At 60.1% G+C, this 115,343-nt stretch carries 73 protein-coding genes and 4 pseudogenes (2 of these 77 cut by a window edge); 22 read left to right on the top strand and 55 right to left on the bottom strand.

Annotation, left to right across the window (positions count from 1 at the left end; translation table 11 throughout):
• Positions 1–274, bottom strand: a pseudogene (locus GE543_RS27695) (MCP four helix bundle domain-containing protein) (its annotated part extends 491 nt beyond the left edge of the window); the annotation flags it as partial.
• 483 nt (positions 275–757) lie between these two features.
• Entirely contained in the window at positions 758–3,658 is a 2,901-nt protein-coding gene (locus tag GE543_RS01125) for an efflux RND transporter permease subunit (RefSeq protein ID WP_256664639.1), read from the bottom strand.
• On the opposite strand from GE543_RS01125, the pseudogene GE543_RS01120 reads away from it, so the two are divergent.
• The 4 genes and pseudogenes from GE543_RS01120 to GE543_RS01105 form a co-directional block, all read left to right on the top strand.
• A pseudogene (locus GE543_RS01120) lies at positions 3,555–3,821 on the top strand (aldehyde dehydrogenase family protein); the annotation flags it as partial. The gene GE543_RS01125 and the pseudogene GE543_RS01120 overlap by 104 nt on opposite strands.
• A gap of 77 nt (positions 3,822–3,898) precedes the next feature.
• On the top strand, positions 3,899–4,897 hold the full coding sequence (locus tag GE543_RS01115; RefSeq protein WP_153220261.1) for a helix-turn-helix domain-containing protein: 999 nt from the start codon (positions 3,899–3,901) through the stop codon (positions 4,895–4,897).
• Between the two features lie 45 nt (positions 4,898–4,942).
• Entirely contained in the window at positions 4,943–5,167 is a 225-nt protein-coding gene (locus GE543_RS01110) for a hypothetical protein (RefSeq protein ID WP_046270179.1), read from the top strand.
• The gene (locus tag GE543_RS01105) at positions 5,167–6,285 is read left to right on the top strand and encodes a metallophosphoesterase (protein WP_153220257.1); all 1,119 of its coding nucleotides are present in this window, start codon (positions 5,167–5,169) and stop codon (positions 6,283–6,285) included. The genes GE543_RS01110 and GE543_RS01105 overlap by 1 nt, the downstream gene beginning before the upstream one ends.
• Positions 6,286–6,292: 7 nt before the next feature.
• Here the strand turns inward: GE543_RS01105 and GE543_RS01100 are convergent, their stop codons facing one another.
• The 20 genes and pseudogenes from GE543_RS01100 to GE543_RS01010 all read right to left on the bottom strand — a co-directional run bounded on the left by GE543_RS01100 (position 6,293) and on the right by GE543_RS01010 (position 35,121).
• Complete coding sequence (locus GE543_RS01100) at positions 6,293–11,494, bottom strand: DUF4011 domain-containing protein (RefSeq protein WP_153220255.1); 5,202 nt, start codon at positions 11,492–11,494, stop codon at positions 6,293–6,295.
• 306 nt (positions 11,495–11,800) lie between these two features.
• Entirely contained in the window at positions 11,801–13,285 is a 1,485-nt protein-coding gene (locus tag GE543_RS01095) for a bifunctional diguanylate cyclase/phosphodiesterase (RefSeq protein ID WP_178118534.1), read from the bottom strand.
• Between the two features lie 387 nt (positions 13,286–13,672).
• Positions 13,673–14,101, bottom strand: a pseudogene (locus GE543_RS27690) (methyl-accepting chemotaxis protein); the annotation flags it as partial.
• A gap of 111 nt (positions 14,102–14,212) precedes the next feature.
• Positions 14,213–14,935 (bottom strand): annotated as a pseudogene (locus GE543_RS27685) (PAS domain-containing protein); the annotation flags it as partial.
• A 255-nt stretch (positions 14,936–15,190) separates the two neighbouring features.
• Positions 15,191–15,841 carry an RraA family protein gene (locus GE543_RS01085; protein WP_178118523.1) on the bottom strand — a complete coding sequence of 217 codons (651 nt, stop codon included), beginning with the start codon at positions 15,839–15,841 and terminating at the stop codon, positions 15,191–15,193.
• Positions 15,832–16,611, bottom strand: coding sequence for an IucA/IucC family C-terminal-domain containing protein (locus GE543_RS01080; RefSeq protein ID WP_153220251.1), 780 nt, complete (start codon positions 16,609–16,611; stop codon positions 15,832–15,834). The genes GE543_RS01085 and GE543_RS01080 overlap by 10 nt, the downstream gene beginning before the upstream one ends.
• The gene (locus tag GE543_RS01075; RefSeq protein ID WP_003372869.1) at positions 16,608–17,399 is read right to left on the bottom strand and encodes an ABC transporter ATP-binding protein; all 792 of its coding nucleotides are present in this window, start codon (positions 17,397–17,399) and stop codon (positions 16,608–16,610) included. The genes GE543_RS01080 and GE543_RS01075 overlap by 4 nt, the downstream gene beginning before the upstream one ends.
• A gap of 10 nt (positions 17,400–17,409) precedes the next feature.
• Complete coding sequence (locus GE543_RS01070) at positions 17,410–18,441, bottom strand: iron chelate uptake ABC transporter family permease subunit (RefSeq protein ID WP_153220249.1); 1,032 nt, start codon at positions 18,439–18,441, stop codon at positions 17,410–17,412.
• Positions 18,434–19,423, bottom strand: coding sequence for an iron ABC transporter permease (locus tag GE543_RS01065; RefSeq protein ID WP_153220247.1), 990 nt, complete (start codon positions 19,421–19,423; stop codon positions 18,434–18,436). The genes GE543_RS01070 and GE543_RS01065 overlap by 8 nt, the downstream gene beginning before the upstream one ends.
• Positions 19,420–20,325: an ABC transporter substrate-binding protein gene (locus GE543_RS01060; RefSeq protein WP_371927063.1), complete on the bottom strand. Its 906-nt coding sequence runs from the start codon at positions 20,323–20,325 to the stop codon at positions 19,420–19,422. The genes GE543_RS01065 and GE543_RS01060 overlap by 4 nt, the downstream gene beginning before the upstream one ends.
• On the bottom strand, positions 20,315–22,198 hold the full coding sequence (locus tag GE543_RS01055; RefSeq protein ID WP_153220245.1) for an IucA/IucC family siderophore biosynthesis protein: 1,884 nt from the start codon (positions 22,196–22,198) through the stop codon (positions 20,315–20,317). The genes GE543_RS01060 and GE543_RS01055 overlap by 11 nt, the downstream gene beginning before the upstream one ends.
• Positions 22,199–22,201: 3 nt before the next feature.
• A complete protein-coding gene (locus tag GE543_RS01050; RefSeq protein ID WP_178118522.1) occupies positions 22,202–22,975 on the bottom strand; it encodes an HpcH/HpaI aldolase/citrate lyase family protein in 774 nt (257 codons plus the stop codon).
• On the bottom strand, positions 22,975–24,840 hold the full coding sequence (locus GE543_RS01045) for an IucA/IucC family siderophore biosynthesis protein (RefSeq protein WP_153220241.1): 1,866 nt from the start codon (positions 24,838–24,840) through the stop codon (positions 22,975–22,977). Before GE543_RS01045 ends, GE543_RS01050 begins: the two co-directional genes overlap by 1 nt.
• A 21-nt stretch (positions 24,841–24,861) precedes the next feature.
• Positions 24,862–26,268, bottom strand: coding sequence for a DHA2 family efflux MFS transporter permease subunit (locus GE543_RS01040; protein WP_046270168.1), 1,407 nt, complete (start codon positions 26,266–26,268; stop codon positions 24,862–24,864).
• Entirely contained in the window at positions 26,265–27,473 is a 1,209-nt protein-coding gene (locus tag GE543_RS01035) for a type III PLP-dependent enzyme (RefSeq protein WP_153220239.1), read from the bottom strand. The genes GE543_RS01040 and GE543_RS01035 overlap by 4 nt, the downstream gene beginning before the upstream one ends.
• Positions 27,466–29,250, bottom strand: a complete 1,785-nt coding sequence (locus GE543_RS01030) for an IucA/IucC family siderophore biosynthesis protein (protein WP_153220237.1) — start codon at positions 29,248–29,250, stop codon at positions 27,466–27,468. Before GE543_RS01030 ends, GE543_RS01035 begins: the two co-directional genes overlap by 8 nt.
• Before the next feature lie 195 nt (positions 29,251–29,445).
• The gene (locus GE543_RS01025; protein WP_153220235.1) at positions 29,446–30,822 is read right to left on the bottom strand and encodes a diaminobutyrate--2-oxoglutarate transaminase; all 1,377 of its coding nucleotides are present in this window, start codon (positions 30,820–30,822) and stop codon (positions 29,446–29,448) included.
• Positions 30,823–31,171: 349 nt separating this feature from the next.
• Positions 31,172–33,580 (bottom strand): TonB-dependent receptor, encoded by a 2,409-nt coding sequence (locus GE543_RS01020; RefSeq protein ID WP_046235574.1) that lies wholly within the window; start codon positions 33,578–33,580, stop codon positions 31,172–31,174.
• A gap of 69 nt (positions 33,581–33,649) precedes the next feature.
• Positions 33,650–34,615 carry a FecR domain-containing protein gene (locus GE543_RS01015; RefSeq protein WP_368988529.1) on the bottom strand — a complete coding sequence of 322 codons (966 nt, stop codon included), beginning with the start codon at positions 34,613–34,615 and terminating at the stop codon, positions 33,650–33,652.
• Positions 34,612–35,121, bottom strand: coding sequence for a sigma-70 family RNA polymerase sigma factor (locus tag GE543_RS01010; RefSeq protein WP_003318943.1), 510 nt, complete (start codon positions 35,119–35,121; stop codon positions 34,612–34,614). Before GE543_RS01010 ends, GE543_RS01015 begins: the two co-directional genes overlap by 4 nt.
• Positions 35,122–36,072: 951 nt before the next feature.
• Here GE543_RS01010 and GE543_RS01005 point away from each other — a divergent pair.
• From GE543_RS01005 to GE543_RS00995, 3 genes are read left to right on the top strand one after another with little or no spacing between them, the layout of a single operon-like run.
• The gene (locus GE543_RS01005; protein ID WP_153220233.1) at positions 36,073–37,293 is read left to right on the top strand and encodes a dTDP-4-dehydrorhamnose 3,5-epimerase family protein; all 1,221 of its coding nucleotides are present in this window, start codon (positions 36,073–36,075) and stop codon (positions 37,291–37,293) included.
• Between the two features lie 47 nt (positions 37,294–37,340).
• The gene (locus GE543_RS01000; RefSeq protein WP_010412379.1) at positions 37,341–37,616 is read left to right on the top strand and encodes a hypothetical protein; all 276 of its coding nucleotides are present in this window, start codon (positions 37,341–37,343) and stop codon (positions 37,614–37,616) included.
• 22 nt (positions 37,617–37,638) lie between these two features.
• Positions 37,639–38,892, top strand: coding sequence for an MFS transporter (locus GE543_RS00995; protein WP_024661777.1), 1,254 nt, complete (start codon positions 37,639–37,641; stop codon positions 38,890–38,892).
• A gap of 47 nt (positions 38,893–38,939) precedes the next feature.
• On the opposite strand, the gene GE543_RS00990 is transcribed toward GE543_RS00995, so the two are convergent.
• From GE543_RS00990 to GE543_RS00960, 7 genes are read right to left on the bottom strand one after another with little or no spacing between them, the layout of a single operon-like run.
• Positions 38,940–40,127, bottom strand: a complete 1,188-nt coding sequence (locus GE543_RS00990) for an MFS transporter (RefSeq protein WP_153220231.1) — start codon at positions 40,125–40,127, stop codon at positions 38,940–38,942.
• 22 nt (positions 40,128–40,149) lie between these two features.
• Positions 40,150–40,770: a hypothetical protein gene (locus tag GE543_RS00985; protein ID WP_153220229.1), complete on the bottom strand. Its 621-nt coding sequence runs from the start codon at positions 40,768–40,770 to the stop codon at positions 40,150–40,152.
• Positions 40,771–40,780: 10 nt separating this feature from the next.
• Positions 40,781–42,262 carry an aspartate aminotransferase family protein gene (locus tag GE543_RS00980; protein WP_153220227.1) on the bottom strand — a complete coding sequence of 494 codons (1,482 nt, stop codon included), beginning with the start codon at positions 42,260–42,262 and terminating at the stop codon, positions 40,781–40,783.
• On the bottom strand, positions 42,259–42,942 hold the full coding sequence (locus GE543_RS00975) for a class II aldolase/adducin family protein (RefSeq protein WP_003416683.1): 684 nt from the start codon (positions 42,940–42,942) through the stop codon (positions 42,259–42,261). The genes GE543_RS00980 and GE543_RS00975 overlap by 4 nt, the downstream gene beginning before the upstream one ends.
• Positions 42,939–44,567, bottom strand: a complete 1,629-nt coding sequence (locus GE543_RS00970; RefSeq protein ID WP_046235579.1) for an FGGY-family carbohydrate kinase — start codon at positions 44,565–44,567, stop codon at positions 42,939–42,941. Before GE543_RS00970 ends, GE543_RS00975 begins: the two co-directional genes overlap by 4 nt.
• Positions 44,568–44,577: 10 nt before the next feature.
• Positions 44,578–45,459 (bottom strand): TorF family putative porin, encoded by an 882-nt coding sequence (locus GE543_RS00965; RefSeq protein ID WP_024682888.1) that lies wholly within the window; start codon positions 45,457–45,459, stop codon positions 44,578–44,580.
• Between the two features lie 28 nt (positions 45,460–45,487).
• On the bottom strand, positions 45,488–45,913 hold the full coding sequence (locus GE543_RS00960) for a DUF2147 domain-containing protein (RefSeq protein ID WP_003416677.1): 426 nt from the start codon (positions 45,911–45,913) through the stop codon (positions 45,488–45,490).
• A 159-nt stretch (positions 45,914–46,072) separates the two neighbouring features.
• On the opposite strand from GE543_RS00960, the gene GE543_RS00955 reads away from it, so the two are divergent.
• The 3 genes from GE543_RS00955 (at position 46,073) to GE543_RS00945 (ending at position 49,407) form a co-directional block, all read left to right on the top strand.
• Positions 46,073–46,756 carry a TetR/AcrR family transcriptional regulator gene (locus tag GE543_RS00955; protein WP_003410462.1) on the top strand — a complete coding sequence of 228 codons (684 nt, stop codon included), beginning with the start codon at positions 46,073–46,075 and terminating at the stop codon, positions 46,754–46,756.
• Positions 46,757–46,944: 188 nt separating this feature from the next.
• On the top strand, positions 46,945–48,381 hold the full coding sequence (locus GE543_RS00950; protein ID WP_153220225.1) for a coniferyl aldehyde dehydrogenase: 1,437 nt from the start codon (positions 46,945–46,947) through the stop codon (positions 48,379–48,381).
• Between the two features lie 357 nt (positions 48,382–48,738).
• Positions 48,739–49,407, top strand: coding sequence for a LuxR C-terminal-related transcriptional regulator (locus tag GE543_RS00945; RefSeq protein WP_032698894.1), 669 nt, complete (start codon positions 48,739–48,741; stop codon positions 49,405–49,407).
• Positions 49,408–49,524: 117 nt separating this feature from the next.
• Here GE543_RS00945 and GE543_RS00940 read toward each other — a convergent pair whose 3' ends face one another.
• Positions 49,525–67,305, bottom strand: coding sequence for an amino acid adenylation domain-containing protein (locus GE543_RS00940; protein WP_371927062.1), 17,781 nt, complete (start codon positions 67,303–67,305; stop codon positions 49,525–49,527).
• The gene (locus tag GE543_RS00935) at positions 67,302–76,799 is read right to left on the bottom strand and encodes a non-ribosomal peptide synthetase (RefSeq protein ID WP_153220223.1); all 9,498 of its coding nucleotides are present in this window, start codon (positions 76,797–76,799) and stop codon (positions 67,302–67,304) included. Before GE543_RS00935 ends, GE543_RS00940 begins: the two co-directional genes overlap by 4 nt.
• A gap of 289 nt (positions 76,800–77,088) precedes the next feature.
• On the opposite strand from GE543_RS00935, the gene GE543_RS00930 reads away from it, so the two are divergent.
• The gene (locus GE543_RS00930; protein ID WP_153220221.1) at positions 77,089–77,862 is read left to right on the top strand and encodes a helix-turn-helix transcriptional regulator; all 774 of its coding nucleotides are present in this window, start codon (positions 77,089–77,091) and stop codon (positions 77,860–77,862) included.
• Between the two features lie 88 nt (positions 77,863–77,950).
• Here the strand turns inward: GE543_RS00930 and GE543_RS00925 are convergent, their stop codons facing one another.
• The 3 genes from GE543_RS00925 to rpiB form a co-directional block, all read right to left on the bottom strand.
• Entirely contained in the window at positions 77,951–80,326 is a 2,376-nt protein-coding gene (locus GE543_RS00925; protein WP_153220219.1) for a glucose/quinate/shikimate family membrane-bound PQQ-dependent dehydrogenase, read from the bottom strand.
• Between the two features lie 69 nt (positions 80,327–80,395).
• Positions 80,396–81,376, bottom strand: a complete 981-nt coding sequence (locus GE543_RS00920; RefSeq protein ID WP_153220217.1) for a sugar-binding transcriptional regulator — start codon at positions 81,374–81,376, stop codon at positions 80,396–80,398.
• 67 nt (positions 81,377–81,443) lie between these two features.
• Positions 81,444–81,905 (bottom strand): ribose 5-phosphate isomerase B, encoded by a 462-nt coding sequence (gene rpiB / locus GE543_RS00915; RefSeq protein WP_003395470.1) that lies wholly within the window; start codon positions 81,903–81,905, stop codon positions 81,444–81,446.
• A gap of 278 nt (positions 81,906–82,183) precedes the next feature.
• Between rpiB and GE543_RS00910 the strand changes: the two genes are divergently transcribed.
• The 7 genes from GE543_RS00910 (at position 82,184) to dhaL (ending at position 89,432) form a co-directional block, all read left to right on the top strand.
• Positions 82,184–83,671 carry a sugar ABC transporter ATP-binding protein gene (locus GE543_RS00910; RefSeq protein WP_153220215.1) on the top strand — a complete coding sequence of 496 codons (1,488 nt, stop codon included), beginning with the start codon at positions 82,184–82,186 and terminating at the stop codon, positions 83,669–83,671.
• On the top strand, positions 83,668–84,645 hold the full coding sequence (locus GE543_RS00905; protein ID WP_003410438.1) for an ABC transporter permease: 978 nt from the start codon (positions 83,668–83,670) through the stop codon (positions 84,643–84,645). Before GE543_RS00910 ends, GE543_RS00905 begins: the two co-directional genes overlap by 4 nt.
• 43 nt (positions 84,646–84,688) lie before the next feature.
• Positions 84,689–85,699, top strand: a complete 1,011-nt coding sequence (locus GE543_RS00900; protein ID WP_003395474.1) for a substrate-binding domain-containing protein — start codon at positions 84,689–84,691, stop codon at positions 85,697–85,699.
• A 136-nt stretch (positions 85,700–85,835) separates the two neighbouring features.
• Entirely contained in the window at positions 85,836–86,591 is a 756-nt protein-coding gene (locus tag GE543_RS00895; protein WP_044312811.1) for an SDR family oxidoreductase, read from the top strand.
• A gap of 29 nt (positions 86,592–86,620) precedes the next feature.
• Entirely contained in the window at positions 86,621–87,736 is a 1,116-nt protein-coding gene (locus GE543_RS00890) for an erythritol/L-threitol dehydrogenase (protein WP_003410434.1), read from the top strand.
• Positions 87,737–87,776: 40 nt separating this feature from the next.
• Positions 87,777–88,778: a dihydroxyacetone kinase subunit DhaK gene (locus GE543_RS00885; RefSeq protein WP_003402617.1), complete on the top strand. Its 1,002-nt coding sequence runs from the start codon at positions 87,777–87,779 to the stop codon at positions 88,776–88,778.
• A gap of 3 nt (positions 88,779–88,781) precedes the next feature.
• Positions 88,782–89,432: a dihydroxyacetone kinase subunit DhaL gene (gene dhaL / locus GE543_RS00880; protein ID WP_153220213.1), complete on the top strand. Its 651-nt coding sequence runs from the start codon at positions 88,782–88,784 to the stop codon at positions 89,430–89,432.
• Between the two features lie 12 nt (positions 89,433–89,444).
• Here the strand turns inward: dhaL and GE543_RS00875 are convergent, their stop codons facing one another.
• Genes GE543_RS00875 through GE543_RS00865 form a run of 3 tightly spaced genes read right to left on the bottom strand, consistent with a single transcriptional unit; the run spans position 89,445 to position 93,048 of the window.
• A complete protein-coding gene (locus GE543_RS00875) occupies positions 89,445–90,530 on the bottom strand; it encodes an aromatic ring-hydroxylating dioxygenase subunit alpha (protein WP_153220211.1) in 1,086 nt (361 codons plus the stop codon).
• Positions 90,515–92,131, bottom strand: a complete 1,617-nt coding sequence (locus GE543_RS00870; protein ID WP_178118521.1) for a GH3 auxin-responsive promoter family protein — start codon at positions 92,129–92,131, stop codon at positions 90,515–90,517. The genes GE543_RS00875 and GE543_RS00870 overlap by 16 nt, the downstream gene beginning before the upstream one ends.
• A complete protein-coding gene (locus GE543_RS00865; protein ID WP_003416644.1) occupies positions 92,131–93,048 on the bottom strand; it encodes a fatty acid desaturase in 918 nt (305 codons plus the stop codon). Before GE543_RS00865 ends, GE543_RS00870 begins: the two co-directional genes overlap by 1 nt.
• Before the next feature lie 137 nt (positions 93,049–93,185).
• On the opposite strand from GE543_RS00865, the gene GE543_RS00860 reads away from it, so the two are divergent.
• Entirely contained in the window at positions 93,186–94,052 is an 867-nt protein-coding gene (locus GE543_RS00860) for a metal-dependent hydrolase (RefSeq protein WP_178118520.1), read from the top strand.
• A 24-nt stretch (positions 94,053–94,076) separates the two neighbouring features.
• Entirely contained in the window at positions 94,077–95,024 is a 948-nt protein-coding gene (locus GE543_RS00855; protein ID WP_032702887.1) for a hypothetical protein, read from the top strand.
• Here GE543_RS00855 and GE543_RS00850 read toward each other — a convergent pair.
• Positions 94,972–96,087 carry a hypothetical protein gene (locus tag GE543_RS00850; RefSeq protein WP_032702886.1) on the bottom strand — a complete coding sequence of 372 codons (1,116 nt, stop codon included), beginning with the start codon at positions 96,085–96,087 and terminating at the stop codon, positions 94,972–94,974. The two genes, GE543_RS00855 and GE543_RS00850, sit on opposite strands and share 53 nt — an antisense overlap.
• On the bottom strand, positions 96,081–96,746 hold the full coding sequence (locus tag GE543_RS00845; protein ID WP_003416638.1) for a hypothetical protein: 666 nt from the start codon (positions 96,744–96,746) through the stop codon (positions 96,081–96,083). Before GE543_RS00845 ends, GE543_RS00850 begins: the two co-directional genes overlap by 7 nt.
• Positions 96,747–96,978: 232 nt before the next feature.
• Here GE543_RS00845 and GE543_RS00840 point away from each other — a divergent pair, with 232 nt between their 5' ends.
• Positions 96,979–98,427 (top strand): fatty acid desaturase, encoded by a 1,449-nt coding sequence (locus GE543_RS00840; RefSeq protein WP_153220209.1) that lies wholly within the window; start codon positions 96,979–96,981, stop codon positions 98,425–98,427.
• 139 nt (positions 98,428–98,566) lie between these two features.
• Here the strand turns inward: GE543_RS00840 and GE543_RS00835 are convergent, their stop codons facing one another.
• From GE543_RS00835 to GE543_RS00760, 16 genes are read right to left on the bottom strand one after another with little or no spacing between them, the layout of a single operon-like run.
• Positions 98,567–99,307, bottom strand: coding sequence for a GntR family transcriptional regulator (locus GE543_RS00835; RefSeq protein WP_153220207.1), 741 nt, complete (start codon positions 99,305–99,307; stop codon positions 98,567–98,569).
• A gap of 28 nt (positions 99,308–99,335) precedes the next feature.
• Positions 99,336–100,133, bottom strand: a complete 798-nt coding sequence (locus GE543_RS00830; protein ID WP_153220205.1) for a TIGR01458 family HAD-type hydrolase — start codon at positions 100,131–100,133, stop codon at positions 99,336–99,338.
• Between the two features lie 38 nt (positions 100,134–100,171).
• Positions 100,172–101,755, bottom strand: a complete 1,584-nt coding sequence (locus GE543_RS00825; RefSeq protein WP_153220203.1) for a hypothetical protein — start codon at positions 101,753–101,755, stop codon at positions 100,172–100,174.
• On the bottom strand, positions 101,752–102,339 hold the full coding sequence (locus GE543_RS00820; RefSeq protein WP_153220201.1) for a dephospho-CoA kinase: 588 nt from the start codon (positions 102,337–102,339) through the stop codon (positions 101,752–101,754). The genes GE543_RS00825 and GE543_RS00820 overlap by 4 nt, the downstream gene beginning before the upstream one ends.
• A 12-nt stretch (positions 102,340–102,351) precedes the next feature.
• A complete protein-coding gene (locus GE543_RS00815; protein WP_153220199.1) occupies positions 102,352–103,398 on the bottom strand; it encodes a hypothetical protein in 1,047 nt (348 codons plus the stop codon).
• A complete protein-coding gene (locus GE543_RS00810) occupies positions 103,395–104,531 on the bottom strand; it encodes a hypothetical protein (protein WP_153220197.1) in 1,137 nt (378 codons plus the stop codon). The genes GE543_RS00815 and GE543_RS00810 overlap by 4 nt, the downstream gene beginning before the upstream one ends.
• 24 nt (positions 104,532–104,555) lie before the next feature.
• Positions 104,556–105,734 carry a hypothetical protein gene (locus GE543_RS00805; protein ID WP_153220195.1) on the bottom strand — a complete coding sequence of 393 codons (1,179 nt, stop codon included), beginning with the start codon at positions 105,732–105,734 and terminating at the stop codon, positions 104,556–104,558.
• On the bottom strand, positions 105,731–107,626 hold the full coding sequence (locus GE543_RS00800) for a PEP/pyruvate-binding domain-containing protein (RefSeq protein ID WP_371927061.1): 1,896 nt from the start codon (positions 107,624–107,626) through the stop codon (positions 105,731–105,733). Before GE543_RS00800 ends, GE543_RS00805 begins: the two co-directional genes overlap by 4 nt.
• The gene (gene dcd / locus GE543_RS00795) at positions 107,616–108,290 is read right to left on the bottom strand and encodes a dCTP deaminase (protein ID WP_003410417.1); all 675 of its coding nucleotides are present in this window, start codon (positions 108,288–108,290) and stop codon (positions 107,616–107,618) included. Before dcd ends, GE543_RS00800 begins: the two co-directional genes overlap by 11 nt.
• A gap of 2 nt (positions 108,291–108,292) precedes the next feature.
• Positions 108,293–108,805, bottom strand: a complete 513-nt coding sequence (locus GE543_RS00790; protein ID WP_153220193.1) for a deoxycytidine triphosphate deaminase — start codon at positions 108,803–108,805, stop codon at positions 108,293–108,295.
• 4 nt (positions 108,806–108,809) lie between these two features.
• Positions 108,810–109,826, bottom strand: coding sequence for a fatty acid desaturase family protein (locus GE543_RS00785; RefSeq protein ID WP_153220191.1), 1,017 nt, complete (start codon positions 109,824–109,826; stop codon positions 108,810–108,812).
• A 34-nt stretch (positions 109,827–109,860) separates the two neighbouring features.
• Positions 109,861–110,970, bottom strand: coding sequence for an SDR family oxidoreductase (locus GE543_RS00780; RefSeq protein ID WP_153220189.1), 1,110 nt, complete (start codon positions 110,968–110,970; stop codon positions 109,861–109,863).
• A gap of 1 nt (position 110,971) precedes the next feature.
• On the bottom strand, positions 110,972–111,439 hold the full coding sequence (locus GE543_RS00775) for a type II toxin-antitoxin system RatA family toxin (RefSeq protein WP_153220187.1): 468 nt from the start codon (positions 111,437–111,439) through the stop codon (positions 110,972–110,974).
• A 12-nt stretch (positions 111,440–111,451) separates the two neighbouring features.
• A complete protein-coding gene (locus tag GE543_RS00770) occupies positions 111,452–112,708 on the bottom strand; it encodes an aspartate aminotransferase family protein (RefSeq protein ID WP_153220185.1) in 1,257 nt (418 codons plus the stop codon).
• Entirely contained in the window at positions 112,705–113,256 is a 552-nt protein-coding gene (locus GE543_RS00765; RefSeq protein WP_003416601.1) for a DUF6031 family protein, read from the bottom strand. Before GE543_RS00765 ends, GE543_RS00770 begins: the two co-directional genes overlap by 4 nt.
• A complete protein-coding gene (locus GE543_RS00760) occupies positions 113,253–114,323 on the bottom strand; it encodes a DUF6001 family protein (RefSeq protein WP_153220183.1) in 1,071 nt (356 codons plus the stop codon). The genes GE543_RS00765 and GE543_RS00760 overlap by 4 nt, the downstream gene beginning before the upstream one ends.
• A 551-nt stretch (positions 114,324–114,874) precedes the next feature.
• Between GE543_RS00760 and GE543_RS27600 the strand changes: the two genes are divergently transcribed.
• Positions 114,875–115,343 carry the 5' portion of a type III PLP-dependent enzyme gene (locus tag GE543_RS27600; protein WP_371927060.1) on the top strand. It continues 647 nt past the right edge of the window, so the window shows 469 of its 1,116 coding nt (coding positions 1–469); the start codon lies at positions 114,875–114,877; its stop codon lies beyond the right edge, outside the window.

Below are 115,343 nucleotides of genomic sequence, written 5' to 3'. Positions count from 1 at the left end.
CCAGCTCGGCATTGATACTTTGGCGCATTTTCTCCGCCGTGGCCGTGTCCTTGGCATCGAGCAAACGGTAAAGCCCGCGGTTATGCGTGGTCAGGGCGGTCATCGTCTCGTTGGTGTTGGCCACTGAAACCAGATTATTCGAGAACGTCAGCTCAAGGGCATCGGAAAGCCGGTTGATACCGAGCATCCCCAAACCACCCACAGCCAATGTGATCATGGCGCAAACGATGAACGCGGCCATGAGTTTTTTAGCGAAACTGGTGCGATTTATCATGTTCATTGATTATCCATCATCTTTAAGTAAGGGGGCACTTCTGTCCGAGAGCCCTACTGCACTAGAGGCAGGTGATTACACGTGGATTTTGCGCACTTTTGCTATAAGCGGTTCGTTGGGCTACAGAAATGGTCAGCCAATTTTCTGTGCCAGAGCGGAACCTGCCTACAACAACTAACGGTACCTCCGTGTAGTGGCTATCTGCCGCCAAATCGTGAGCTTTACAGGCCGCAAGGGGTGGAAAGTGCTGTTCATGGCACTTAACCTTTCGCGATCCCTGACTTTATCGGCACTGATTGGATTTTATGAACAGGCATAGGGTGGAACGGACTAAAAAAGTTTGTTGATTAGATGAGGACGGGCACTGATGTGCTGGGTGCGTTCAGTAGAGTCCAGAGAGGAAACATATCGAAATGCGAAGTATTCTCTCTGGTGCTTATCCCTGTCAGGGCGCCTGCCTCAATGGCGGATTACACTGTTTTATCAAGGCCTGCGGAACAAACTTTTAAGCCTCTCATGACCATCATCGACATAAGTAAAGATAACGGGCACTACCAACAGGCTCAGTACGGTCGAGGCCAATAGTCCGCCGATGACGACCACCGCCATCGGCTGGCGGAAGCCAGACTCGCCACCCCATCCCAGTGCGGTCGGCAACATGCCTGCCCCCATCGCAATGGTGGTCATCAGGATCGGTCGGGCGCGTTTGTGGCATGCGTCGATCAACGCTTCGTAGCGGCTTACGGTCGGCGCACGGCGAGCCATGATTGCGTACTCCACCAGCAGGATCGAGTTCTTGGTCACGATCCCCATCAGCATCAGCAAACCGATGACCGACGCCATGGAAAAGCTCATTCCGCCGATCAACAGTGCCAACAGTGCGCCGCCAAGCGATAGCGGGAGCGCCGAGAGGATGGTCAGCGGCTGCATGAAGTCATGGAACAGCAACACTAGCACCGCGTAGATGCAGAATACGCCAACGGCCATCGCCAGACTGAAGTTGCCAAACAACTCGCTCATCAACTGCAACTCGCCCTGCTCCACCAGTTTCACTTGCGCTGGCAGGTTCTGCATGACCGGCGTTTGCCTGGCCTGTTCCATCACTTCGCCCAGATTGCTGCCATTGAGTTCGATGGACAGGGTGATATTGCGCAAGCGATCGATACGATCAATCTGCGCGGGGCCGCTGCCCATGCTGAGTTCTCCCAGCGACGCCAGCGCGATCTGGCCATCACGCCCGGTGACCCGCAACTGAGCGAGGCTCTGCAGGTCGGTACGTACTTGCGGCTGCATGCGCACCCGCACATTGACCTGGCGCTGGGACAGATTGATCTTGCCCAGGGACGAGCTGTATTCGCCATAGGTGGCCATGCGCAGGGTGTCGGCGATGTCCTGGCTGCTGACACCCTGCTCTGCCGCGCGGACAACATCCGGGCGCATCTGGATTTCCGGTCGTTGCACCGCCGCACTTGAGGTGACGTTGCCGATGCCTTTTATCTGGCGCAACTGCGGTTCAAGCGCGGCGGCGGTACGCTCCAGTAAATCGCCATCATCGCTGGCAAGGACGATGTCCAGCCGTTCGCCGCTGGCGTCACCACCGACCGTCACCCGCACACCAGGCAAACTGCGCAGACTTTCACGCATGCTCGCTTCCACCTGGGATTGTTTCAGGGCGCGTTGGTCACGCGGCAGCAGATCGACGGTCAGTATCGCGTTGCGATTGCCTGCACTGCCGGCATCGCCGCTGCCCGCCGAAATGAACACGTGGGCCACTTCAGGGATCGCACGCAAACGCTTCTCAGCCTGCAAGGCAATCTCGCCGGTCTGCGCCAGACTGCTGCCAGGTGGCAATTCCAGGCTGACGGTGCTGCTGGCAATATCCTGGGCAGGCAGAAAGCTGGTCGGCAGCAAGGGTATAAGCGCCAGCGAGCCGATGAATAAAGCGCCCACAATGGCCATGGTGGTTTTGCGGTGGCTCAGGCTGGTATGAATCCAGCCCAGGTAACGCCTCATCAAACCGCCGTCGTGTTCGCCATGCGAGCGAGCCTTGAGAAAGTGCGCAGCCATCATCGGCGTCAGAAGACGGGCGACCAGTAACGAAAATATCAACGCAGCGCTGGCGGTCACACCGAACTGGCGAAACAGTTTGCCGGAAATCCCGCCCATGAAAGCGGTCGGCAGGAATACTGCGACCAGGGTCACGGTGGTTGCCAATACCGCAAGGCCGATCTCGTCGGACGCTTCGATTGCCGCCTGCCTCGGGGTTTTGCCCATGCGCAGGTGTCGCGCAATGTTTTCGACCTCAACAATGGCATCGTCGACCAGAATGCCGATTACCAGCGCCAGCGCCAGCAGCGAAACGGTATTGAGGCTAAAACCGGCAAAATACATCACGCCGAAGGTCGGGATGATCGACAAAGGCAGTGCCGTGGCCACGATCAAGGTCGCCCGCCAGTCACGCAGGAACCACCAGACCACCAGCACCGCCAGTAACATCCCTTCGTAGAGCAGCGCCATGGAGCCGCGATAGTTTTCCATCACCGGCTCGACGGCATTACTCGCCTCTTCAATACGCACATCAGGGTGCTGCCTGGCGAACTCACTGACTGCCTGGCGCAAATCCCTGGTCACGCCGACGTCGGAAAAGCCCAGGGAGCGGATGACCTGAAAGCCAATCACCGGTTTGCCATCGCGATACGCCAGGGTGGTGCGCTCGGCATGGGTGTCGCGCACGGTGGCCAACTGCTGCACAGCGAGCATCCGTCCATCGCTGACGGGAATGCGGATAGCGCCCAGCGCCGCGGGGTCGTCAATACCGCCGAGGACACGCAGCGCCTGTTGACCGCTGCCCAGATCGCCTTGGCCGCCGGAATTGTCTTTCTGCATCGCACGCAAACGATCTGCAATGTCCGTCACACTCAGACCCAGACCGGCCATCAGCGCCGGATCAAGGTCAACCTGGACTTCGCGGTCCACGCCGCCCACCCGGCTGATCTTTGCGACACCACGCACGGTCAGCAGTTGTTTACTCAGCTCGTTGTCGACAAACCATGACAGCGCTTCTTCGTCCATACGTGGCGCATCGACCACATAGGTCAGCAACGCCGTGGTATTGGTGGTCAGGCGGGTTACCGATGGCGTATCGAGGTTGGCTGGCAATTCAGCCGCAGCGCTGTCCACCGCATTGCGTACTTCGTTGAGGGCTTCGTTGCCATCCTTGTCGATGTCGAAGATCACATTGATGAGGACACTGCCTTCGGTAATTTGTGTGGTGACATGCTTGAGCAGGCGCAGCGAGGTCAGCTTGTCTTCGAGCTTGCGCGCGACTTCGGTTTCCAGTTGCTCGGGGGCGGCCCCTTCCAGCGACGCACTGATTGCTGGCATGACACATATCAACGACATCACGATCGATGACCAGCCCAATGCGCCCTTCGGAGGGGAAAAGAATTCCGGCCTCGGCAGATTCAATGGTCAATACGCAGTGGATGAGTTCACGCGGGCCCATTGGGTCACCTGGAAAGCAGGCAGCCATCACTATCCGTTCTGAACCGGGCCCATTGATGAGTGGGCGGGCAACGACCGTTGCTCGTTCAACTGAAACTACAACAAGAAGAGAGGCAGCCTATGAACAATCTGGCCTGTGCATCCACCGAACAGCTGGTGTGTTCCGAACGCCTGATGAAGTGGAAGGAGTTCATGAGTGAACACCTTGGGCGTACGCCGGATTATATAAGGCGCCTGGAGTCGACCTTCATCGAACCCCTCAACGACCGCGACTTTCAGGGACGACTGGAGTACGGCGACCTCGGGCCGCTGCGTTTCTGCCGGATGACTGCCAGCGCCCACCGCTATTCGCGTCACCTGAGCAACGCGGTCAACGCGCTCGACACTCCGCGGATGCTGATATTGCAGACTGCGGGCGTCAGCCATGTAGAGCAAGGTCTGCAGCACAGCGTGCTGGCGCCTGACGACATGCTCCTGGTCGATTGTGGCAAACCCTTCAGCGTCACCAGCATGCAAGGCTGCGAGCATTTCATTCTGCTGCTTGAGGGCACAGATGATCGGCTTGCGGACAACGTAGACGTGCACCTTAACGGACGCACTGGCCTGGGGAGAATCCTGAGCCACTTGATCAATGATGCGTATGGCCAGTATCCCTTGCTCAACAGCCATTCGGCACGCCTGATCGGCGATAGCATCGTCGGGGTACTGGATAATGCGTTTAAAAACAAAGACGAAGAAAAGCAACTCACCCATGACTTCCGTCTGTTCAAACAGAATCGCCTCAAAGCTTATATTGAACGTCACCTTGCCGACCGGGACCTGACTGTGGAGCGCATCGCCAGCGTCGAACAGTGTTCGGTGCGCAGCCTGCACAGGACATTCCAGGTGGAACAGGGTTGTACGGTCAGTGAATATATCTGGCAACGACGCCTGTCGCGTTGCGCCGAAGAACTGCGCAGCAATGAGCATGCCCATCGTTCACTGACCGATATCGCCTATGCCTGGGGCTATGGCAGCAGTTCGCATTTCAGCAGGCACTTCAAATCGACATTCGGTATGTCGCCTCGGCTGTTTCGAGAGATGGCGCGCGGCAGGGATAGGCCGTCGAGCGCCGCCTGACAGCTGCAATCAAGCGACGGTTTCAGACCGGTTTCGAGCCGTGCAGTGCCGGCAAAGGCACGCCAGCTCGACAATCGGCGCGCGTTGCAAGAAACTTGGCAGCAAGGTCTGCCCGTATCGGCATTCCGCCTCGGCACCATGACCTTCAGCATCCCTGCTCCACAATACCCTGCAACGGAAGTCGTTCAGCAGGGCCAGATCGACCTTATTACTGCCCGTGCCGTTGACGCAGTTATTCACTTCATCGATATCGCCAACGGAGCACGTTAATGTTTCATGTCATGTTCAGCCTGCCCTGCCTGTACGTCATCGCCCGATTCCTATGGCCGATGCCCTGGGCGTTATCGGCGAAAATCGCCGTTGCGGTGCTGCTTGTCCTTGCCTCGCAATACCACCTGTATTGCCGATTTTCCTCCGGCAGCGTGTTCTCGCCGGAATTTCCACGCTACATCGTGATGCTGTTCAACTGGGCGTTCGGCGCGATCCTGTTGCTTGCGGTGCTGCAAATCATCGTCGACATCGGCACATTGCTGACGATGCTGGTGCGCCGGCAGACGCTGAGCATTCCGGCCAATCTGCGTTACTTCATCGGTATGGCGGCCCTGGTGCTGGCGGCAATCGGCGTCCAGCAGGCCGTGCGCGTGCCGCCGGTGAAAGACATCCAGATCGCGATTAAAAACCTGCCTCCGCAATTCGAAGGCTACAAGGTATTGCAACTGACAGACATGCACATCAGCCGTCTGTTCGACGCGCCGTGGACACAGGCGGTGGTACAGCAGTCAAATGCGCTGGGGGTGAATCTGATCGTCATCACCGGCGATCTGATTGATGGATCGCTAAGCAACCGGAAACAGGATATCGAGGCCCTGCGCGATTTGCGCGCGCCGGATGGCGTGTACGTCATCCCCGGCAACCATGAGTACTTTTTCGATAACCAGGCGTGGATGCAGCACTTCGTCTCACTGGGCATGATCCCTCTGGCCAACAGCCACACGATGATCGAGCGCGACGGTGCACGCATCGCTCTGGCCGGCGTCACCGACGTCACGGCGCCGAAAACCGGTTTCCCTGCGCCAGATCTGCAGAAAGCCATAGCAGGCATCGCGAAAGACACACCGATCATCCTGCTCGACCATCAACCCAGAAACGCCGAGGAAACAGCGACCCACGGCATAGCGCTGCAACTCTCCGGACATACCCATGGCGGCATGATCTTTGGCCTTCACTGGCTGCTGGCCCTGGCCAACGGCGGATTCGTATCCGGGCTTTATGATGTGGGCGGAATGCAACTGTACGTCAACAACGGCACTGCACTCTGGCCGGGGTTTGCCATTCGTCTTGGCAAACCTTCGGAATTGACCCGGATCACGCTTCGGCGGGCGCTTTAGCGCCCCGTCAGCGGGGCGTTGGCTGTTCGTTTAGTGGGTCTGCTGTCTTCTCCCGGGACTGCGCCAAAAGATCATTCAACGCTGCGTTCAGCCTCTGCAATGCACCTTCCTTGTCTACCCACCATTCCGTGGACCATAGCCGCACCAGGTTCCAGCCGAGGCCACTGAGAATTGCGCCGCGGACCTTGTCCCGATCCCGGGCAGTGGCAGCGCTGTGATAGGTAGCGCCATCGCATTCGACACCCGCCAGATAGTCACCCGGGCGGTCAGGGTGAACGATTCCCAGGTCAATGCGGAAACGCGACACACCAATCTGCGGCACCACTTGCCAACCAAGGCGCCGTAGCCCTTGAGCGACTGCTTCCTCGAACGGCGAGTCATAACCACCGACCGAGCCCTGTACCGCCTCGGCCAGGGCTTTTGGTCCGCGCTGGGCGAATTCTATGAAATGCTTCAGATCCCGGACTGCACGGGCGTTGGTGCGGTTCAGGTCGATCATCGACGGATCAAAGGATGAGAACACCAGCATTTCCCGGCGAGACCGTGTGATCGCCACGTTAAGCCTGCGCCAGCCACCGTCCTTGTTGAGGGGGCCGAAGTTCATGGACATGACCTGCGCACCCGGCTCGGTCGGGCCATAGCCTATCCCGAGCATGATCAGATCGCGCTCATCACCCTGGACTGTTTCCAGATTCTTCACGACAACCGGCTCGGTCTGTGTGTCCTGGAAAAAAGGCTCGATCTGCGGGTACTGCTTGCGGGCGTTGTCCAGCAGATCATTGATCAGTTTTTGCTGATCAGAGTTGAGCGTGATAATACCGATCGAATGGCCAGCAGCCACGAACGCAGGATCGGTAAGGCGCTTGACTGTCTCGCTGACGATGGCTTCGGCTTCAGCCTGGTTGTAGCGCCCTTTGCCTTTTGCATAAACACCGTCAACACGGCGCCACTCCACAGCACTTGCACGGGTCTCTGCGGCCGGGAAGGTGATGAGATTGCTGTCGTAGTAACGATGATTGGAGAAGGCAATCAGGCTTTCGTGGCGACTCCGGTAGTGCCAGCTCAGACTGTGGCTTGGCACCCCTGCTCCCAGGCATTCGTCCAGAATGCTTTCCATGTCTTCCGCGGTATCGTCGTCGCTGGCATTCGGGCCACGGTTGAAGAAGTTCGTCGGCGGCATTTGACGCGGGTCGCCTGCGATAACGACTTGCCTGCCGCGAGCTATCGAACCGATTGCGTCCCATGGAGCAATCTGCGAAGCCTCGTCGAAAATGACCAGATCGAAGGGCGGTTGATCGGCGGGCAGGAATTGCGCAATCGACAGCGGGCTCATCAGCATGCAAGGGGCCAGGCGATTCAGCGCGTCGCCCATCTCGACAGCCAGTTGCCTGACAGGTTTGTGCCGGCGGGACTTCTGCAATTCATGTTTGAGAATGGCAAAGCCGCTGCTTTTGGGTATGTCATTTTTGGAGGGGATCAAACCACACAGTCTGGCCCGGATGTAACGCACCGTCAGTTTGGCCATTTCGTCGTCCAGACGAGCGAACGCCGCAATGTCGCTCATGTGCTCGGCAGCCACGAAATTCCGCAACAGAGGTTCGCCGTCTATACCCTGCGTAGCGAACCAATGAGCATAGGCCGTGACGAAGGTTTCTTCGCTTGCTGCAGGTGACAGACTCCCTGCCTCGAGCGCACGGGCCAGACTTGCCAAACCAGCCTCACCCGCCTGCTCGCGAACCCGGCACCAATCGCACCATGCCTTGAGTTGCTCCTCGTGTTGCTGGATCGAGAGTGAAGTAGCCCGCAACGCGCCAACGCCTGGTTGTGTGTCTGTACCGGCTGCAGATAATTCGGCAAACAGTCGAGCGGCGTCTTCATAGCGAGACAAAGCCTGTTGCAAAGCCGATAGCGCTACGCCGATTTGCCCGCCCGGCGCCAACATTTCATTTGCCTCAACGACCAGACGCGCGACGGCGCTGCGCAATGAAATGAGGTGGTCCGGTGATTGGGCCAGACCGCTCATCAGCCCGCGCAGGTTTTCAGCCATTGAGGCTGCACGAAATATCTGTGACACGTCACTGGTCAGGCCCTGCCAGCCCGGGATCGATTGCAGGCTGCCGGCCAATGTGTCCAGTTCGTTCAGTTGCGCGTACAGGCGCTCGAAAATTGCCAGGTCGCCAAGTGTGTCCGGCAGGCCTGCTGCGCCGCCTGAAGAGGCCAGTTTCTTCGCGACCTTTTTCTTGGCGATAGTCGCCAGGAACCAGAACTTTCCTTCGGCATCTCGCCATTCGCTGCGCATCGCCTCAACGGGAACGCGACGGCAGGCTTCGTCTGCATAATCCAGCGAAAGACCTTCTTCAAGCTCTCGATAGCTTTCGATTAACCGGCACGCGCGCCGGGCTGCTTCGATACGCGCTACAGCATCGGGTGCAAAAGCGAACGAGAGGTTCAGGCCATAGGACTCCACGACCAGAGTCGTCAGTTCGTCAAGGTGCTGAACCTGCGCCACTTCAGCTACAGGCAAGTCAAGGTGCGTAAGGCCAAGAAGACTTTCACTCGCGGCATTCAGCGCGTCAAGGGCCTGCGGCAACTCACGTGCGGCATTCGCAATGTGTGCCTGCCAGGCGTTCGACCACTGGGTCTGCGCCAGAGCGCCGAATTTGCCTGACAGATTACGTGCGGCATCACCGTTCAAGCCTAACCGACGCGAAAGGTCCAGCAACTGGCTGTACTGGGCTGCATCATGTTGCGTGTCTGATGGCCAGGTCAGCCTGGGTGTTTGAGGGCCATGATCACGAACCACACGACCAATCGCCTGATGCAGGGAGAGCCCGTTGCTCCAGCGTCGGTGCAGTACCTCGACCAGTTCGTTGAGTCGCGAGCGCAGCGTCTGCAAACGAGTGGCTTCACGTTCCCACTCCTCCGGGCTCAACGCATCGCTGACATCCCAGGCGCGGTCCAGTTGTTTGAGTACTTCAACTTTAGAGGCCTTGCTTGAATGCAGCTCCAGGCAAAACTCGCCCAGCCCCTGTTCTGCCAGGCGACGGTAAACCACGTCCAATGCCGCGCGCTTCTCTGCCACGAATAGTACGCGACGGCCCAAGGCCAGATTGTGGGCAATCATGTTGGCAATGGTTTGCGACTTACCGGTTCCCGGAGGCCCATCCATGACGAAGCTATGAGTACCGGCAGATGCCACCACGGCAGATAACTGTGAAGAGTCGGCCGGCAACGGAGCGAAAAGCATGGCGGGCGTTACTGACGAGTCCAGATGCTCTGGTCTGGGAAACTCGTCTGAACCGGAGAAGCCCTCATCTCCCTCAGAGGGGTCAAGCAAATGCTTGACCAAAGGGCTTTGCAGCAGCTGTGCTGCGTTGGCATTCAGGTCTTTCCACATCAGGTATTTGGCAAATGAGAAGGTGCCCAACACAAGTTCGGTACTCACCTCGAAACCTGGCACGTCACGCACTGCTCGCCGCACCAGGTTCCAGATACCCGTCACATCAATGCCACTTTCATCACTGGGTAGTTCGCCGTCCAGTCCAGGAATTACCAACTCGAAGTCATGGCGCAGCAATTCAAGCAGCGTCAGGTTGAAACGCGGTTCTTCATCAAGAAGACTGAGCGTCACCCCGGACAAGGCACTTTTGCGTTCAAGTTTTACTGGCAGCAAAATCAGGGGCGCGGAATAGGTTTTAGGGTCGTCTGCACTCTTCTTCCATTTGAGAAAGCCGATGGCCAGAAACAGTGTGTTTGCACCGCCCTCTTCCAGATCGCTACGCGCCTTGCGGAACAGATCAATCAGGGTTGCTTCAAGTTTTACCTTTTCCAGAGTGGCGAGCACTTCACCACGAGCAAGCGCCTGACGAGCAACTTCGTCGACCAGGTTCTCATTATTCTGCTGCTCGTACAGGGCCACATCCCGGCCACTGCTTTTCAGGTCAGGCACCGGCAACACGCGAATTCGCTGGCCACTGGAGAGAAGGTCTTCAAGCGCTGCCGGATCAGGGCACAACAGGCGTACGCCTTTTGCGCTGTCCGGGAGATGCAGGAGGCGGTTGCGGGTCGTCAGATCCAGCAGCTTGCGTTGCCACAGCGTCAGCTTGCCCGCTGGACCTTCACTATCCGTGTTAATTTCGACATCGAACCCCGGAAGTGCCGGAGCCTCCTCCAGCCCTTCAATAGTGGGTGGAGCATCGGCTGTCTCATCCGATCCCTCGGTTACTGAGACGAGCGCCATCGGACGAATCTTCTGCATCCGGGCACGGTGCAAATCGATGGCCATGATGAACTGCTCATCATCGAGTTGCCGCTCGGCGGCTGCAATGGCCTGGGAGAAGCCCGGCACAGGTGTCTGTGTAGAAAGGGTGGTTTCGAATACCACCATTTCCTTCAGATCCAGGCGTTTGCGTACTGCCGACGCCTCATCGGTCAACAATTGGGAAAACTCTTGAGGCTGCAACCAGACGCCTGCGAATGCGTGCCCCTTGGTCATGATCAGCAGAGCGTTCAAGCCCGCCTGCTCCAAAGCCGCGGCAAACAGCAATGCAGTGTCCAGGCAGGTCGCCACGCCGTTTTCCAGAACCACACTCGGAGGCCGGACCTTTTGCCCCTCTTGTTCAAAACTGGCCGGGGGCAATGCATAGCTCAACTGAAAGCTGCACACTCCGGACCAAATGGCAGAGGCAAGCTCCCAGGTTCGCGTGCGCGACTTGCTTTCATAGCCGTCGATGCCATCTTTCTTGCCTGCGCGCCGCAAAACCTGTGAGGCCGCTTTGAGTACCCGATCTACTGCGGGATCATTGGGCATGCAGAAAGCCGCAAGCAGCTCCGGCATGGCGCTCAAGCCGCCCCATTCTGTGCGCGCCAGCAGTTCTGTCGGGAAGCGCTGCTCGACGAGTACATTGTCGCCCTGGGACAAGCGCATCACCACGTCAGCGCTAAGGCTTTCAGTCAGCCCGGACAAATAACCTGCGTTAAGCTTGATATCACGCTCGGAAATGTTGAGGCGATCACCTGCATGAATGCGGTCTATACGCCAAGTGCGGCTCTCTACGAAATCCGGATCGGTGCTTAAAGTCAGGGTCAGGTTTTCAAAACCGCTTTCTTCCTGGTTCCAGATACTCAATTCACGTACCAGCGGTACGGCGTTCTGGTGGGAGGCGAAACCGATCTTCCGGGCGATCAGCGCCTCAATCTTGATGTTCATTCACGGGCTCCTGCAGATGCGAGCGCTTGCCTCAGAGAGGCAGCCAAATGGGCATATAGTCCATGAGTCATCGACAATAAGGAATGCTTATATCTGAATCAGGCACCTTATCCGCATCAGGCACTCACGTAGACGCTATCAGCGCCAATCCCGATCACAGCTTCACGAGGGCGCCGCAACTCGCTGCACTGGCAGAAAGCCGCAAGTTTTATTGAGCGCCAGGTACTAGAGAATCTCTCATCGCCTCTGGTGAATCCAAAGTTCCGCATTGAAGTTCGAGAGCGCCTGACTTGAAGCGCATGAACCTTATTTTCCAGGAACCGCCAACGCCCTGACCGGCCCTTCGGAAACACTCATTGCCAGCAGCTCTTTCACCTGGGCCAACGGCAACGGTCGTCCGAACAGGTAGCCTTGGGCAAAGTCGCACTCATGGGTGGCCAGCCAGTCTGCGAGCCGTTCGTGCTCAACGCCCTCGGCGGTGATTTTCATGCGCAGGCTTTTACCCAGAGCGAGGATGGCCTTGACCATCTCGTTCTGGTTCTCAAGCGTCGTGTCGAAGAACGATCTGTCGATCTTGATCTTATCGATGGCAAGCCTGGTCAGGTGATAAAGCCCCGAATAGCCGGTACCGAAATCGTCCAGAGCGACGCTCACGCCCATCGCGCGCAGACGCTCCAGGTTCAGGCGGGCACTGTCGACATTGGCGACCAGGGCATTTTCCGTCACTTCCACTTCCAGCCGATTCAGCGGGAATCTTCCTTCGCTGGCCAGCTGTTCCAGCCAGTCCGGAAAGTCGGGACTTTCGATCATCAGTGAGGTGACATTGATTGCCAGCGTGAAGTCGCTTGGCCAATCGCGTGCCTGATCGAAGGCTTGAAGCAAAAGAGTCGCGGTGAGTGGTTTGATCAGCCCCAATTGTTCGGCGACGGGTATGAAGTCAAGCGGCAGGATGATCCCACGCTCGGGATGCAGCCATCGCGCCAGCAGTTCGAACCCCGCCAGGCGTTGTTCGGGAAGGCTGACGATAGGCTGATAGAACGGTTGAATATCCTTCTCTTCGATAGCCAGGGTGAGCTCACGCGCGAACTGTTCCTGCAGGCGCTGCTCGCGCTCGAAGCTGACTTCATAGAAATGGAACCTGGCTCGGCCACCGGTCTTACCGCGGTACATGGCGCTGTCCGCACGTTGCAGCAAGAGGTCGGGGTCTGAGCCATCCATTGGCGCAATGGCAATGCCGAGGGTTGCACTCAGGACCACACGCGGCAGGCCAACGCTGGATGCCGCGATTTTGGCCAGAATGTTTTCAGCGAGCGGCGCCAGTTCTGCGTGACTGAAGTCACCACTGACCGCCAGGCCAAACTCATCGCCGCCCAGTCGAGCCACGGAAGCCTGCCACCCGACAGTGGCGTCGCGCAGGCTTTCGGCAACGGCGCAGATAGCCGCGTCTCCCGCCGCATGCCCGTGGGTATCGTTGATGAGCTTGAATTTATCCAGGTCGATCAAAAAAACCGCAGTTTGTGTCGCTGGCTGCTGCAAGCGTGCAACCAGTTGCTCGTGAAACACACGCCGATTGAGCAAGCCGGACAAAGGATCGTGGCGGGCCAGAGATTCGCTGAGCGCCTGTGACTTGAGCAAGTCGTTGTAGCTACTGTGCAGTCGTTGCATCAAGCGTTTCAGAAGAATGAACGGTATGACCATCGACAACACTGCAAAGCCGGTCGAGGTCAGTACAAAACGCCAACGCTCGGCATTTTCGAAATCCTCGTCATAGGGCAAGCCCATGGCGATCATGGCGACGGATTCAAGTTCGAACTCCCACGCGATTGCGAAGAGGAAAATAGAAAACACATAAAACCACAGCAAGGTGTAAAGGTACTTACGAACCATTTGTGGGCTGCGCAGGAAAGGCATAGTGAAAGTGCTCGAAAGGACGGCGGGTGCAATGGCTATAAGCAGGTCATCGTTAGCCGGATATCAACGTAGTTCGATGATTTTGGTAGTATGCGCCTCGCACAAGTGCTGGCTCATGGATTGAATAAAACACACTCATTTAAAACTTTTATAGACAGAGGTCCCTGCCACTATCGATGAACGTTCTTTCCTGTTCGTTGGCCTGCTCAGCGAGTGACTCAGGGCAGTGCGCTTTTGGCGTCCCTGAGTCGACCCGACTGTTCACACTTAACTGGAGCGCTGGTCTACAAACCGGCTGACGGCCCGCACTACCGTGTTCGCGCCGTGCTGAATTTCCTGAATCACACGGTCTGCGTCGTTGGCCAATACCAGCGCCTCGGACGCCTGTTCGGTGCTGCGCACAATCACGCCTACCGCGTCTGAAGCCAGGCTCTGGTTGGTCTTCACGACGTTTACGATTTCTTCTGCGGCTTTTGTCGTGCGGGAGGCCAGCTGGCGCACCTCATCGGCGACTACGGCAAAGCCCCTGCCCTGTTCGCCAGCCCTGGCGGCTTCGATCGCTGCGTTCAGCGCGAGCAGGTTGGTTTGTTCGGCAATGCCGCTGATGGTTTTGATGATTGTTCCAATCACCTGACTTTGCGAATCCAGTGCTTCGATGCCTCGTGTGGCCTCTTCCATAGAAATGGTCAACTGGCCGAGCATCTGCAGCGTGTCCTTGATGACTTTGCGGCCCTGCTGCGCGCTGCTGTCAGTATCGATAGATGTTTGATAAGCCATTTCCGATGCTTCGGCGACGGCTTTCTCGCGCTCGACCTGTTCAGTGATGACCGTCGCGAACTTGGCAATTTTATAGAGTTTGCCGTTGGCATCGGTAATCGGGTTATAAGACGCCTCCAGCCATACATCACGACCGCCTTTGTCGATTCGACGAAAACGATCGACGATAAACTCACCCCGGCGCAGTCTTTCCCAGAATTGGGTATACGCGTCAGAAGCGGATTCTTCAGGCAGGCAGAAAATCTTGTGGTGTTTGCCCTTTATCTGATTCAGTTCGTAACCCATCGCCTTCAGAAAGTTGTCATTGGCACCGATGACAATGCCATCGAGGGTGAAATCGATAACGGCGGTGGAGCGTTGCAATGCATTGACCAGCGCCTCGTTCTCGCGTGAGGCTTCAATGGTTCGCGTCAGAACACTCGAGTACAGGGTAATCTGCTCGACGCCGCCAGTTTCGTTTTTGTACGGGACGACAATGGTTCTCAGCCACACCCTCGACCCGGTCTTGCTGACCAGGCGCAACGTGCCGCTGAAATGCTTGCCGTCGCGAATTGCGGTCAATGCGCGCTTCTGGTGAACGTCACCGCTCAGTTCCGGCGGGCTCAGCTCAGACAGATTGCGTCCGACCAGTTCTGCTTGCGCGTAACTCATCTCCGTCTCGAACAACGCGTTGACGGACTGTACCTTGCCCGTGCCATCCAGCACGACGGCGACTGTCTCCAGATTGAGGATTTGCCCTGCTTGCTCAAGCATGGCGAGGCGGCGCTCCAATGCCTTATTGGTGTTTTTCAAATGCGAATTGAACATTGCGGCTATCCGGAACAGTTTGGGTTTGCACTCTGCATCGGTCATAAAACCGCAATCTTGAGCGGCGCAATCAAACTTAATACGAAAACAGCCTGCCTATTGTCCGATTGTGACTGTGGGATCCAAAAGTTATAACTATTGATCAGTCGACAGTGGTTATATTCATGAATCAAATCAAACGCGCTGTTTCAGGTTTCATTATCACTGTCGAGTTGTGCTGACCGTGTTCTCCCCGTTCAGTCTGCCGAGAAACTCCTCCCGTCTTTTTCGGTCCGCACTCTCCTTGTCCAGCAACTCGGGTAACAGTTCGTTCGCCTGTTGCGGACTCAGGATAAATACCCCGTCATCATCCCCGACTGCGATATCCCCTGGCTTCACCTCCACGCCGCCTATATGGATCAGTCCATTGAGCTCGCCGCTTTCGCCAAGACTGCGCGTCGTCATTGCGCTGACTCCCCGGCTGAACACGGGCAGGCGATGTTCGCGCAAGGCGGCAACGTCGGTGACCGCGCCAGAGACGATGACGCCGGCAAGCCCCTTGATGAGCCCGGCCAGGGTGCGCAGTTCGCCCCAGCAGGCGCAATGCTCGTCGCCAACACATTCAATCACCAGTACATCGCCTGGCAGGCTGTTCAGCAGTGCGTCGCGCAAAATGCTGCCATCGGGCAGCTGCAGTTTGACCGTCACAACGTTGCCGACCAGTCTGGCACCCTCGAACAGCGGTCTGATCCCGCGCAGATAACCCACGTCGGTCAGGTGGCCAATGGTTGACGCGGCAATGTCACGGTATTGCTCTATGACGGCGTCGCTGAGTTGTTGCTGGCGGTGTGCAATCTGCTTGTTCATCGACATTTTTTGGGCCTCAGTAACGGACAGGTCGAGCAATACTCGACGGGGTTGCTGGCGTCGTAATAGAAGCAGCAGGTGCGCCGAAAACGGATGCTTTTGCCTTCGGCTTCCAGCACAACCGGCGGACGGCGGAAGTGTTTGAGCGGGTTGTAGGTCAGGCCGAACAGCGTGGGATCTGCCTGGTGCAGCAGCCAGTCGAAATCGGCTTCACAGCGCTGCCGGATCGCCGGGTCTTCAACCTTGTCCATGCGTTTGTCGTACAGCGAATACACACGTACTGCGGTGTTTTCCCACAAAATGCGTCGGGAAATGCCAGTGACACGGTTGAAGGTTTCCCACAGCGGCTGAAGCAGGTCGCGGAACAAAGTGGTAGCGATCTGATCACGCCATGCTTCGCGAGCGCCCGGCTCATAACCCACTGGCGTTGTATCGAGCAAAGGCATTGAAGAGGTCCAAAGGCCGTCATCGTGCGCGTATTCGACCACGCTGTTGTCCAGCGACAGGGCCAGGCCCTTGTCGTAGACCGACATCGCGTACAGGCAGGCACCGGTGCTGAGGAACGAAAAGCGCTTGGCCAGCAATGATGCCGTGATTGCCTGGGTCGGAGAACCGATCACCGGCCCCAGCTCGCCAAGCAGTTGCTCGCAGACTGCGTCGTCCAGCAGCGCGCGGGCCGGGAGTGAGCGCGGATCGTGCTCACCTGCCGGCCTGAGCCGCAGCGCCTCGGACAGCAACGCCCATTCTGACTCGCTGAACGCCTGCGCCAGACTCATTGCGGCAGTTCCCGGCCAAAGGGGATGCACAGCGGCGTACCAAAGAATGGATCGGCGATGATCCGGCAGTTGAGGCCGAAGACCTGCTTGACCAGCGCCTCGCTGAGAATATCCGCCGGACGCCCCTGGGCGAAGGCGCTGCGTTCGTGGACAGCGACCATATGATCGGCGTAACGGCAGGCCAGATTCAGGTCATGCAGAACCATCACGATGGTCTTGCCCTCTTGCCGATTCAGGTCGCGCAACAGGTCCAGCACTTCGATCTGATGAGCCAGATCGAGAAAGGTCGTCGGTTCGTCCAGCAATACAATGTCGGTATCCTGCGCCAGGGTCATGGCAATCCATGCGCGCTGACGCTGACCACCTGACAGCGCATCGACGGGTCTGTCGGCCAGTTCCTGCATGCCGGTTTGCGCCAGAGCCCGTGCAACCATGGCTTCATCCTCGGCGGACCATTGCTGCATCCAGTTCTGATACGGATAACGCCCCAGCGCCACCAGTTGCCGCACGCTGATGCCTTCCGGCGCGCTGGGCATCTGCGGCAGAATCGCCAGTTCACGCGCGACGGTCGCAGTGGACTTCTGATGGATATCGGCACCGTTGAGCACCACGGTGCCCTGCTGGGGTTTGAGCAGGCGCGCTAAGGATTTGAGCAAGGTGCTTTTGCCGCAACCGTTACTGCCGATCAGCACGGTCACCTGGCCTGCAGGTAACTGCAGATCAAGGCTGTCGATGATCACCTGCCGCTGGTAACTCAGGGTCAGGTCGTGGGTTGCGATTGACGCCATCCGTAATTCCTTAATGCCGCTGGTTGATCAATAGGTACAGAAAAAACGGCGTGCCCAGCACCGCGACAAAAATCCCTGCGGGCAGATCCAGCGGCAGGAACAGCGTGCGTCCGGCCAGATCGGCAAGCATCACCAGATTGGCACCGATCAACGCCGCCATCAGCGCCTGACCGACGAACCCCGGCGGCATCAGGCGTTTGGCGATATGAGGCGCGATCAGCCCGACAAAGGCAATCGCCCCGCCCCAGGCGACCGCCAGCCCGGCCAGTGCGACGCTCACCAGCAGCAAACCGGCGCGCAGCCATTGCACGCGCACGCCGATGCCCTGGGCCAGCGCGTCATCCAGTTGTTGCATGCGCACCTGACGGGCGAGCAGCGCCAACAGCGGCAGCGTCAACAATAGCCAGCCGGCCAGCGCGCGGGGCTCCGGCCAACTGGCACCATACACGCTCCCGGTCAGCCAGACATAAGCCGACAAGGTGGTGGTCAACGGGCTGAACACCAGAATGAACGTGGTGACCGCAGCCAGCAAAGCCGACACCCCTACCCCGATCAACACCATGCGCAAGGGTGAAGCGCCCTGATTCCAGGCCAGCAGATAAATGACCAGTGCCGCGAGGCCTGCGCCAGAGATCGCCGCCAGGGGCAGAAACTGCGCGCCCAGTGCAGCCGAGAAGAATGACAGGTACAACACGGCGGCGGCGCTGGCACCACTGGTGATGCCTAACAGATCCGGTGAGGCCAGCGGGTTGCGAATGATGCTTTGCAGGATCAGCCCGGACACCGCCAGGGCCGCGCCGACCAGGGCAGCCAGGGCCAGCCGGGGCATGCGCAGTTGTTCGACGATGAAGACCAGGCTGGCATCCGCCTGACCGGTAAAAACATTCAGCAGGGTCGCTGGCGACAGATTGATCTTGCCCACGGCCAGCGAACTCAGTGCAACCAGCAGCGTCAGCGACAGGCCCGTCAGCAAGCGCGTCAATGCAGTCAGGCTGAACTGCCGGGAAAAACTCCGGTAGCGCACGGTGAAATGCTTATCCATAGCGCGCGCCCCGCCGAACCAGTGCAATGAAGAACGGCGCACCGAACAGAGCCGTCATCACTCCCACCGGGACTTCCTGAGGGACAATCACGACGCGCGCCAGCGTGTCGGCCAGCAACAACAGCGTCGCGCCCAGCACTGCGCAGCCGGGCAGCAGCCAGCGATGGTCGATGGACAGCGTCTTGCGCACCATGTGTGGCACCAGCAGACCGATGAAGCCGATACTGCCCGCCAGCGCCACGGCGCTGCCTGCCAGGGCAATGATCACCACGCTCATCATCAGGCGAATCAGCCCCGTACGCTGGCCCAGCGCCGTCGCGATGGCTTCCCCGGTGTTGAGCACGTTGACCTGCCCCGCCAGCACCAGCGCGCCGACAAGCCCCATGACCACGCAGACGAGCAACGGCGCGGCAGTGCTCAGCTCGCGCTCCGACAACGAGCCGGCCAGCCAGAACAGCACGGTGTCCAGACCGTCCTGATTGACCACCAGCAAGGCCTGACTGAATGCGGTAAACAAGGCAGTGATCGCTGCGCCGGCCAACACGATGCGCAATGGATTGAGGCTGCCCTGCCCCCGGTTGCCGATGACCCAGACAATCGTGCCCGCCACCGCAGCGCCGATGAACGCGCACCACAGCCACTGGCTCATGGACGACAGTGAAAGCAGCGACGAACAGGCGATGATGGCAAACGTCGCGCCGGCATTGATGCCGAACAGGCCAGGCGACGCCAGCGGATTGCGCGTCAGCGCCTGCATCAGCGCCCCGGCAACCGCCAGACTCGAACCGACCGCGACGGCCATCAGGGTGCGTGTCAGCCGTGTGTCGAGCAGCACTTGCTCGATAGCGCTCAGCGCATCAGCCTGCCAGACACTTCGTACAATGGCAGCGGGCGATATCCAGGTGGCCCCGGTGGCCAGACTCAATCCCATGCACGCTACCAGTATCAACAGCCCCAGGCCCAGTTTTACCGCAGCCGTCATGAGGCGCTATCCGCCAGGGCCACGCGAGCGATCTCATCGAGCATGCGGTTGGCGCCCAGAATGCCGCCGGACAAACTCCAGGCCACGGCATCGACGCGCCATACCTGGTAGTCCCGTACTGCACGCAACTGTTGCCAGAACGGGTTCTGTACCAGCTTGTCGTAGGTGTGCTGCGCGGCGTTGCTGTCGGCGCGCTGAAAGACGAAGAACAGGTCGGCATCGACCACAGGCAAACTCTCTTTACTGCTGAGTTTAAGGGACACGCCCGTGGCTTGGCGGGCCGCGGGCGTCCAGGCAAAGCCCAGTTCACTGAGCACCGAGCCGGCAAAGCTGGCCGGCAGATAGCTACGGATATGGTCTTCGCGAATGTCGAGCACCGACACGGTGATTGGCCAGCGTCCGGCGAACTTCGCCTGCAACTGGCCACGCAGCGCTGCCACACGCTGTTGCCAATGCCCGAGCAGCTCGATGGCCAGTTGTTGACGCTGCAGGGCCGCGCCCATCATCGCCAGGGTGCGCTTGAATTCGAACACCTCTTCGAGCATCAGCACCATGCTGATCTGTTCCAGTAACGGTGCGATGCGTTGATGACGAAAGCGTGAGGCGACGATCAGGTCCGGCTTGAGCAGCACGATATCTTCCAGGCTCGGCTGGGTTTCCAGACCCACATGCGGCACCGCCGCCAGCGCCGGGCGCAGGTAGCGGTACATCGGTTTTTCGCTCCACGAATCCACCACACCGCAAGGCGTTACGCCAAGGGCTACGGCAGTGTCGGACGCCCCTTGAAACAGGGTGACAACGCGCAGCGGCGCTGCCCGGGCAATGCCAGGCAGCGCCAGTAACCCCAGCGAAAGGCGCAACACGGTGCGCCGTGAAGGATGCAGGGTTCGGTCAGGTTGCACGGCGCAACCTGTGGAACGGGTTGACCACTTCGCCCTTGCCGAACGGCATGCTGCCCGGACCGCCCGCGCGCTCGATCATGGGCGTCAGCAGAAGTTTCTGCGGCCAGTTGGGGGCTTCGAACAGTTGTTGCCTGATCATGCCACGCGCCTCGTCGTCAAATTCGATGGTTGTGATCAGATTATCCAGAACATCGCGCAATACGGTCCACAGCGCAGTGACCGGTACGTCATACACTTGCGCCAGAGTATCCATGATTGCCCGCACGTTTACCTGAATACCCAGCGTCTGCAGCCAGAACAGCAAGTCCTCGGGGCGGTCATGATAAAGCGTATTGGCATGACCTTTCTTGATTCGATATTCCGGGTCGTGCATACCGTTGCGCTCCAGCCAGGGCACGAAAATACGCAACGAGTCGTGGTCACGCAACAACAGCCCTTGCGCCTGTCCGGCTTTCCAGACCATGACCGCGTTCTGACCATGCACTTCGCCGAGCATGCCCAGGCGGAACATGCGCAGGTTGATGTCAAAGAAACTGTGGCTCAGTTCGCGAAACAGTGTCAGCACCGAAGCCTGATTGCGCGGCAGGTCGCGGTAGTCCATCCACTCGTCGAAGAAATGCCGATTGCTCCCCGGTAGCGGTGTACCCAGTGCCGCCATGGGCAGCAGGCGGCACTCCGGATCATCGAGCAAGGCGGCCGGATAGCCGCGCACCATGGCCGAAAGATGCCGAGGTCCTTCGTCGAACAGCGTGGCGTGCGGCGGCATGAATGCCCACCATTTGCGTTCGTCGCACAAGTGCAGCGAACGGCTCAGGGTTTGATCCTTGTCGACCACCTGACGCAGCAGTTTTTCGCTCAGCCCGCCGTTGATCATTTTGACCGCTGGCAGATAGCGCGAAGCGCCGAGCGAATAAATCGCCATGGGCAGCTTCAGGTAGTCAGCGCTGTTGAAGCACGGTGTCATCGAACGCAGCGACGACGTGGCATGCACCTGCGCATGATTGAAATCAAGCCGCTGGCAATCGCCCTTGGCGAATGCATCGCCCAGCTGAGCCTGCAGAACATGCTCGAACTGCCATGGGTGAACCGGCAGCGCAACATGGCTGCCGGCAATGCCACGCGCCTGCATCTCCTGGTCAAGCTCTGCTTGCAGGTTCTCGGGCAGCAGATAGCGGGCCGGAAAGGATGCATTCAAGTCCTCCACGCCGTCGCCGCATTGCAGCAAGGTCTTGTCGACGGCCACCCAGTTCAGCGCTACCGGCCGGGCGAATTCGGCCTGGTAGTGTAAGTATTCCTGCTCGTTCAAGCCTTGTTTGGCCTTGGCCAGCGGGTGATACGGGCGATCACGCAGTGACGCCCACTGTTCCATGGTCCTGAAGAAGGTGGCGCCGTCCTGAGCCATCAGGTTCTGCTCGTCGACCTTGTGGTCCAGCGACAGCGCGGTCTGCCAGACACTGATGCGCAACACCTCGAGAAACAGCGCGATACCCTTTTCGTTGTCCTGACGCTCGCTGTCCTGAAGCAGCGTCGCCTTGCCAGCGAACACCCACTTCATGAAGTCTTCCGGCGACAACTGCGTCCAGCGCTCGTCCTGTCGGCCCAGTACCGGGGTGCCGGGCACTTTTTCCCATTGCTGGGTGATGCCGGGGCGCAACGCGATGCTGATGAAGCGTTGCTCCGAATCATCGCAGCACCACTCCCAGATTTGCAACGCACTACCCTGCTCTACCAGTTGCGGAGCCTGTGGATGGCGCAGTTGCCATTGGCTGCTGTCCTGCAGGCGCAATGGCTCGCGACCAAAGAAGTCCTCAGCCAGCAGGCAATCGACCAAATCCTGCATGACCAGGTCAGCGGCGAGTGAAGTGAAGTTCATGGTTTATTTTCCTTCTGCTGAATGTTGAGCCAGGCGGGCCTGAAGCGCGCGAAAGGCAATGCCACGCTCATCCCCGAGGACAAAGGTGTTGACCCCGCGAGCCTGCCAGCGGGCAGCGTCACCGGGTTGACGAGGGATCGCGCAATAGGCGACGCCCGCCGCATGGGCGGCTTGCCAGGTTGCAAGCAACGCGTTTTGTACATCTGGTTGATCGATCTGCCAGGGCATGCCCAGTGACTGCGACAGGTCTGCAGCGCCTTCAAGAATCATGTCCAGCCCCGGCACGATGGCGATCTCGGCGGCACGGCGTACGCCTTCGGCGCTTTCGATCATCGCCACCACCATGATCTGTTGATTGGCGGCCTCCACGTACTGCGCCAGGCTGTGCTTGCCGAACGAGCCGGGACGTCCGGCGTTGAGGCTGCGGCGACCCAGCGGATGGTATTTGCAGGCGGCAATCGCATCCGCCAGTTGCTCGGGGCTCTCGATCATCGGCAAGACGATGCCCTGCGCGCCGCCATCGAGCAGGCGCAGCAGGGTTTTCGGGTTGAGATCGGCGACCCGTACCAGTGGTGTGAGGTCGTAGCTCTCTGCCACACGGATCATGTTTTCCACGGTTTCCGGGTTGATCAGCACGTGTTCCATGTCGATGATCACGAAGTCGAACCCGGCCTCGGCGATCAACTCGATGGCGGCCGGGGCCGGGATCGAACTGATCACCCCGTGTGCTGGCTGTCCGTCGGCAATTCTGCTTTTGAGCGCATTGGTCCTCAGCATCATTGCGGCCTGTAGGTGTGCAGTGGGTTCGGTACCGAGCGGAAGCGACGCTCGCCATCCCCCAGCAGTCGACGCTTGGTCAGCTCTTCCACTTCGTACGACGGCGCAAACACGTCAAACAGCCCGAAACGGTCGCGATGCTGCGGGTGAGCACGCTGATAGTCGAGGATGACGTCGGCGGTCATCTGCCAGAACAGTGACTCATCCAACTGGTATTGCTGACGCAGGAAAATCGCCATTTCAGCCAGGCAGATGAAGAAGAAACAGTCACAGGAGAAATCGCGCACCGCGTTGACGTCATCGGTGATGATGAACGAGTTGCGGTTGAGTTTTGCATGGCTGGCGGGCAGCGGCACCAGCTCTGGGCACAGTTCGGGACGTCCGAGGTGCGCAGGTGAATAACGCACGCCGTCATGGAAGTCCTTGAGGGCGATGCGCTGCGGCCAGCCCTGCTTGACGATCAGCACGATGTTCTGGCCGTGGGACTCCATGCCTATGCCTTCGGCATAGAGCATGTGAATGATCGGCGGCACCGTGACCTGCAGCAGTTGCCGGGTCCATTCCTTGAGCCCGTACTGGCTGACCCAAGCATCTATGAACGGCGTCTGCTGGCCATCACCGTAACGGTTTTCTACATGGCTGAGGCCGTTGAACGGCACCGCCTGCTCGTCGTCCCGGAGGTACTGATGCAGGCTTTCCCGCCAGATGGCACCCAGCGTGCCGTAGGTCTGCGCCGAACGCGATTCCGGCAGATGGCGGTAATCGAAGCTCACCCCCGCCACCTCACCGAGAATCACGAAATCCAGCGCACGAGCGGTGCTATCGGTTGCGATCAACTGGTGCAGCCAATCGGTGATGATCGGGCCGTTCAACACCGTGTGGCGCGCCAGGATGCGTGTGCTGGAGGTGTTGGTCATGCTCATCGCCAGCTTGACGTATGGGCGCTGTGGCTGACTGGCGTTGGCCAGCGTGCGAATCGACTGCTGAGCCTTGTAGCTATCGGTCGACGTACCCAGGTAAATCAGCTCGCCGCTGGCCAGTTCCGGGTAGAAGGTCGACACCGTGACGTTATCCCACTGCCACGGATGCACCGGCATCAGTTGATAGTCGTCGATGGACTTGCCCTGCGCGGCCAGATCCCGAGTTATTTCCTGCCAACGTTGTGTGCCCAACTCCTGACGGATGAACGCCTGAAAATCCATGCTCCGCGAGTGGCCGACCGAGGCGCTCGATTTCGCCACGGCCAGCCAGACCACCGCGAAAGGCGTGGCAAATTCTGGTCCGTAGTGGCGGTTGTCAGCCAGGGAAAAGCCGATCCGCGACTTGTAACATGGGTGATAGCTGTGGGCATCCATGAAGTGCTGCTCCAGCGCATCGACATCCAGCTGATGCGCTGGTCTGGCGGGCTGATAACCCTGATTACGCGCCTGCAAGTCCTTGAGCTGGGTCTGCTCGATTTCCTGGATGAAGCGCGTCAGGTGCGGGCTGTCCTTGAACGGGCTGAGCAGCTCGGTCAACGCCAGATGCAGATCCGGCACGCTGCGTTCGCCGGCACTGTCCACCCGCTCAAGGGTAGCGTGATCGAGGCGGATCAGCTCAAAGCTGGTGCTCAGCAGGCCCTCGCAGTGGTATTCCACACCGCCACTGACGGCCACTGCAAAACGATGCCGATGATCATCCAGCGGCTCACAGCGGTAAGGCAGCGCCGCCTCGTACAGCAGGGTTTGCAGCAGTTGGCCGATCACGCGGCGTTGCACTTGCTGATAGCGCTCGGCGCTGACGTCGGCCAGCCAGGCACCAGTACCCTTCGTTTTATCTGTCGTTGTCGAAGCGGCGTTACGTTGCAGCGGTAAAGGGGTAGCCATGTTCATACCTCGAACGAAAAATTATCGGGGTTCGACCGCGTCGGGCTGGGCCTCGGCGCGCTCGTCGTTAAGGGGGAAACGCCAGGCACAAGGCAGTGCCAGCAGGATCAGCAGGCCGGTGGCGATGAACACTTCGCTGATGGCCGAGGGCGTGGCGGCCGGTCCCGCGGTGTTGAGGCGGAACTCCAGCCACAGCGATGCGATGACGATGGCCAGCGACGCGACCAGACGCCGGGAAATGTTGTTCATCGCAGCGCCCTGAGTGACCATCGGCTCGGGCAAGGCATTGAGCCCCGCCGTGGTCACCGGCATGTAGGAGAGCCCGAGGCCGGCACCACGAATCATCATCAGCACGAACACCACGCCGATCGCGGCATCGGCCTTGAGCATGCCCAGCGCCAGGGTCGAAACGCCGGTCAACAGCAGGCCGACGGCGACGACGGTGCGCGGGCCATGGCGGTCCAGTGCCTTGCCGCCCCACTGGCCGAACAGACTCGCGAAGCTGGCGGTACACAGCAGCGCCAGGCCGGTCCAGATCGGGTTGTAGCCCAGCACGCTCTGCACCAGCAGCGGCAACAGCACCAGACACTCGAACATGCCGACCGATTGCACCACGGCGATGATCACGCTCAGACGATAACCGCGCAGGTTGAACAGGCGCAGATTCAGCAGCGGTGCCTGGCGACTCAACTCGACGCGGACGAACGCCACCAGACAAGCCACTGCGACCAGCACCATGGCCTGATTGACTGGATCGAGCAGCGCCTGAGCATGGTGCATGCGGCTGATGGCGATCATCAGCAAGCCGATGCCCGACGCCACCAGCAGGTAGCCGATAAGGTCGAACGGCTTGCGCTCGGCAGGTTCGGAGTCCGGCAGTACGCCGACGCCCAGCAACAGTGCCAGCAGGCCGATGGGCACATTCATGAGGAACAGCGAGCGCCAGCTGAACCACTCCAGCATCAGGCTGCCACACAGCGGACCAAGCGCCGGTGCGAGCATCACTGCTGCGCTCCAGAGCCCGGTCACCCTGCCCCGTTCGTGCTTTTCATACACCGAGAAGATGATCGCCAGCGACAACGGGATCATCAGCCCGCTGGCAACGCCCTGTACCACCCGTGCGGTGATCACCAGTGCGATGGAGTCGGCCAGCGCGCCCAACAGCGAACCGCCGATGAACAGCGCCACACCCCACAGGTACAGGCGTTTGCGTCCGATGCGCTGACTGAGGAAGCTGGTCAGCGGCATGGTCATGCCCATGCTGGTCATGAACCCGGCGACAATCCAGGTGGCCAGCAGCGGGCCGATCCTGAACGCTTCCATGAAGGTGGGCAGCGCAGGGTTGAGCGAACTATTGCTCAGGCTGACCGTCAGCGTACCGAGCAGCACGTTGAACACCACCCAGCGGCGTGGGACGTTGAAACTCATTGGCGAACCCGTTCACCGTTGCGCACGAAGTGCTGTGACGGTCTTGGATGGCAGAGAAAGTCGGCGTGGGAAATGTTGTAGCCATACGCCCCCGCCAAAGGCAGGACCAGCAGATCACCAATGTTCACGCCTTTGAGTGGCTGGCGACGGCTCAGTACGTCCTTGGGCGTGCACAGCTGCCCGACAATGGTGTAAGCCTGCTCTGACGAATCAGTGCTTTGCGGCGCAGTCGGCAGGTGGATAACCGGATGGTCATGGCTTTGCGCGACCGGCAGGCGAAACTGGTGAGTACCGCCGCGGCAGACCAGAAAATGCTCGCCGTGGCTGGTTTTGCTGTCCAGCACCTCGATGGCGTAATAGCCGCAATAGGCACTGATGAAGCGTCCCGGCTCGAAGCGCAGGATCGGCGCATCGTGCTGCTCGCCCAGGCGTTTTTCCAGATAACGGCACAGCCGCTGCCAGTCGAACTGCTGACTGTTGAGGTAATCGACGCCAATACCGCCGCCGACGTTGAAATGGGTGAGCTGGCCTGGGTCGCGGGCCAGAGCCTTCCATTCCTGCCAGCGCTGCAGGTAGAAATCGAGCAACTGCTCATGACGTTCGACCGACATCTGATGCGACATGGCGTGTACATGGAAGCCCTTGAGCGTCAGGTGGCTGGCGCTGTCCACGCGTCTGACCGCCTCGACCAGATCGGCTTCGTCAATGCCGAACGGTGTCGCGGTCCCGGCCATCGCCAACCTGCTCGACTGCGCAGCGGGCAGTTGCGGGTTGATGCGCAGGAACACCGGCTGCACGCGCCCCGCTTGTTCTGCGAGCTGTTGCAGACGCGCGATTTCGTTGAGGCTCTCCAGGTGGATGGCTTCAACCTTGTGCAGCAACGCCGAGCGCAGATCGGAATCGAGTTTGCCCGGGCCCGAGAACACGTAGGGCTTGCGTGTCGGACAGGCCATCACCCGCTCGATCTCGCCCCCTGAAGAAATCTCAAAGCCACTGACCAGCGGGGCCAGGGTTTCCAGCATCAGCGCTTCGCTGTTGGCCTTGATCGCGTAATACAGCTCGACACCTGCAGGCAGCGCCGCCATGACTTCACTGACATGCTGCTGCAGCGCGTCCAGATCGTAGACAAAGGCCGCCAGTGGATCGGTTTCCAGCGCCCGAGCCTCTCTGATGGCCGCCAGTACGGTTTCCGGCACCTTATGCATAACGTGCCTCCGTGGCCCACGGCGACGCAAGACGCACATAGTTGGCTTCGCGATCGGCCTTGGCAGCGAGCCGGACCTTGAGGTTGGTCTTGCAGGCAATCGACTGGCCTGCGATCAGCGCGTCCAGCTCGGGCGCAGGCAGCACCAGTTCGTCACGAATACGCTGCAATTGCCGCTCGACGCGCTGCCACATCAGTGGTGCCAGGTGCGGACGCTCCCAGCTCAAGGCCAGTACCGCCTCGGACAGGTTGTTGATCAGCAGGCAATAGGTAATGCGGTTCCAGCCCTGCTCGCGGCTGTAGAGCAACGACTGGCGAATTCTCGGGTGCAGCCCCACCTGAATCGCCTTGATGCCCAGCTCTTCGGTGAGCTTGACGCCTTCGAAGTCGCGCAACAGCAGCTGTTGCGGGCGTCCGTTATCGTGAATCAGCACTGCATTCTGCAAATGCGGCTCCATCACGATGCCATGGTTGAAGAACAACGCCATGACCGGGCTCAGCAGCAAGGCCTGGTACTCATCGAACCAGTCCAGCAGGTGCTGGTCCTCAAGCTCCCCACCATTGAAGCGCTCGAGGAAGTCGTGCACCAACGGGCGTGAACGCAGATCACGGGCGAACAGTGTGCCCGCCATCACGCTGCAATCGGCGCCGGAGCGGCGGCAGAAGTTTTCCCGCAGAATGGCGCCGGTCTGCTCGCGAAACCAGTGACCATCCGCCTCGCTCACGCCTTTGGGGGCCCAGCTCATCGAGCCGGGTTCGGCGACTGTAGACAGCCCGCCGAGGGTTTCCGGGCGGGTTTGCTGCAGGCGCTGGAACAGTTCGTCGATGATCAACGTGCTTTCCAGTTCATACCACGCGTTTTTCCTCACGCAGTTGGTGATTCGTACATTCAGCGAGCCCTTGATGAAGTAGTCGTGCCCCTCAATGTACCAGGTGCGCATCGACGCCGTCGGGCTGGCCAGCAGCCCACTGGCACCCAGGTCCGATATATCCCCCAGCTCAAGCAGCCTTTGCACGCGGCGGTCCTGCATGAACAGTTGCGCCTGTACCGGATGCATGCAGATCAGCGCATGCCCGGGCCGGGCCCGCGACTGGTCAGCGAAGCCTGCCATCACCTCTGCGTCGCTCAAGCCATTGGAGGTGATTCGCAGCCCTTCCAGCGGCACTTCGAACAGATGCAGCGCAGTCTGCGCCTGAAACTCCGGGGCGTAGGTCTCCTGCGCCAGATGCTCAGGCCACAGGCGCGCCTTGGGCGCCGGATGGTTGGGGTGGCCGAACCACAAACCCTGCTCACTGGCCAGATAGCCGCTGAGCGGCGCCGGGTGCTGGCCGGTCATGTTATGGGCAACGATGGCGGCAGTCAGGTGCTGGCTTTGCAGGACCTGGTCCAGCAGCTCGTCATTGCTGGCACGGGTCATGTGCTCACAGGCGGTCAGCAGTTGCCGGGCGAATTCGGCGAACGCCAGACAGCGCCAGGTGCCCTGCCCCTGACGTGCGTAGACATCGGAAAGGTAGCGATGGCTGCCCAGGTGATCGCGGCGGTCCACCAGGACAAAGAACTGCTGCTGATTGGGCAGGCTGATGGTGAGCGGAATGCCCTTCCATTGTCCGCCATCGACGAAACTGCCAGGCGCTATGCCTTGCATGCCTTCAGGCCAGGTGTAATGCAGGCACTCTTCCGGCAGTGCGAATTCCTTGATCAGGCAATTGAGTAACGCGCGAGTGGTTGCCAACTCGCTCACCATGTTTGATAAGACGGTGCGATCGGTATTAGTCATGTCTGCTCCACAGTCGCCTTTACGCTGACCGTTTAAATGACGTCGCAACAAACGTTGTTTTATCGCTTGCGGCACAACAATCGAGCTATCGAGGTGCGATAGGTTCGCCCAGCCAAATGTTGTGTGCGGTGTTGTTTCAATCGTGATATCAGTGTCACGATGATGGCTGTTTATGCCCTGCTTATTACATAGCTTTTATTTACGTAGCTGGGACAGTGCCGCCTTGAGGGCTTGTTCAAAACGCTGGATCACCAATTGGCATTGTTCCTCGGTAATGATCAACGGCGGCAATAAGCGAATGACGTTGCCATTGCGACCACCCCGTTCAAGTAACAACCCCTGTTTGAAACAATGCTGCTGAATGGCGACAGCCAGATCCGGGTCCATCGGCAGGCTGCCGAGGCGGTCCGCCGCTTTGCGCTCATCGACAATCTCGATGCCCAGCATCAGGCCGCGGCCGCGCACATTGCCAATCGCCGGATAACGTTGTTGCAACAGGCCGAGCTGTTCCTTGAGCCAGTCGCCACGTTTTGCGGCCTGGCCAGCGAGGTTCTGTCGTTGCAGCACTTCAAGGGTCGCCAGGCCGGTGGCCATGGCCATCTGGTTGCCGCGAAAGGTGCCGGCATGATTGCCAGGAGACCAGGCGTCGAACTCGCGTTTGAAACCCAGCACTGCTAACGGCAGACCGCCGCCGACCGCCTTGGACATGACGATGACGTCGGGTTCGATCTCCGCGTGTTCGAAGGCAAACATCTTGCCGGTACGACCAAAACCGGCCTGCACTTCATCCAGAATCAGCAGAATGCCGTGCTTGCGGGTAACCTCGCGAATCTGCCGCAGCCATGCCGCAGGCGCCGGATTGACACCGCCCTCGCCCTGCACCGCTTCCAGAATCACCGCCGCCGGGAGCGACACACCGCTTTCCACGTCTTCGATGAACTGGGTGAAGTAGTAACTCAGCGCTTCGGTGCCGGCCTCGCCGCCAATGCCCAGCGGGCAACGGTATTCATGGGGGTACGGCAGGAACTGCACACCGGGCATCAGATTAGCGACGGCGTTTTTTGGCGCGGTGTTGCCGGTCAGCGCCAGGGCACCGTGGGTCATGCCATGGTAGGCGCCGGAAAAGCTGATGATGTTATGCCGGCCAGTGGCGGTCTTGGCCAGCTTGATCGCGGCTTCGACCGCGTCGGCCCCGGACGGACCGCAGAACTGCAGGCAATAATCACGTCCCTGTCCTGGCAGCAGACTCAGCAACGTTTCGCTGAAGGCGTCCTTGACCGCTGTGGTCAGATCAAGGGTGTGCATCGGCATGCCCGAGGTCAGGAAGCTGTCGAGGCTGGCCATGATGGCTTCGTGATTGTGTCCCAGTGCCAATGTTCCGGCGCCGGCCAGGCAGTCCAGGTACGTGGTGCCTTCAACATCCGTGACCCACACGCCATGAGCCTTGGCTATCGCCAATGGCAACTTGCGCGGGTAACTTCTTACATTCGATTCAAACTTGCTCTGCCGGTCCAGATAGTTGGCATTGGTTTTCTGCGACGTAGTAGAGTGCAATAAGCCATTATTCAACATCTGTTAGTCCTCGCTGGATTTCCGGATGCAAATTATTATCATTTACCAAAAAGTGCAACCCAATATTTCGAAAACAAAGATGAAATTTAAATGAACTTTTCTACGTACCTGATAATGAATAAGGCACGCAGCTATACCGACAGGATTAATCGGTATGACTCAATGTGCCACTACTGAAAGTGGCCATTTATTATTTTGGCGTTATGACAAAACAGCCTATCTAAATAACAAACTGTTGTGTCGCCGTGTTGATGTTGATTATTTAATGCTGCACACAGGTTATCCCTCGATGAGGACTGCCGGTCGTTCGCTATGCACGTGAGCCCTTCCCTGGGCGTCACGTATCGACTCAGAAACCGATGGTGGCCGACAACAGATAGGTGCGCGGCGTCGACAGGGTCAGCCCCGGCTCGCTGTCATCCGACGCGCCGGCCGAACTCCAGTAGTACTTGTTCATCACGTTCTCGACGTTGGCCCGCAGCGTGATGTCCTTCTGATCGACCTTGAAGGCATACCGCGCCCCTACGTCGAAACGCTCCGATGAATCGATGCTTTTGCTGTTCGCCTGATCCAGATACTGCGAACCGGTATAGATGCCCCGTCCAGTAAGGGTCAGGCCGTTGACGCCCGGGACGTCCCATTCGGCGCCCAGATTGACGTTGTACTTGGGGGTGGCCGGTGCGCGGTTGCCGTCGAATGTGCCGTTGACGGTATTGGTCAGTTCGCTGTCGATGTACATCACTCCGCCCAGCAGGCGGAAACCCTTCATCGGCTCACCGAACATGGTCAGCTCGACACCGTCGTTACGGCGCTTGCCGTTCGGGCCGAACACACGGGAGGTGGTGTTGGTCTCGTAGGCCGGTTGTTTGATCCGGAATACGCTGGCGGTGAAGGCAAATGACCCCAGGTCATACTTGGCGCCGACCTCGACCTGACGACTGACGAACGGCGGGAAGATCTGGTCTTCGTTCACCGAGGTCGACGGAGCGATCTTGCCCTGGCTCAGGCCTTCCATGTAGTTGGCGTACACCGAAAAGTCGTCGGTCACCTTGTACAGAATGCCGCCTGATGGTGAGACCTTTTCCTCGTCGTAGGCGGTGTCGCCTTTCACGTCATCGGTCCAGTCATCAACCTTGACACGCTGCCAGCGGGCACCGAGTGTCAGCAGCAGACGGTCCTCGAAAAATCCTAGCGTGTCAGTCAGCGCCACACCGCTGAAGCGGTTCTCGGTGTAAACCTTGGAGTCGGCTCGCGTGGGGTTCGAAGGTGTCGGCGTGTCGACCGGGTTGTAGAGGTTGCTCGGCGCTGCCGCGTAGCGTGCACCACCGTTTTCAAAGTCCATGTAGAAATAGCTGGCAGCCAGATTGACCTCATGGCTGACCGGCCCGGTGTTGAACCAGCTGCGTGCGCCGGCAGTGGCGGTGCGCACATTTTCGTCACGGGTGAAATCGCGCGGCTGAACGCTGAAGTCACCCGCGTCGTTGGTGACCGATACCGCATGGCGCAGGAAGTCATGGTTACTTTTGCGCGCGCCGACACCGCCGTACAGCATCACCGAGTCGCTGAGGTCATATTCGGCATTCACTGCGCCGAAGGTATCCTTGGTGCGCGCCTTGCTCCAGGACTGCGCGTAGTTGTCGCGCACATCGTTGGCATTGGGCACCTTCGCGTTGGCACCGACCTGCACGCGTTCCTGCGGAGCATCAGTGTCGCGTTCGGTGTGCCCGATGTCAGTCGACAGACGCAGACGGTCGCCGCGGAAATCCAGGCCCAAAACGGCCATGTCGCGATCGACGCTCTGATGATCCCATTCAGTGTCGCCGGACTGCTTCACGCCGTTGAAACGAATCCCGAACTTGTCGTCTTCGCCAAACCGACGGGCTACGTCGACTGCGGCACCCACCTGCCCCTTGGAGGCGTAGCTGGTGGTGAGCTCGGTGATCGGTTTATCCGTCGCGCGCTTGGGGACCACGTTGATCCCTCCGCCGACACTGCCTCGCGGCGAAATGCCGTTGATCAACTGGCTCGGTCCCTTGAGGATGTCCACCCGTTCGGCCATTTCCATGTCGATCGTGTAAGTGGGCAGGATGCCGTACAGGCCGTTGTAGGAAACGTCGCTGTTGAACAGGCTGAAGCCGCGAATCGTGAACTGCTCGTAACGCCCGCCTGCGGGGTTGGTGGCGCGCACTGACGGGTCACTGGCGATCAGATCGCCAAGGGTTCGGGCCTGCTGGTTTTTCACCGCGTCCTTGGTGTAGGTGGTCATGCTGAATGGCGTTTCCATGAAGTCCCGGGAACCCAGCATGCCCTGCGAGCCTTTGCGTGCCACCTGACCGCCTGCGTATTCCTGACCGTCCGTGGCACCGCTGTCGCCAACGATCGACGTGGGGGCGAGTTGCAAACCTGCACTGGCGCTTTCAGGTGCCGGGATCAGCGTGTAAGCCTGCTCGCCGACGGGCATCAGCTGCAGGCCGGAACCTTGCAGCAGGCGCGCAAACCCTTCCTCGACCGCGAACTCGCCAGACAACCCCGAACTGTTTCGGCCGTTCACCAGTGCAGGGTCTACCGACAGATTGACCCCGGCCTGCCCGGCAAAACGGGTGAGCGCGGCGCTCAGGCTGCCGGCCGGCACCTCATAGGCACGTCTACCCGACGTTTCTGCCCAACTGGTCGAGATGAACAACGGACTGGAACTCAACGTCAGCAACAGGCTGAAATGCAAAAGCGGACGCAAACGGTAGGAAGACACTGCGGACATAGAGGGAAGCTCTCGTATTTTTTGTGCACTTACCTGGAATGACCAGCGAGACAAAAAAAAGGGACAGCGTTACGCACTATTTTTTGTCGAAATGTTTTTTCGAGGCACCAGGGTCACCCAGTAACGGGTACGCATCTGCACGTCCACCGGCAGACTGGCCGCCAGCAAGGACAGTACGCGGTCGGTATTGTCGAGCCTGAAACTGCCGGTCACCCGAAGGTTTTCCAGCTCAGGTTCCCAGCGCAGCAGGCCCTGGCGGTAGCGACCCAGCTCGCGCAGGAAGTCGCCCAGCGGCTGGTTCTGCGCGGTCAGTACATCGTCGCGCCAGCCAGGCAGCAAGGCGTCGAAGGCACTGACAGGACCGATGCCGCTCTGCTTCAGAGTGACCTGCTGCTGCGCATTCAAGGCCAGCACCGGCCCGCGCAGAGGGTAAAGCTGCACCGTGCCGCTGACGACCGAGACCCGGCAGTCGCTGGCGTTGAGACGCACACAGACTTCGCTCCGACCGACCACGATACGGCCATAAGGACCGTGGATGGTCAGCGGCGCGCTGCCAGGCACCTTGAGGGATATTTCGCCCCGCACAAGCGTGATTGCCCGGGCGCCCATATCCACGTTCACCGCACTGTCGGTATTCAGTTGCAAGGTGCTGCCATCGGCCAGCGACAGGCGCTTGTGCTCGCCGACTGCGGTTTGCAGGTCGGCACGCCAGACATCCAGCGGCAATTGACGCCCCAGCAGCCAGACTGCGGGGACCAGTGTCACGGCGCCCAACGCTCTTTTTAGCGTCGCGCGCCTGGCCTTGTCAGGACGATCCAGCGTCGCCATGGCCAGGTTGGCAGGCAGACCGAAAAAACGCTGACGCAGCTGTTGGGCCTTTTGCCAGGCCCGTTCGTGACTGGCGGAACTGTCACGCCAGTGTTGCAGCATGGCGTGATCTTCATCGCTGGCACCGCCGGACTCGAGAAGCGCCAGCCACTGCGCCGCTTTGCGTACGACCTCGCGTTCTTCGTTCGAAGGTGCCGGGCGAATCACCAGTCCACCAACAGACAATGCTCGTAGGCTTGCGCCATATAGCGTTTGACGGTGCGTTCAGAAACGCTCAGGCGTTCAGCGATTTCCCGATAGCCCAGCCCCTCGAGCTGACTCCAGAGAAACGCCCGGCGCACCACTGCCGACAGGCCATCGAGCAACTCGTCCAGCGCCTGCAGGGTTTCCAGCAGCAACCAGCGCTGCTCCGGCGACGGCACGCTTTCTTCAGGCAACTGCGCCAGTGCTTCCAGATAAGCCTGTTCAAGGCTGCGGCGAGTGTAGAAATTACTCAGCAGGCGCTTGCCCACGGTCAGCAGGTAGGCACGCGGCTCCTGCATATCGGCGATCTGCTGGGAGCTGGAGAGCACGCGCAGGAACGTATCCTGACTCAGGTCAGCAGCATCCCAGGCATTGCCCATGCGTCTGCGCAGCCAGCTTTCCAGCCAGCCATGATGATCGCGGTACAGGGAATGCAAGGTCTGCTGTGATAGCGTCGCTGCTTGAGTCATGTCAAAAGCCTTGAGCGATGGGATGCGCCAAATGAGACTGATTCTAATTAGTGTTATATCCCGAGTCCACGCTCTTTTTTTCAAAAGACCCATCGCCACTGCGTGAAATCGGGGCTGTCAGCCCGCAACACGTTGATCCGCGCTGCATCCGGGCGATTCACCCAGACGACAAATGAGCGCTGAAAAAGCGTCCTGCGTGTCCTGTTTGTACGTTTTCCGAGACAAAGCCTGCCAAGGATTGATCAGCCGCCCATTCAAGCTAGTGCACTCAGCGCCGCGCGATCAAGATATAGGTCTACGCCAAGCTCCGTCGTGAATCCTGACCGGGCGCGTGAAAGTGCCATGTTTGAGTTAACGCCGGGTGATCATAAGCGTCGGCCCACCGGTTAACGCACGGGCATTCTGTTAAAAGACCGCGCCGGTTCAACAATTAAAAGTGACGTCCTAATAATGCAGCGGTTAGGCGAGCTAGAAGCGTCAAGCTATCAGTCAAACACTATCTATAGCTTTTTTAAATAAATAAAGCTTGGATGTGGTCTTGATGACCTCGACCTCCACCTAAGAGAGAGTACTTGGGGCGGCCAATCCAGCGACATGTATTAACAAGGGCGCACTGTCTCGGAGCACGCGCAAAAAATGAGTGATACCTAAACAGATTGCTCGTGCTTTTATCGCATGGCCCCTGCGGTAATCCCTGAGTAGACATGATGATTTTCAAAAAAACCCTTCTTGCACCACTTTGGTAAGCCAGGCACAAAAATAGAGCGCCCTAGTTCAAAAAATAATCAAAAAAAATATTGACTTCGAATAATTCGTTAATCAATATTTAAGTCGCAAGGTGAGTACTCAACTGATACCCGAAAATGTTCGCGGTATCCAGCGCTCACGCAGCCAAGGCAGGCAAGCTCTTGAACAATAAAGTTTTCAAGTGCCCAAATATGCGAGGGATCTATGTTCAAAAAAGTTGATGATGGCAGCCTTTCCTTAGTCTTTTCTATTGAAGGCTTACAGTTTGAGCCTAATCTCACATCGTTAGCTAAATCACCCACTGGTTTTTGCCATAAGAAACTTATTTCCAGTCCCGGCCCTCTCATTTCAGACTTTGTAACTCACGAGAAAAATTTTCATTATTCTACTTATGGAATTCACGTCGGACAAGATGACCGACTCACGTTCATGGGAGATCCGATCGTTGAAATTGATGGTTTTTTCGTGGATTGTAGAGAAGGCAGTGCTACGCTTCATCGTATAGTTCGCTTGCGCTTTAAGCCCTCTTTAGAAAGACGATTGGTCATCCCCCGAGGCGTGGCGCATACATTTGATAATCTCGAAAGCATCGTGACACGCGATGAGCCTGTATGGTATGTGGATCACGACAATCCCGCATGGAATCTGGACAATGATCTGGTTTCAGTTCCTCGCTCTTCAGCGCTAGACGAGTTTCCCATCATCAGACCAAACCGGTATACATTGCCTGATGAGGCTCATCTTTTTTTGTCAAAGATATCCCAATCACTTCTTGAAAATCCGAAGTCGTACCTCGCACGTTTTTCCGTGCAAATTGCTGGCGCCAAGAAATTTGTAATGCTTGAGCCCAAGCAATGGGCAAACGATGACCGTTCATTGGCGGCGGTTGTAGAAAAAGCTAAAATCCCAGGTGTTGAAGTCAGGCGTAATCGTTACGCATTGACAGGGGGTAAATCATTTACCCTCGTACCAAATACTAATGCTTGTGTTTCAGATGTTTTGCTGCTCAAGTCAGATTACGCAGAATCCGCTGCTTACCACTGGCATGCACGCACCAGAAAAATATACACCTTCCTAAATAATGAAGGTGCTGAAATCAATCTAAGCTTTATTGACCTGAGAGAGAACTCTGAAACATTTGGACAGATGACAAACCACACAATTATTTCTGATCCCAGGATAAATATAAGAATAGAGCAAGGTATCGCTTACCGTATAACAAGCACCCAAGACATATTGATTCGTTGCGAGCATGAGGTCTTCGTTGACAAGAACGAGCCTAGAACGGATATCCCTATGTTTGGACAGGACCTTGTTCCATTATCAGATACTCTTCCTTACCCGAGAATTTCGCTCCCTACGCTACAGTGCCCGCACAGCGTAGTATATAAGATGGCAAAATTTGAACAGCATAACTTTACCTGATTTGGGTGTGCACACACTTGCTTTTCTCATAACGATGGAGATTCACTATGCAAGAAGTTATCACAACACACAGCATGTCGTGGAAAACCGAACTTGCCGCGTTGGTGGCCTCAGCCAAGGATGAAACGGAATGCGTTGCGCTGGAAGCGTTTCAAAAAGCACTGACTCCTTATTTAGATACACCTGACTCACTTCGAACGTTGCTTGGGAAAATTCAAATGTTGGCGCCCGCTGCTGAAGCGCTTGATTTGAAAAGTAATTTCGCAAGCCTCGATGAATTAAAGAGTGCGATACCTGAACACTTTGAAATCATAGCAGCCTGATGCGTTAACGCAAAAATAACGGATGGACACTGTGCACACCCTTCCCTATTCAAACAAAAAGGTACTCTATATATTTGCTTCGGTGGGCGTGCTGATTGCGCTCTCCGAAGCGGTATACGACTTGGCATTTGCCAACCTGGCCTACACGTTGACGGGCTCAACCCTGTCCGTCATGACGACGTATGCAATAGGTTACAGCGCTGAAATACTGGTCACCCTGCTAGGGGCGGGGTTTATTGATCGATTTGATAAATGGAAGCTGTTCATCGCCACGCAGATCATAAATATCATTGTTTTTACGGTGGCTGTTACGACCCTTTCGACGCCAGGCAGTTCTGTCGAACAGGTATGGTTATTTGCTTTCCTGGTTGACCTCGTACATCAGTACGTCCGGCTTATCATGTTTTCCTTTATTCCTTTCCTCTTTTCAAGGGAGGAGATAATACGGGTCAATGGCTTTCTTGCAATTATCAACGGCGTCGCCAGAGCGGTAGGTCCTGCCATTGGTGCGCTGGTGATTTTCCAGGTCGGCTTGTCCATGGCTCTTACTGCCTCAATCGTCTTCATGATGGGCGCTTTGTTTCTTGCGCTCAGCCTGTGGTCAGTGGCCGCAGGCACGAGTGTTACCCGCCCAGATGTCGAGTCTTCATCATTCAAAGCGCGTTTCCAGGAAAGCGTGACCGGCGCTTCGATGGCAACCGTGAACCTCCTAAGGTCTTCGCAGTGGCGTAATTTCCTTGCCTCTTACTCTACCTGCGTTCTGGTGATAAGCGTGCTGGCGCTCTTATGGATTCCTTTTCTCCGAGATTTCCATGCGTTTTCTCCCGAGCAAACAGGTTATCTTTATGCGCTCGGAACAACTGGCGCAGTGCTGGGAGGATTTACGATGTCGTCTTTCCAGGACAAAAGCCTAATCACCACCATACTGTCCGCCCACGCGTTAATGTTCACCGGTATCGCAATGACCCTGTGGTTCCGAGGAAGTTTCTTATGGGTGGCTGTCGGTATGTTTCTATTCCAGTTTGGTACCACCGTATATTTTCGCAGTACGGCTAGCGCCATTCAGCTTACGTTACCCAAGGAGATCATTGGAAGCTGGTACGGCGCCATTGATTTCATGAGTCGTTTTGCAGGGCTGGTGGGCGTTATTCTGGCCGGTTGGTCATACGATTGGATCGGCGCGTACTGGGTGTATTCCGTGTTGTTGGGGCTCCTTGTCCTAAGCGGACTGGCATGGAAGGCAGGAAATCAGGTCGCCTGGTTGAGCCCTTCCTGAATGAGGCTCCCGGGTTGTTCGCTCTGTAACCGCACCCAGGCGACCAATCAAACCCCGCCCACAACCCCGACCCTTCTATCAACTGCCCGCCGGTGCAGCAGCGCTATCAGGCACAAGGCCGTTACCGACAGCCAGACGCTGACCAGCAGCACCGGTTGAGCGTTGTCGCCCGATACCCACTGCGACGCAAGCAGCGGCCCGAAGGCGCAGCCCAGCAATTGCATGCCGGGAATGAGCCCTGCGATGCGTCCCGAGGGATCGATTTGAAGCGCAATGCGTACCTGAAACGGCGTCAACATCAGGTAGATCAGGGCAAACAACGCGCACAGGCCCAGAAATACGTTAATCCCCTGATCGGCCGTTATGTACATGCCCAATGCAATCCCGGCCAGGAGAAACGCTGCGATGGCCAACATCGAGTAATCAGGCACCCTGCGTACCAGCAGAATGCCCAGGCAGCCGCCCAGCACCTGCATGAACAACATCGCGGACACCAGCAATTGCGCCGCATGAGCGCCCAGCCCCGCGTGGATGCCCAGCGGTTCCAGATACGCCCACAACCCGCCAACGGCCGAGAGCTGCATGAACACCAGCATCAGCAGCAGCACTTGCTTCAGGTTCCACCTGAAACCTGCTGTATCCGGCTGCCTGTCAGGCTGCCTGTCAGGCTGCTGCGGCAAGCGTCCAGGTAGCCAGACAACGAACAGTACCGAGCTTGCGGTCAGCATTCCCAGAAACACGAACCCTGCATGCACGCTACGATCAGGCAGTATCAGGTACGCAAGCGCGGCGGCCATCAGTGCCTGGGCTAGCGTCTGGACGACCATGAACACCCCTGCCACCCGGTCCGGCGCCGGCCCCTGAACGATAAGGCTGACGGCGCCCCATAACAGCAGGCCCTCGGCCAGCCCTGCCAGCGCACGTGCAGCGGTCAATGGCCCGTCGCCGGTGACATTGGCGGTGACCAGATCCATTCCGGCAGCGCACAGGATGGCGATGACTGTCAGCAGGCGCAGGTTGAGCACCGACCGCAGCAGGTCGCCCAGCACCACACCGAGCCCCAGCGCGACGATTTCACCCATCGCGACCAGCCCGACACCTTCCAGTGATACATGGTCTTGCGCCAGTAACTCGCCAAGAAGCAACGGTTGCAGCCCTACCATCAGCACCGCGACAGAGCCCAGTGCCAAGGCGGCACTCAGGTGCCTGCGAGTTACAGCGGACGACGTTTGCATGGCATGCGCCTCTTCGGAAGTTTCAGTAACCGCGGGTTTCGGGCGGAATCCGGCCTTCGGCAAAACACTGCGCCGCCCGCTTCTCGTCTTTCATCAGCCTTCCGTTGGCCACCAGCACCACCCACCAGGGCAGTAACGTAAGGTTCGTGCCGCATGCCTTGGCCAGCGTATAGGCCTTGGCGCATTTCTCGAACAACTCGGCATTGAGGACCATCCGCGCCCCTGTAGTGCCCATCACCACCGGGGTGCTGTCGATCACCGCAGCATTTCCCCCTCGCTTCAACAGGCGTACCAGCGTTTGTTCGGAACTGGCGGGCGTGGCCATATGGCCTATATGGCGTGCCTGCTCATCAAATAGAATCGGCAGGACTCCGCCAAAATCCACCAGGCTTTTGGCAAAGGCACCGCCGCCAAGCAGAACGGCGCCGACGTCAGCCCGGGCCCGGTAGATCGCCGCGTGCGTCTGGCCGTCGTCCGCTGCCGAGTCGTTGCAATCAACCACCTGCGGCGCCAGGTCATCGAGTTTGCCCAGCCACATGCTCTGTTCGCCCGGCAATCGCAACGAAACACTGCTGTGCGAGTCCACCTGGCCCATCAGGCGTTCACGCAGATCAAACCACTGCTGTCGAAGTGAATCGCGCATGCTGCTCACCTCACACCAGTTGAAAGACAGCGTCAAAGCGTTCGAGCGAGTCGTCGATGACATCGTCGGTGTCAGCCAGGCTGGTGTACAAACGGCTGCCGGCCAACGTGATCAGGCCGTGAGCGGTATACGCGGCACCCATCTCTTCCATCATGTGCTTGCGGGTCTTGGCTTCATTGCGCGCCCTGAGCAGCTTGAGCGGGTTGCCGGTATCGAGCAGCAGGACGCCGGACGTCTGCAGGTGAACAATGGAGCCCATGTTGTACGCCACATAGGGCAAGCCGCGCCTGTTGATGATCTCTTCCAGTCCTGCGCGCATGCGGTCGCCCGCCCTTCCCGCCAGCGCCGGCGCGTTCAGGCGGCGGGCTTCGACCAGTGCGTAATAGCCAGCGACGCATGACAACGGATTGGCCGACAGCGTACCGCCGACGAACGCCCGTCGCGAGGATGTGCCGATGCCACCGGCAAGCAGTTGCATTACGTCCCGGCGCCCGCCAATGGCACCCGCCATGGGGTAGCCCCCGGTCAGGCATTTGCCCAGTACCGTGATGTCCGGCATGACATTGAAGTAAGCCTGTGCGCCGCCCAGACCGGCGCGAAATCCGGTGACCACTTCGTCGAAGATCAGCAGGGCATCGAATTCGTTGCACAGCGCGCGCAGTTGTCGGTTGAAGTCGGCGTGCACCGGACGCGTACCGCTTTCCGGGCCAAAAGGTTCGACCATAATGGCTGCGGTGCCACCACGCAGACGATTGATTTGCAGCCTGCGGCGCAATGCATCGAGATTATTGGGCGGGCTTTCCTGAGTGTTCGCGGTGGCGCCTCGGGGGATCCCCACCGCCTCCATGCGCCCGGTGCCCGGCAAGCGCATGCCATAGACCAACTGGTCGCTCCAGCCGTGGTAGGCGCCGCCGATCTTGATCACCCATTTCTTGCGGGTATAGGCACGGGCCAGACGAACTGCGGCCATGACCGCTTCGGTGCCCGAGCCCAACAAGCGCAGCATGTCGACACCCGGCATCAATTCGCAGACCAGCTCAGCCAGTTTGACCTCGTATTCATGCAGCAAGCCGGTCACCGGCCCGCATTCGTCGAGAATCCGGTCAACCTGTTCGCGAATGGCCGGGTGATTGGAGCCCAGCAACGTCGGGCCACCTGCCTGCAGGAAGTCGGTGTAGCGATTGCCATCGACGTCGGTCAGGTGCGCACCGTGGGCCTGGGCGAAGGCCAGCGGGAACGGATAGTTGAACGCCAGGTTGTGTTGCACGCCCCCCGGTATGACCTTTTTGGCTGCCTCGGAAAGCCGCTTCGAGCCCTGGCAGCGCTCGTCGAAATAGCCCATGATTTTGTTCATCGCGTCGCGCTTGATCGGGCGAATCGGCTGTTTCACCAGCTCATCGAAGCGGCGATAGAGTGAATCGACATCGGGCCATTGCGACACGGCCGATGCGGGAATGTCAGGGATGTTGGCAGGATCGAGAGGTCTGTTCATGATTGAGTCTCTGAAAAAGTCTGAGGGCTGAGGGCGTGCGAGCCGGCACTGGTCAGGGCGTCGATCAGGCGTGCTATTGCAACGCGTGATTCGGGTTTGCCACGGCTGTTGGCTTTGATCTGGTTGAGAAGATGGTCACGACAGAATGTTTCCAGGTCTTCCAGGCGCTTCAGGGTGGTTTCTATGTCCGGGCCACAACACAGAACGCCGTGATTGCGCATCAGGTAGGCGTTCTGGTCAGGCCGGATGGTCTTCTCCAGCTTGCCCGCCAGCCAGCCGGAACCGGATGGTGCATAACCCACCAGCTGAATTCGCCGCCCCAGCGATTGCCATAGCGGCGGGTAAGGTACGTCCAGCGATTTGCCGAACAATGTGCAGGCGCTGGCCAGTGGCTGATGGGTATGAATGCTGCAATTGACGTCCGGGCGACTGCGCAGGACTTTCGCGTGCAGCTCGCTTTCAACCGAGGGCGAACGTTCGCCCGACAGCTGCTTGAGGTCCTTGAGTCGCAAGACGCAGACGTCCTCTGGCCGCATGCTGAAGTAGTCGGTGGCCGACGGAGTGACCGCGATGTGCAATGCGTCGATACGCAGCGCAAGGTTGCCGCCGGTTGCGGCAAAGAAGCCGCGGCGTGACAGATGCCGCGACAGGTCGACGATCTGCTGTTGAACATTGCTCATGGTGCCGTCTCCTGCGATGGGTTCAACCTGCGATAGAGCGGCGCCAGACGTTTGCGGACTTCCTTGAACGTGGCGAAGCGGTCGTCATACAGGTTTCGGGTTGATTCGGAGGGTTCGTACAGCCGATGCGGCCGTTGCAGGGCCGGCAGATCGTTGAACTGCAGTTTTTCGAGCGCTACTGCAGCAATGAAGGCCGCACCGCGTGCGTTGGTCTGAATCGGGTTATGCGGCTGCTGAATGACCCGCCCGCAGACATCGGCCATGATCTGGCACCACACATCCGATTGCGCTCCGCCCCCGGTGGCGACGATGACTCCGCGCGACTGGCCGATAAACTGCGAGAACGGTTCCAGCATCCAGCGCGTGTTGTGCGCGACGCCTTCCATGAAGGCCCGAATGATGTCTTCCCGCGAATGCTCCAGTTTCAGGTTGATCAGGCCGGCACGCAGGCTCGGATCACCTACCGGAGAGCGCTCGCCACACAGCCAGGGCGTGTAGATCAGCCCCCGCGAGCCCGGTGGAACTCGGGCGGCGATACGGTCCAGCAAGGCGTACACGTCCGGCTGCTGCTCATCGCTCAACAACTCGTCCGGGTGATACAGCACCTTGTCGCGCAGAAACGACAGATTGGCACCTGCAGCCGATTGCATGGCCATCGCCAGATACCGGCCCTTGACCGCACTGGGTACTGCAGCGATGTGATGGCGTACGCTGGATTTCTTGAACGGCACGTGAGCGCCGACCCACGAAGAGGTGCCCAGATAAAGATGCGGCGCGAAGTCGCGCACGGTGGCGCCAACGGCCACCGCCGAGGTGTCCACGGCACCCGCCACCACGGGTGTGGATCGAAGCAGCCCCAGGGCATCGGCAAGATCGGGCTTCAAGGTGCCGATGATTTCCGTCGAGCCCACCAGCTCAGGCAGTTTGCCTGCTTCAATACCCAGTGCCCTGATCAGGCTGGCGTCGTAACGGATGTGATGAGGATCGCGATTGTCGGTCACCCAGGCGGTCAGCATCGAATCACCTGTGGCGCAGAAACGCCCCGACAAGCGCATGTTCATGTAGTCGAGCACATTCAGAAACTTGTGCGTCTTGTCATACCTTGCCGGGTCGTGGTCAAGGATGTAGGCCATGTGCCCGGCCGAGTCCATGCCCGACAGTGACGCTACCCCGCCGGTCAGTCGCAGCGATTTCCAGAGTTTGAGCGGCCCGTAGCCGCCCAGATTGCACCAGCCTCCGCCCATGCGTTTTTTGATCGAGTCGGCGCCGCGTTTGTCCAGCCACAGCAGCGCCCGGCCAATCGCGGTCCCCTCGCGATCGACACAGACCGTGCCTTCGCTTTGCGTCGAGCAACACACAGCCACCACCTGCCGACGCCTGAGCGGGTCGGCTGCCAGCAATTCGTGGGCACCGAGCATAAACGCGTTCCACCAGTCCTCGGGTTCCTGCTCGGCACTCAGACCACTGACGTGCAGCGGTACGCCGTGAAACGCCCAGGCGCGGATGTCTCCCTCCATGGAGACCAGCGCGCACTTGCAGCCGGACGTTCCCAGGTCGATCGCGAGGACGAGTTGCTCCAGGCCGGTAGCCGCCTCAGGCGTCCGGGAAATGAAAAGCGAAGTCATAAAGGTCTACTCAGAATGTGCGGGAAATCGAAGCTACCCAGCGACTGCCGTCCGTGGTGCGCACATGTCCGTCGTCCTCGGCCATATACAGCTCGCGCGCCCTGGTCTTGGTCGTCACCCAGTCAAGCCCCCAGTCGAAGCCCCACCAGTGGTGGACCACACCTGCGCCATAATCGGCAAAGTCGGCTTCCGAGAAGTTTTCGATCTGTTGGTAGCCGGCGTGCAGCTTCAGATTGGTGTTGATGCCCAGCGCGTATTTGTAGTCGAGGTCATAGAGCATGCTGCCCCGGGAGTTGCGATCACCCTTGGCATAGCAATCGAGGCCTTTGGTCGGGTCATCGCGGAACTGCAATTGCGCGCCACACACCCCGCCGCTGTTGGCGCCCCGGTAGTTTTTCGAGAGGACCCGGGCGATTCGCCCTTCGAGCGCGCCGTAACCGATTTCAAGCACGGCGAACTGGCTGTTGTAATTGGTCGAGTGCTCTTCACCTGGCGTGAACGTCTCGAAATCGAACCGGTTCGGCGCCTTGAACTGAGCCCCGGGAAACATCTCGGCCGCAAGCCCGACGCCGTAGTGCCAGGCATCCGGATCGCCGAAGCGATAGCCGCCAGCCAGCAGTACACCCGCGCCGTCGCCATCAAGGAACTGTTTCTTGCTGACCGTGGTAAATTCGGCCAGCGCCACCAGGCCTGTTTCATGGGCGACCTGAATGGTCACTTTGGCCCCGGGGCGATTCAGCGAATCGGAAATCCCGCGGGTACGAATGTCCGAGCTGACCTTGGCGGTAACATCCACTGCGTAGCTCGACATTTCATCGGCGATGGCCAGCGTCGGGCCTGCTGCGGAGCACAGGGCTGCAGCCATTACATAACGGGTTGTATAAGTGCGCATGATTCTCTCCCACGCTAAAGTGCCGGATTTACGATTTGCAAACCGGGGCAGGAGGCAGTGTTGCGATTCGCTCGAATTGCTCTGTCTTGCCGAGAACTTCGGTGCCGACAAAAGCCCTTACATTGAGGCGTCCGTCCTTGACTCGAACGGCGCCCTTATATTTTTTCTGATCACGCGGGTCGTACACCCAGCCATCGCGCCAGGCGTCCTGGTCGTAGCGGGTCAGCTGCAGAATTTGTACGCCGCAATCACTCGACGTCGAGGCCGCATCCTTGACCCAGACAATCTGCCCGCAGATAGCGCCGGCCTTGTCTGCGCAGTCGTCAAGCCTGACCACCGCGTCCTTTTCCGCCGTCAGCCAAAGGCCCTTGGCCTCGAGCGGACCGGCAGCAGCATGAATGCCGGTGGAGCACATCAGAACCGAAGAGAGGAAAAGCCACTGCCGTACGTTCATAGCGTCACCTTTTTTATTTTTTGTTTTGACAGACCGTCACAATAACGACGCTTCAGTTATGATAGTCATCGCTACACGATAGTTATAGCTATCATTTTATCGTGCAGCAACTGTTTTTTGATCCTCATGCTGGCGCCCCACTTTTCTTGACAGGTATTTATGGCCAGGCTGAAAACCGAAATCCTTCCCGAGCAGATCGCCGGGAAAAGCGTTGAACGCAAGAAGCTGCCCGCGCAGCAGCGTGCTACCGAAACCTACGAACGCATCCTGGTCGCCACGGCAAATACCCTGTGCGAGGTCGGCATAGAGCGCTTGTCGACCAATCTGGTATGCGAACGGGCCGGCCTCACGCCGCCCGCGCTGTATCGCTATTTCCCCAACAAGTACGCGCTGCTGACGGTTTTGGGTGAGCGCCTGCTCGAAAAACAGAACGAGCGGATCGATCACTGGATCACTCCCGAGCTGATCGCAGGCACGCCGCAGGCGCTGGAAAAGGCACTCGCCGAGCTGATTCTGGATACCTACCGGGTCACTGACGCCACACTGGGTGGCATGTGGACGCTCAAGGCACTGCGGGCGGTTCCCGCGCTGGAGCATGTACGGCTCGACTCACACCGCAGGGTTTCCCAGGCCCAGGCGGCGATCATTGGCAGTGCTTTTCCAGACGCCGATCCCGAGCGCATCGCCATGGTTGCCCGCGTCGCGGTGGAAATGATTCACGCGACCATCGAGTTGTTGTTCGATGAACCGCTGGAGCCCGCGAAAACCTGCGCGATGGTGGCGGCGATGATCGTCAGTCATCTGGATCGCCTGGCGTCCGAACCCGCGCATGGCGAGCAATGAGTGGCATGCAGGTTGGCCGTTTGGACCACGTTAACCGGCCGGTTCGCCCCTCCATCGGCCGGTCAGGGTTCTATACGGTTACGTGAGCCAGGAAATACACACCACTGCTGACGCGTCTGCAGTTGCGGCAGATTCCATCTGCCGTCATGCAACCCCTATAAAAACCACGCAGCCACAGGAGCAGCGTCATGAATCAACCCGCCAGGGTTCCGCCAGCCACGACGTTCCACGCGGCCGGGCTAACCGAACTGTTCGAGGCACAGCAGGCTGCATTCCTCGCCCAGGGTGCGCCTTCCTTCGATCAACGAATCGCAGACCTCAATGCCGTTCTGCGTATGGTCAGCGATAATCAGGACAGGTTGCTCGAGGCGGTCAGCGCAGACTTCGGCAACCGCTCGTTCGACGAAACCCGGCTCGGTGAATTGATGCCGGTGGTCAACGGCATCAAGCACATCCGCGCGCACCTCAAGGCGTGGATGCGCCCCTCCCGGCGCAAGGCGGGTATTGCTTTCAGGCCCGCCACAGCCCGGGTGGTTTATCAGCCGCTGGGCGTCGTCGGCATTCTGGCCCCGTGGAACTATCCGCTGACGCTGACACTGGTGCCCTTGATAGAGGCGCTGGCTGCGGGTAACCGGGTAATGATCAAGCCTTCGGAACTGACACCCCGAACCTCCGAGCTGCTCAAGCAACTGCTGGGCGAAGCATTCCCGGCTGAACAGGTTGTCGTGGTCACTGGTGACGCCACGCTGGCGGGCCAGTTCAGTGAGCTGTCTTTCGACCATCTGCTGTTTACCGGCTCGACCCACGTAGGTCGCCAGGTCATGGCGGCGGCCGCACGTAATCTGACACCGGTCACACTGGAGCTGGGCGGCAAGTCTCCAGTGGTGGTGTGCGACGATTTTTCGATCGGTAAAGCCGCGCGGATGATCGCTATCGGCAAACTGTTCAACGCCGGCCAGACCTGCGTAGCACCTGACTATGTGCTCGTGCCGCGTGAACAGGTGGACAGCTTTGCCAGCGAGTGGCTGGCTGCAGCGAAAAAACTTTACCCGACCCTCGATGGCAATCCGGACTACACCTCGATCATCTCCCAGCGCCACTATGACCGGCTTATCGCGATGGCCAGCCAGGCCGTCGCGACGGGGGCCAAGGCATGGCAACACAATGCGCCTGCGACGGCGGGCGAACGCAAGATCGCACCGATGGCACTCACTCAGGTGTCCCTGCAAGCAGATGTCATGTGCGAAGAGATTTTCGGGCCGCTGCTACCGATCCTCGCGTATGAGTCACTGGATGAAGCCATCGCCTTTATCAACGCGCGCCCGGCACCGCTGGCCCTTTATTGCTTTTCCAACGATCAGACCTCTGTAGACCGGGTGCTGAACCGCACGCGGTCCGGCGGCGTGACCATCAATGGCACCATGCTGCACGCGACTCAGGATGACCTGCCTTTTGGCGGTGTCGGCGACAGTGGCACCGGGGCCTATCACGGCTACGAGGGCTTCGTTCGTCTGTCCCACGCCCGCGGGGTTCTCAAGCTCGGTCGTTTCAACATGTCCGACAAGGTCTCGGCACCTTATGGTCGGCTTACGCGCCTGGTGACCCGGTTCATGATCGGAAAATAGACGCATGCCAAATGTTATTTCCCCGCCATGTCGCGACTTTATGTGCACATGCGCGGGGATCTTTTTCACTCCCTACTTCCCGTCACAACATCAGGCGATACGAGCTGACACTGGTTCGCCCGACCGCTTTCTGCCCCCTCCTTGCCCACCGTCCGACCGATAACCATCACTCTTTCTGATAGTGAAGTATTTAGGTAACCTCAGGACGATAGTCTTTGCTGTACTTCACTGGCGGTGCTCTAGCGAGCATCTAACGCTGATTTCGTGCCGGAAACGCCAACGCCCAAGTTGATGTGACTGCGCCATGCTTACAGCGTCTACACCCTTGTCAGCAGTTTTAAATTCATGGATGACTACATGCCTAACACACTACTTCCGCAGATTGGCAGGGCCATAGCCAGCATCGGTAGCGGGAATTTTTCCAGTATGTTCCACAAACTGATCGACACTCAGCTTGCGGTAGATGCCACGCACCTCTCCTCCCTGCCACAGCCCTGGCAAACACCACCTGCCGCTGCACTAACGGTCTTTAACGAGACCGTGACGTCATCACGGGGCACGCTGTTGCTCAGTGACTCGATTCATCTTTACCCTGATCAGGCCTCGGAAAGCTTTAGCTGTAAAATAACGGTATTTCGGGCGCTTCCCGCGCACGAATTTTCAGAAAAGGAACGCCGGCAACTAGGCGATATTTCTCCTCTGCTGTTTTCGATACTTGAAAAACATGTCAATGCCCTGCAATCGGCAATGCCCGGCATCGAGCCTAAAAAGCCGGAAAGCATTGAAAAGCGCTTTCAGGAACGACTGCGCGAAACAGGACTGACGTTATCCGAACGCGAAACCCAGGTGTGCCTGGGACTGCTCGCCGGCCATACTGCACTTGAGCAGGCCGAGCGGCTCGCACTCAAGGTCAATACCGTGGGCAGTTACCAGCGCCGCGCGGCGATCAAGCTGGGCATCAGCGGTCGCAATTCACTGATGCGCTGGATGTATGGCTCATCAGCGGGCGTTTTTTCAACCTGCTGACCGCCAGTCGATGTAAAGGACGGGGCGATATCGATCGCCCCTCCCGGATCCGCCCTCACTGCCTCCGATGCCAGACCTTCTTGCGCTTGCAATGGCTCATGCCCCATATCCCCCGGTTCATTGCGTTTCCCCCACACCCACTGCCAACCCGTCATACCACCAGGCCGCCAGGCTATAGACGTCCGGCGCTTTCAGGACGCTGAAGTGGTTGCCCGGCCCGTGCCAGAGTGAAAGCTGCGGCAGCAAGTGCTGCCATTCGCTTGCGCAAGCGGCATGCTCAAGTTGATTGTCCAGCGCATCCAGTTGCGGATCATTCACCAATACCAGACTCGCCCTGCCGCTGTAGCCTCCCGGCTCAGGTCGATAGACCGTGCGCAAGGCGCTGGCAAACGTGCGGACAATGCCTTGCAGAGCCTGTGCCGCCAGACGTGGCGGCAATAACCCGACGCGCACCATGGCCTGCTGAAGCAGGTGCATTTGCGTGACCGTATTGCTGTCGGCAAACGTCAGCGGGTCGAGCTCGAGGCTTCTTCCGCTGGACAACTGCAGCGCCTCGATCAGGCGTTCCAGCACGGCGGTGGCAGTATAAGGTTTGCCGTCCAGGCCCTCGCCGCCGGGTGCTTCGCTGTCGATCAGGGTCAACGAGACAACCTCGCGGCCACGGGCCTGCAGCTTGACCGCCATGGCGTGCGCTGCCCAGCCGCCGAACGAATGCCCGACCAGATGCAGCGGGCCTTTCGGATACAGCGCTTCGATGGCCTGCACGTGGCTCTGCGCTGCCGCTTCCACCCGACTGTGCGGAACACTGCGACCGTCCAGGCCACGCGGTTGCAGGCCGTGGATCGGCCAGTCCGGCCCCAACGCCTCGGCCAAGCCAATGAAACTGGTGACGCTGTCACCGGCGCCCGGTACGCAAAACACTGGCGCATGCCCGTCACGCCCGCTCTGGATGGCCAGCAGCGACTGATGAGCCGGTGCCGGCGGTGGCGTGGCAGGCACGCTGTGCAACGCCTGACCGATGTTCAGACCGAGCACGGCCACATACGGTGCCTGCATCATCGTCATGTGGTCCCCCGGGACATCGACGCACTGCAGTTGATTTCTGGAGAGAATCTCACCCCAGCCCAGGGTCGAACTGCTTCCGACCGGCGCCATTGGACGCTGTTCGGCGCGGAACAGGTGAATTGGCAGGCTGAGCGGCTCCAGCTGGTAATGCGCCAGAGCCTGACCGTGCGCCACTTCCCGGTCCAGGTAATGGTGCAATTGCTGATCGCTCGCCAGCGCGAGTTCCTCGTACAACAGGCCTTCGTCATGGCACAGTTGCAACAGCGTCGCGAAGTCCGGCAGCGACGCTTGCTCGCTCAATGAGTTCAGACGCGCCAACTTCGCAGCGCCCTCACCCGCCTGGGCTTGCCAGTGCGCAGTGCAATGCGAGAGCAATTGCCGCTCGAGCAAGTCAGGTCCCTGCCAGCGCGCCTTGCCCTGATCGGTCAGGCGTGGCACATAGCTGTCGATCAGGCCGAGGAATGTCACGGCCTCGTCCATGCCCAGCAGTTGAGTGGCCACTTCGTAGGCCAGAACCCCGCCAAACGACCAGCCGGCCAACCGATACGGGCCGCGCGGCTGGACCTGACGAATGCGCTCCACCATCCGCGCAGCCAGGCACTCCATGGTGCGTAATTGCTGCTGCCCAAGGCCAATGCCCGGCAAGCCGTAAATCGGGAAGTCGCCTTGCAGATGTTGCCCAAGCACAGGGAAATAAGCATCCAGCCCGGTGAAATCGTGCAGCAGAAACAACGGTGACTCGCTGCCACCGGCGCGCACTGTGATCACCTCCCGAACCTCGTCCGGCGATACTGGACGCTGATCGAGCAATCCGGCCAGCGCTGCAACGCTAGGGTGCTGGAACAGCTCGGCCAGCGTCAGTGACACGCCTGCCTTTTGCAACAGGCTGACCAGACGGATGGCCGACAGCGAATGTCCGCCCAGTTCGAAGAAGCTGTCGTGCCTGCCGATTTTCCCGACTTCAAGAACCTCGGCCCACACGTCCGCCAAACGCTCTTCCAGAGCCGTTGAAGGCGCTTGGTAGGCGAGGTTTGCCAGTGCGTTCAGGTCCGGCGCAGGCAATGCCTTGCGGTCGACCTTGCCGTTCTGGGTCAATGGCAGCGCATCGAGACCTACAAACACCGCAGGCACCATGTATTCCGGGAGTTGCCCCAGCAGATGCGCACGCAAGGCGGCACTGTCGAGTGACGCGTCACGACGGGTGAAGTAACCCACCAGACGCAACGTGCCATCGTCCAGACGCTGGGTGGTCACCACCGCTTCGCCAACGCCCGGGCATTGCGCCAGGTGCTGTTCGATCTCGCCTGGCTCGATACGCACACCACGAATCTTCACCTGATCATCGTTGCGGCCCAGGTATTCAAGCGTCCCGTCGGACAGCCAGCGCACCAGATCGCCGGAGCGATACATCCGCGCACCGGGCCTGTCGCTGAACGGATCGTCGAGGAAGCGCTCTGCGGTCAGGTCCGCACGGTTCAGATAGCCGCGAGCCACGCCTGCGCCACCGATGTACAACTCACCGGGCACCCCGAGTGGCAGTGGCTGACCACGCGAATCCAGTACGTACAGTCGGGCATGGGAAACCGGCTTGCCGATGTGCAACACCTTGCCTGGCTGCATCCGGCCAGAGCTGGCCACCACCGTGGTCTCGGTCGGGCCGTAGTTGTTGACCACGGCAAAACCGGGATCACGGTTGAAATGGCGCAAGCGATCACCGCCAATCAACAGCGTTTGCAACGTCGGGTGGTGTAATTCACGGCTGAAGGCGTATTCGGCCACCGGGGTCGGCAGAAACGCCACCTGCAGCGGCTGGGCCAGCCACCAGTCGAGCAGCACATCGAGCTGTTCGTTGCCAATCTCCGCAGGCGGCAGGTGCAGCATCGCACCGGCACACAGCGCAGGCCAGACTTCCCAGGCCATGGCGTCGAAACCGAACCCGGCAACGCTGGCGGTATGACTGCCGGCCCGCAGGTTGAAGGCTTCACAGTGCCAATCCACCAGATTGTTCAGCGTGCGGTGCTCGACCATCACGCCCTTGGGCAGCCCGGTGGACCCCGAGGTGTAAATCACGTAAGCCAGATGTTGCGTAGTCATTTCCGGCACGGACGGGTTGTCGGTGCGCTGTGACCAGTCCGGGCGATCAAGCGCGATCACCGGCACCTGCAGTTCGGGCAGACGCGTCAGCAGGTCGAATTGCGCCAACACCACCACGGGTTCGCTGTTCTCCAGCAGGTAGCTGATGCGTTCATCCGGGTGGCCCGGATCGACCGGTACGTAGCTCGCCCCGGCTTTCAGCACTGCCAGCAGACCGGCCAGGGTCTCCAGACCGCGCCGCGCGACCACCGCCACCCGGTCGTCAGGACGTACGCCCAGTCCGATCAGATGATGGGCCAATGCGTTGGCACGGGCATTCAACTCGGCGTAGCTCAAATGCTGGTCGCCCGCCTGAGCGGCCAGTGCGTTCGGCTGATCAAACGCCTGCTGTTCGATACGTAGATGAACCGGCAGCGGGCACTCCGCCGTAAGGCGATCGGCATTGAAGCCATCGAGCAGTTCGCTTCGCTCGGTGCCGGGCAGAATATTCAGTGCTTGAATCGGCTCGGACGGCGCCTGCTCGAGGGCGTTGACCAATCCCTCCACGGCGCAGAAAAGATACGCGCAAATACGTCGGGCATCGATGCCTGTCGAGGTTAGCGCAGTCAGGTCGAACGCTTCGCCCAGATCATCGACACTGAGCGTCAACGGATAGCTGCTGCGCTCGCCAGACTGCAACAGCTCGATGCCCTGCCAGGCCTTGCCGGCAGCCTCGTTTGCCTCACCGGGCGCCGCACTGTGGCGGTAATTCAACAGCGCACTGAACAACGGTACGCCCGCAGGCAAGGCGCTGCAACGCTGAGCGATTGCCAGAGAAGCCTGTTCGTGGGCAAGCAATCCAGTCAGGCGGCGGTGGGTCTGGGACAGCGCATCGCGTGCCGTCTGATCGGCCAGGTCGATGCGCAGCGGCAAGGTGTTGATGAACACCCCGAGTGTGCGTTCGGCACCCTCGCTGCCGTTCAAGCGACCCAGCAGTACGGTGCCGAACACCACGCTGTCACGCCCGGACAGGCGGCCCAGTACCTGCGCCCAGGCCAGGTGCATCAGGCTGGCAGGGCTGACACCCAGCTGCCGCACCTGATAGCGTAAACGCCTGCTCAGGTCCGCATCCAGACGCAGTCGGGCCTCGCCTGCAACCTCCGGCCCCGGCAACCAGGTCTGAGCATACGCCAGGGTTGGCTCATCCAGATCGCCCAATTGCTCGCGGAAGAACGCTTCATGCGCATCGTCACCCGCCCCCAGCAAGGTCTGCGCGATGTAGTTGCGGTAAGGCACTGGCGCAGGCAGTTGCGCTGCCTGATCGAGCAGTACCGCCTGCAATTCCTGGCTCAGCAGGTCCAGGGCAACGTGGTCCATGATCAAGTGATGGAACAGCAGGACCGCGACGATACGCCCGTTGTCCGGGTCATCGGCGTGAATCAGCCGCAGCAGCGGTGCACGTACAAGTTCCAGCGGCTCGGGATTATCCAGCGCCGCCAGCGGCACCTCGATCACCGGCAGATCGGCATGTCGCCAGACCACTTGCACAGGCGTTCCCAAGCCTTCCCAGCACAGTGAAGTGCGCAACACGTCGTTACGGGCGATGACCTGTTGCAGCGCCTGGCTGAAGGCCTCCAGTCGCGAGCGGTTGGCAAAGGCGAAGCGTGCCTGCAAGCGATAGGGATCATCCTCGGCGGCGGACAGGTAGTGATAGAAAATACCTGCCTGCAGAGGCCCCAGCGGGTAGATGTCCTGAATATTGCTCGCACCGCCGGTCACGCTGGCGACGACGCGATCGATCCCTGCCTGATCCAGTTTCACCAGCGGCAACAGGTCCGGGGTGATTGACGTGCAATCCGCACCGATCAGGTTGGCCGGAATCTTCACCTGAGCGCCGCTGCCGACGGCACGCGCCAGGGCGGCCAGGGTCGGCTGGGCAAACAACACGCGGATATCGGCATCCATGCCACGGCGACGCATACGTGCGATCAAAGTAACAGCGAGCAGCGAATGGCCGCCGAGTTCGAAGAAGTGATCGGTGCGCCCTACTTGCTCGACTTGCAGCAAATCGCTCCAGATGTCGGCCAGGGCCATTTCCAGCTCGCCTTGCGGCGGCGCGTATTCACGTCCTGGCAATGCGTCGCGATCCGGCATCGGCAAGGCACGTCGATCGACCTTGCCGTTGGCGGTCAATGGCCAGGCATCGAGGCGCACGAACGCACTCGGCACCATGTAGCCCGGGAGACGGTCCAGCATGTCGGCACGCAGACTGGCGATATCAAGCACCGGGCGCGGGCCTTGCTCAATGAAGTACGCCACCAGACGTGACTGTCCAGGTTCGTCCTCGCGCGCCACCACCATCGATTCCTCGATACCCGGCAACGAGGTCAGTTGCGCCTCGATTTCGCCCAGTTCGATGCGCATACCGCGGATTTTTACCTGATCGTCGTTACGCCCCAGATAGTCCAGCGTGCCGTCGGCATTCCAGCGTGCCAGATCGCCGGTGCGGTACATGCGCGCCTGCGGGTTATCGCAGAACGGGTCACTGAGGAAGCGTTCGGCAGTGAGTTGCGGCTGATTCAGATAGCCGCGCGCCACGCCTTCACCGCCGATGTACAGCTCGCCGGCAACACCGGTCGGCACCAGTTGCTGCTGCTCATCCAGCAGGTACACACGGGTGTTGGCGATCGGCTTGCCGATGTCGAGGCTGCCGTCAGGCAACAAACGACCGGAAGTGGCAACCACTGTGGTTTCGGTCGGGCCATAGTTGTTGATCACGGCAAAACCCGGATCGCGGTGGAACTGCCGCAGGCGGTCGCCACCGATCAGCAGCGTGTGCAGCGTCGGGTGATAGAGCTCGCGGCTGAACGCATATTCGGCCACCGGTGTCGGCAGAAACGCCACGTGCAGCGGCTGCGCCAGCCACCAGTCGAGCAGCAGGTCGAGCTGTTCATTGCTGATCTCGGCGGGCGGGATGTGCAGCGTTGCCCCCGCACACAGGGCCGGCCAGACTTCCCAGGCCATCGCGTCAAAACCGAAGCCGGCCACAGTGGCCGTATGGCTGCCGGCGTGCAAAGCGAACGCCTGGCAATGCCAGTGGACGAGATTGGCCAGCGTGCGATGTTCGACCATCACGCCTTTCGGTTGTCCGGTCGAGCCGGAGGTGTAAATCACATACGCCAGATCGCCGGGCGTCAGCCCAGACACCAGCGGATTTGCCGGTTGCTCAGGCCATTGAGGTCGATCAAGCGCCAGCAGCGGCACCGTCAGTGCAGGCAGGCGCGCCATGAACGCCTGTTCAGCGAGCACCACCACTGGCGCGCTGTCGGTCAGCAGATAGTTTATGCGCTCATCGGGGTGCGCCGGATCCACCGGCACATAGCAGGCACCGGACTTGAGCACGGCCAGCAGACTCACCAGCGTGTCCAGCCCACGGCAAGCGACGACCGCGACGCGATCATCCGGGCGCACGCCCAGGCTGATCAAATGATGGGCAAGGCTGTTGGCCTGACGGTTCATCTGCGCGTAGTTCAGTGACTGCTCGCCGACCCTGGCGGCAACGGCTTCAGGCATGTCGTCGGCGCGTGCTTCTATCAGGGCATGAATGGTCTGACCTTTCGGCAGGCTCACCGCGCTGGCGTTAAAAGTGTCGAGCAGATACTCGCGCTCCTGCAGGCCCACCAGCGGTATATCAGCGAGCACCATCTGGTGGTTATTCACCAGCGTGCGCAGCAACTGTTCGAAATAGCCGCAATAGCGCTGCACCGTTGCCTCGTCGAACAGCGCAGTGGCGTAGTCCAGCGTACCGAACAAGGCATCACCCTGTTCGCCGAGGTTGAGCGACAGATCGAACTTGGAGACCTGACTCTGCTGTTCGACCGTCGCCAGCGACAGCCCGTCCATCTCCGGTAAGGTAGTTTCCCCGGCCAGCCAGTTGAGCGTTGTCTGGAACAGTGGGCCATGGGCCAGGCTGCGTGTCGGGCGGACGATTTCCACCACCTGCTCGAACGGCAGGTCCTGATGGTCCTGAGCCTCCAGGACTCGCGTCCTGACCTGTGCCAGCAGAGCATCACCGGTGGTTGCCGATGCTGTGTCGATGCGTATGGCCAGCGTGTTGACGAACAGGCCGATCAGCCCTTCCAGCTCGGCACGACCACGACCCGCGATCGGGCTGCCGACCACCACCTCGGCCTGACCGGAAAGACGCGCCAGCAGTGCGCCCCACGCAGTCAGCAAGGTCATGTACAGCGTAACGCCTTGCCGTTGTGCCAGCGCACGCAGGCCGGCAGTCAGTTGCCCATCCAGCCGTACGTTGAGGCTGGCACCGGCGAAATCCTGCTGCGCCGGACGCGGCCGGTCGGCAGGCAGGGTCAGCAGTGTTGGTGCGCCTTCCAGCGCCTGCCGCCAATAAGCAGCCTGGTGTTGCAGACGTTCACCGCTCATCCAGCCCTGCTGCCAGACCGCATAGTCGGCGTACTGGATGCTCAGCGCTGGCAGCGGATCGGCCTCGCCGCGACGCAGCGCCGGATACAACGCAAGCAGTTCGCGGGTCAGAACGCCCATCGACCAGCCATCGGAGACGATGTGGTGTACGGTCAGCAACAACACATGCCGCTCGTCGTCCATCTGCAGCAGACAGCCACGGATCAGCGGCCCCCGCGTCAGATCGAACGCAGCGGTGGCCTCCGCTGCGACGCGTTCGGCCAGGGTTTGCGGGTTTTGACGCAGGTCTTCGATGTGCAGGAACGACATGGCTGTCGGAGCTGTGAACACGACTTCAGCCCCCTCCTCGCGGGCAATGAAGCGGCTGCGCAGGGTTTCGTGGCGCTCGACGATCCGCCCGAGCGCGGCTGTCAACGCTGCCACATCCAGCGATCCTTGCAGACTGAGGGCCAGCGGGATGTTGTAAGCCTGATTGCCGCCCTCCATTTGTGCCAGAAACCACAAACGCTGCTGGGCAAACGACAGCGGTAGCGACTGATCACGCGGCGCAGGCAGGATCAGTGACAGTTCACTGCGTCCCGTACCGGCCAGCGCACTGGCCACGGCTGCCAGTTCGCCTAGCGCGAAGAGTTCGCCCAATGGCAATTCCATGCCCATCTGCTGACGCACCTGCGACACCATGCGCATGGCCAGCAGGGAGTGCCCGCCCAGATCGAAAAAGTGATCGTGGCGACCGACCCGCTCGAGCTGCAGAACTTCAGCCCATATCTGTGCCAGAGCGATTTCAATCTCGCCCTGCGGTGGCTCGTAGGCCAGCCCCAACAGCGACGAGTGATCCGGTTTGGGCAGCGCACGGCTGTCCAGCTTGCCGTTGGCGGTCAACGGCAGAACGGTCAGCTCGACAAAGGCCCCAGGCACCATGTATTCCGGCAGGTTAGCCTGCAGGTGAGCACGCATTTGCTCCGGTGCAGGCGCCTCGGCGTCCAGCCGGCTGGTGAAGTAGGCAACCAGGCGCACATTCCCCGGCTCATCCTCGCGCGCCACAACCACAGCCTCCCTGATGCCCGGCAACTGGTGCAGGCAATTGACGATCTCGCCCAGTTCGATACGGAAACCGCGGATTTTCACTTGGTCATCGTTGCGTCCCAGACATTCCAGCTGGCCGTCCTCCAGCCAGCGGCCCAGATCGCCAGTGCGGTACATCATCGCGCCGGGCTGATCGCTGAACGGGTCGGCGATAAACTTCTCTGCGGTCAGGTCCGGGCGATTCAGATAACCCAGCGCCACACCGTCGCCACCAATGTAAAGCTCGCCAATCGCCCCCAACGGTGTCAGGTGCTGATGAGCGTCGAGCACGTAGACCGTCGTGTTGCCGATAGGCCTGCCAATCGGTACCGACTCGGCGTGATCGGCCAGTGCTCTTACATCACTGGCTGTAGCGAAGGTAGTCGTTTCAGTGGGGCCGTACGCGTTCAACAGGTGCAGGCCCGGAGCCTGGGCAAGCAGCGTGCGGAAGCTCGCCGGATCGGCGCGTTCACCGCCGGAAAGCAACAGCCGAAGACCGCTGAGGGCCTCGGGGATCAGTTGCACGTACTGGTTGAACAGCGCGCTGGTCAGAAACAGCACACTGACATTGCCCTGACGCAGGGCTGCGCTGAAACGCGTCGGGTCGATCAGCGTGGTGTGCTCGATCACCAACAGCTGTCCACCGTTGAGCAAGGCACCCCAGACTTCCATGGTGCTGGCATCGAACGCCGGGTTGGAGGCAAAGGCGATGCTGTCCTGTTCGTTGAAGTCGGCATAACCGTTGTTCAACACCAACCTGGCAATGCCGCGATGGGCCACACGGACGCCTTTCGGGGCCCCCGTCGAGCCGGAGGTATACATGACGTAAGCCGCTGTGTCGGATGTCTGAGGCAGGCCTGGGTCATGCGCTGGCTGGTCGTCAAGGTTCAACTGGTCCAGATCGATGCGTTGCACCGTCGAGCCCATCGAGGTGGCGCTCTGTGTCAGCACACATTTCGCCTGGCAATCATCGAGCATGTAATGCTGGCGTTCGGCAGGCGCATTGACGTCCAGTGGCACGTAGGTCGCTGCGCATTTGCCGATCGCCAACTGGCTGATCAGCAGTTCCAGTGAGCGCGGCAGCAGAATCGCCACATGCTCGTCGGGCCGCACACCTTGCCCCAGCAGGTAGTGCGCCAAGTGGTTGGCGCGCTCGTTCAACTCACCATAAGTGAGTGAGCGACGGCCATGCACGGCCGCCACTGCATGCGGATGAAGCGCAGCGCGGCGTTCGAACAGACGGTGCACGGGCTGCTCGCGGGGGTAGTCACGCCGGGTATCGTTGAACGAGACCAACAGACGCTCGCGCTCTGCCTCCGGCACCACTGACGATTCGATCAGGGCTGCTGCCGATTGCTGCTCCAGGGCCCGCACCAGATGGACAAGGGCTTGTTGCACGTAGGCGCAAATCCGTTGCGGATCAATACCCGGCGCAGCCTGGGCTGTCAGGCTGAAACCATCGCCGAAGTCATCGATACTCAAGGTCAGCGGGTAGTTACTGCGCTCCTCTGCGTGCACGACCTCAATCCCTTGCCATGCCGCGTTGTTCGCCTGGTCATCGACCTCAGGCACAGCGCTGTGGCGGTAATTGAGCAGCGTATTGAACAGTGGCGCGCCAGCCGGCAAGGCACTGCAGCGCTGGGTCAGAGCCAACTGAGCGTGCTCGTGGGCGAGCATCCCGACCAGACGACCATGAAGGTCGAGCACGGCACTGCGCGCGCAGTGCCCGACCAGATCCATGCGCAATGGCAAGGTATTGATAAACACCCCCAAGGCGCGCTCGCCCCCTTCACCGCCGCGCAGGCGTCCAAGCAGCACGGTGCCAAATACCACGCTGTCACGCCCGGACAACTGGCCAAGCACCTGAGCCCAGGCGAGGTGCATCAAGGTGGCGGCACTGACACTCAACTGCCTTGCCTGATCGCGGATCTGCCGGCACAGGTCGCTGTCCAGTGTGAGTCGTGCATCGCCAGGAATCTGCTCTGCGGATGCCATGGCCAGGCCGTAAGGCAAGGTCGGCTCATCGATATCGCCCAACTGCTCGCGGAAGAACGCTTCATGGGCGTCCTCGCCAGGCCCGCGCACAACATGGGCAATGTAGTTTCGGTAAGGCACAGGCGCTGCAAGCTGAGCTTCGTCGTCCAGCAGTATCGCCTGCAACTCGTGGCTCAATATGTCGAGGGCGATGTGGTCCATGATCACATGGTGGTAGCGCAGCACCGCTGCGATCCTTTGGTTGGCCGGATCATGGGCATAAACCAGCTGCAACAGCGGCGCCTGCGTCAGGTCCATGCGCGGCGCATTGAACAGGTCTTGCAAGGCTGCCTCTTCAACCCGCAGAGGCGCCTGACGCCAGACCACTTGTACCGGTGCTTGCAAACCTTCCCAGAACAACCCGGTGCGCAGAATATCGTTGCGCTCGATCACTCGCTGCAAGGCATGGCAAAAAGCCTCGAGACGCGAGGCGTCGGCGAAGGCGAACTGCGGCTGCAACAGGTAAGGATCGCGGTCCCCGGCGGTCAGGTGGTGATAAAGAATACCGGTCTGCAACGGGCCCAGCGGGTAGATATCCTGCACATTAGCGGCACCGCCCGGCACCCGCGCCACGATACGCTCAATGGCGGGCTGATCCAGCGCTACCAGGGGCAGCAGTTCAGGGGTGATGCGCTGGCATTGCGCATCGATCAGGTTGGCTGGCACATCGATTTCAGTGTCGCCACCGACGGCCTCGGCCAGCGCCGCCAGCGTTGGCTGGACAAACAGAACGCGAATGTCCGCACGCATGTCCAGACGACGCATACGCGCAATCAGGGTCACGGCCAACAACGAGTGGCCGCCCAGTTCAAAGAAATTATCCTGACGACCGACCTGCTCCACATGCAGCAGCTCGGCCCACAGGCTTGCCAGGGCGATTTCGATCGGCCCTTGCGGCGCTTCATAAGCGCGGCTGGCGATGCTGTCGCGGTCCGGTGCCGGCAGGCTTTTGCGGTCCAGTTTGCCGTTCGCCGTCACCGGCAGGCTCGCTAGCCTTACGTAGGCGGCAGGCACCATGTATTCGGGCAGCAGGCCGGACAGCCAGGCACGCAACTGTTCGATATCCAGCCCGGCTTTATCTTCAGCCGAGGTGTAATAGCCAACCAGTCGTTTATCGCCAGGCACATCCTCGCGCGCCACAACCACAGCGTCGAGAACATCTGGATGATCGTTCAGGCGCGCTGCGATCTCACCCAGTTCGATACGGAAACCGCGAATCTTGACCTGTTCGTCATTACGGCCCATGTATTCCAGGCTGCCATCGGTCAGCCAGCGGCCCAGGTCACCGGTACGGTACATCCGCGCATTCGCTGCGTGGCTGAACGGGTTGTCGAGAAAGCGTTCAGCCGTCAGAGCTTCACGGTGCAGATAGCCCCGCGCCACACCGGCACCGCCGACATACAGCTCGCCAACCACGCCCATCGGCACCGGCTCGCCGTGGGCATCGAGGACATACAGCTGCAAATCGGGAATGCGTCTGCCGATCGGGCTGGCGCCGAGGCGCTGGGCGTCTTCGGGCTGCAACGGGTAATAGGTCACATGCACCGTGGTTTCGGTGATGCCGTACATGTTCACCAGTTGTGTGCCGGTATTCACCTTGCGGGCATACCACGGCTTGAGTATCACGGTGTCCAGCGCTTCACCGCCGAAGATCACCTTGCGCAACGAATGCGCCTGGCCGTTCTCGCCCTGTGCAGCAATCAGCTGACGGAACGCACTCGGCGTCTGGTTGAGCACCGTCACCCCGGTGCTGCACAGTAATGCGTAGAAGTCTTCGGGCGAGCGGCTGACCAGCTGCGGCACGATCACCAAATGCCCGCCATGCAGCAACGCGCCCCAGATTTCCCAGACCGAAAAGTCGAAGGCGAACGAATGGAACAGCGCCCAGACATCCTGCTGGTTGAAACCGAACCATTCTTCGGTGGCCGAGAACAGCCGCGCGACGTTGCGATGTTCGATCATCACGCCTTTGGGCTTACCGGTGGACCCGGAGGTGTAGATCACATAAGCCAGGTTGCCGGGCGTTACCGGCACCTGCGGATTACAGACGGATTCGTCCTGCAAGTCGTCGTCGAGACAGATCACCGGCACTTCCGAGACCGGCAAGGCGCCCTGCACTGACCGCTGACTCAACAACGCCACCGGTGCGCTGTCGTCGAGGGTATAAGCCAGACGTTCAAGAGGATAAGCCGGGTCCAGCGGCACGTAGGCGGCACCGGCTTTGAGAATCCCCAGCAGGCCGGCAATCATCTGCAGGCCGCGAGGCGTGCAGATGGCGACTCGGTCGTCCGCACCGATGCCCATGCCAATCAGGCGATGCGCGATCCTGTTGGCCTGGGCGTTAAGTGTCGCGTAGCTCCACGACTCCTCTTCATAGCTGACGGCAATCGCATCCGGCGTGCGCTGCGCTTGCGCTTCAAACTGACTGTGCAGCGTCTGCTCTTGCGGATACACCGCATCGGGTGCATTGAAGCCGTCGGTCAACTGCCGACGCTCGGCCTCCGACAACAGCGGAATGTGGCTCACCACCGTCTGGCTGTCAGCCACCATGGCCCGCAGTATCGCCTCCAGATAACCCAGGTGGCGTTCGATGGTGCCGTGGTCAAACAGCGCTGTGGCATATTCCACGATGCAGCGGAAATGATCAGGGCCATCGCTGACGCTCAACGCCAGGTCGAATTTTGCGAATGCGGCCTGTTCATCCAGCGGCTCGAGCTGCATATCGCCCAGTTGCAATCCCAGCCCCTGGCTGCCGTCCCAGGTCAGCGATGCCTGAAATAACGGGCTGTGCGCGAGGCTGCGCGGCGGCCGCAGGCGCTCAACCACTTGTTCGAAAGGCAGGTCCTGATGGTCCTGCGCTTCCACCACACGGGCCTTGATGCGCTCCAGCAGCGTCACCACATCTGGCTCGCCCGACGTATCGACACGCACGGCCAGGGTATTGACGAACAGACCGATCAAGCCTTCGATTTCAGCACGACGGCGGTTGGCAACCGGCATGCCGACGACCACCTCTTCCTGTCCGGACAGCCGCGCCAGCAATACGGCCCATGCGCCCATGAACAGCATGAACGGTGTCACCGACTGCGCCTGGCAGAAGGCTCTGAGGTCGGTGCTCAGACGCGGATCGAGATCCAGCGCGACGCTGGCCCCGGTGTAGTCCTGATGCGCAGGACGTGGACGGTCGGTGGGCAGGGTCAGCAATACCGGCGCATCCGTCAGGGTCTGCTTCCAGTAATCGGCCTGATGACTCAATCGCTCGTCGTCCAGCCAGTTGCGTTGCCACACGGCGTAATCGCCATATTGCAGTGCCAGCGCGGGCAAGGGGTCCTCCTGCCCTTGACTGAACGCCTGGTAGAGCGCGGTCAGTTCGCGGGTCAGCACGCCCAGCGACCAGCCGTCGGCAACGATGTGATGCACGGTCAGCAGCAAGACGTGACGGTCTTCAGCCAGACACAGCAAACGGCCACGGATCGGCAAGTCGTGCTGCAAGTCGAAGGGCTGCGCGGCCTCTTCCCTGATCACGGCCTGCAGCGCTTGCGGGTCTTGATCGCGTAAATCCTGCCAGTAGATGCGCGGCACTTCAGTCACAGACGCGGCCTCTACCCAGGCATTGTCGTCTTCCTGACTGAAGCGGCTGCGCAGGCTGTCGTGGCGGGCCACGATACGTTCCAGTGCACGCGTCAAGGCACGGCTGTCCAGTGGACCGGTCAGTTTCAGGCCCAGCGAGATGTTATAGGCGCTGTTGGCATCTTCCATTTGCGCCATGAACCAGATGCGCTGCTGAGCGGAAGACAAGGGTACCGGGCCGTTGCGTGGCTGCACGTCGATGACCGGCAATTGACTGCGCGCGGCAGCGCTCAGGCAGTGTGCGACCGCGATCAGCGAACTGTCGGCAAACAGGTCGCCAAGGGCCAGTTCCAGTGACAGGCGCTGACGGACCTGAGAAACCATACGCATGGCCAGCAACGAATGACCGCCCAGCTCAAAGAAACGATCATGACGCCCTACGCGCTCGACCTGCAGCAACTCGCTCCAGATCAGGGCCAGTGCGGTCTCAAGCTCGCCTTGCGGGGCCTGGTATTCGCCGGTCGACAACGCGGTGCGATCGGGTACCGGCAAGGCACGGCGGTCGACCTTGCCGTTGGCCGTCAATGGCCAGCTATCCAGGCGCACCAATGCGCCGGGCACCATATAACCCGGCAGGCGCGCCAGCAGTGCGGTACGCAATTGCTCCACGGTGCTGGAGGCAGCGCCGGCACGCTCAGTGAAATAGCCCACCAGCCGCGCTTGCCCCGGTTCATCTTCGCGAGCCAGTACCAGTGCCTCCTCGATACCCGGCAACTGGCTGAACTGGTTTTCGATTTCTCCCAGCTCGATGCGCACCCCGCGAATTTTCACCTGATCGTCATTACGACCCAGGTATTCCAGGGTGCCATCGGCATTCCAGCGCGCTAGATCGCCGGTGCGGTACATGCGCGCCTGTGGTTGCCCGGCGAACGGATCATGCACAAAGCGTTCGGCAGTCAGTTGCGGCTGATTCAGGTAACCACGCGCCACACTGTCGCCACCGATATACAGCTCGCCCGGCACACCGAGCGGGACCAGCTGTTGCCGCTCATCAAGCAGGTAAATCGAGGTGTTGGCGACCGGTCTGCCGATGTCCAGGCTGCCGTCGGGTAATAAACGACCGGAGGTGGCGACCACCGTGGTTTCGGTGGGGCCATAATTGTTGATCACCGCAAAGCCCGGATCGCGATGGAACTGGCGTAGCCGGTCACCGCCGATCAGCAGCGTGCGCAGGGTTGGATGACGCAGGTTGCGACTGAAGGCGTATTCGGCCACCGGTGTGGGCAGAAAAGCGACCTGCAATGGCTGGGCGATCCACCAGTCAAGCAGCGCATCGAGCTGCTCATTGCCGATTTCGGCTGGTGGCAGGTGCAGCGTCGCCCCGGCGCACAAGGCCGGCCAGACTTCCCAGGCCATGGCGTCGAAACCGAAGCCCGCCACACTGGCGGTATGACTACCCGCGTGCAGATCGAACGCCTCACGGTGCCAGTCGATCAGATTGTTCAGTGTGCGGTGTTCGACCATCACGCCCTTGGGCTGGCCGGTCGAACCCGAGGTGTAGATCACGTAGGCGAGATGGGTCGCATCGAGCGTGTCGATGTGAGGATTGTCTTGCTGCTCCGGCCAGTTCGCCAGGTCCAGTTCGATCAGCGGGGTGTTCAATCCCGCCAGGCCCAACCCTTGCAGGCGTTCGACAAACGCCGGTTGAGCCAACACCGCAACCGGCGCGCTGTCGCCGAGCAGATAGGCAATGCGTTCGTCGGGGTGCGCCGGATCGACCGGCACATAGCCCGCACCGGCCTTGAGCACTGCCAGCAAGCCGACCAGCGTCTCCAGGCTACGTCGTGCCACCACCGCCACGCGGTCATCGGGTTGTACGTCAAGACTGAGCAAATGATCGGCGAGCGCATTGGCGCGTGCGTTCAGCTCGCGGTAGCTCAGGTGTTGTGCACCTACCTGTGCGGCAATGGCGTCAGGCTGCTGCTCTGCCAGCAGCTCAATGCGCTGATGAATTGTCAGCCTGCGTTCGTAGTCAGCACGTCGGTCATTGAAGTCCAACAACAACTGCGCACGCTCGCTGGCGGGCACGATATCAAGCTGCTCGACCGGCATCTGCGGCGTCTGCTCCAGCGCATCGACCACGCTTTCCATGGTCCATTGCATATAGGCGCAAATGCTTTGCGGGTCGATGCCTGCGGTGGCTTGTGCCGTCAAACCAAAGGCTTCACCCAGATCATCGACGCTCAGCACCAGCGGATAATTGCTGCGCTCCTGAGCCTGCAGCACTTCAATGCCTTGCCATGTTTCACCGGACGCCTGCGCCGGCGCACTGTGGCGGTAGTTGAGCAATGCGTTGAACAACGGCGTCGGCGCCTTTACCCCACTGCAGCGCTGCGCCAGTGCCAGCGGTGCGTGTTCGTGGCGCATCAGTGCGGTCAGGCGCTGGTGGGTGGCGCGCACTGCGGCTTGCACGCCCTGCTCGTCCAGATCGAGGCGCAGCGGCAATGTGTTGATGAAGATGCCCAGCGCCCGCTCTGTGGCTTCGGCCCCCAGCAGGCGCCCCATCAGCACGGTGCCGAACACAACCCGCGACTGTCCGGCGAGGCCCGCCAGCACACGTGCCCAGCCTAAATGGAACAGGCTGGCGACACTGATGCCCAGCGATCGCGACTGAGCGCGCAGGCGCTGACACAATTGCTGATCGAGGGTGATGCTGTGCTCTTCGATCGCATCACCCTCACCGCTCAGATCCTGCAGGCCGTAGGCCAGTGTCGGTTCGTCGAGATCACCCAGCATCTCGCGGAAAAACGCTTCATGCTGAGCCTCGCTGACGCCCAGCAGCGCTTGCCCGACATAGTTGCGAAACGGTACCGGTACGCCCAGCATTTCGGCTTGCCCCGACAGACACGCCTGTATTTCATGGCGCACCACCTCAAGGGCACTGTGGTCCATGGCAATGTGGTGGAACAGCAGCGTAGCCTCGACCCGCTGGCCTGCTACGGGTGCATGGCAGACCAGACGCATCAGCGGTGCCTGGCCCAGGTCCATCGTCAGGTCTGCCGCGAGCGGCGAGCTGTCGACTTTCAGTTCAGCGTGGCGCCAGACCACCTGCACCGGGGTTTCCAGCCCCTTCCAGTGTATTGAGGTGCGCAGAATGTCATGCCGGGTGATGACGCTTTGCAGCGCCTCGGCGAACGCGTCCAGACGCGCCTGATCAGAAAAGGCGAATTGCACCTGCATGACATAGGGATCGCCTTGGGTGGCGGTGACATGATGGTAAAGAATGCCTTGCTGCAGCGGCGCCAGCGGGTAGATGTCCTGGACGTTCGCGGCACCTCCCGGTATCGCGTCCATCAACAGGTCGATAGCCGCCTGATCAAGCTTCACCAGCGTCAGCATTTCGGGGGTGATTCGCTCGCAACCCTGCTCGATGCCATTGGCTGGCAATGCCGGTGCGCCGCGCTTGCCGTTCTGATAATCGCCCTGTTCGATGAGCTCGATCAGCGCCGGTTTATGCTCACGCAGATGCTCCAGTAGCCCGTTCTCGGTCAAGGCACGGCGATTGCCCTGCACCACTAATTGACCGTCCTTGACCGTCAGGTGGATTTCGTGAGCTTTGAGTGTCGCCAAGAGTTCGTTGATGCTCACAGGGTAATCTCCATGTTCTCTGTGATGGCTGCGTAGCCCGCCAGCGTAGGTTGTTCGAAAAGCGCCCGGACATCGGCCTCGATGCCTTCCTGGCGCAGGCGCGCAGTCAGGCTCACCGCCAGCAGCGAATGACCGCCCAGTTCGAAAAAGTTGTCGTGACGGCCGACCTGCCCGACCCCGAGCAGTTCGCTCCAGAGCCTGGCCAGCAAGGCTTCGGTTTCGCCTTGCGGTGCTTCATAAGGGCGGGTCAGGAGCGCATCCTGCCCGGGCGCAGGCAGCGCCTTGCGGTCCAGCTTGCCGTTGGGGCTCAGGGGCATTTCATCCAGATGCACGAACAGTGCGGGCACCATGTAATCCGGCAACTGCGCACGCAGCACCTCACGCAATGTCTCGACCGACAGCTGTGTGCCGGTGTAATAGGCCACCAGCCGCTGCCCGCCTGGTTGCTCGTCGCGCACCAGCACGACCGCCTGTTCGATACCCGGATGGCTGATCAGGCAGGCCTGAATGTCGCCCGGTTCGATACGCAACCCGTGGATCTTCACCTGATCGTCATTGCGGCCAAGGAACTCGAGGTTGCCGTCTGCCCGCTGGCGTACCAGATCGCCACTGCGGTACAGGCGGTCGCCTGCTACGAAAGGGCTGTCGATAAAACGTTCGGCATCGGTCTTTGGCAGGTTCAGGTAGCCACGCGTCACCCCGGCACCGCCGATATGCAGCTGGCCGATAACCCCCTGCGGTACGGGCTGGTCATGGGCATCGAGCACATAAAGCCGCGTGTTGCTGATCGGACGCCCGATAGGCAAGGCAGTGTCCGGTACGGCTTCGTCGGCTTGCAGTGTCCACACGCTGCAATCGACGGTGGTTTCGGTCGGGCCGTACACGTTGTGCAGGCGTACCTCTGGCAAACGTTTGCGTAGCTGCGCGGCCATCTCCACGGTCAGCTCGCCGCCCCCGCAGACAATGTCGGTCAGGCTGCTGCACGCGCTGCTCTGCGGCAGATCGAGGAACTGCTGCAACAGTGCAGGAACGAACTGCACCACGCTGACCTGGCGCTCCTGAATCACTTGCGCCAGGTAGGCAGGATCGCGCTGGCCGTCAGGACGCGCCAGCACCAGCGCAATACCGCTGCTCAGGGGCCAGAAAATCTCCCAGACCGAGGCGTCGAAGCTGATCGGGGTCTTTTGCAGCATGACAGTGCCCGAGGTCGGTGGGCACAACCTCGAGCTCCATTGCACCAGGTTGCTGACGTTACGGTGCTCGACCATCACCCCTTTCGGCGTACCGGTGGAGCCCGAGGTATAAATCACATAAGCCAGATGCTCCGCCGTCAGGCCGGGAACGCGCGGATTCTGATCACGCTGAGCGTCCCAGGTCACGCTGTCCAGATCGATCCGCAGGGCGTGCTCGTCGTCGAGCAGATCGCGGGTGCCGGCCTGTACCAGCAAGGCGACCGGCGTGCTGTCCTTGACCATGTACTGCAAACGCTCGCGCGGGTAGCTCGGATCCAGGGGTACGTATGCACCACCGGCCTTGAGGATCGCCAGCAGACCGATCACCATCGACAGGCCGCGCTCGACACAGATCGCAACCCGTTGATCAGGCCGCACGCCCAGATCGATCAGGTGATGCGCCAGGCAGTTGGCCTGTTCGTTGAGCTGGCGATAGCTCAATTGTGCACGCCCCGCGCGCAGGGCTATCGCCTGCGGCGTACGCACCGCCTGTGCTTCGAACAGCCCGTGCAGGGTTTGCTGAAGATCGTGATGGATCGCCGTGGCGTTGAATTCGACCAGCGAGCGCTGCCGCTCTTCAGCGCCGAGTACCGACAGATGCTGCACCGGCAGATCCGGCTGGCCTTCAAGGGCATCCAACATGGCTGTCAGCGTCTGCTGCACATAAGCACAGATACGTTGCGCCCCTACCCGGGGTGGCACGGTAACGCTCAGGCGCAGGCTGTCGCCCAGATCGTCGACGTTGAGGCTCAACGGGTAGTTGGTGTGCTTCTCGCTGGTCAGAATCTCCAGCCCTTGCCATGCATCGAGCTGCGCATCCTGGCGCGCCTGGCCTGCGGCGTGTCGATAGTTGAGAATTGCACTGAACAACGGCAATGGCGCTGCCACCCCGCTCCAGCGCTGTGCCTGAGCCAGGGATGCGTGCTCATGGCCAAGCAGTGCCGCCAGTCGTGCATGCGTGGCGCGTGCGCCGTCGCGCACGCTGAGGTTGCCCAGATCGATCCGCAACGGCAGCGTATTGATGAACATGCCCATACCACGGTCGGCACCCGCACCGCCCTGCAAACGACCTAGCAGCACAGTGCCGAATACCACGCGGTCATTGCCGGTGGCCGCGCCCAGAACCCGCGCCCACGCCAGATGCAACAGGCTGGCGACGCTGACACCCAGTTGCCGCGCCTGACTGCGCAGGCGCTGTAGCAACGCATCGGGCAGCACCTGCTGGGCTTCCTCGATGCAGCTGCCGTCACCCTGCACATCGCGCAGATCGAATGGCAACGTCGGCTCGTCGATATCGCCCAGTTGCTCGCGGAAATACGCCTCATGTTCCGCTTCGCTGACACCCAGACGTGCCTGGGCCACATAGTTGCGATACGGCACGGCGGGCTGAGTCGGGCCCGGCTCGCCGCGCAGATGGGCGAGCATTTCCTCACGCATGACTTCGAGCGCCGTGGCGTCCACCACAATGTGATGGAAACGCAGCGTTGCCGACAGGCCTGGGCCTTCCGCGTCCGGGCAGTAGGCCAGCCTGATCAGCGGCGCACAGCTCAAGTCCATGCGCGCCGCGCCCGCCGGGGTGTCGATTTGCGCCAGTGTCACCCGCTCGACAAGCAGATCCGCCTGGCGCCAGACCACCTGTTGCGGCGTTTCCAGGCCTTCCCAGACGATCGCCGTGCGCAGACTGTCGTGCCGCGCGATGACCTTGCGCAAGGCAGCGGCCACCGCCTCCAGACGCTCCGGGCTGTCGACGTTCATGCGCAATTGCAGCAAGTACGGGTCGCCCTGCTCGGCAGTCAGGTGGTGATAGAGAATGCCTTCCTGCAGGGGCGCCAGCGGGTAGATTTCCTGCACATTGGCCGCTCCGCCAGGCACCGTGGCGACAATGCGCTCGATGGTCGTCTGGTCGAGCTGTGAAAGGCTCAGCAGGTCCGGCGTGATGTGTGTACAACCGGCCGGAACGCGATTGAGCGGCGTCGGGATTTCACGCCCTTTGCCCACCGATGCAGCCAGCGCGGCGACGGTCGGCTGGCCGAGCAGGACGCGTACATCGACGCTGAGCCCGGCATTGCGCAGACGCTCGACCAGACTGACCGCCAGCAGCGAGTGGCCGCCCAGCTCAAAGAAGTTGTCATGGCGACCGACTTTTTCCAGGCCAAGCACGTGTGCCCAGAGATCAGCCATGAGGGTTTCAGTTGCACCCACGGGTGCCGCGTAGGCCTGACTGGTCAGCGCTTCCAGCTCCGGGTCCGGCAAGGCACGACGGTCAAGCTTGCCATGGCTGGTCAGCGGCAACGCGTCCAGGCGTGTGAAGGCCAGCGGCACCATGTGCGCGGGAAGACGTGCACGCAACGCTTCGCGCAGCACTTCGGGTTCGACAGGAGCATTTTCGGTGAACCAGGCCAGCAAACGTTCACCGCGCACCAGCACCACAGCGTCCTGCACCTCAGCCTGACTGGCCAGAACCGACTCGATTTCGCCCAGCTCGATGCGCATGCCGCGAATTTTTACTTGGTCGTCGTTGCGTCCCAGGTAGTCGAGGCTGCCATCGGCATTCCAGCGCACCAGATCGCCGCTGCGATACAGGCGCGCCTGAGTTGCGGCACTGAACGGGTCGGCGATAAAACGCTCTTCGGTCATTTGCGGACGATTCAGATAGCCACGCGCAACCCCCGCGCCACCGATGTACAACTCGCCTATGACACCCACCGGCACCGGCTGCAACTGCTCGTCCAGTACATACACGCGAGTGTTGGCGATCGGGCCGCCGATATGCAACGGCCCGCCCGGCTGCATGGCACCAGAGGTCGCCACCACGGTGGTTTCAGTCGGGCCGTAGTTGTTGATAACGGCGAAGCCAGGGTCGCTGTCGAACTGGCGCAAGCGGTCGCCACCGATCAGCAGCGTGCGCAGCGTCGGGTGCTGGCGCGAGCGTCTGAAGGCCTGCTCGGCCACCGGGGTCGGCAGGAAACCGACCTGAAGTGGCTGCTCCAGCCACCAGTCGAGCAACTCATCGACGTGCTCGTTGCCGACCTCGGCCGGTGGCAGATGCACTACCGCACCGGAACACAGCGCTGGCCACACTTCCCAGGCCATGGCGTCGAAGCCGAAACCGGCCACGCTCGCCGTATGACTGCCAGCCTGCAGAGCGAATGCCTGACAGTGCCAGTGCACCAGATTGACCAGCGTGCAGTGCTCGACCATGACGCCCTTGGGCTGGCCGGTGGAGCCGGAGGTGTAGATGACGTACGCCAGTTTTTGCTCATCAAGGGCCGCAACACAGGGGTTATTGCCGGAAGAACCCAGCCAGTCCGCCTGCTCGATGTTCACCCGTGCAGTATCGCCGGCCAGCTCGTGGGTCGAGTTTTCAGTCAGAACCACGCGGGGCGCGCTGTCCTGCAGCAGGTAGGCAACACGCTCGGCCGGATAGACCGGGTCGACCGGCACGTAGGCCGCACCGGCCTTGAGCACCGCCAACATGGCAACCAGGCGTTCGGGACCACGGTGCAGGCACAGGGCGATGCGCTCATCGGTTTTGACGCCAAGGTCAATCAGATAGTGGGCCAGGCGATTGGCACGCTGGTTGAGCTGAGCGTAGGTCAGGACATGACCGCCCTGAATCACCGCAGGGCTGTCTGGCTGGCTGGCAGCCTGCTCTTCGATCAACGCATTGACGGTGCAGTCCTGCGGGAACGGCTGCTCGCTGCCGTTGAAATCGAGCAACAAATGGTTGCGCTCTGCCGCGTCGAGAATCGCTACGCTCTCCAGCCGCAGCGGCAGCGCCTGTTCCAGAGTGTCCAACAGATGCTCCAGCGTGTTGAGCACCCAGCCAGTAATACGCTCGGCACCCATACCCTGCTGTGCCAGCATATGCAGGTCGAAACCTTCGCCCAGATCGTCCACGCAGAGCGTCAGCGGGTAATTGCTGCGTACATCGCCACCGAGCACCCGCACGCCTTGCCAGAGCCCTTCGCCGTCCTGCGGTTTTACCTCAGCGCTGTGGCGATAATTGAGCAGCGCACTGAACAGCGGGGAACCCGATGCCACCGCGCTGCAGCCCTGAGCGAGTACCAGTGAAGCCTGCTCGTGAGCGATCAGCGCAGACAGCTTCGCGTGCACCGCCTTGACGGCTGAACGAGTGTCCTGCGCCGTATCCACGCGCAGTGGCAGGGTATTGATAAAGACACCGAGCGCCCGGTCAGCGCCCTCACCGCCCATGCGTCCCAGCAACACAGTGCCGAACACCACGTCGCGACGATTGGCGAGCACGCCCAGAACCCGCGCCCATACGACGTGCATCAGGCTTGCAGCGCTCACCCCGAGCTGGCGTGCCTGCTCGCGCAGCCGCAGCGCCAGTTCAGGGTCGAGGGCCCGTCGCTCCTCCTCGATGCCACTGCCGTCGGCGTGTACATCCTGTATGCCAAAAGGCAGGGTTGGCTCATCGACGTCACCGAGCATTTCAGTGAAAAACGCTGTGTGGCTTGCCTCATCATTGGCCAGGCGTACTTGCGCGACGTAGTTGCGATACGGCACCGGCGTTTTCAAGTCATAGCGGTGGCCGAACAGCAACGCTTGCATCTCGCGGCTGACGATCTCCATCGCTGTGTTATCCAGCACCAGGTGGTGGAAGAGCAGAATGGCGACGGTTTCGCCGCTCGACGATTGCTGGGCATGCACCAGACGCATCAAGGGTGCCTGGGTCAGATCCAGTCGATGATGCCGGGCGTCGAACTGGCGTTGCAGACGATCGATGACAGGCGTTTCGGGGTCATCGGCCTCGAACTCGATGGCTTGTACCGTCAGCTCGGCGTTACGCCAGACCACCTGTTGCGGGCTTTCCAGACCTTGCCACACCACCGAGGTGCGCAGGATATCGTGGCGGTCGATGACTTCCTGCAAGGCCGCAGCCCAGCTGTACAGACGCTCCGGCGTGTCGAACGCCAGACGCCATTGCAGCAGATAGGGATCGCCCTGCTCTGCGGTCAGGTGGTGATAGAGAATGCCTTCCTGCAACGGTGCCAGCGGGTAGATCTCCTGCACATTGGCGGCACCGCCCGGTACGCTGGCGACAATGCGATCAATGGCTGGCTGTTCGAGCGCCACCAGACTCAACATGCCCGGAGTGATCTGCTTGCAGCCTGCCGGAATAAGGTTTGCCGGCACCTTGAAGGTGCTGACGTCCGTCTGACATGCCGCCAGAGCGGCCAGTGTCGGCTGGCTGAGCAGCACATGCACATCCGCCTTGAGTCCGGCCTTGCGCAGTTGCTCCACCAGACTGACGGCGAGCAAGGAATGGCCGCCCAGTTCGAAAAAGTTGTCGTGCCGCCCTACGCGCTCGATGCCCAGCACCTGTGCCCAGATGGCCGCCATGGCGATTTCCACTTCGCCCTGTGGTGCTTCATAAGCGTTGCCGAGCAGATACGCCGGGTCGGGATCGGGCAGCGCACGACGGTCAAGTTTGCCGTTGGCCGTCAATGGCAGCGACGCCAGCCGGGTAAAGGCGCGCGGCACCATGTAGCCCGGCAGGCGTGCGCGCATTGCCGCTGCCAGCGTGTCGGTGTCGACCGTGACGGTTTCTGTGAACCAGGCCAGCAGATGGAGATCGCGAACCAGCACAACCGCATCTTTGACACCCTCCAGACTGGCCAGCACCGATTCGATTTCGCCCAGCTCGATGCGCATGCCACGAATCTTCACCTGGTCGTCGTTACGGCCCAGGTAATCCAGAGTCCCGTCGTCGTTCCAGCGCACCAGATCGCCGCTGCGGTACATACGCGCCTGTGCAACATCGCTGAACGGGTCGGCAACAAAGCGCTGGTCGGTGAGTTGCGGCTGGTTCAGATAGCCCCGCGCAACACCCTCACCGCCAATGTAAAGCTCACCGGGTACACCGACGGGCATCGCTTGCAAGTGCTTGTCGAGGACGTAGACACGGGTGTTGGCGATGGGGCCGCCAATGTGCAGCGAGCCGGTGGCCAGCACCTGACCGGAGGTGGCAACAACCGTGGTTTCGGTCGGACCATAGTTGTTGACCACGGCATAACGGCGGTTGTGAGTGAACTGCCGCAGGCGATCGCCGCCGATCAGCAGCGTACGCAAAGTCGGATGATCCTGATTCTGGCTGAAGGCGTACTCGGCCACCGGGGTGGGAAGAAAGCTCACGTCCAGCGGTTGCGCGCGCCACCAGTCGAGCATGGCTTCAATGTCCTCACCACCGTCCTGGACCGGCGCCACATGCAGGGTTGCACCAGCGCAAAGGGTCGGCCAGACCTCCCAGGCCATCGCATCGAAACCGAAACCGGCCAGGCAGGAGGTATGACTGCCCGCCTTCACATCGAAAGCCTGGCAGTGCCAGTCAACCAGGTTGGCCAGGGTTCGATGCTCCACCATCACGCCTTTGGGCTGGCCAGTGGAACCGGAGGTATAAATGACGTAGACCAGATTGTCGCTGCCCAGCCCCGCTACCTGAGGATTGTTCTCGGCGCCCTGGCCGTCGATGCAGTGGTCCAGTTCGATCAGCGGCACTGCCAGCGGCGGCAAACGCTCGATCAGCGAAGACAGGGTGAGTACCACCACCGGCGCGCTGTCAGTGAGCAGATAGTGCAGGCGTTCGCGCGGGTGCGACGGATCGATGGGCACATAAGCCGCCCCCGCCTTGAGAACGGCCAGCAGCCCTACCAGGGTTTCCAGGCCACGGCGCGAAACGATTACCACGCGATCGTCAGGGCGTACGCCCTGATAGATCAGACGCTGAGCCAGGGCATTGGCCTGACGGTTAAGTTGCGCGTAGGTCAGGTGTTGCCCCTGGAATATCGCCGCCACGGCATAGGGGCGAGTACGGGCCTGCTGTTCGATGCGTCGATGAATCAGTTGCTCGTCGCCCGCAACGCTTTCAGTCTGGTTCCAGGCCTGTAGTTGCAATTGCTCGGCAGGTTCTGAGAGGTGGAAGTTCTGAATCTTCAGTGACGGGTTTTCCAGCCCCTGCTCCAGAATGTGCAGCAAACGCCCGGCAATCGCCGAGGCCTCGTCATCATCGATCCAGGCACGGTGGTGAACCAGGTGCAGCGAGGCTTCGTCGTTGCAGCTGTTGCTGCGCAAGTGGACGGCCAGCGGCGTCGCCTCGTAGCCATTGGACACTTTTACAGTCTGCGCCTGCGCATCGGTGTAGCAGTAACCATGGTCTTCCAGCTCGTAGGACATCGATACTTCGAACAGTTGCGCCCTTCCCTCACGTGACAATTCGAGGCTGCGATTGAGCTCGCTCAAGGGGAAGCGCTGATGCCGGAAATCACGTTTCAGTGCGCTGCGCACCTCGACCACCAAGGCACCGAAGTCCAGCCCTTCGTCGAAGGCCATGCGCACGGCACTGACCTGAGCGAAGTGACCCAGCGTCGCCTTGAAGCGCGCACCACTGCGATTGAGCAGCGGCAGCCCGACAATCCACTCGTCGCGTTGCGCCGTGCGCGTGAAATAGACATGCAGAACCGCCAGCAGTACATGAAACGCAGACGCGTTGTGGCGCTCGGCAAATTGTTTCATGCGCGCATGCAAGTTACCGGGAAGCGGCTGCACACAGGCGTGCGACGGCGCCGGGTCATTCGCCCGGCGGTTGTGATAGCGCGACACCAGCAACGGCTCCGGCAAATCACGGTATTTTTCCAGCCAATAAGCCCTGTCCAGCGAATAGCGTTGCGACGCCTGATAACGCGCATCGTCTGCAATGAAGTCGCTGTACCCCGGTGCAACCAGTTCGAGGTCTTTGCCTGCCATCAACGCGCTGTAAAGCTCGCCCAGAGACTTGAACAACAGTCCGAAACCCCAGCCATCGAGAATCAGGTGGTGGGCCTGGCCTGCCAGCCAGTGCTGATCATCAGCCAGACGGATGAGACAGAAGTCGAGCAATGGGCTGCCATCGAGCCCGTACGGGCGGCGCATGTTGTCATTGATCAGTGCTCGCGCTGCCTGTTCCGGTTCGGGGTGACCGCTGACGTCGTGCAACGGCAAGGACACCGGCAGGCGAGCCGCATATGACTGCAGCGGCATGCCATCCTCTGCGGCACCCGGCATCAGCACGGTGCGCAGCACCTCATGTGCGCAAACCAGTTGCTCCAGCGCCTTGTGCAGGGTCGCCGGGTCAACCGCTCCGGACAGTTGCAGATAGCCGCCGATGTTATAAAGCGGAGAGTCACCGCGGCTGATCTGATCAAGCCAGACGTCGCGCTGAGCAGCGGTCAATGGGAATGTTGCGGCGCTGGAGGCGAGCATGACTCAAGGTCCTTCTTGGCAGGTAGGCAGCGGATTAAGCACTGCCGTCCCAGCTGTGTATGGCCCCTGAAACCCGGACAGTGCCGTACAGCCAAATGTCGGTGCAGATACACTTTCGGCCGATTGCAATCCTGTCCCTGTTTTTTGTTACAGACGCAGGATGAAAGCTTAGGCTGAATACCCCGAGACCAAGTGCCATCATCTGGCTCATCAGTAAGTGCAATCAGTAGTTGCCGCGCAGCAGTCGACATGGTCCGTTTTTGCGCGGTCGGAATCAGGAAAGCTCAAGATGAACACGGCGCAACATTTCGAGTACCACGACGACCCACGCTTTTATCTGCAACTGGCCAAACTGGTATCCAGTACGGGCGACGACACCTTTGCCGGGCACATGCTGCAATTGGTGGATTCGCTGGTGCCCATTCACGGGCTTGGCCTCAGTGAATGGACGCTGGACCTGCGTGAGAGCAGCATCAGTCGTATCAATCCGCTCGGCAGTGCGGGCCTGAAACATGACCCTCCCGGCGGCGAGACCACCGGCCATCCTCTGCTACCCAGCATTCTGCACATGCAGGACCCGTTATTGATCCAGCTCAAGACCCCGCTGAGCGCGCAACTTCCTCAGCACAACACCCACCAGTGCAATCTGGTGTCCAGCCACGGTGAACGTCGGCTGATCATCTGTTTTTATCGGCTGACTGCGTTGCGGGCGTTTTCCCTGACAGAATTGTCCTTGCTCAAGAGCCTCTCCGACACACTGTTGCCGCTGGTCGAGCATCACGCGCAGAGCCTTGTTCAGTCCAGCAACAACGCCACCCGCCTCGAGCCGGAGCCTGGCTCGCTGGATCAGGCCTTCAGTGGCAGGCTCGCACAGGACTCGGTCACACTTTCAGCACGCGAGCAGGAAGTCTGCCTGGGCTTGCTGACCGGTGGCACCGTGGCTGAGATGGCGCAGCGCCTCAAGGTCAAGAACAGTTCGGTGGAAACCTACCTCAAGCGCGCTACCGCCAAACTGGGCGTCAGCGGACGACATGGCCTGGCACGCTGGATGGCAGGTGATTGAAACGCGTATGCCATCGTGAATGAACTGCAGCGATACGCGCTCATAAAAAAGGGCCACTAAAGGCCCTTTCGCACAGACGCTTGTGTTTTCAATCAACCCGGAAGGCGATCACGCTGTCGCCCAGTGTCGTACCGAGCGATCCGTGACCGCCGGCAGCAATGACCACGTACTGCTTGCCGTCGTTGCCGGTATACGTCGAAGGAATGGATTGTCCGCCGGCGGGCAACTCATGCTCCCAGAGCACTTCGCCGTTATTGACGTCATAGGCGCGGAAAAAGTTATCCGCCGTCGCACCGTGAAAGGCCAATCCGCCTGCCGTCACCATCGGACCGCCATGGGCGACCATGCCCATGGGAAAGCCAACCGGAAAACGTCCCTGCATGAAGCTGGTCTTGAGGTTTTTGGTCGTACCGACCCGACGCATCCATTGGGTCTTGCCGGTCGCGAGATCGACCCCGGCCATGGTTCCCCACGGTGGCGCTGTGCACGGAATGCCAAGGCTCGAGGCGAATCTGGAAATACGGATGGCATAGTCACCGTCGAAGTTCTCGTTCCAGTAGGGCTTGCCCTCCTGAGTGAACAGGCGTTTTTCCCGGGCCTGCGCGGGGCGCTTGATCAGGTTGTAGACATACGCCAGGCGCACCGGTGCGGCGATCAGCAACTGGCGGTCAGGGTCCACGGCCACCGAACCCCAGTTGAACACGCCTATGTTGCCGGGATAGATCAGTGATCCCGACTCGGTGGCCGGTGTCCAGGGGTTAGCGTCATAACGAAGTGTGTTGTAAGCGATCCGGCAAGCCATCTGGTCAAAGGGCGTAACGCCCCACATGGACTTCTCGGTCAGCACCGGCGGGATGAAGTTAAGTCGCGAGACCGGCTGGGTGGGTGCAAAGCGCTCGCCTTCGACACCGCCCTCGGTGCGCACACTGACCTGATCGACAGGCACGATAGGCTCCCCCGTCAGTCGGTCAAGCACGAAAATGTTGCCGACCTTGGTCGGCAATATCACGGCAGGCTGGCCGTTGCCGTCCTTTCCCAGATCCAGCAGTGAGGGCTGCGATGGGTTGTCGCGATCCCAGAGGTCATTGTTCGAGGTCTGGAATTTCCAGCGCAGCGCACCGGTTTTCAGGTCAAGAGCCACCAGCGCATCGCGAAACTGCTCGGTGTTGCTGCCGGGGTTACGCCGAGTGCCGGTTTCGTCGGGCGAAGCGTTGCCGAACGGGACGTACACCAGACCGTTTTTGACATCAGCGCTCAGGGTTGCCCAAGCGACCGGCGTGTCCTGCGGATAGTTCTGGTCGGCCGCTATGGGTTGAGTGTTGTCCGGATTTTGCGGATCGAAATTCCACACCAGCCTGCCGGTGATGACGTCGTAGGCGCGAATCACCCCGGACGGGTTGCCGTCGTTATAACCGTTATCCATGATCGAGCTGCCGATCACGATCAGATCGCCCGCAATCAGTGGCGCGGAGGTCTGCATCAGCGCGTGCGGGCGGATCGCGCCCATGTTGACGCTCAAGTCGATCACCCCGCCGCTGCCGAAGTCGCTGCACAGGTTGCCGCTGTCGGCATCAAGCGCTACAAGTCTGGCATCTGCAGTCGCGGTGATGATGCGTTTGGCACATTGAGCCGGCTGTTGTGGCTGACCCGTCGAGCCGGAGGCCGCGGAATAATAGCTGACGCCACGGCAGGTCTGATGCTGTTGCAGGTACGAGCGTTTTTTCTCGGGGGTGTATTTCCAGGCCAGTTGCCCGGTCTGCGGGTTCAGTGCATGCACTTCGTTATGAGGCGTACACACGTACACCCGATCGTTGATCTTGAGCGGCGTGGCTTCAAAGGTGTACTCGCCGGCGTCCTTGTCCTCATCACGCAGGTCGCCGGTATGGTATTCCCAGGCCACTGACAGCTTGCCGACGTTGGCCGGGGTGATCTGATCGAGGCTGGAGAAACGCTGGCCCATGTTGCTACCGCCATATGCAGCCCAGTCACGGCCTGCCGAGTCGGCGCTGCGGGTGGTCGCCACGTTGTCGATCCGCCCCTGCTGCGGGTACGGATCGTGAAACATCAGCGCAATCACGATCAGCAGCATTGCTCCAAGCGTTCCGCCCAGCAACGGGTGAAAACGACGGTTATCGGTACGCGAGCGCGCCTGATAAAGCGGCCGCACTACCCAGGGCATGGCCAGCCACAGGCCGATCAGTGCAAACAGATCGCCGCGAGGGATCCACTGCCATTTGTCGAGGCCGGCTTCGTAGATGATCCAGAGCAGAATCCCCCACATCATCACGGCATACAGGGTAAGCGCCGATTTCCTTTTCAGGAAAACCAGGGTTGCTGTGGCCAGCAAACCCAGGGCGATCACCGAGTAGGCCGGTGAACCGCCGGCAGCCACCAATTGCGCGCCCATGAACAGCAGAATGAGGCTGAGTATCGCGATGACGATACCGGTCACTTTGAGAATCATCTTCCTTGCCCTTTATTGTTATCCGATCTTGCGCAGCGACGCTTTCGACCACGGATTTCGCCCGTAGTGTCAGTTTTTGCGTGTCGCGTCATCCAGGGCAAGGATAGTGTGGGCGTTGGTGACGGTGGTTGCCAGGGTGTTGATCACGCCTGAGCGCAAAGCACCCAGCGTGGCGGCGGCCTTGGTGTTTTCACTGGCGATGGCCACTACATCGGGGATACGAAACAATTCCTGCACGGTCAGGCCGATCACCCGGCCCTGTATGGCATTCACCGCAGGCTTGCCATGAATGTCGATGAAGTCATAGCCCATCATGTCACCCACCGTGCCGGACAGCCTGGCCTGAGCGATTTCCTGCGGGGAGAACCAGCCCATGCGCACCATGTTGCTGTTCTCGCTCATGTCACCAATACCGATCAGCGCCATGTCGGCACGCCGGGCACGGTCAAGGGTCGAGCGCACGGTGTCGTTGCTGATCAGAACACTGCGCAGTTCGGGGTTGGCGACCAGCGCCGGGGCGTACAGGCTCTCGCTTTCGCCACCGAAGCGCAGCGCCAGACGGCGGCAGATGTGGTCGGGGTTCATGTACTCGCCCGCCTTGAGCGAACCGCCGATGGCACAGACAAATGTGCAGTTACGCGTCACCGGCAGGAAGACGTTGTCCGCAACCGCACCCACATTGCGGCCCATGCCTACGGCGACGATCATGCCGTCGCCCAGGGTCTTGTTCAGGTAATTGGCAACCAGGCTGGCGACCGCCGAGCGCTGGGTGTCCGGGTCGCTGTGGTCGACTGCAATCAACGCCCTGTCCAGCGCAAACCGCTCGACCAGCGCCATTTCCAGCTCGTTGTTCATCGCCGGATGCTGCAGCACCCGTACTTCGACAATCCCTTCATCGCGTGCGCGTTTGAGCAGTCGGCTGACTTTTGCGCGCGACAGGTCAAAGCGTTTGGCGATGGCTTCCTGAGTGACGTTCTCAAGGTAATAGAGCATCGCGACTTCAGTCATCAGATCGATGTCGCTGGCCATGCGCTGGGTACTGTCACTCATGTGGACGGGCTTCCGTTTCGGCGTCAAAGGCACATTCTCCCTACTCCCGCCCTGTCCCGTCCACTGACTATTGATGCCCGTCACGCTCTATCGCGTTGATGCGCTCGACCTTGGCGCCGGAGCGCGCGGCTTCGAACTCCGACTCCAGGAACGATTTGACGATGCTTTTCGCCAGTTCCGTGCCGATCACCCGTGCACCGATGGAAAGAATTTGCGCATCGTTACTCTTGCGCGCCCGCTCGGCCGAATAGGTGTCGTGAGCCTGGGCCGCACGAATGCCGAAGACCTTGTTGGCGGAGATGGCCATGCCTATTCCGGTCCCGCAGACCAGCACGCCAAGCCGCTGCTGCCCGGCATTGATCGCTGTGGCCACGGCCAGAGCAATGTCCGGGTAAAGCACCGGCGCCGTGGAATGAGTACCGAAATCGGTTACCGGATAACCCAGCGACTCGATATGGCGCTTCAACAATTCCTTGAGTTCATAACCCGCTTCATCACATCCGATAGCCACCGGGAAAGGTGTGTTCATGGCATCAGGCTCCACTGCCGGGGTCTTATTATCTGACCAAATGTTCAATCGGTGAAATTCCGATCAGTCATTTCTGAAACATTAGCCCGGTTCTGTCAAGCAAGTTTTCCAGCGAATCCTGAACAAAAGCTCAGAACTGCCGCAGGGCTGCCTTCAAGCGGACACTTCAAAACTTTTATGGGAAACAGATTGACTGATCAGAATTTCATTTGATACACATATGCTCACTGAGCAACGCATCAGCACCTAATAAGAATTCACAGCACGAGGACACGCCAATGGCCAAGCCATTACTGCTCCAGGCTGAACACGTCACCAAGGCTTACGCTGGCATCCCCGCCCTGCGTGACGGGCGTCTCTCATTGCGAGCCGGAAGCGTGCACGCCCTGTGCGGCGGCAATGGCGCGGGCAAGTCCACTTTTCTGAGCATTCTGATGGGCATCACCCAACGTGATGCCGGGACCATCCTGCTCAACGGCGAGCCGGTGCAGTTCAATCGTCCCGGCGATGCTCTGGCAGCCGGGATTGCGATGATCACCCAAGAGCTGGAACCCATCCCCTTCATGACCGTCGCCGAGAACATCTGGCTGGGCCGCGAGCCACGCCGGGCCGGGTGCATTGTCGACAGCAAGGAACTGAACCGACGCACCCGCGCACTGCTGGACGAGCTGGAATTCGACGTCGACGCCACCAGCCCCATGCATTTGCTGAGTGTGGCGCAGATACAACTGGTGGAAATTGCCAAGGCCTTCAGCCATGACTGCTCGGTGATGATCATGGACGAGCCCACTTCAGCCATCGGCGAGCGTGAAGCGCAAATCCTGTTCAAGGCCATCCGCCGGCTTGCCGCCCGGGGCGCAGGCATCATCTATGTTTCCCACCGCCTCAGCGAACTGGCACAGATTGCCGACGATTACAGCATCTTTCGCGACGGCGCCTTTGTCGAAAGCGGACGCATGGCCGATATCGACCGGGCACATCTGGTGCGCGGCATCGTCGGCCAGGAGTTGCAGCGTGTCGATCACAAGGTCGGCCGCGAATGCACGGTCGAATGCTGCCTGAAGGTCGAGGGCCTGAGCCGCAACGGCGAGTTCGAAGACATCAGCCTGCACGTGCATCACGGCGAAATTCTCGGCATTTATGGGCTGATGGGCTCGGGTCGCAGCGAGTTCCTCAATTGTCTCTACGGCCTGACCACACCGGACGCCGGCAGCATCACCCTGCAAGGCAAGCCACTGCCGGTCGGTCTGCCCAAGGCGACCATTCGCGCGGGCGTTTCGCTGGTCACCGAAGACCGCAAGGACAGCGGTCTGGTGCTCAGTGGCAGCATCCTGTCCAACATCGCGCTGTCGGCTTACCGCCGGCTGTCAAACTGGTCGCTGATCGATGCCCGCAAGGAGCACAGGCTGGCCGAAGACATGGTCAAGCGCCTGCAGATCAAGACGACGTCGCTGGATCTGCCCGTCGCGTCGATGAGCGGCGGCAACCAACAGAAGGTCGTCCTCGCCAAATGCCTCTCCACCGAACCGGTGTGCCTGCTCTGCGACGAGCCGACCCGGGGCATCGACGAGGGTGCCAAGCAGGAAATCTATCACCTGCTGGATCAGTTCGTACGCGCTGGCGGGGCCGCCATCGTGGTCTCTTCGGAGGCGCCGGAGCTGCTGCGCCTCAGTGACCGAATCGCCGTGTTCAAAGGTGGCAAGCTGGTGACCATCAGCAGCGATGCCGATCTTTCCCAGGAAGTCCTGTTGAGTCTTGCCTCATGAATGCCAAAACCATTATCGCACCAGCCTCCACGTCTCCACGCAGCCGCCTGCGCCTGTCTCTCGACCGTTTCGGCCTGCCGCTGGTGTTCATTCTGTTGTGCCTGGTACTGGCGTTTGCCAGCGAATATTTCATGACCTGGCGCAACTGGATGGACATCCTGCGTCAGACCTCGATCAATGGCATTCTCGCGGTCGGCATGACCTACGTGATCCTGACCAAGGGCATCGACCTTTCCGTCGGATCGATTCTGGCGTTCGCCGGATTGTGCAGCGCACTGGTGGCGACCCAGGGCTATGGCCTCTTGGCAGCGGTCAGCGCAGGCATGTTTGCCGGCGCCATGCTCGGCGTGGTCAATGGCTTCATGGTCGCCAATCTTTCGATTCCACCGTTCGTCGCCACCCTGGGCATGCTCAGCATCGCCCGCGGCATGACCTTCATCCTCAACGACGGCAGTCCGGTGACCGACCTGCCAGAAGAATACCTGGCGTTGGGTATCGGCCGGCTCGGCCCGATTGGTGTGCCCATCATTATCTTCGCGGTGGTCGCACTGATTTTCTGGATGGTCCTGCGCTACACCACCTACGGCCGTTACGTGTACGCCGTCGGCGGCAACGAAAAGAGCGCACGCACCTCCGGTATCGGCGTACGCAAGGTGATGTTTTCGGTGTACGTGGTTTCCGGGCTGCTCGCCGGCCTGGCAGGCGTAGTGCTCTCAGCCAGAACCACCTCCGCCCTGCCCCAGGCCGGCATGTCCTACGAACTGGACGCCATCGCAGCAGTGGTCATCGGCGGCACCAGTCTGTCCGGAGGCACCGGCAGCATTGTCGGCACCCTGTTTGGCGCACTGCTGATCGGCGTGATCAACAACGGCCTGAACCTGCTCGGCGTGTCCTCCTATTACCAGCAGGTCGCCAAGGGCCTGATCATCGTGTTCGCAGTGTTGATTGATGTGTGGCGCAAGAAAAAACGCTAAACCGGCATGAACGACTGACTACAACAATAACGAGGTTCTCATCATGAAATTCGGTACATCCCTGGCCGCTGTCGCGGCGTTCTCCCTGCTCGCCAGCAGTATCTCCATGGCCGCCGATGGCAAGACTTACAAGATCGGCGCGGCGGTGTATGGCCTCAAGGGTCAGTTCATGCAGAACTGGGTGCGTGAGCTCAAGGAGCATCCGGCGGTCAAGGACGGCACCGTGAAAATCACCGTGTTCGACGGTAACTACGATGCGCTGACCCAGAACAATCAGATAGAGACCATGATCACCCAGCACTACGATGCGATCATTTTCGTGCCCATCGACACCAAGGCCGGCGTCGGCACGGTGGCCAGGGCGATGGAAAACGACATTCCGGTCATCGCATCGAACACCCGGGTTGCCGGCAACAAGGTGCCTTACGTCGGCAACGACGATGTCGAGGGCGGTCGGCTGCAGGCGCAGGCCATGGTCGACAAGCTCAAGGGCAAAGGCAATGTGGTGATCATCCAGGGGCCGATTGGCCAGTCGGCGCAAATTGATCGGGAAAAAGGTGAGCTGGAAGTCCTGAGCAAACACCCGGACATCAAGATCATCGAGAAGAAGACCGCCAACTGGTCCCGGGCCGAAGCCCAGACCCTGACTGAAGACTGGCTCAACGCGCATCAGAACGGTGGCATCTCCGGGATCATTTCGCAGAACGACGACATGGCTCTCGGTGCCCTGCAAGCGGTGATGTCGCGCAACCTGAAGCCTGCCGATGTGCCGATCACCTCCATCGACGGCATGCCTGATGCCATCCAGGCGGCGAAGAAAAACGAAATCACGACCTTTCTGCAGGACGCCCAGGCCCAATCGCAGGGCGCCCTCGATGTCGCCCTTCGCACCCTGGCCGGCAAGGACTACAAGCCGCAGTCGGTGATCTGGGAACGCTACGCCAAGGACGTCAAATGGGGCGACGGCACCGACAAGAACTACATCCTGCCCTGGGTGCCGGTCACCGATGCCAACGCCGATGCGCTATACAAGCAGGTCAGCGGCGGCAAGTAACCGGTCTGAGATTCCCGCTTCTGCCCGAAGGGCGTGGGAGCGAACCGGGCGACGCTTCGCTCCCACGGCCTTCGGCCAGAATCAAAAGCTAACGTGTTTGAATCTTCAAAAAAACAGCGCTACAGGAGTCATCTTCATGTCTGAATTCTGGAACAAGGCGTTCGATCTCAATGGCCGTTGTGCGGTCATCACCGGCGGAGCAGCCGGGATTGGCCTTGCTTGTGCCAGCCTGCTGGTCGCACGCGGGGCGCGGGTCGCACTGCTGGACCGTGACCCGGCAGTGGCCGAGGTTGCCGCCGACCTGGGCAGCGGGCACCTCGGTATTGCGGTCGACCTGCGCCGGGTCGACCAGGTCAACAGCACCATCGACAGCGTCTTCGAGCATTTCAAACGCATCGACTATCTGGTCAACAGTGCTGGCGTTGCCATGCTGGACAAGGCTGTCGACGTCAGCGAAGAGGCCTGGGACACGACGCTGGAGATCAACCTCAAGGCCAGTTTCTTCGTCGCCCAGGCCTGCGCACGACACATGCTCGGCCAAGGCAGCGGACGCATCGTCAACCTTGCCTCGCAGGCCGCGGTCATTGGTCTGGACAGGCACGTTGCCTATTGCGCGAGCAAGGCCGCAGTGGTCGGCATGACCAAAGTACTGGCCATGGAGTGGGCACCGCACATCAACGTCAACGCCATCTCCCCCACCATCGTCGAGACCGCGCTGGGCAAAAAAGCCTGGGCGGGCGAAGTCGGAGAACGGGCCAAAACGCAGATCCCGGCAGGCCGCTTCGCCCAGCCGGAGGAAATAGCCGGGCTGGCCCTGTACCTGCTCAGCGACGCCGCCAGCATGATCACCGGCGAAAACGTAGTGATCGACGGCGGCTACAGCATCCAGTAATTCATTTTTCTGTCGTGAGGTTCATCGTCATGCCCACCGTCACCGAACGCACTGCCGAACAACTTTCACCGGTCATACCGAAAACCATGCAGGCCGTGGTCTGCCACGGTCCGGAAGACTACCGGCTGGAAACCGTGGATGTGCCGACTCCCGGCCCCGACGAAATCCTCACCAAGGTCGAGCTGTGTGGCATCTGCATGGGCGACATCAAGACCTATCGCGGCGCGCCCTCGTTCTGGGGCGATGCCGAGCAGCCTCGCTACGTCAAACCACCGATGATTCCAGGCCATGAATTCGTCTGTCGCGTGGTGGCGCTCGGCCCTGGTGCCGAAAAGCGTGGCGTGCAGATCGGCGACCGGGTGATCTCCGAACAGATCGTGCCGTGCTGGGGCTGCCGCTTCTGCAACCACGGACAGTACTGGATGTGCCAGAAGCACGACCTTTACGGCTTTCAGAACAACGTGCAGGGCGCCATGGCCCAGTACATGATTTTTACCAGGGAAGGCATCATTCACAAGGTGCCTGACTCGATTGCCCCGGACGAAGCCATTCTCATCGAGCCACTGGCCTGCTCGTTGCACGCAGCCGAACGGGCCGATGTCGATTTCGACGACATTGTGGTCGTCGCCGGTGCCGGCACACTGGGCCTCGGGATCATTGGCGCGGTGCGCATGCGTAACCCGAAAAAACTCATCGTTCTAGACATGAAGCCCGAGCGCGCCGCCCTCGCCCTGCGCATGGGCGCCGACGAGGTGTGGAACCCGGCCGAGGTCGATGTGCTGGCGAAGATCCGTGAGATAACCGACGGCTACGGTTGCGACATCTATATAGAAGCCACCGGACACCACAAGGCCGTCAATCAGGGCCTGGCGATGCTGCGCAAACTCGGACGCTTTGTGGAGTTCAGCGTATTCAACGATGAAGCCACGGTGGACTGGTCGATCATCGGTGACCGCAAGGAGCTGGACGTGCTCGGTTCTCACCTCGGCCCCTACATGTACCCGCGCGCCATCGACTTTATCGGCAACCGCAAGATCGACATGCGCGACGTCGTCACGCACAAATTCCCCCTGGCGGAGTTCAAGGAGGCGTTTGCCGTCATGGAGCGCGGTGATAAATCATTGAAGGTGGTTCTGGAACCCTGATCCGCCCGATCCTTATAAAAAGAACACAGGAAATCGCGTTATGAACAGAGTGATAAACGATCCGGACCAGGTGGTCGAGGACATGCTGCGCGGCATTCTGGTAGCGCACCCCGAACTGTCGCAAAGTGAAGGTAACCCGCGGGTCATCAGCAAAACCCGCCCTTCAGAACAAGGGCACGTAGGGATCGTCACCGGCGGCGGCTCGGGTCATGAGCCGGCCTTTCTTGGCTATGTCGGTCCCGGGCTGGTAGATGCGGTAGCGGTCGGCGAGATTTTTTCCTCGCCCACGGCCAAGAGCTTTTTCGACGCCTTCCGCGCGGCCGATCACGGTGCAGGCATCGCCTGCCTGTACGGCAACTACGCGGGCGACAACATGAACGTGAAGCTGGCGATGAAAATGGCCGCCAGCAAAGACCTGCAAGTGCGCACCGTGGTGGCCAACGACGATGTGGCCTCGGCACCGAAATCCGATATCGCCAAGCGACGCGGAGTGGCCGGGGAAATTTTCATGTGGAAGGTCGGCGGCGCCGCGGCTGCACACGGTTACGATCTGGACGGCGTGATCCGCGTCGCGCAGAAGGCCGTGGATCAATGCCGATCCATCGGTATCGGCCTGACGCCCTGCACCATCGCGGCGGTCGGCAAGCCCAACTTTCAGATCCCCGACGGCAAAATGGAGCTGGGCATCGGCCACCATGGCGAACCGGGTATCGAAGTCATCGACATCGAGTCTGCGGCGGCCATGGCAGAACGCATGCTGGCGCCGATTCTGGCCGATCGGGATTTCAGCGTGGACGACAGCGTAGTCGTGCTGGTTTCAGGCCTTGGAGCAACGCCGGTGATGGAACTCTACGTGTTCTACGCCGAAGTGGAGCGTCTGCTCAAGGCTCGGGGCTTGAAAATCCATCGTTGCTACGTGGGCAATTACTTCACGTCGCTGGAGATGATGGGCGTAACCCTGACGCTGCTGGGCCTGGACGCCGAGCTGAAAAAGCTGATCGACCACCCTTGCCGTTCCATCGGCATGACCCAGGCGGAGTGAACCATGAGCGAACAATTCTCTACCCAGCATGGCACTGCCATCGTTGCCGACCTGGTGAGCGTGATCGTCGCCAACCGCGAATACCTCAGCGAAGTGGATGGCGCGATCGGTGACGGCGACCATGGCATCAACATGGCCAAGGGCTTCGCCCACTGCGGTCGTACCATCGAAGGCCGCCAGCTGAGCCTCGCCGAGGCGCTGGATGAGCTGACCCTGAGCCTGATGGAAGGCATCGGCGGCTCCATGGGCCCGCTGTATGGCAGCCTGTTTATCGGCATGGCCGATCAGGTGCGCGGCTGCGAGCAGATCGATGCCGCTGCCTTCGCCAGTCTGCTGCGCGGCGGCCTCACCTCACTGCAGGACATCACCGAAGCCGGGGTCGGCGACAAATGCTTGATGGATACCTTGATTCCGGCCGTCGAAGCCTTCGAGCAGGCCCACGCCCGGGGGGAATCATTCAGCGCAGCGCTCGATACAATGAAAAGCGCTGCATCACAAGGGCGCGATTCCACCCGTGATCTGGTGGCGAAGATAGGCCGGGCGAGCCGCCTCGGCGAAAGGTCGCTCGGCGTGCTGGATGCAGGCGCGGTGTCGTGCTGCCTGATACTGACGCAACTGGCGGATTCAGTGCAGCCGAGGCTGAAAGGCCGCTAAAGCACCGCACTATCAAAGTTCGAATCGAATCCGCCGCTCGCGGCGCTGTGCTTCCGGCAGCGCCTCGCCGCGCCGGACCGCAGCAAGCAGTTGCTCGACGCCCACATGGATTGCATCGGCAGGCACATTGCACGGTTTGAAACCAGCCGCATTGTCGAGCCCTTCGCGATGCGCCTGAATGATTCTGACGTCCTGTTGAATCACGATGTGCGTGTACAGATGGATGACAGGACGCAAAATTCTCAATACCCAGCGCGGCACTGGGAAACGATAGGCAATGTAGGTGTAGACGCGCGATTGGCAGTCATCGACAGGCGTGATCTGGCTCACGATCAGGAAGCCTGAGCGTAGCCCCCAGAGGTAATCACAAAACGTCACATTAGGCGCCAGAAAACGATCCGTGTGCACAAGCGGCTCGGCGTCCGGGTTGGTCAGCCACTGCATCATCCCGATCTCGTCGACTTCGTCGTGATAGACAACCTCAATGCTCTGCGCCTTGCAGGAGAGCGTCGCTTCCATGGCTCGACCGCTGCTCGAGCGAAAAATACCCTCGTGAACGAACACGGTGTGCGGCACGTCCAGAAAGTTCTGCACCAGACTGCCGACATCGGCATCGAAGGTGTTGATCATGAAATAGGATTGCCACGGGCGTTCGCCATAGGCAGGCAGCCGGAATATCGGTGTTTCGCGAGCATCGCGCGTGCCGGTGTACACCCAGACCAGGCCATCCTGTTCGCAGACGGCAAAATGGCGCTGCCGGTAGCGATAGTCAGGCGACTTCGCTGCGCCCTGCCTGGCGTCTACGCTGGGAATATGCACCACCTGGCCGTTCGCGTCATAGCGCCAGCCATGATACGGGCACACCAGACAATCATCGCTGATTTTGCCGGCAGAAAGCCTTGTGCCACGGTGCACACACTGGTCCAGCAACGCAGCGGGCTGCCCGTCGCGCTGGCGAAACAGAACGATATTCAAGCCGAGTATCCTGGCCCGATGTGGCTTGCCTTTGCGCAGCTGCTTCTGCGTGCACGCTACATACCACTGCTCAAGCGTGCCGTCGTCACGGGTATCGGTTTCACTGATCAAGGTTGCGGACATTCAGGTTCTTCCGTGATTGCAAGGAGCGCGTCAGCCGTGTCCAGACGGCTGATCAATGCACGCGGCTTGACGTCGCCCGCACGAATACCCGTCGACTCTGCAGCGCGCTGCAGCAATTCTGCGAGTCTTTGCGCTCCTCCACAGACGAAACGCATACGCACCGGGCCCAACTGACCCAGCGTGCGCGCATGTGCATAGTGAAAGGAGCGCTGCAGGGCCATTTCAATACTGTTGGCCAACGCATTGCGGCAAATGCTTGCCAGTGTCGTCGTTGAGGTACACAGCAGCACCACATAATGCGGCAGTGCGCTGCTGGAGTCGGGTATCAGGCATGCGCTGTCGGCCGCGTCCATGCATTGCGCAAGGGCTCGCTCGACCAGTTGCTCATCGAGCTTCTCGCCCACCAGGTCACAGGTACTTGCGCAACGCCCGACAAACTCCACACGCGGAGTCCCGGCGAGCTTACCGACTACGCGCACCCGATCCCCCAGTGCATACCGGTAAAGACCTGCACCGGTAGTCAGCAGCACTTGCGCGGTTTCACCCATACGCAGGGCGTGAGCTTCTTTTGGCAGCCCGTCATCCCCGATGAATTCCAGATAATGACTGCCTATCGCCAACGGGCAGCCAGCCCCTTCGCCAAACGGGAGGCTGACCACGCCTTCAGTCGCGAATAATCCTTTGGGCAACCAGCTTGCCTGAGGGAAACGCGCAGCCAGTTGCTGGGCGTATACACGACTCGGTCCGTCCATCCAGCAACTTACCGCCGCAAGACGAGGCCACAACTCGGTGAATACCCCATGAGCAAGGGCGTGGCGTAAGGCTTTTTGGCGAGTTGCCGGCAACCTTTCTTCGAGCCAGGCAACTATCTGCCGACTTTCAGGCGATTCAGTGTCGAGCAGTGGCTGTAGCACGCTGGTCAGAAACGTCGGGCTCCACACGCTGATAAAGCTCAGCCCGGCATCTGCAGTCAGGGCGAGCAGCGTATGCCTGCGCCAGTGCGCCACGTCGCTGGTCAGTTCAGGAATCAGCAATGTCCCGGCCAGTCCGGCGATTGCACTGCCTTGCAGATATTGCAGATCGCTGGCACTGCCGATCGGTATGTCATTGGCCGTCATTGCCGGCTGCTGCAAGGGCGGCGACATGGACCAATACCCGCTGCCATGGCTGATTTCCGGGACCTGGCGGTACATATCCGCCAGCCACACCGTCAGGGAACCCTGCAATTGGCCAAGGAATTCCTGCGTATAGGGGATGTGTTTCTGCACTGCACTATTGCCGCTGCTGCGCTCGAAGAACAACGGCGGACTGGCGGTCAGTATCGGCCCTTGTTCATGCTGCGCACGCTCGATCCAGGGCTGCAATTGGGCATAGGTATGTATCGGTACCCGCTTGCGAAACTCTTCGGAATCGCGGATTCCGGCAAAATCATGAGCTTGGCCGAAGGCGCAGTCACGGCTGGCCGACAGCATCCGCAGCAGTAAGCGCTGCTGAGATTCTTCGGGTTGCTCGAACAGACGCTGCCAGTGATCGAGCGTGACGTAAGCACTGTCCATGAACGAGCGCCACAAGGCTCTTTTCACATCATCACCCGCCAGCATCAAAAGTAGGTCTTGTCGAGCTGGGTCAGATCATCGGGCAGTCGCTGCGGAGGCATGAACACCTGTAGCCAGCCGAACCACAGAGGTCGGGTTTCCTTTGGATTGGATGCCGCGTGCATGTGCTGCCAATGCATCTGTGAATGGCGATGGTGAGTCAGGTTGTAATTGAAGTTGAGGAATGCCCAGCGGACCACGCGTGGCGCCCGCATGTTGTAGGCACCTTCGACGACATCTATCGGGGTGCGCATGTGATAGACCCATTGCAGCGATGACCAGGAAAAACCGAATGCGATATAGGCAATCAGAACCACTTCCCAAGACCAGCCAAGCAGGTAAGCACACGTCAGCCAGACGATAATGCCGGTGATGACTTCCTTGCGGATGCGCCGAAAGTCGCTGATCGAGAAATCCTTGAATGCCGCAGCGTAAGTATTGACCTCACCGCTCTGCGACCATCGATCAGCTAGACGTGGCGGCAGCAAAGGCAGCAGCAGGCTGCCGACGAACGCCGCCAGCCAGATACCGCCGAGCACCGCAAAATAGTATTCCAGCCGTTTACGCAGCAGGGATTCATCCGGCATCGCAAAATCGGCCAGTTCGGCACGTGTGCGGTTCCGTGAGTGGTGCCCGAGGTGATTGATGTGGATCAGCGTCGCGGACGCCCCAAACAGGGTCGAGGCCCAGCACATCATCAGGTAATTGACGGTTTTGTCGCTGTGCGCAAGGCTGTGAAATGCCTCGTGCATCATCGAGAACACACCCTGCATGACCAGACAGAACGGAATCAGGATCAGCCATTTCCATGGACCTGCGCCAGTGTGGGACAGCCAGGTAAGCGTAGCGCCCCAGAACAGCGTCTGAAGCACCAGCACAGCCAGGTTGGCCTTGTCGAAACGGCGTGCCGGGTGAATATCCATATATAACTGCGCCTGAATGACCACATTCGAAAGCCTGGAAGTATACCTGCCCGAGCGCCAGTATGGTTATTCGGCAGTTTCAAGCCTGCCGGAGTCTGGCACACTGTGCACTTTGATATCACGGTAAGCCGAGCACCATGTCGCTCTTCAAACGCATCCTGTCCAGGCGCTCGGCGGCCATGCTCTCCCCGCAGGCAATCACGCACCGATCAATACGCTTCACCTTCGATGACAGCATCCCGCGCTACTGGCATGGCGGCCGCACGCATACCACGCGTTTTTTCGATTGTCTGTCGTTCATGTTTCCCCAAGGGGAAAGAATCTTCATCGAGAGTGTGGTGCACTTTCGCCACCAGCTCGACGAAGGCAGCGCTCTGGATAAGGCCGTCGACGATTTCGTCTATCAGGAGGCGTCGCACATCCGCGAGCACCGTGCCTATAACCTGCTTCTGGGCGCACAAGGCGCGCCGGTCGAAAAACTGGAACGCATGCTGTTGCGGCGCAGAAAGGAAAGCGAGCGATTACCGGCCAGCTTTCGTCTGGCACTGACGGCCAGCCTTGAACACATAACCGCAATACTGTCCGAGCAGATTCTGCGAAACCCGGCCTACATGGCGGGCGCCGCCCCGACGATGGCCCGTCTGTGGCGCTGGCACGCAATGGAAGAAATCGAGCACAAGGCTGTGGCCTATGACGTGCTGTGCAAAGTAGAACGCAACCCGCTAAGGCGTTACCTGCTTCGTTGGGTGGCGATGACGAGCCTTTCGGTGTATTTCACTTTCGACCTTACTTACTTCACCTATCACCTCGTCCGCGGGGACCGGCAACACCGCAACTGGCGCGAATGGCTGCGCCTGCAATGGTGGTTGTTCGTCAATCCCGGCCTGCTGTCGCGCATCGTGCCTGCCGGGCTGTTCTGGTTCGCTCCGGGCTTCCATCCTGACCGAATCGACACACGCGAGCTGCTCGACAACGCTCGCAAGGCACTTGATGAACAGCGCTGAACGCAGCTTTCGGGGCTGGCTCGCATGAAGACCATCTGGACACCCGATGGCTTCGAGGAGTGGCAAAGGCATTTCCCGGCTACCGCTTTCGTACGTAACCCTGCGGAGCTGGACTGGACCGATCTGTTCCTGCAGCGCTGGCAAGTGCCCTTGCCCAGCCTGCCAAAGAACACCCTGGTCGTGCTGGTTGCAGGTCTTTACTCGGAATTCATCCTCTACTGCAATCGCGCCGGTGCCCGGTCCCTCACCTCTGCGGGCCACGATGTCCTGCGCATGCCGGTGCGCTCCTCACGCGGTGTGATCGCGCAAGGCAGGCACATCGCGACCCTGCTCGGCAGCCGACTCAAGCCAGGGCAGCGCTTTGTGGTGCTGGCTCATAGCAAGGGTGGTCTGGATACGCTGGCAGCGTTGTCACAGAACAAGGACCTGCTCGACGCGTGTGACGGCATAGCACTGGTGCAGCCGCCCGCTGGACCCTCGCCGATCATCGATGAGCTGCTGGGCCACGGCGCCGCTAGCGCTGGCCGAGGTTATCGAATGGACAGGTTCCGTCAGGCGATGATTAACAGCGCACCACTGGCTGCGGGCACCCGGGACATCAGCAGCAACCGCGACCCACAGGTTGCCAAAATGCTCTCCGCCCTGCCCGCCACCCTGCACTGTCTGCATGTCGTCAGTTGGTCGGCCGCGCGGCGCTCACACTTCGATACTCACCATCAGCGCCTGAATGCGTTGCGTCCCGGGCATGCGCATGACGGTCAGTTCTACATGGAACACCTGGCATTGCCAGGCGTCCCGCAGATCTGTCTGCCGGATCTGGATCACGGTCAGCCGATACTGGGCGGCACCGGCTTCGACCCGACGAGATTCTGGCGGACATTGCTCGACGTGCTACACCAGACACGTACGCCAGAACGCTCTACACCAGATAGATTTCGAAGCCTGGGATACTCGCCGCACAAGCCTCGGTAAACTCGGCTGCGTGGCTGCCGCAGCGTGCCGTGTAAAGGTCCATCGGCAAGGAAAAGGCGTGATAACGATGCATTGCCTTCCACAGCGGGTCCTGGTCGTAAAGGCATAACTGCATCAGCGAATAGTCTTTGCGCACCTGCTTCCAGGCAACATCCAGCAGCGCGCAAAACACCTCGGGGTCACGATGGCGAACCTGCAGGTGGGTCAGGTAGATATCCCGCAGTGCCTGGCCAGGCGCTGCGATACCTGGTCGGCCTGCCAGAGGTGCGAGCGCATTGTAGCCAAGGCGCAGTAACTGCTGCGTCAGGGGCATCTGTTCGACGACGATGCGTTTTATCTTCCCGGCGTCCCAGGGCGCGACGCAGCCCAGCAGGTTGTCGCGGTCATCGACAGCCAGCAGAAACGAGTCAATACCGAAATCCGGCCACTGGCTGAGCCTGCGCTCAAACTCCGCCTCGCTGAACACACAGCCAAACGATTGCCGGGATGACTCGCTGTCGAGAAACGCCCTCAGCGCATCCAGGTAACGAGGGGCTGCGCGGACGACCCTCACCTCGCCGCTAGTGCGGGGAACGCTACTCAAACCACGCTGACCGTAGACTGAGACATTACTGTAGCCACGCCAGTGTGCGAGTTTCAGCGGGTTTGCTCGTCGTCGCCCCAGCAGCGACTGGGTCGCCAGAGCGTTATTGCGGATGATGCAGCAATAGGCATGCTGTGCGCCTGTTTCACGGGACAGATCCGCGAGCCGCGTCTGTACCTCGGCCATCCATGACCGGGACAGCCTGCGATCGGGCGTCAGTCGTAGGTCGCCCAGATAGGCGACAGGCTCGACACCACCGTGCAGGTAGCCATCACGCACCACCAGACTGGCCGAGCCGCGCAGCTCGCCCTCCGGGCCTTCGGCGATCCAGGTGCGCTGATCGTCGGCATGGCAGCGGTGCAGGGCGAAGTAGTCCGGGCTACGATCAAAACGTAGCGGCATGCTCCCGCGCATCGTGTGTCGCCGTTGAAAGTCGAGAAGACGCGAATTGTCCGCCGTACCGGCCTGACGAATCAGCACGCCGAGTACTGCTCGGTCATAAACAGCCGTCGAGCCAGCGGTCGCAGGTTTTTGGGGGCAAGGCGACACAGGCAAACCAGTTCGTCACCCTCGGCGTAACGCGGGTTCTTTTGCAGAAAGTACTCGACTTCCGGCAGCTTTGCGTGATTTTCCGAGATCAGTGCAAGCTCCGCGCTGAGGCGGCCCTGCGGCGTCTTGAATGACAGCACGCCGGTGGCCGGGTCGTAGGCATCGCCAAAACGCGTATAGGCAAGGTGATCCATCAAGGCCTGGACACGAGGCGCTGTCGAATGACCCGCACGCGGTGCGTAATCCAGTACCATTGCCCGCAGATAGCGATAGGTTCGATGCCCCTTGCAGATCAGAAACCAGTAAAGGGGAACATCGGGAGCCTGACGCCACAGGTCGCCCACCAGTCGAGACCAGGCGAAGGCGAGTTGCTGGCTGCCCCAGTGTTCAGGGGTGATGATAGTGTCACCGGAAAAAATGAATTTGCAGGGCTGATTATCCCAGCTCATTTCAAACAGTTTCAGCGTTGTGAAGCCCATGATCGTGTCATGGGTGTCGCGCAGAACGACACAATGCGTCTTGTCGTCAAGGTCCTGCTCGAATCGAGCCCGACAGGTATCCTGATAGCAGGCAGAATAAATCTCGAACATCCGATCGATATCGACTGATCGTAAATCGGGGCGCCCAACGGCGGTCGCGCACAAACTCATGGAGGCCTTCGATGTATGGAAACACAATGAACGGATTCTGAATTGCCGGGCCGCAGAGGGCAATCAGTCTCTCGGCACAATGTCCCGATTCTTCTGCAATCATCGCTGCGCACAGTCTGGCCCGTCCGGGCGTTCGCTTGTGCACGTAACGAATGAACCAGGCTTCGCACCCATGCATCCTTATCAATGCGCCACGTCCAGTACTGATCGTCCCGTCACGTGGCTGTTGGCCTACCTGCTGGTCACCGGCCTGCTGTACTTTCTGGTGACACACGTTCCAATGGGCCCAGCAAGGCTCGTCGAGCCAGGTATCGTCGACGCTCATATGCCCTTGCTGCCGTTCACACTGCCGCTGTATCTCAGCTATACGCTGGTTATGCCGGTGCTCGTTTACATGGGGCGTCAGTCCTCTTGGCTGCTGCCGGTATTTTTCGCCGGCGCCCTGGCCGCCGGGCTGTGCCTGGTCAGCCACCTGTTCTGGCCGACCATGATCCTGCGTCCTGAAAGCGGTTCCGCGTGGCTCGACTGGCTGTACCGGCTCGATGCGCCACTGGCGGCATCACCCAGCGGGCATGTGGCGTTACCCGTTGCAATCAGCGTCGTCATGGGCGGTTTGCGGCTGAGATCGGCCTGGGTATTTGCCCTCTGGAGCGCCGTGCTCATGCTGACGGTGATGACCACCGGGCAGCATGTCTTCACCGACATGGCCTGTGGCGTGTTCATCGGCCTGGCCTGCGGCCTGACGACCTTGGTACTCAGGCGCTGTGCGGTAGACATGCGCACCTTATCGGCTCTGCTACTCGAATGGCTGTGCATACTGGTCACGATTCGTGTCGCGATTTACCTCGCAGACTGGCGCTTTTATCTGCTGGCCGTGCTCATCGTGGCAGCAAGGCAGCACGCGTTGTTCGTGCTGTATCACGATGCAACCCATTACCACCTGACTCGACAGCGCAGTACTAACGACTTCCTGATCAACCTGGCGATCGGTGTTCCGGGCCTGGTGCCGATCGAATTCTACCGGCCCCTGCACTTGGACCATCACCAGCACGCGGGTACCGAACAGGACCCGGAACGACGCTTCCTCTATTACCGCCAGCCCTGGCAGTTCCGACCGTTAACCGCGAAGTTGCTGGCCAGGCAACTGCTGGGAGACTTGCTGCTGATCAACACGCTGCGCAACATTGCCGCCTACAAGGCCGCAGGAGGCGCGCCGCCAGCGCTCACCCGCCCGCTGATTTCGGCAGCGCTGGTATGGCTGATGATTGTCGCCGCGCTTATCTGGCAATGCTCGGCGCAAACGTTCGGGGTGGTGGCGATGCTGTGGTTCCTGCCCCTGATTACGGTCGGCACCCTGCTGCAGAAAATTCGCAGCATGGCCGAGCACAGCGGCGGCCCCGGCGTCACGCCTGGCTGGGAAGAGTGGACCTACGCCTGGCGCGTCGGCTGGCTGGGACGATTTTTCATCTGGCCTTACCATATCAACCTGCACTTACAGCATCACCGAACCGCCAGCATACCGTGGCATGCCCTGCCCTCTGCAGTTCGCGCCGAGGAGCAGCTCATGGCATCACGCTCGCTTGCCTCGCTGATGTGGTCGAGGCTCAAGCAGAACTACTGATACCTACACACTCTGCCTCAGAATAGTCATTCGCCATTATCGGCCGCGCGGTGATCAAGGAACTTTGCCCTGTTGCTGGAAGCATTGCGTTACCGGTGATGGATCAAACGACCGAAACGCGCAGCTATCCAGCACCCCCTCACTGCGCTTGCGCACGTAACCTGACGGGCTCGCCGTTTTTCTCGGCGTAGTGACGCGCGCGGCGCAAAACATGCTGGGTGGCTCTGCGCGCCTCCTCCTTGTTGAGTTCGACATGCGCTTCCAGCAATTGCTGGGCGTGTTGCGGCCGACGTTGCAGTAGGGCCTTCAGAATGCTGCCATGTTCTTCGTACGTTGCATCGACTCTGGAGGCGCTGAACTCAAGACGCCGGATGGTTCGGGTCTTCTCGGTGATCTCATAATGCAGCCTGGCCATTTCCCGATTACCCACCGCCTCGACCAACGCGCAATGAAAGCGTTCGCCCAGCCCGGCGAGGATATCGGTGTCTCTCAAACGCTCGCTTTTCGGCACCAGCCAGGTGCGTATGAGTTCGTCGATCAGCGGCTCGACACTCAGGTCCATCAACCCCAGCCTGGCGAGCGCCGTCAGCTCGAGCACCACCCGAACGTCATACAGCTCCTCGAAGTGACGAGGATCGAAGGGCCGCACCTGCCAGCCGCTTCGGTAATAAACCTCTACATAGCCTTCCTGCTCCAGCCGGAACAATGCCTGCCTGACCGGTGTACGGCTGGCTTGAACACGCTCGGCCACCTCACCTTCAGTAAATCGTTCGCCGGGTAATAGACGAAACTCGGAAATGTCTTCTTTGAGCAGGGCGTAAATCCGCTCGGACATGGTTTCCGAGCGCTCTTTCAATTTTTTGGCGCATGCTGTCTGCATTGATGATTCGTCCTTGTAATCCAGTTACTTAACCTTGGCGCAGATGATCTGCGGTATTGCCGGACATCCACCAGCGTGGGAAATCTGCAATCCCTTCAATCACCGCGTCCACGTTTTGCCGATGGGCCTCGAATAGCGTCGGGTCATATTTTCCGGTACGCACCAACAGGCTGCTGGCACCGACGGCTTTCGCCCCTGCGCAGTCAGTCAGAACGTCGTCGCCCACCACCAGAGTGCGGCTGGCGCTGGTATCGAGTTTGCGCAGGGCAGCCTCGAAAAACATCGGCGACGGCTTGCCCATGACCAGGGCCTGTACCTGTGCTGCGGCCTCAAGCCCGACGATGAAGGCGCCGCAATCGAGGCGTTCCCCGTCACGATCGAACCAGAACAGGTTTTTTTGCAGCGCAATGAGACGAGCACCGCCTCGCAACATACGGAAACAGCGATTCAGCGTGGCGTAGTCGAAGGCTTCGCCGATATCGCTGATGACCACTACGTCCGGGTTCGTATCGTCTGTAACGATGCCGCTGAACGCCGGCCGTATCGAATCGGGGACCAGCAGATGGCACTTGAGGTGCGGATGTTGCTGCAAATAGCCCAGACAGGCCGTGGTGGCGGTCTGGATTTCGTCGGGGACGACCTCGATTCCGACATGACAAAGCTCCTCTGCCAGCGCCTCCGGCATCTTCGCCGTGGTGTTGGTCAGTAATTGCAGCCTTAACCCCTGCGAACGCGCGAAGCTCAATGCGTCTGCTGCGCCCGGCAGAGGCTGTCCCTTGAGCATGAGTGTGCCGTCAATATCGAAAAGCAGGCTGTCGAAGCGCATGGATAAGCTCCCTGTGGCTAAAAGTATCGAGTCAGGTGTCAGAATGTGGCTGTGAGCCACTGGCGAATCGCAGGCAATGTCATTTCAGCGTCGGCAGGCCGTGGCAACGGCGTGCTGCTGGCATCCAGCAATACGCCACGCAACCACGGGTCATTGGCGCATACCGTGTGATCGCCACCTTTTCGGCTGAGGCGAACGGCGTGTGCTGAACGAGCGGCCAGCAGTCGCGTGCCGCGCGGGGCCTGCCAGTAGCAGCCGCCCGTCCAGCCTTCGGCAAAGACCTGCCCGTCGGCGCACTCGAACATCGTCCACTCATCTCGAAAAGGCTGTGCGAGGCTTTTGCGCCAGGCGTCGGTCACTGAGCCAGGGTTGTGTCCGGACAGCGCCAGTCGCGCGGTGTTGAACAGCACCAGACCGTTGTCGGCCGGATGAAAGAGCGCCGCGCTTTTTTGCATATCCGGCACACCTGATGCGTCATAGACCAGCCAGCCCTGCTGCTCGAAAAAACTGTTGGGGTAAAGATCGTGATGGACCGGTGCCATGCCGTGATCAGAGTGAGCGACGCAGCGTATCTCCCGACCCGCCGCATCGACGCAGCGCAGGATCAGCTCATCGACCCACCCCGATATCTCGTCGAACAGGCGTTGCCCAACCGCTTGCATCAATTCGCTGGCCCAGTCTGGCGCGAGGTACTTGAGCAAATGATGTGACAGCAGATCCACCACCGGGTAGTAACCGATGACACGCTGTGCATCACCGGCCCTGACTGCGCCGACAATGTCGTCGCAAAAGCTTTCATGCATCTCGCGCATCAGTTCCAGCAGCAGCCATTCCGCAGCGCCCTGCCCGCCCTCATCCAGCCGTGTGCCCAGCTGTCCGGTGCGGTACAGCACCGTCAGGTCATTGGCCACGTAAGCCTTGCCGGCGTCGCCCTGCAGATCAAGCGCCTGGACCTCCCGGTAACCGAAACTGATCACACAAACACGTTTTTCGATGTGCACCGCGCGCAGTGCAATCGCCTTGCACACATTGCCCGGGGCCTGCCGCGACAACGGCACGTGCACCGTTCTGCCCAGCGGCAATCGGCACGCAGCACGGCCATGGTCTTCTGGCCAGTCGAGCACCGCACCGTCCTGTTGAAGACTGACTCTGGCAACCACATCCAGGGCCTCGATACGCAGGCAGCCACCGTTTTCAATGACCTCGGGACGCAGCGAAAAACCCTGGTAGACGCAGCTTTGCCCAAGCAATGCGTCACCCAGCCTGTCGGGCTGGACAAAGGGCACGGCACACAGTCGGAAAGTGATGCCCTGGCGCGCCCATTCATCCCAGACCATATCGATGTGGCGCGGCCAGACCTCAAAGGCATCCGTCACCGCCAGGCAGTCCTGCGGCGTTGGCGCAGGCACGAGATAGCCCGTCAAACCGTGCTCGCTGACCGGTGCGCCGCTGAAGATCGACAACAGCGAGGGCGGGGTCTGGCAATTGGGCGACAGTGGCAGCAAGGGGTAACACGGCCACTGCGCCGAGGGCCGTCCAGGCTGTCGTGCCCGGTAACGCTTGACCAGCTCCCACGACAACCCGTCGATCAACAGCCATACCAACGGATCAGCGCCCTTCATGAAGCGATCCGGCGTTGAGAGTCGTCCAACGCCCAGCGGGCCACCACGGCAACACGCTGCTTCAACTGCTCTATAGAACCGCTGTTGGGCAGTACATAATCCGCTTCGATCCGGCGCATCTGCAGATCCAGTGGGCTGTTTTCCACCACACTGATGTCGCCTCGCTGCCCCAGACGCGTTTGTCTCACGGATGAATCGGCAAGCACCTTGATCACCTGAAAGCCTTGCGCCTGAAGGTACGGCCAGTCGACCGTGTCGTCGCGCAGGTCATCATTGATGACCACCTGCGCGCAGCACCGGGCCAATCGTCGGGCGAAGTTCGTGACCAGCGACTGACTGTCCAGATCCCTCAGCTCGCGTGCGATGCACTCCAGCAAACGCTGATTCTGGCTGCCGCTCGCCACTTGCACCCCGGCCTGCGCATAGAACATGCCTTGTAACTCGTACAAGGGCTGGGCGAGCTTGATGACCTCGACCGACAGCCCTGCCGTTTCGAAATACTCACGCAGCAAATCGGCGGTTGTACTCTTCCCGGAACCGCTGGGGGCCACCAGCGCCAGACGCAATTGGGTAGCGTGGTTCATAGGATCTCCTTATCAGGCGCTGATCAGCTCGCGCGCCACGCCCACACGGCTTTGCCACTGTACACCGAGCAGCCCACGGACGATCTGCGGCGGTACGCTGTCGGTCAGCGAACCGGCATCCAGCAAACCGTGCCAGGTCGAGGTAACGAAACGATGCGGCCACTCGAAGAGCGTGGGTGAGTGAATCTGTTCCAGAATCGCATCGCGGCCCATTGCATCGACCCGCAATTTGCCCCGCGCCGCCACGTTGGGCAGGATGACGGTCTCCAGCCAGCCACAGCCTTCCGGGCTGGCCTTGAGTGCGGCGCGCATGGCTTCGGGTTTGCACAGGCGTTTTTCGGTATGCGCGATCGACAGATCATCGGCCACCGCTGCCAGATCGAGTCGCTTTGCCAGTTCTGGATGTGTACGTAATGTGCCGACACCGACATGCGGATAATCCGGCCAGCCGCGGGCACGAATCCGACCGTCGACGCTGTCCAGCAACAGCTTGTCCCCGGAAAAGTACAGGTACTCATCGGACAGCACCAGATCGAGCATGGTGGTGGTCTTGCCTGCCCCTTTTGCACCGCCGATGGCAACGATTCCGCCGTCCGGTGCGACCACCGCCGAGGCATGCATGATCACACTGCCTTTGGCCTGCTCGACCAGCAGCCCGTAATAACGCACTAGCTCGATCAAGTGGATGAAGGCATTTTCGTCGCCATGAAAATCAACCGTGTGACGCGCCCGATCAATCCGGTAACCGACCCGCGTATCGGCATCCCAAGCGTAGTCCAGCCCTGTCTCCGGGTCATGGCCACGCAACACCCGCAGGGTAAAGCCGGGGGCGTAGGTTTCGCGGATGATGTCAGGCGTCACGCAGAGGCTCATCCACTCGGCGTTGAACGCCGCGCTGTCGTGCAGCCGAACCCTCAGGTCGACGATGGTCTGGCCGTCGTCGTCCACTTCGGCAAAGTAAGGCGCAAGGAATACCCGCAGCCGCTGGGCCAGTGCCGAGCCGGAGGTCTGATCGTCCAGTTCGAATCGATAGCGTCCATTGCAAAGATAACGGCTCATGAGTGCAGGCTCTCCGGGCTGGTGATGAAGGGTGATGGCGAATGCAGAAAGGCAAAACGATCAGTCAGGGGCCAGCATTCCTGGCGACGTTCGCTCAGAAATGCCTGCAGATGCGCCATCAGCCTGCGCAGATCAGCATTGATCGACTGAGGGTCCAGTGCGCCCCGGCACTTGAGAAACCGCACCTCACCGCGCGTCGTGCTCCCCGCCTGCGAATCGAGCGGCATGCAGGTCTCGAAGGTGATCGCGAAGAGGTTGCCGCTGTCCACGGATTCACACGGGGCACTGAACGCATAACGTCGATACTCGCCAAGCGCCTGCAGCGTGCAGTCAATGTTCATGGCCATGGCCTCCAGCGTCGGGGAGCCCAGCGACAGGTGCCTTACGGTGCCGGACAGGTTGCCCGGCGCGCTGCGAAACAGCTGCACGATGGGTTCATTGACCGCCAGCTTGCGTTTGCGACTGCAGTGCTCGACCCATACATAACCACCGTCTTCCGCCCTGGCAGCGGTTACCTGATGGTCCCAGACCTGAAATTCGTCACCGCACTGGCTGGTGAACGGCGCCATTGCCGGGCTGAAACTGGCGTCGAACCAGGCCTCGCCGAGCATTCGCGCATGGCAATCAGGTGCCATCTCGATGGACTCGACATAGGTCTGTTCGCTGGTGGCGTAGCGACATTCCCAATTGTTGATCGCCAGATGGTTGCGCTCGAACGCATTGCGCAGCGCGATCAACAGGTTTTGCGGGACGGCAGGCTGCTCGATTGCAAGCGGCGGCTGTACAAACAGCGAACGATGCACATCGATGCGATTGAGCAAATGGCTGATGTGCACCCGGTCCGCCTGCAAGCGGATGATCGCCAGCGGGATCGCGGCACCGGACAGGTTGTGGCAGCTTTCATCGCCCAGCGCGCCGTGCGAATCCTCAAGGAGCATCCCCCCGTCGGCATCCCAGCGTGCCAGTACCCGGTGGCGGCCTCGCAGGTCAGCGACGGCGGTCAGCTCACCCAGCAACGCCGTGTCCGCGGCAATGGCATACAACCTGTGGTCATCGCTGCCGAACGGCTCCTGATGACGGATTTTCCAGCTACCGAACACAATAGCCGTCTGCGTGGTCGTGGATTGCGACATGCTTATCTCCCCGGCAAAGTGAATTCAGAGCCGACTCGCCTCACGGGCAAAGTCGAGTTTCGAATAGAGATCCTGCTGAAACGGCGGGTGCCGCTCCGCCAGAAAGTCGCGCATCACGTTGGATACGGTTTCAAAGTCTTCCTCCACCTCGCGCAGCGTGTGCAGGGTCCTGCTGCGGCAATATTCGACTTCGACCTGGGCGAACTCCGCACTCCCGTCGACCATGCGGCAGACATCGAAGTACGCCCCGAAACCATTACCGGTCCTCAGCGATTCGAAATTGATGTCGATCCGGGTGCGCCTGAACGGCTTGAGCCGAAGCAGGTTCGCCGAGGTCATCGAGCGGGCGTGAGTTTCGATATCGGCAAACGCCACCGGCTGATCGGTGTTGAAGTCTTCGCGGCGCAATTCCGCGTTCTCGAGAAACCATTTGCGCTTGACTGCCATCAGCCCGTCGGCCTGGGGAATGAACGAGATGTAACCGGTTTCGAGGGGGTCACCCGTCACTTCGAAGATATGCGATTCATAGTCGTAGGTTTGAAAGTCACGGTCGATTTCCAGCACCAGGTCCTTGAAGGCGCCCTCTCCGAATGCCTTGTGCATCGCGGTGGACAACTGCCACATGTCAGGTATCTGAAACGAGGTGAATTTACGTTCCAGCTCCATTTCCGGACGCCAGCGCACGTACCAGCAGTCATCGCTCAGCATCGGTTGCGAAACGGCCACACGCGCAGCAGCAGATCGGGCCAAACGTTGCCAGGCCCTCCAGACAGCACGCTCGACCGGTTCGACATCCATCAAGTGCAGGAACAAGGCCCCGGCTTCGCCCTCGTGAACGTAGTGATAAACGCTGCATTTATCGGGGTGATGCGTCACCGCCAGGGTGGCCATCAGGGCCTGATCGGACGGTCGACGATTGAGCGTCGGATCCAGCATATGCATGCGCGAACGGCTGTCCTGGGTGCGCTTACGCTGCCCGGCATTGAACACCTGAAAGTCGAAGTCTTTCATGGGCATCGGCACATGGGTGTGATGGGTATTGGAAAGCCACTGCGCATGCAACGTACCGCTGGGGATGAACAGACCGTTGTCCGAGTGACGGGCTCGCGCAGCCTCTGTGTCGACAATGGCAACCAGCGCAGAATCGAGGCTGCCGTTGAGGGTGTGTGGATCGAAAAACAACAGCGAAATATCCTTAGTCATTGTAGCTCCCGTACTTCGTTGACCGCGTGAGGCAGCGCCTTCGGGCTCTGGCTGAAAGTGATCCGTTGTCCGGCAAGCCCCTGCTGATACAGCGCTTCGGACTCCACGGCAGGAATGCCGTGTTCACGCAACAGAATGGAAAGATGGCAAAGCATGGACGCCTGCTCGAAGACAAAACCGCGCGCGAACGGCAGCAATGCCGCTAGGGCCGCATAAGGGCGCGGCGAGACCACAATCGCCTGCCCGTCGTGAACACGCAGTTGTCGCTCGAGTTCTTCGAGCTCGGCACCCAGCGAGCTGGACGAAGGGATCGAATTGATCGACACGGTGGCCGAGATACTCAGTTCTTCCAGCTGTCGACCCGCCGTGACCAGCACCACCGGCCCGTCGGCATAACCTGGCGAAATCAGGCGGATTTCCGTTGCGTCCTGCACCTGCACGAACGTCGACAACGGCGAAAAATCGATCAGATGCAACTGCTGCCCTGCCCTTACCCATTCCAGTTGCACCGAGCCCAGCAGCGCGCCAGCCGCGTGGGTGATGCTGTGCAGTTGCTGCGCATCGGCGGGCCCACTCGGGTCGTTCGTCGCCAGGCGCGCACGTTGAGTGCCGGCAATGCCGCGATTGATCGCCAACAAACCTTCCGATGACCACTCACAGGTCGTCGAGCCGTCATCGCACGCCTGGGTAATGAGCCCGGTTTCTCCTTGCAGAAATTCGCGCAGCACGAAACACACCACCCGCTCATCGCTGAGTTCAAGCAGCCGCTCACGCAGTGCGCCACGTTCGAGGATCTGCTGGCGCACCTGATCGGAGAAATCCAGTACCACTTGATCGGTCTTGAGCCTGTCCAGCAGTGCCTGGCTCATGGCCGGTTCGAGCAGCCCTTGACGATTGGCCTTTATCAGCAATGCCTGGCCTGCCGAGACGCCGTGGGTTTGTGCGAACAAGGCCAGCGGACGGCGCTTGCTTCGAAAATACTGCGCAAAGGCAGGCAATGGACGGAAATCCGTCAGTGCGTCGTCACTGGCAAGGTAGAGTTCAGCCCACTCCAGCACCGGTTCCAGGCTGCGCGCCTCGCGCAGGCTGGTGACGGGTCTTGCCTGAAGCAGCCAGAGTTGCCCCTCATCCACCGCCCATTCGATGTCGGCAGGCATGCCCAACGCCGCAGATGCCCTGGAGGCCAGCGCGGCCACCTCCAGCAGCAATGCGGTGTGCGGTTCCAGCGCAGGGTCACATTCCAGCAATTGCTGGTCACCGATCCGCGCCGACATGCCCCTCTCCACACCGGACACCATCGCTTCACCCAGCGAGGCGACCGTTTCAATCAGCGTCACGGCCTCACCGGTCAGCGGATCGTGGCTGAACGCGACGCCTGCGAAGCGAGCCTTGACCATGCGCTGCATGATCACCGTCATTTCGACCGGTGTTTCCAGCATCGACGCCCGCAAGCGTTCCAGGATGGCCTGACGGGAAACCCCGGAGCGCCAGACATCCAGAATCGCCGCCTTGAGCGCCGGCAACCCTTTGACCGACAGATGCGTGCTGAAAATTCCGGCGAAACTGTGCTGGTTGCCATCCTCGATATTCGCCGAAGAGCGCACGGCAAGTTCGCTGTCGGCATCAAAGCCTGCCTGCCCGAGCAATGCCTGAAGATGGCTGTCGGCGGCGTCACTCCATTCGAACTCGGCCAGCCGGGCGATTCTGTCCATGTGCTCGTCAAGGAAGGCACCAGCGGTGATGCGCACGGTTTTCAGCGTGTCCTCAATGGCCTGTTTGCGGCTGGCAAAGTCCTGCCATAACACGCGGTAATCAGCATCTTGCAGAGCGCTCAGGGCGGGCACCGGCAGATCACCGGCAAGGTGTTTCAAGGTCGAGTATTTACTGGACACGACGGCCTCCTGCTATCAGTGGAATATCGGTGGCCATTCGACCGGACCTGGCCGCCAGCGCATCGGGCGCGGCATCGAGCTCTTCCTGGGCTGCAGCAGCGGGGAATGGCGCAAGGTTGGGCACCAGCGGCTGCGGGCGCGGCGTCTTCTCGAAATCCATGAAAATCCGTGACGCGAAGGCCTCGGTCGCGCCCTGGTATTTTCCGGAATACAGCTCGATATCGCCCTTGACGTTCCAGAACATCATTTGACCGATGTTCATGCCGGGGTAAACCCGTATGCGGTTGAGCGCATACAGCTGCAAGGTCCAGCGCCCGACGAAGCCGATGTCGCCCAGCGGCGCCGACAGGTTAATGAACATGCCCAGCCTGGCGATCGAAGAACGAGCCGCATACGTCGGTACGAAATGGGTGCTGCCCATGGTTTCTATGGTCGAGGCCAGATACAGCTTCATGGGCTGCAATTCAAAGCCTTCCGGACCGATTTCGATGGTTCGCGTCGACGCCTCGGCGCGCACATCGATCACATCGTCTTCGTAGACCTTCATCTGGTCATGCAAGCGGAAGTTGTAGCTGTTGGGATTGACGTTCTCATGGGAAAACGGACTGATGACGATTTCACCCGAACGCACGCGATTTTCGATTTCACTACCGGTCAATATCATGGTCAATCCAGAATGATTTTCGAGGGCACGGTGCTCTTGGAGCCCAAGTAGCGTCCCGCGTAGCAGGTGGTCATGCCGAAGTTCGCCCAGAAGCAGACCTTGGCCACTTTGGTGCCGGCATAGACCCGCACCGGTTGAGTCACGACGATTTCCAGCGTCCAGCTGATGGCCGCACCGGTATGACCAAGCGGCGCACTGGTCTGGATGAAAACACCACAGGACGCCGTGGACACATTGGCGTAAAGCTCGCTGGCAAAATCGATACCGCCGATCTGCTCGGTGGTGGCGCCCAGGTAAAAACGGTTGGGGTACAGCACGAAGCCTTCGGGCGGAATATGGTGCTCGACCACCTCCAGCTCACCGTGAGGATCGATGCGGTCGCTGCGGTACTCCAGAAGCAGATCCGCCAGGTGACAGCCGTACGAATTGACCTCGACATGTGCGGGGTCGAAGGGCTCGATGACGACACTGCCGACCTCGCGCATCTTCACTATTTCAGAACCGGTCAGCATCATGGGTTCAAGCCTCCTGATCCAGAGAGGCCACGGCACGCGCTCGGCCGTTGGCACCATACAATTCGGCGCGCATGCTGCGTTCCCCCAAGAGATAGCCCTCAGTGCAGCAGGCGGCAGCCGAGCCAGGCAGGCGTTGCGCCAGGCGTCGAGACAAGGTGCCCAGGCGATAGCTGGGTATCTGTTGAAAGAGGTGGTGCTCCCAGTGCCGATTGATATTGCACGGCGCGAACAGCCCTCGTTCCAGCCAGCCGGGGCTGACACTGCGTGCATCGCGCTTCACACTCCGGGTCGAAAGCCCTGCGTGCTCCGACAGGCTGCGAATGCGCAGAATCGGCGGCAGAAAGAACACCAGTGGCGCCAGCCAGTAAAGCAGCACGCCCGGCCAGGCCTGCAAAGCCGTGATGAGCAGCGCGGCGCAGACATAAAAGGCCATTGCCTGATAGCGCTCGATGCGGGTCGACGGCACGGGGTGAGTGAACAGTCCGATCACGCTGAAACTGTCCATCGTGCGTAGCGATTGCAGGGTCGACAGCCCACTGATATCGCGCAGCAGAGCCTGCCAGAACAACCCGGAACTGGCGGGTGCGAAGGCATCGGCATAGTCCGGATCGTCGGGCGTGTTGAGGTGCTTGTGGTGGGCAATGTGGTGAGCCCGGTAGCGTGACGTGCTCAACGTCAGAGGAAACGTCAGGAACACGTTGGAGATCAGATCGTTGCGCCGCTTGTCACGGCTGATCAGCAAATGCGCCGCATCGTGCATGAGTACCAGCAACGCGTGCTGTCGCGTCGCAATGACGACTAATGCGATCAGACACACCAGCGTCGAGTCGCTGACTTCAGCCAGCGTGACTGCGGAGGCGATCACCGCCCACTGCACGCCTATCTGCAATGCCTGCCGCCAGTGGCTGAGTTGCTTGAGATCCGAGGTCAGTGACAGGTTGTCGCGTGCCAACGTGGCGCGCTCGGAGCGTCGGTCGTAAGCGCCACTGTCCATCGTGTCGAGTTCGATTGTGTCTGCCATGTTCCATCTCCCGTTCAATCGTTGAAAGGGCCTGCTAATCGTGCATTGCCGCCGATTTCGCGACAAGCTTGTCCAGGCTGAGCCGCGCGTCGGGCGCATGAGCCAGCCAGTAATCCACCGCTTTGGGTAAAAACACTTCCGCGCCGGGTGCCGGGTTCCGGACATTCAACGGTGGCCTGACCAGATCGCTTTCGGCGTACACGCCATAGATCTGCAACAGGCGCTCGAAATAGCGGAAATCCCGGGTCGAAATACCTTCAGGCCGCCATGCGACCAGCGAGCGCTTGAGGAACGCCCATTGCCGGCTGCGCAGGATCGGTGCCGGGGTCAAGGGCGTAATACCCGCCTGCTGTCGAGCATGGTCGACGCGCGACTCGATGATGCGGATCACCTGCTCATAAGGCAGGCGTGCATCCCCCGCCGAGGCGACGACCTCACGCCCTTCACCACCGGCCACGCAATGACTGACCAGATGGATCAATTCGTCCACCACCCAATCGATAGGCACTAGATCGAACAACCCCTGGCGATTGCCGACCAGAAAAGGCGGCGCAAAGGCATTGATGAAGCGAATCAGCGGGTACAGGCCGTGAAAACGACTGATTGCACCATCGCTGGTAGCGCCAATGACCAGGCTGCAACTGAACACGGAAATCGGCATCTGCGTGCCGAAGGTCTCACGCAAACCACGCTCTGCGGCTGCCTTGCTTTCCTCGTAACCGTTGCGATAGGTCCAGCCTTCACAACGGGTGAACGCTGTGGACACATAAATGAAATGAGGCTTGCGCACCAGCTTCTGGACAAAGCCGCAGAACAGCTGCGCACCTTCGACATTCAACTCGTGCATCTCGTCGAAGGTCTTGTCCCAGGCCACATCGGCAGCCAGATGGACTGCTGTGGCGCACTCGATAGCGGGCAGCGTGGCGGCGAGCGCATTCAGGGACTCGGCGTCTGTAAGGTCGGCGATTTGGCATTCGAGCCGCGAGCGGCTGTGCTCAGGCAAATCCTGCAGGCAGCGACTGGCCGCCTGCGTGGAACGGCACAAGGCGATCACATGCGACGCCGGATGCTGACTGAGCCAGTCGCGCACGAACCAGGAGCCCAGCGCACCGCTGGCCCCGGTGATGATCAATGTCGAGCGCATATCAGCAGCCCCCTGCCGCAACCCGCTGATGACGGCGAGCGAGCAGTTGATTGCGTATCCCGTCCAGCATCTGAACGTTGTTGGCGCGAATCGCCCGTTCACCGATCGGGTGCAGGACTTCGGCCAGCGACGGGATGCCGAGGTCGAAGGTGACGTTCAGGTCCACGTGCAAGCCGTCTTCGCGCTGGATCAGCAGCCACTCGCCGTACCAGACCTCAAGGTCGCCATCGGTCTGCTTGAACTCGATGCGCTCGTCCGTCACCAGCCAGTCCTGCTCGGTCCAGGTCAGCTCGCTGCCATTGATCAATACGCGCCACGTACTGGAAACGTATTCACTTTGCCGGGGGTGAACGACAACCTCGAGCACATCGCTCATGAAGTCGGGATAGCGAGCGAAGTCCGAGAGAATTGGCCAGACCTCGCCAGGCTCGAAATCACCGAGAAGAACACTGGTTGATACATCAGGCATAGGAAATCTCCGTCATTGAATGGAGCGATAAGCCGCATCGACGGCATCACAGAAACTGTTGATGCCTTGTTCGAGATGGTCTCGGGAGATGGTCGCGTCGGGATACACCCGCAGCACGGAGGTTGCACTCAGGCAGAAAGCCAGCAGCACATTGCGCTGCGCGGCCTCGATCAGGGTCTGCGCCACGTAGTTGCTGGAGGTGAATTCCACCCCGATCATCAGGCCGCTGCCACGCACTTCAGCCACGGCAGGACAGTCCTGTAAACGCTCACGCAGAATGCTCATGGCCACCTGCCCCAGCTCGTTGACGCGCTGACAGAATGAGGGATCGCTGACCACGTCGAGCACAGCGTTGACCACGGCTCCCGCCAGGGCGCTGCCAGCGTAGGAAGAGGCATGCACGACCGGATCACGCGCCGGTGCACCGAAGCGGCTGCTGTCGTAAATCGCGGCAGCCACCGGAAACACACCGCCGCCCAGGGTTTTGCCGAACACGACGATGTCGGCGGGTGCGCCGCAGATCAGCGATCCGCTGCGGCCCAGCCCGGATTGAATCTCGTCGTGAATCATGAACGCGCCGTGTTCGCGACACAGACCTGCAAGTTCGCCCAGAAAATCCAGGTCGACCGGCCTGATTCCGCCCTCTCCCTGAACCGGCTCGGCGATCACTGCGGCAATATCGCCCTCTGCGAGCGTCTGGCGCGCAGCAGCAAGATCACCGGTAGCAATGAACACGACATCTTCGGCGTGCATCAGCGCGGCGTGCCCGCGATAGCCATAACTGACCGCAAGCGCACCACTGGTCCGGCCATGGTAGGCGTGGGTCAAGGCGATGACTCGCCGCCGGCCGGTCTGCATGCGCACCAGCTTGAGAGCTGCTTCGATGACCTCCGAACCGCTGTTGCCGTAAAGCACACCGTTGCCCGGACGGCCGACACACGTCACGAGCCGCTCGGCGGCGCTCAGGCTGGATTCGTTGGCCAGTATCCGGCTGGAAAGCCCCAGTGATGTCACTTGTCGCGTCAGCGCAGCCACGACCTGAGGATGGCGGTGTCCCAGCAGGTGCAGCCCGAAGGAACCGAAGTCCAGCCAGCGGCGGCCGGTGTCATCGGTTATCCACGAACCCTCGGCCGAGTGTTCGGCTGCGGTAAGCCCGGCCATGCGCAACATAAGGCCTTGCTCACGGCCAAACACCGCACCGTAGCGTTCGACGAATGATGATTTGCGCGCAGGCACGCTCGCCGGCGCACTCATGACATGACTGTTCATAGAGACCTCATCAAAGGTGCCAGAAAGGCAGCATCGCCACCTGCCAGGCGGCAGGAGCGGTCCCAGTCGCGCAGGGTTCGCAAAACCTGACCCTGAGTGCCCGGCAGCAAGGGGTTGAACAATTTCCCGGGAAAGGCTTCCAGCAGTTCCTTGAACAGTTCGATCAGCCGCTCTGCTTCATGGTCTTGACCTGCAGCACTGTCAGCGGGAACACCGAGCCATTCGACGGCGACGGGGCCTGTGTGGGCAATGACGTCGGTCAGACCGTACTCGCTGAACAGCGCGAACTGGTGCAGCTCGTTCGGGGTATCGGCACCGGCGAGTCGGCAGTCGATGTCGACCATCAGTTCGGCCAGCTTGATTCTCAGCGCATCCACCACCAGCGGCTCGTCCGCCGCGCCTTCGAGATCTTCCAGATACGCCTCAAGCTCGGTCATGAGCAACCAGGCCACCGATATCAGCTTTTGCGTGTAGGGGCCCGCCGGATATACGTAGCCGCCAGCGAGCCGGGGAAACCACTGGCGAACGGCTTGTGTGCTGGCAATCATGCGTGTGCTCCCTGCATCGGGTGTTGGTCCTTGAGTGAGAAACTGACCAGCCCGGCCCGTGCGGCGCGCAGAAAACACGCAGCCACTTCCCGGGATTGCTCGGCCAGATCGATCGGGCGGGTGCTGGGCAATTCCGGCACGTCCAGATGCGTCAACAGGGTCGCCTGCTGGTTATCGGTGAGCACGAAGTCGACCCCCGGCAAAAACCTGCTGGCGGCGGAGCGCTCGATACCCGGCTTTAGCTCGGCGTAGGCGGCCTCGCAGGCGAACGTCTGCTCGGCGAGTTGAGTCAATTCACACAAGTGCATGAGGTCTGCGCCCTGCAACCCATTGCCGCAGGCCGGATAGGCGCGTTGCCATAGCTGCCCGATAGCACGGGCAAGGCCGTCGTCGGTGAGCATGCCGTGCCTGTTGAGCGCGCGGTCCCAGCGCAACAGCGTCCACTTGCGATTGGAGTTGACCCAGCCGTGGCTGGCCAGCGTCGCGTTCATCAGAAACAGTGCGGCGTTGCAGGTATAGGCGGCGGCCGCGCGGTATTCGCCACTGCGCCAGGCCAGCACCGAGAAGCAGGCACTTTGGCGAAAGTCATCGAACGCCGCAGCAGACCAGATCGAGCTCAGGTCCTTCTGACTGTCCAGATAAGGCAGCGACTGATCGGTCGACACCGCGCAGACCAGACGCTCCAGGTACTTTCGCGATACCGCCTGCTGCTTGTCCCACTGCTTGAACGCAACGAGTTTCTGGGCGGTGCTTTTGTGCGCGTCCGTCGCCAGTTGGGAGAACGCGTTTTGAACTTCTTCGCGGGCAAAGGCCACCACTTCCATATGGTGTTCATTGTGGTAAATCTGCGAAGCCATCGATTGATCGGACTGCCGACCATCGGTCACACATATCAGGTCTATATCGCTGGCCGCATTAGCGATGCCATGTACTGGAGAGCTGCTAATTAGAGCCAGTTGCGCATCGGCATACTGGCGTTTTACAACCTCTTCCAGTTCGGAAAAAGCAAGTTGGCGTGTGGCCAAAAACTGCTGGGCGTTGCCTGAATAAAAAGCACGAAAGTCCATGTACACCTTCCACTCGATAACGGTGACTTCATTGGGGTCGCTATTCGGCTTGCCGAACAACCCCCTGCCTGATCCATGACCATGAATTACTTTGTCGTCGTTAACGCGAGCGCTGACGCAATGGAACAAGCCCCATTACTTCACGATGGGTACCCAGCAAGTGGCGTGCCACCGCTATTGATGATCGTGTATTGGCAAGGCGTCAGATAATCGCCAACGCGGACCCGAAGCGTTAGCGGCCGATTGCCAAGCCTTTAAATTCAATGATTTTTTTGCGATCAGGCAGTGAATATGACACCTTTAATATGTGTATCAAATTATTTATAAGCCACTTTTAGAAATAGCAAAGTGCTATCTATGTTTATTATTTATATGCCGACAATTACCTGCACCATAGCGATTCGAACACTTCAAAATCGCCCTGTTTTGGTGGGGCGTCTTGTATACATGTTTATTAAACCGTTCTCGTTAAGTTATTCAACCACCCAATAAAGTGATGGCACGAAGCTTGCTCGAAACTTACTCGCACTTCTCAATCAGGGGCGTTCAACGTGGACACACTTTTTGCACAATTAGCCGATGAGACTAACGACACCTTCTATACCGTTGACCCACAATGGATCACCCGAAATGCGCAGCAATTCAGTGACTGTTTTCCAGGTACCGTGCTGTATGCAATGAAGGCCAATCCACTCGCGCAGGTGCTTGAAGCCTTGAGCCAGGGCGGTATCAATCATTTTGACGTGGCGTCGCTTGCCGAGGTGCAGACGGTACACAACACGCTGCCCGACGCAGTTCAGTATCTGATGAATCCAGTGAAATCGCGCCACTGCCTGCACGAGGCCTACTATCGACATGGCGTACGTTCATTTGTACTCGACAGTGAGGAGGAACTCTTGAAGCTGCGGGACGTACTGCCCGAGCGCGACAGCACGATCAACCTGTTCGTACGCTACGCGCCCTCCGAGTCGACGGCGGTTTACGATCTTAGAGGCAAATTCGGGGCAAGTCCGGCGTTGG

This window comes from Pseudomonas sp. SZ57 (genome assembly GCF_009495975.1).
Lineage (GTDB): Bacteria > Pseudomonadota > Gammaproteobacteria > Pseudomonadales > Pseudomonadaceae > Aquipseudomonas > Aquipseudomonas syringae.
This window is presented reverse-complemented; position numbering and strand designations above follow the sequence as displayed.

Bases quoted from the DNA above. Each gene is read 5' to 3' on its own strand.
- GE543_RS00905 (WP_003410438.1), top strand. From the start codon at position 83,668: ATGAATGCCAAAACCATTATCGCACCAGCCTCCACGTCTCCACGCAGC.
- GE543_RS01080 (WP_153220251.1), bottom strand. From the start codon at position 16,611: ATGAGTCTGGCGCAGGCGTTCAGCGAGTCAGAATGGGCGTTGCTGTCC.
- GE543_RS00990 (WP_153220231.1), bottom strand. From the start codon at position 40,127: ATGCAAACGTCGTCCGCTGTAACTCGCAGGCACCTGAGTGCCGCCTTG.
- GE543_RS00775 (WP_153220187.1), bottom strand. From the start codon at position 111,439: ATGCCTGATGTATCAACCAGTGTTCTTCTCGGTGATTTCGAGCCTGGC.
- GE543_RS01055 (WP_153220245.1), bottom strand. From the start codon at position 22,198: ATGAACTTCACTTCACTCGCCGCTGACCTGGTCATGCAGGATTTGGTC.
- GE543_RS00960 (WP_003416677.1), bottom strand. From the start codon at position 45,913: ATGAACGTACGGCAGTGGCTTTTCCTCTCTTCGGTTCTGATGTGCTCC.
- GE543_RS00895 (WP_044312811.1), top strand. From the start codon at position 85,836: ATGTCTGAATTCTGGAACAAGGCGTTCGATCTCAATGGCCGTTGTGCG.
- GE543_RS00770 (WP_153220185.1), bottom strand. From the start codon at position 112,708: ATGAACAGTCATGTCATGAGTGCGCCGGCGAGCGTGCCTGCGCGCAAA.
- GE543_RS00815 (WP_153220199.1), bottom strand. From the start codon at position 103,398: ATGAGCCGTTATCTTTGCAATGGACGCTATCGATTCGAACTGGACGAT.
- GE543_RS00985 (WP_153220229.1), bottom strand. From the start codon at position 40,770: ATGCGCGATTCACTTCGACAGCAGTGGTTTGATCTGCGTGAACGCCTG.
- GE543_RS01040 (WP_046270168.1), bottom strand. From the start codon at position 26,268: ATGAGTTTCAACGTCCCACGCCGCTGGGTGGTGTTCAACGTGCTGCTC.
- GE543_RS00950 (WP_153220225.1), top strand. From the start codon at position 46,945: ATGAATCAACCCGCCAGGGTTCCGCCAGCCACGACGTTCCACGCGGCC.
- GE543_RS00930 (WP_153220221.1), top strand. From the start codon at position 77,089: ATGAACACGGCGCAACATTTCGAGTACCACGACGACCCACGCTTTTAT.
- GE543_RS00875 (WP_153220211.1), bottom strand. From the start codon at position 90,530: ATGTCCGCAACCTTGATCAGTGAAACCGATACCCGTGACGACGGCACG.
- GE543_RS00790 (WP_153220193.1), bottom strand. From the start codon at position 108,805: ATGATGCTGACCGGTTCTGAAATAGTGAAGATGCGCGAGGTCGGCAGT.
- GE543_RS01050 (WP_178118522.1), bottom strand. From the start codon at position 22,975: ATGCTGAGGACCAATGCGCTCAAAAGCAGAATTGCCGACGGACAGCCA.
- GE543_RS00970 (WP_046235579.1), bottom strand. From the start codon at position 44,567: ATGACTTCGCTTTTCATTTCCCGGACGCCTGAGGCGGCTACCGGCCTG.
- GE543_RS01020 (WP_046235574.1), bottom strand. From the start codon at position 33,580: ATGTCCGCAGTGTCTTCCTACCGTTTGCGTCCGCTTTTGCATTTCAGC.
- GE543_RS01085 (WP_178118523.1), bottom strand. From the start codon at position 15,841: ATGTCGATGAACAAGCAGATTGCACACCGCCAGCAACAACTCAGCGAC.
- GE543_RS00860 (WP_178118520.1), top strand. From the start codon at position 93,186: ATGTCGCTCTTCAAACGCATCCTGTCCAGGCGCTCGGCGGCCATGCTC.
- dhaL (WP_153220213.1), top strand. From the start codon at position 88,782: ATGAGCGAACAATTCTCTACCCAGCATGGCACTGCCATCGTTGCCGAC.
- dcd (WP_003410417.1), bottom strand. From the start codon at position 108,290: ATGATATTGACCGGTAGTGAAATCGAAAATCGCGTGCGTTCGGGTGAA.
- GE543_RS00975 (WP_003416683.1), bottom strand. From the start codon at position 42,942: ATGAGCAATGTTCAACAGCAGATCGTCGACCTGTCGCGGCATCTGTCA.
- GE543_RS00955 (WP_003410462.1), top strand. From the start codon at position 46,073: ATGGCCAGGCTGAAAACCGAAATCCTTCCCGAGCAGATCGCCGGGAAA.
- GE543_RS00810 (WP_153220197.1), bottom strand. From the start codon at position 104,531: ATGTCGCAATCCACGACCACGCAGACGGCTATTGTGTTCGGTAGCTGG.
- GE543_RS00830 (WP_153220205.1), bottom strand. From the start codon at position 100,133: ATGCGCTTCGACAGCCTGCTTTTCGATATTGACGGCACACTCATGCTC.
- GE543_RS01115 (WP_153220261.1), top strand. From the start codon at position 3,899: ATGAACAATCTGGCCTGTGCATCCACCGAACAGCTGGTGTGTTCCGAA.
- GE543_RS01030 (WP_153220237.1), bottom strand. From the start codon at position 29,250: ATGACTAATACCGATCGCACCGTCTTATCAAACATGGTGAGCGAGTTG.
- GE543_RS00765 (WP_003416601.1), bottom strand. From the start codon at position 113,256: ATGATTGCCAGCACACAAGCCGTTCGCCAGTGGTTTCCCCGGCTCGCT.
- GE543_RS01075 (WP_003372869.1), bottom strand. From the start codon at position 17,399: ATGGCGTCAATCGCAACCCACGACCTGACCCTGAGTTACCAGCGGCAG.
- GE543_RS00845 (WP_003416638.1), bottom strand. From the start codon at position 96,746: ATGTTCGAGATTTATTCTGCCTGCTATCAGGATACCTGTCGGGCTCGA.
- GE543_RS01070 (WP_153220249.1), bottom strand. From the start codon at position 18,441: ATGGATAAGCATTTCACCGTGCGCTACCGGAGTTTTTCCCGGCAGTTC.
- GE543_RS00965 (WP_024682888.1), bottom strand. From the start codon at position 45,459: ATGCGCACTTATACAACCCGTTATGTAATGGCTGCAGCCCTGTGCTCC.
- GE543_RS00855 (WP_032702887.1), top strand. From the start codon at position 94,077: ATGAAGACCATCTGGACACCCGATGGCTTCGAGGAGTGGCAAAGGCAT.
- GE543_RS01025 (WP_153220235.1), bottom strand. From the start codon at position 30,822: ATGTTGAATAATGGCTTATTGCACTCTACTACGTCGCAGAAAACCAAT.
- GE543_RS00760 (WP_153220183.1), bottom strand. From the start codon at position 114,323: ATGGACTTTCGTGCTTTTTATTCAGGCAACGCCCAGCAGTTTTTGGCC.
- GE543_RS01095 (WP_178118534.1), bottom strand. From the start codon at position 13,285: ATGATCGCCATGGGCTTGCCCTATGACGAGGATTTCGAAAATGCCGAG.
- GE543_RS01105 (WP_153220257.1), top strand. From the start codon at position 5,167: ATGTTTCATGTCATGTTCAGCCTGCCCTGCCTGTACGTCATCGCCCGA.
- GE543_RS00835 (WP_153220207.1), bottom strand. From the start codon at position 99,307: ATGCAGACAGCATGCGCCAAAAAATTGAAAGAGCGCTCGGAAACCATG.
- GE543_RS01065 (WP_153220247.1), bottom strand. From the start codon at position 19,423: ATGACGGCTGCGGTAAAACTGGGCCTGGGGCTGTTGATACTGGTAGCG.
- GE543_RS00870 (WP_178118521.1), bottom strand. From the start codon at position 92,131: ATGCTGGCGGGTGATGATGTGAAAAGAGCCTTGTGGCGCTCGTTCATG.
- GE543_RS00820 (WP_153220201.1), bottom strand. From the start codon at position 102,339: ATGAACCACGCTACCCAATTGCGTCTGGCGCTGGTGGCCCCCAGCGGT.
- GE543_RS00995 (WP_024661777.1), top strand. From the start codon at position 37,639: ATGGACACTGTGCACACCCTTCCCTATTCAAACAAAAAGGTACTCTAT.
- GE543_RS00865 (WP_003416644.1), bottom strand. From the start codon at position 93,048: ATGGATATTCACCCGGCACGCCGTTTCGACAAGGCCAACCTGGCTGTG.
- GE543_RS00900 (WP_003395474.1), top strand. From the start codon at position 84,689: ATGAAATTCGGTACATCCCTGGCCGCTGTCGCGGCGTTCTCCCTGCTC.
- GE543_RS00885 (WP_003402617.1), top strand. From the start codon at position 87,777: ATGAACAGAGTGATAAACGATCCGGACCAGGTGGTCGAGGACATGCTG.
- GE543_RS01125 (WP_256664639.1), bottom strand. From the start codon at position 3,658: ATGCCAGCAATCAGTGCGTCGCTGGAAGGGGCCGCCCCCGAGCAACTG.
- GE543_RS00980 (WP_153220227.1), bottom strand. From the start codon at position 42,262: ATGAACAGACCTCTCGATCCTGCCAACATCCCTGACATTCCCGCATCG.
- GE543_RS01000 (WP_010412379.1), top strand. From the start codon at position 37,341: ATGCAAGAAGTTATCACAACACACAGCATGTCGTGGAAAACCGAACTT.
- GE543_RS00925 (WP_153220219.1), bottom strand. From the start codon at position 80,326: ATGATTCTCAAAGTGACCGGTATCGTCATCGCGATACTCAGCCTCATT.
- GE543_RS01035 (WP_153220239.1), bottom strand. From the start codon at position 27,473: ATGCATAAGGTGCCGGAAACCGTACTGGCGGCCATCAGAGAGGCTCGG.
- GE543_RS01005 (WP_153220233.1), top strand. From the start codon at position 36,073: ATGTTCAAAAAAGTTGATGATGGCAGCCTTTCCTTAGTCTTTTCTATT.
- GE543_RS00910 (WP_153220215.1), top strand. From the start codon at position 82,184: ATGGCCAAGCCATTACTGCTCCAGGCTGAACACGTCACCAAGGCTTAC.
- GE543_RS00890 (WP_003410434.1), top strand. From the start codon at position 86,621: ATGCCCACCGTCACCGAACGCACTGCCGAACAACTTTCACCGGTCATA.
- GE543_RS00840 (WP_153220209.1), top strand. From the start codon at position 96,979: ATGCATCCTTATCAATGCGCCACGTCCAGTACTGATCGTCCCGTCACG.
- GE543_RS00785 (WP_153220191.1), bottom strand. From the start codon at position 109,826: ATGGCAGACACAATCGAACTCGACACGATGGACAGTGGCGCTTACGAC.
- GE543_RS01100 (WP_153220255.1), bottom strand. From the start codon at position 11,494: ATGAACATCAAGATTGAGGCGCTGATCGCCCGGAAGATCGGTTTCGCC.
- GE543_RS01045 (WP_153220241.1), bottom strand. From the start codon at position 24,840: ATGGCTACCCCTTTACCGCTGCAACGTAACGCCGCTTCGACAACGACA.
- GE543_RS00805 (WP_153220195.1), bottom strand. From the start codon at position 105,734: ATGACTAAGGATATTTCGCTGTTGTTTTTCGATCCACACACCCTCAAC.
- GE543_RS00920 (WP_153220217.1), bottom strand. From the start codon at position 81,376: ATGAGTGACAGTACCCAGCGCATGGCCAGCGACATCGATCTGATGACT.
- GE543_RS01010 (WP_003318943.1), bottom strand. From the start codon at position 35,121: ATGACTCAAGCAGCGACGCTATCACAGCAGACCTTGCATTCCCTGTAC.
- GE543_RS00945 (WP_032698894.1), top strand. From the start codon at position 48,739: ATGCCTAACACACTACTTCCGCAGATTGGCAGGGCCATAGCCAGCATC.
- rpiB (WP_003395470.1), bottom strand. From the start codon at position 81,905: ATGAACACACCTTTCCCGGTGGCTATCGGATGTGATGAAGCGGGTTAT.
- GE543_RS00935 (WP_153220223.1), bottom strand. From the start codon at position 76,799: ATGCTCGCCTCCAGCGCCGCAACATTCCCATTGACCGCTGCTCAGCGC.
- GE543_RS00825 (WP_153220203.1), bottom strand. From the start codon at position 101,755: ATGAAGGGCGCTGATCCGTTGGTATGGCTGTTGATCGACGGGTTGTCG.
- GE543_RS00780 (WP_153220189.1), bottom strand. From the start codon at position 110,970: ATGCGCTCGACATTGATCATCACCGGGGCCAGCGGTGCGCTGGGCTCC.